We start from the raw sequence: 115,343 nt of genomic DNA, 5'->3' as shown, positions 1-115,343 counted from the left end.
AATAGTAGTTGGTCCACCAAAAGTATCTGAAAATGGACAAACCTGAACTTCCCATTCTGTTGCGCCATCAGGATTTCCCCAACTTAATTGTGCTGAGTCGGTAGATTCATTAGTTGTATTTAATGGAGCCGTTGGAGTACTACATTTTTGTAATAGATTAAAATTATCAATTAACCATCTATCACCATTGTCATTAGTCATAACAAAGGCAATGTATACTAATGTTCCCGCTGGATAAGTTGCTGTATTTAAATCAATAACTTTTTCTTCATAAACATTGGCTACAGTAGTTAAAGATGATTCATCCCATGATTGAATAGTAGTAAAACTCGCTGGATTAGTTTGTGATGTAGTTGAAATCTTTACATCAAACAAACTCAATTGATTACCCGCTTGTAATGTTTTCGTGAAAAAACGAATTTGACCATTAGCTGGTACCGTTAATTGTTTAGTAACCAACCAATCGACAGCAAAAGTTCCATCCGGAACATTTTCACGATTCAAGAAAGCAGATTTACCAACACCTCCATAGGTAAATAATGGATTTGCGGTTTCCGTCCAACTTTGTGACACACCAGTACCGGTCTCAAAAATAGTCCAGCCGGTTGGTGGAAATGTTAGCCCTTCAAAGTCTTCAGTTTGACCAAAAACATTGAAACCTACCAACATTAATAAAAGTAAAAGTAGTTTTCTCATTATAGTGTTTGTGTGTTTAAGTTTATATATTTGTAAACAAATTTAATGAGTCTATTACCCTAGACTAAATTAATCGATATAATGCTTTAAAAATCGACAAAAAACATCGTTGTTATTAATCAAAAAATAACGGTTGTTTTTGTTAAATAAATAAAAAAACAATGTTAGAAATAGAAAAACATAACTTCGAAAAGACTGTTATTGTTGGGATTGTTACTCAAAACCAAAACGAAGATAAGCTAAATGAATATCTTGATGAATTGGAATTTTTAACATTTACAGCGGGTGGTGAAGTTGTTAAAAGATTTACTCAAAAAATGGATAAACCAAATCCAAAAACTTTTGTTGGAACGGGTAAATTAGAAGACATAAAATATTATATTAAAGACCAATCGGTTAGTACCGTTATTTTTGATGATGAATTGTCTCCATCTCAACAAAAAAATATTACTAGAGAATTGGAATGCAAGGTTTTAGATCGTACCAATTTAATTCTAGATATTTTTGCACAAAGAGCCGAAACATCTTATGCTAGAACACAGGTTGAATTAGCGCAATGTCAGTATTTATTACCTCGTTTAACCGGAATGTGGACGCACTTAGAAAGACAAAAAGGTGGTATTGGTATGCGTGGACCTGGAGAAACAGAAATTGAAACCGACCGTCGTATCGTTAGAGATAGAATTTCGTTATTAAAAGAAAAAATCAAAACGATTGACAAACAAATGGCGATTCAAAGAAGTAATCGTGGGGCAATGGTGCGTGTAGCTTTAGTTGGTTATACAAATGTTGGAAAGTCGACTTTAATGAATGCTGTTGGAAAAAGTGAAGTATTTGTAGAAAATAAATTATTCGCCACTTTAGATACAACAGTTCGAAAAACAGTTATTAAAAATTTACCTTTCTTACTTTCGGATACGGTTGGGTTTATTCGAAAATTACCAACTCAATTAGTAGATTCATTCAAAAGTACATTGGATGAAGTTAGAGAAGCCGATTTATTATTGCATGTTGTGGATATTTCACATCCTGATTTTGAGGATCATATCGAATCGGTAAATCAGATTTTAAAAGACATTAAAAGTGATGATAAACCAACGATAATGGTTTTCAATAAAATTGATGCTTACAAATATGTAAAAATTGATGAGAGCGATGAAAGTATCGAAAAAACAACGAAAAATTTCTCTTTAGAAGATTGGAAAAATACATGGATGAGTCAGCTTGGTGAAAGCAAAACCCTTTTCATTTCGGCTACCGATAAAACAAATTTTGAAGAATTTAGAGAAAAAGTATATGAAGCGGTAAGAGAAATTCACATTACACGTTTCCCTTATAACAAATTCTTATATCCTGATTATAAAGATGTAATTGAGGAAGAAAATTAGTGTTCAGTTCTCAGTTTTGAGTGTTCAGTAAAAAACAAAAAATCCAGTCTACGACTGGATTTTTTTATAATTTCAATTATTTCTTTTTGAATAAGGGAACAGCCGAACAAGCTTCACCAAACATGATACTTTTAGAAACTTTCATTAAATATTGAATCGCCAAAGCATATACTTCATTCGGAACGTCTTTTTTAGAACAACCTTTTAAAATGATAGGTTTATCGAAATACTCGGTATAATCCAATTTGTTCAACACATCTTGATACCAATCGATAACAGCTGCTTTCAGATCGCCTTGAATGACTTTTAACGCATATGGCGCTAAATGAACAGTTACCAAAGTGTAAGCCCATGCCGGTAAAATAGCGTCTTCCGAACAATATAAAGCTACGTATTTATCTTCGTAAACAGACCAATCGAAATTTTTTAATTGTTCTCTAAATTCGGTTTCTTTCAAAATAAATCCACCAAACAACCATTGCGAGATGTCTACTACAACCACATGATCATCCGGATAATAATCTTCTAAATCGAAAACCATTAACTTACTATTGGCAACTTTATTTACAATTTCGTCCATTATATTGGTTTATTGTTTTTGGTTTATTGTTATTGGTGCTATTTGCAACTACTAACAATAAACTACAAACATTTTACAACATTCCTAATTCTAATTTTGCTTCTTCACTCATTAAATCTTTGCTCCATGGTGGATCGAAAGTAATTTCTACTTCACACGATTTAATGGTATCAATCCCTTTGATTTTTTCTTCTACTTCCAATGGTAATGATTCGGCAACGGGACAATTTGGCGACGTTAAGGTCATTAATATTTTTACTTCATTGTCTTCGTTAATCATTACGTCGTAGATTAAACCTAATTCATAAATATCAACTGGAATTTCAGGGTCGTAAATACCTTTAAGTACTTTTACAACACTTTCTCCTAAATTGATTTCGTCTTTAAATTCTTCCATATGTCATTGCGAGCTTGCGAAGCAATCTCATTTTAATTATTATTATTTACTGCTTCGCACCAAAAGCTAAAGCATACATTTTAATTTGTTTAATCATTGATACCAATCCGTTAGCTCTAGTTGGTGATAAATGACTTTTTAATCCGATTTCGTCAATAAAATCGGTATTTGCTTCTAAGATAGCTGACGGCGTCTGATTTGAAAAAACACGAATCAGAATAGCAATAATTCCTTTTGTGATTATCGCGTCACTATCGGCAGTAAACACTACTTTATCGTCTTTGTATTCACCATTCAACCAAACTTTAGATTGACATCCTTTAATGGTGTTTTCTTCTGTTTTAAATTTCTCATCGATTAAAGGTAAATTTTTTCCTAAATCGATTACATATTGAAAGCGTTCATCCCAATCATCAAACATTGAAAATTCATCAATGATATCTGCTTGTATTTCTTGTATTGTCATTATTCTTGTTCTGCTAATTTGGTAATTTTATTAACTAAAGTTTCAATTTCAACAGGTGGAAATCCGTGATCGAATCCATTAGCTGGATACTTTACACCTTTCGATTCGAAAATAATATTCGCATGAGCCGCACCATCATAATATCTTTTCTCTGTTGGCCATTTCAAATCTTTCACTTTCTCTAAATCAACTGCTTTCGCTAATGCTGAAATTTCTGTCCAATCTTTATCTGATATTGTCTTTTTATCTGAATATTCTTTAAAGTCTCTATCTCTAGAAATGTATAAGGTTTTGTTTTCTACTTTTAATGCCATAAAAAAACCTCTAGTATTCGCTTCGTAATACATAGTTGGAACTTCAGTTTGCATATTACTTACTCTTGTTTCCACTACTTCTGGCGGTGCAAAATTTGCATTTTCTAATTTCTTTTTTTGGCAATTGCAACCTGTAATCGTAATTACTAATGTTGCTAAGAGAGTAAAAAGTTTCATAACATAAAGATTTAAGATAACATCATTTTTGCTTTTTTAACGGCTTCTACAAATATATCAATTTCTTCTTTAGTATTATAAAAAGCAAAACTTGCTCTTATGGTTCCTGGTATTTTGAAAAAGTCCATTATCGGTTGCGCACAATGATGACCAGTACGTACCGCTATACCTTGTCTATCTATAATCGTGCCAATATCATACGGATGAATATTTTCAATATTGAAAGAAATTACAGAAGCTTTTTTACTCAAATCGGTTGGACCATAAATGGTTACTCCTTCAATTTCTTGTAAGCGTTTTGTTCCGTATTCTAATAATTCATGTTCGTGTTTGGCAATATTATCAAATCCAACTTCATTCATAAAATCAATTGCCGTTCCGAAAGCAATTCCGCCACAAATATTTGGAGTTCCAGCTTCAAATTTATGTGGTAAATCGGCATACGTAGTTTTTTCAAAAGTTACCGTTGCAATCATTTCTCCACCGCCTTTGTAAGGAGGTAATTTACGTAACCATTCTTCTTTACCGTACAACATACCAACACCTGTTGGTCCACACATTTTATGTGCTGAAGTTACGTAAAAATCAACATCTAACGCTTGAACATCTGGTTTGATATGCGGACACGATTGTGCACCATCAATTAACACAGCAGCTCCAACCGCATGCGCTTTTGTAATAATTTCTTCAATCGGATTTAACGTTCCTAATGCATTTGAAATATGATTACAGAAAACCAATTTTGTTTTATCTGATACTAATTTATCGTATTCTTCCATGATTAATTCCCCATGAATACTCATAGGAATCACTTTTAAAATCGCACCTGTATGTTCGCATAACATTTGCCATGGCACAATATTACTATGGTGTTCTAAAGCCGAAACAATAATTTCATCTCCTTTTTGTAATAAAGAGGCAAATCCATTTGCTACCAAGTTGATACTTTCTGTAGTTCCTGAAGTTAAGATGATTTCGTAATTATGTTTCGCATTAAAATGCTTTTGAATTTTCAAACGCGCTTCTTCGTACGCATCTGTTGCAATCTGACTCAACGTATGCACACCACGATGAATATTCGCGTTGTATTTAGAATAATAATTTACAATACTATCAATAACTACTTGCGGTTTTTGAGACGTAGCACCGTTGTCGAAATACACTAAAGGTTTTCCGTTAACGGTTTCAGATAATATTGGAAATTGAGCTCTTATTTTTTGAATATCGAACATACTATATCTTTAAAAATAAAACCGCCCTAAAGCGGTTCCTACTTATTATAAATCAAATCCCATATTTACACCTAATTTGTCGGCGATAATACGAGCAATTTTTGCTTTTAATTCTGGTATTTTTACGCTGCTGGTAACTTCGCTAGTAAACGCATACATTAACAATGCCTTGGCTTCTTTTTTCGGAATTCCACGTTGTTGCATGTAAAACATTGCGTTTTCATCTAATTGTCCGATGGTACAACCGTGCGAACATTTTACATCGTCTGCAAAAATTTCCAATTGAGGTTTTGCGTTAATTGTAGCTTTATCCGTTAACAAGATATTATTGTTTTGTTGGAAAGCATCTGTTTTTTGCGCTTCTTTTTCTACGAAAATCTTACCGTTGAAAACGCCAGTAGCACTGTCATTTAAAATCGTTTTATAGTTTTGGTGACTTTCGCAATTTGGTGTTGCGTGTTGCACTAAAGTATAATGATCTACGTGTTGCTTGTCGCCTATAATCGTAATTCCTTTTAAAGTTGAATCGATATGTTCTCCTTGATGATAGAAATTCAAATTGTTTCTAGTAATATTTCCTCCAAAAGAAAAAGTATGTACCGAAACATGACTATCTTGCTTTTGAGCAATGTAAGTGTTATCAATTAAATTGGCAGTTTGTAAATCATTCTGAACTTTATAATAATCCACAATAGCACGTTTTTGAGCGAAAATTTCAGTAACCGAATTCGTTAAAACTGGGTTATTATTTAAACTCTGATGACGCTCTACAATTTGTACGTGTGAATTTTCTCCAACAACAATTAAGTTTCTTGGTTGAGTCATTAAAGCTGCTTCTGAACCAGTAGAGAAATAAATAATTTCAATAGGTTTTTCTACTACTTTACTTCTTGGAATATTTACATACGCACCTTCTAAAGAAAATGCAGTATTTAAAGATGTTAAGCTTTCTTCTTTACTGGCAATTTTGTTGAAATATTCATCAATAACCATTTTGTATTTAGGTTTGGTTAAAGCCGAAGACATCAAACAAACATCTAAACCATCATGAGTAGTTGAAGACAAATACGAACTGAATTTCCCGTCGATAAAGATAACTTTGTATGTATCTACATCGTTTAAGAAGTATTTTTTTACTTCTGCAAATTCAATAGCATTTTCATTTTTAGCAAATACACTAAAATCGTTTTTTAGAATTGCATTTAACGAAGTATATTTCCAAGCTTCTTCTTTTTTGGTTGGGAAGCCTTTATTTTCGAAGTTTTTTATAGCTGAAGTTCTAATTTCATGTAAATCAGTATTTACATCTGCAATTTTCTCTTCAAACGCCATAAAAGACGATATTAATTTTTCTTTTAATTCCATTTCTTTTAGTTTACAGTTTACAGTGGCAGTTTACAGTTACAGTAAAATCTGTTTACTGAGACTGAGACTGAATACTGATTACTGAATTTCTGCTTTAATCCAATCGTAACCTTTTTCTTCTAATTCTAAAGCTAAAGAGGCATCTCCTGATTTTACAATTTTTCCATCCATTAATACGTGAACGAAATCTGGAACGATATAATCTAACAAACGTTGGTAGTGTGTAATTACTAATACCGCGTTGTTTTCATTTTTTAATTTATTTACACCGTTAGCAACAATACGTAAAGCATCGATATCTAAACCTGAATCGGTTTCATCCAAAATAGCAATTTTAGGTTCTAACATTGCCATTTGGAAAATTTCGTTACGTTTCTTTTCACCACCAGAAAAACCTTCATTTAAAGAACGAGATAAGAATTTTCTATCCATTTCTAATAATTCTGATTTCTCACGAATTAATTTCAACATTTCGTTAGCTGGCATTTCTTCTTGCTTGTTCGCTTTACGTTTTTCGTTGATAGCTGTTTTGATGAAATTAGTTACCGAAACTCCAGGAATTTCTACAGGATATTGGAACGATAAGAAAACTCCTTTATGCGCTCTTTCTTCAGGTGCTAATTCTGAAATTTCTTCACCATCTAAAAAGATTTCTCCTTCTGATACTTCATAATTTTCATTTCCTGCAATGATAGAAGATAACGTTGATTTACCAGCACCATTTGGTCCCATAATCGCATGAACTTCTCCAGCTTTAATTTCAAGGTTGATTCCTTTTAATATGTCTTTGTCTTCTACTGAAGCATGTAAATTTTTAATTTGTAACATGAGATTTATTTATCTTTTAAAAATTTTATTTTATCGTTTTCTATTGTTGTGTTTGCATTTATATAAACATCTCCTAAATAGTTCATTCCTAGATATTCTGCCGATTTTCTAAAAGGCAAGAAAAAATCATAATCTAACTCTTCATCAGATGTATTGGCAATTACTGCCATATTTTTTCCTCTTAATTGTCTACCTAATTCTTTTTCGATAGTTAATAAATCGGAAATTCTATCAAAAAACACTTTCATAATACCACTCATATTATACCAATAAATTGGCGTGGCAAAAATTAGTGTTTCATAATTTTCGATAATCTTCTTCATTAATGGCAGAAAATCATCTTCTCTATTTTTGTTTTCGTAATCGTAATATGAAAATTGGTAATCGTTTAAATTTACGATGTCAAATTCATTTTCATTAGCGATGGTTTCAATAATTTTGGTTGTATTTCCATTATTTCTTGAAGAACCCACTATGATTACTTTGCTGTTTTTCATTTTTATCCTACCGAACCTTCTAAACTAATTTCCAATAATTTCTGAGCTTCTACAGCAAATTCCATTGGTAATTTATTTAAAACTTCTTTACTGAATCCGTTTACAATTAAAGCAATTGCTTTTTCTGTAGGAATTCCACGTTGGTTACAATAGAATACTTGGTCTTCACCAATTTTTGAAGTCGTAGCTTCGTGTTCTATTTTCGCAGTAGAATTTTTCGATTCGATGTAAGGAAACGTATGTGCACCACAATTATTACCCATTAATAACGAGTCACATTGTGAAAAATTACGAGCGTTTTCGGCACGCGGACTAATTTGAACTAATCCACGGTAACTGTTTTGTGATTTTCCAGCAGAAATACCTTTTGAAATAATAGTTGACTTCGTATTTTTTCCTAAGTGGATCATTTTGGTACCCGTATCCGCTTGTTGGAAATTATTGGTAACCGCAATTGAATAAAATTCACCAATTGAATTGTCGCCTTTTAATACACAAGATGGATATTTCCAAGTCACGGCAGAACCTGTTTCTACTTGTGTCCAAGAAATTTTTGCGTTTTTCTCACATAAACCTCTTTTCGTTACGAAGTTGAAAACCCCACCTTTACCTTCTTTGTTACCTGGATACCAGTTTTGAACTGTTGAATATTTAATTTCCGCATCGTCCATTGCAATTAATTCAACAACCGCTGCGTGCAATTGATTTTCATCTCGACTTGGAGCTGTACATCCTTCTAAATAAGAAACATAACTCCCTTCGTCTGCTACTAGTAACGTTCTTTCAAATTGTCCTGTTCCACCTTGGTTGATACGGAAATACGTTGATAATTCCATCGGACATTTTACGCCTTTTGGAATGTAACAGAAACTTCCATCAGAGAAAACTGCCGAGTTTAAAGCTGCATAGAAATTATCTTTCATAGGAACTACCGTACCAATATATTTACGAACCAATTCTGGATGCTCTTTAATCGCTTCAGAAATACTCATGAAGATGATTCCTTTTTCCGCTAGCGTTTTCTTGAACGTTGTAGCTACAGAAACTGAATCGACAACGATATCAATCGCCACGTTATTCATTTTCTTTTGTTCATCCAAAGAAATTCCTAGCTTTTTGTACATCGCTAATAATTCAGGATCTACATCATCTAAAGTTTTATTTGGATCTGCTTTTTTAGGTGCTGAATAATACGAAATCGCTTGAAAATCTGGCTTTTCATAATTAACATTTGCCCATTCTGGCTCAATCATTTCTTGCCATGCTCTAAACGCTTCTAAACGCCATTCTGTCATCCATTCTGGCTCTTCTTTCTTCTTAGAAATGGCACGAACGATATCTTCATTTAGGCCAATAGGAAATGTTTCCGACTCAAGTTCGGTATAAAATCCGTATTCGTATTCTTTATTTTCTAATTCGACTTTTAAGTCGTCTTCTGTATACTTACTCATATTTTTTTATTTATAGAGAGAAACTCTCTCCACAACCACAAGTTCTTTGCGCATTTGGATTATTAAAAACAAAACCTTTTCCATTTAAACCGCCAGAATATTCTAAAACCGTTCCTGCTAAATACAAAAATGATTTTTTTTCAACTGCGATTTTCACATTGTTGTCTTCAAAAACTTTATCATTTTCTCCAATCTCTTTGTCAAATTTCAATTCATACGACAACCCTGAACAACCACCACTTTTCACGCCTACTCTAACGTAATCAATAGCAGCATCAAAACCGTCTTCTTTCATCATGTCGACAATTTTCTTACTTGCAGATTCTGAAACTTTTATCATAACTTTAGTTATTATTTATTATAATTAATTCACACCAAACCCTACTCATTATTGAGATTGTTTCAATGTTCCTTATATTTGTCTTATTTTAAACTTGTCTAAATTAACTGCAAAGATAAGCCATAAAATGCTTTTTACAAGATTTACTAACATTTTTATAACTATTTGACTATAGTTTTAATTTATATAAATTTTTGTAATTTGGCTAAAAATTAAAAAAACGTGTAATCATTACTATTGAAATCGTTTGTTTATTGAAAATTATTCAAGAATAAATAGTCATGAAACCAACACTAAACAGAACAAAAACTAGTTATGAAACTTTACCCAATAGAAGCAGGAAATTTTAAGTTAGATGGTGGTGCCATGTTTGGAGTAGTTCCTAAAACAATTTGGAGCAAAACCAATCCAGCAGATGCTAATAATTTAATTGATATTGCGGCACGTTGTTTGTTAATTGAAGAAGGGAACAAACTTATTTTAATAGATACCGGAATGGGTACTAAACAATCCGAAAAATTTTTTGGTTATTATTCTCTTTGGGGCGATCATTCTTTAGATAAATCATTAAAAAATGCAGGATTTCATCGTGATGATATTACCGATGTTTTTATGACGCATTTACATTTCGACCATTGTGGTGGAAGTGTCAATTGGAATGCCGATAAAACAGGTTACGAAGTAGCTTTTAAAAATGCTTCTTTTTGGACCAACGACAACCATTGGGAATGGGCTACAAAACCAAATTCTCGTGAAAAAGCTTCTTTTTTACATGAAAACATCATTCCGATGCAAGAAAGCGGTCAGTTGAAATTCATTAACAGACCTGATTCTGATTTTTTAAAAAATTCTGAATTAGGCTTTGATATTTTATTTGCCGATGGTCATACCGAAAAACAAATGTTACCACACATCAATTATAAAGGAAAAACTATTGTATTTTGCGCCGACTTACTACCCACTGCAGGTCATATTCCTATTCCGTATGTAATGGGTTACGACACGCGTCCGCTATTAACCTTAGACGAAAAAGCAAAGTTTATGAATGCTGCCGCTGATAACAATTACTATTTGTTTTTAGAACACGATGCGCATAATCAAATCATTACAGTAGAGCGAACAGAAAAAGGTGTTCGATTGAAAGAAGTCTTCTCTTGTGAAGATATTTTTTAAAAAAATGTTAAATAATGTAACACAAACCAAATAATACTTACAAATCAAAAATTAAAATTTAATCGTATGAATTTAAGAATCAAACCTTTATATCTATCATCAGCATTAGCATTGGCTTTAGTTGGTTGTGGATCGGCATCTAAAATGGTTTCAACTCCAGTTGAAAATATTGACAAAATGCCTTTAAAAACTACTCCTTTAGCGGAAAAAGATTTACAAAGATGGTCGCATTTAGATTTAACTAAAGACACGGTTCCTGGAATGAGTGTAGATAAAGCATATGCTGAATTACTAAAAGGGAAAAAAGGTCAGAAAGTTATTGTTGGAATCGTTGATTCTGGAGTAGATATTAATCATGAAGATTTAAAATCGGTAATCTGGACCAATCCAAAAGAAATCGCTGGAAATAAAATTGACGATGATAAAAACGGATATGTAGATGATATTCATGGTTGGAATTTCTTAGGAGATGCTGTTCATGAACAATTAGAAATGACACGTATTGTAAAAAAAGGACCAGGTACTCCTGATTACGATAAAGCGAAAGCACAATTAGATGAAGAACTTCAAAATTTACAAGGTGAAAAACAGCAATTAGACATGATTTTAAATGCTGATAAAGCGCTTAAAAATCATTTGAAAAAAGACAATTATACCTTAGAAGATATTAAAAAAATTGAAAGTACAGACCAAAGTGTGTTACAAGCTAAAGCTATGTATTCTCAAATTTTAACAGGTATGACTAAAGCGGAATTCGACAAAGAAATTGAAGGCTTTAAAGATTATGTTTATGGTCAATTAAACTACAATTTAAATGTAGATTTCGATGGAAGAAAAATTGTTGGTGATAATCCGGACGACATAAAAGATACTAAATACGGTAACAATAATGTTGTTGGTCCAGAGCCAAAAGAAGCTAAACACGGAACGCACGTTGCCGGAATTGTTGCTCAAGTAAGAGGAAACAAAAAAGGTGGTGATGGTGTAGCAAACAATGTTGCAATTATGGCTGTTCGTGCAGTACCAAATGGTGATGAGTACGATAAAGATATCGCTTTAGGTATTCGTTATGCAGTAGATAATGGTGCTAAAGTTATTAATGGTTCATTTGGAAAATATTTTTCTCAACACTCTTCTTGGGTAGTTGATGCAATTAAATATGCAGCTTCAAAAGATGTTTTAGTAATTTTTGCAGCGGGTAACGATTCTAAAGATTTAGATAAAGAAAACAAATTCCCAACAGATTCATACAATAACGAACCAGAATTTGCTAATAATGTTTTAATCATTGGAGCATTAAATGTAGATTATGGTAGTAAAATGGTTGCTGGTTTTTCTAACTACGGAAAAAACAATGTAGATATTTTTGCTCCAGGTATGAAAATTTATGCAACAACTCCATTAAATACATACGAATATTTACAAGGAACATCTATGGCTTCTCCAAACGTAGCTGGTGTTGCTGCTTTAATTCGTTCGTACTATCCAAGTTTAACAGCAAATCAAGTGAAACAAATTATAATGGAAAGTGGAACTTCTTTAAGCAACACGATTTCTGTAGGTGAAGACAAGCATAAAGCTTCTTTTTCAGATGTTTCAAAAACTGGAAAAATTGTAAATGCTTACAATGCTTTAATAATGGCAGAAAAAATGGCTAAAAAATAGTCTTATAAAATAGTTAAAAAACCACAAAGTTTGAACTTCCCGTTTATCTTTGTGGTTTTCTTATTTATACCAAATTCAAACGCATGAAAAAATTAATTACCAATTTGTTTATCCTAACTGTTGGATTTTCATTTGCTCAAAACAATCCAAATCCTGGGTATTGGCAACAACACGTTGATTATAAAATGAACGTGAATATGGATGTAAAAAAATACCAATACAAAGGAAATCAGGAATTAGCGTATACTAATAATTCACCTGACACCTTGAAAAAAGTGTTTTTCCATTTATACAATAATGCTTTCCAACCCGGAAGCGCAATGGATTTACGTTTACAAACTATTGCCGATCCAGACAAACGTATGGTTCGTAAATTCATGAAAGAAAACAAAGAAGTAAAAGAAAGTAAAATCAGCACGTTGAAACCAAATGAAATTGGCTATTTAAATGTATCGAACTTTAAACAAAACGGAATGGTTGCTCAAACAAGAGTGGTTGGAACAGTTTTAGAAGTTACGTTACCACAAGCTATTTTACCAAAATCATCTACTAATTTTACCTTAGATTTTGATGGTCAAGTGCCGTTACAAATTCGTCGTTCAGGTAGAAATTCTGAAGAAAACGTGGCGCTTTCAATGACGCAATGGTATCCAAAAATGGCTGAATATGATTTCGAAGGTTGGCATGCAGATACTTATATTGCTAGAGAATTTCACGGTGTTTGGGGAAATTTTGATGTGAACATTACAATTGATAAAGAGTATACTATTGGTTCAACAGGATACCTTCAAAATAAAAATGAAATTGGAAAAGGGTATGAAGATGCAGGTGTAGTAGTGAAATATCCAAAGAAAACAAAAACGCTGACTTGGCATTTTGTAGCACCAAATGTGCACGATTTTGCTTGGGGAGCTGATGCCGAATACATTCATGATAAAATTATGGGTGAAAACGATACAGAATTGCATTTCTTCTATAAAAACAAGAAAGAAAATATAGAGAATTGGAAAAAAATGCAACCAAAAACAGCTGAATTATTAGCGTATTTCAACAAGCATGTTGGAACGTATCCGTACAAACAATATTCGGTAATTCAAGGTGGTGATGGTGGTATGGAATATGCTATGTGTACTTTAATTACAGGTAACAGAAGTTATGGAAGTTTAGTTGGTGTAACGGCACACGAGTTTGCACACAGTTGGTTTCAACATATTTTAGCTACTAACGAATCGAAACATTGTTGGATGGATGAAGGATTTACGACTTTCATATCTGATTTAGCCATGAATGAAATTTTACCTCCAAAAGAACCGGAAAGTCCGTTTGCCGATTCGTACAGTAATTATGTTTTTGTAGCAAATTCTGGAAAAGAACAACCATTAACGACACATGCTGATCGTTATGATTTAAATCAATCGTATGGTATTGGAGCGTATAGCAAAGGGGAAATCTTTTTAGCTCAATTAGGATATATCATCGGTCAGGAAAACCTTGAAAAAACAATTAAAAAGTATTATGCCGATTATAAATTCACGCATCCAACTCCAAATGACATTAAAAGAACCGCTGAGAAGGTTTCTGGAGCGAATTTAGACTGGTATTTAAACGAATGGACACAAACTACCAATACAATAGATTATAGCATTAAATCGGTTGAAAATAACAAAATCACTTTAGAAAGAAAAGGCAGAATGCCAATGCCTATTGATGTAGTGGTAGAATACAGTAATGGAGATAAAGAATATTTCTATATTCCGAATACGTTAATGCGTTGGGAAAAACCAAATCCATATACACATCTTAAAAGAACTGTTTTAAATGGTTGGGATTGGGCTCATCCGACATATACTTTTGAAACACCAAAAGAAAAAGGTGGTATTAAAATTATTGTAATCGACCCAAGTAATTTAATGGCTGATGTGAAAAAAGAGGATAATGTAAAATATCCGAAACAACCATAAAATAAAAAAAGCCGATTGAAATTCAATCGGCTTTTTTGTTAAGTAACTATTTATAAATTTTTTTTAGAATCTTTATAATGCAACAAAGCAAAAATTAAACATAATGAAATAATACATATTTTAATTATATCAAATGTATTATAGATGTAAATTTTCCCATTAATAACTTCTGTAATAAAACCGATTATTAATAATCCTATCAAAATAATTAAGTTTGTTTTTTTCATTTTTATATTACCAATAATTCATACAATTTCCAAATTCATAAACTGCAACTGCAGCTCAAATTGCGCCTAAATATTTTGAAGCAACTTTTTAAAAAAACTATTGGCAGAAGATTTAATTTCAAATTTTAGAATTGAATAATTTTTGCAAAAATAATTAGTTTTTAATAATCAATTTACCTTCTTGTTCATAGCCATTTTCATCATAAATATGATATATATAAATATTAGGTGTTAATTTAGAAATATTGATTTCATTAGTTAAAACAATATTATCTATAAACATTTCACCATTCATATTAAAAATTCTTATTTTATGCTTTGCAAAATTAGAGCCTTCAAATTTAATTAGATCTTTTGTAGGATTAATCATTAATGAAAATCTCTCTTGTGAAATAGATTTTGACTTTGCAATGCATTTACAAACTGTAGTATCATCATTACAACAAGCATAATAACCTGTGCCACACGACACTTGACAACCGGTGCTTACTGGACCTATTGTAGAATTTACAGAACATTCCGTAGCACCTGTACCTCCACTAGTACAAGACATACTTAAAGTTGAATTATTAGAAGATAATTTATTAATGTTTAAATCAAAAAAAGAAGTGTTACTATTCCCTTTTTTAATTTCAAAATCACCTATTCTTTTACTTAAACCTATACAAGAATAAAAATTCTCATTGGATATTTTTCTATCAATAATAAAATAATAAATTTTATCAGAAATTTTTATGTTTAATTGTTTATTTTTCAAATCAAAAATAATTTGAAAATCAGTGTATTCTCCCTCTAATTTTAATACAGATGATTCTTCAAATTGAATAATATAGTTCTCAATATTCTTTTCATCCTGATTAATTAAAATTGAAATCTCATTATTGTTACTCGAAATATTCATTTTTCTATTTTGTGAAAAAGAACATATTGAAAATAATATAATAAAATTTAAAAAAATATTTTTCATAATAAATTATTAGTTTAGGTACTTATTATAATTTTTGTTTCAAATTATTCTCGAGAAATTTGAACTACAAATCTAAAATGAAAAAAAAAAAAAAACGTTACGGCAAATCCATAAAAATTGTTAAATTTTAACAATTAAAAAACTAATAAATCAAGATTTAAAACAAAGTAAAAGTAAAATCTTATTTAAAACATTTTTTATTAAATACGATTAAAATCCCGAAACCAGTTGAAATGGCCACATCGGCAACATTAAAAATAGCATTGAAAAAAGTAAAAGGTTTTCCGCCAACAATTGGTAACCATTCTGGTAAATCGCCTTTCCAAATTGGAAAATAGAACATATCAACTACGTTTCCATAAAGTAATCTTCCATAAGGTTCGTTAGAAAAAATAGTTGCTACTTGAGCGCCACTATCGTTAAACATTACACCGTAAAAAATTGAATCAATTAAATTTCCTAAAGCTCCAGCTAAAATTAAACAAATAGCTACAATTAAAAACTTAGATTGTTCTTTTTTAATTGAATCCCAAAGCCACCACATGATAACTGGTGAAATTAATATTCTAAAAACCGTTAAGGCCAATTTACCATATTCGCCAGGTAATTGAGCGCCCCAAGCCATACCTTCGTTTTCAACAAACAAAATTTTAAACCAACTAAACACAGATACTTCTTCATGAAGTATAAAATTTGTTTTTACGTATACTTTAGAAATTTGATCGATTAGTATAATTAGGAAAATAAATATATAAGCCTTTTTAACAGTCATTCTTTTTAAATTTTTTACAAAAGTAGTTTTTTTATTAAAAAAAAACGCTCCAAAAGGAGCGTTATTATCAATATTAACGATTTTTAACGTTGCATGTTTTTTGCTTCAATACTCATGGTTGCATGAGGAACAAGTTTTAATCTGTCTTTATTGATTAATTTACCTGTTACTTTACAAATACCATAGGTTTTGTTTTCGATACGAATTAAAGCATTTTTTAAATCACGAATGAATTTTTCTTGACGAATAGCTAATTGCGAATTCGCTTCTTTAGACATCGTTTCGCTTCCTTCTTCAAAAGCTTTAAATGTTGGAGATGTATCATCTGTTCCGTTATTTAAGTCATTTAAGTAAGCACTTTTGATTAAATCTAAATCGTTTTTAGCTTTTTCTAATTTCGATTGAATTAATTCTTTAAATTCTGCTAATTCAGCGTCAGAGAATCTTATTTTTTCCTCTACCATAATTCATTAGTTTTAGTTATTTCCATTTAGGGACTACAACCAATGTAGGTTTCCCTATTTAGAAATTAAAATTATTGTTTCTAGTTCATCAAACTCAATTTCCGTACCATTTTTAATTTCTGGTACAAAAACTAATTCATTTGTAAGTGTTTCTGACTTTATGTACGATTCATTTGCGATGACCGCTTGTTCAATAATTTCGTTGTTTTGAATTTGAACGGTAATTTTATCTGTAACTTCAAAACCAGAATCCTTACGAATATTTTGAATTCTGTTGACTAACTCTCTTGCTATTCCTTCCTTACGTAATTCTTCAGAAATTGTAATATCTAAAGCAACCGTAATTCCGTTAGAATTGGCTACTAACCAACCTGGAATATCTTGAGAAGAAATCTCAACATCTTCGATTGTTAAAGTAATACTTTTTTCTGAACTAACAATTGTTATTTCGCCTGCTTTATCTAATTCATTAATTTGCTCTTGCGAAAATTGTTGTATTTCCTTGGCAATCAAGCCCATATCCTTACCGAAACGTGGTCCTAATGCTTTGAAATTTGGTTTAATTTGCTTCACTAACACGCCAGAAGCGTCGTCTAACAACTCTATTTCTTTTACGTTAACCTCAGCCTTTATTAAGTCCGCCACAGCTAAAATTTCCGACTTGAAAACCTCGTCAAGTACCGGAATCATTACCCTTTGTAAAGGTTGACGTACTTTTATCATTTCCTTTTTTCGTAACGATAATACTAGCGATGATATCGTTTGTGCCTTCTGCATTCTACTTTCTAGCGATTTATCAACAAAGTTTTCAACTGAAACCGGGAAGTTTGCTAAGTGAATACTTTCAAAACTTTCCTTATTTGTCGTGGCATTCAGGTCTTTATAAAGCTTATCCATAAAGAACGGAGCTACAGGTGCCGATAATTTAGCAACTGTCTCTAAACATGTATAAAGCGTCTGATAAGCTGCAATTTTGTCTTGCGCATACTCACCTTTCCAGAATCTGCGACGGCATAAACGTACGTACCAGTTACTTAAATTCTCCTGCACGAAATCGGAAATTACACGTGTTGCACGAGTTGGTTCGTAATCTGCATAGGCTTCATCAACTTGTTGAATTAACGTATTTAATTCCGATAAAATCCAACGGTCAATTTCTGGTCTTTCTGCTAAAGGAACCTCCGCTTCACTATAGGTAAATCCGTCGATGTTAGCATATAACGCAAAGAACGAATACGTATTGTATAACGTTCCGAAGAATTTTCTACGTACCTCAGCTACACCTTCAATATCAAATTTTAAGTTATCCCAAGGATTAGCATTCGAAATCATGTACCAACGCGTCGCATCAGGACCGTATTCTGCTAAAGTTGTAAAAGGATCAACTGCATTTCCTAAACGTTTCGACATTTTTTGTCCGTTTTTGTCTAGTACTAAACCGTTTGAAACTACATTTTTATAAGCTACTTTATCAAATACTAATGTTCCAATCGCATGTAAGGTATAAAACCAACCACGTGTTTGGTCTACTCCTTCCGCAATAAAATCAGCTGGAAAAGCTTTATTCTCTTCAATTAATGCTTTATTTTCAAATGGATAATGCCATTGTGCATAAGGCATAGCACCAGAATCAAACCAAACGTCAATTAAATCTGATTCACGTTTCATTGGTTTACCACTTTGAGAAACTAAAACGATAGTATCAACAATGTTTTTATGTAAATCCACTAAATCGTAATTTGATTCCTCCATATTTCCGATTTCGAATCCTTTGTATGGATTTTCCGTCATGAAACCTGCAGCAATTGCTTTTTCAATTTCGTTGTATAATTCTTCAACTGATCCAATACAAATTGTTTCTGTTCCTTCGTCATTTCTCCACAATGGTAATGGAATTCCCCAATATCTTGAACGCGATAAGTTCCAATCGTTAGCATTTTTTAACCAATTTCCGAAACGACCTTCACCAGTTGCTTTTGGCTTCCAATTGATAGTTTCGTTTAAATCGAACATTCTGTCTTTGATTTCAGTTACTTTAATGAACCAAGAATCTAACGGATAGTATAAAATTGGTTTGTCAGTTCTCCAACAATGAGGATAACTGTGTACATATTTTTCAACCTTAAAGGCTTTGTTTTCTTCTTTTAATAAGATTGCGATTTCAACATCAACTGATTTTTCAGGAGCTTCGCCATCGTTATAGTATTCATTCTTCACATATTTTTCAGAATAAACACCTAAACCTTTGATGAATTTACCTTGTAAATCAACTAAAGGAACTGCGTTTCCATTTTCATCTAACACTAACATTGGCGGTACTTCTGGAGTAGCTTCTTTCGCTACTTTAGCATCATCCGCTCCGAAAGTTGGTGCTGTGTGTACAATACCTGTTCCATCTTCTGTAGTTACGAAATCACCAGAAATCACTCTAAAAGCATTTTCTGGTGTTTGATATGGTAACGCCCAAGGCAATAATTGTTCGTAACGAATTCCAACTAAATCCGCACCTTTTGCCTCAGTTAATATTTGATATGGTATTTTCTTATCTTCCGATTTGTAGTTTGCAAAATCTTCTTCCGTTTCAGCTACAAAATATTTTCCACCAAACTGTTTTCCAACTAAATTCTTAGCTAAAATAATATTGATTGGTTCGAAAGTATATTGATTGAACGTTTTAACTAAAACATAATCGATTTTTGGCCCAACTGTTAACGCTGTGTTACTTGGTAACGTCCAAGGTGTAGTTGTCCAAGCTAAGAAATGAATAGTTCCGAAACCTTGTAAAAAGTTTGGTAACGTTTCTTCTAAAGCTTTAAACTGTGCAACAATTGTAGTATCTGTAACATCACGATACGAACCTGGTTGATTTACTTCATGAGAAGATAAACCGGTACCTGCTTTTGGTGAATACGGTTGAATCGTGTATCCTTTGTATAATAAATCTTTAGTATAAATTTGTTTTAGTAACCACCAAACCGATTCCATGTATTTCGATTTGTACGTTACATACGGATCTTCCATATCTACCCAATACCCCATTTTTTCGGTAAGGTCGTTCCATACGTCTGTATAACGCATAACCGTTCTTTTACACGCTTCGTTGTATTCGGTAACCGAAATGGTTTTTCCGATATCTTCTTTAGTAATACCTAATTCTTTTTCGGTACCTAATTCTACAGGTAAACCATGTGTGTCCCAACCCGCTTTACGCTTAACTTGGAATCCTTTTTGAGTTTTATAACGACAAAAAATATCTTTAATAGCGCGTGCCATTACGTGGTGAATTCCAGGTAATCCGTTTGCAGAAGGTGGTCCTTCAAAAAATACATACGGTTGGTTTCCTTCACGTGTAGTTACACTTTTATCGAAGATGTTATTTTTTTTCCAAAAATCAAGAACTTCAGATGCTACTGTAGGCAAGTCAAGTCCTTTGTATTCAGTAAATTTTGTGTTCATTTTATCGTTTTCTAAAATCAATCTGCGAAAGTAATCAATATAAGTAAAAAGGCAAAAGTAAAAAGGCAAAAGTTACTTGGTTTAACAAAACTTTACTAAAAAATTTAAATGTTTTTAGTAATTGATCTATTTTATTAAAAAATTTATTCCAATTCTAACTATAGAAATAAAAAAAACCATTAGTACAATTATGTCTAATGGTTTTTAAAAAAGTTTCCGAAGTTTGTGTTTTTTCCTCACGTATCTCTTAGTTTCTTATATTAATAACAATCCATTTATTTAACATTCCATCATATACAAACTCAATTGTTCCTACCCCTGAAGTAGCAGTTGCAGACCCTAAAGTATCAATATGGTTTAATGGATTTGAAGAACTCATATTGTTAATTGTTAAGTTTACCGCAGAAGAATTATAAATAATAACATGTCTACCGTCTACACCTCCCGAAATTCCTGAAATGGTGTAATTATGACCAGCTGCTAATCTAAAAACAACTACATCAATATTAGCGCCATTTAAATCTAAATTAAGATTATCAAAATTTTGATTTGGTGCTACTGTAACAATTGGTACTCCAATGATTTTGTATTTTGTTGGGGAACTTGTATTAGTATTAGAAAGTTCATTGTCTTTTAACATTAAACCTTCACCTACTTTTATAGAAGTAATATCACCTTGACTACAATTACCTAAAAGAGTTTCCGATGTTGTAGTGTTATTTGTATTGGTAACGCGTAAGTTACCTTGTACATGTAAAGTTGCTTGAGGATTAGTAGTTCCAATACCAACTTGTGCAAAATTAAATTGTATGAAAAGTAATGTAATGATGCGGGCAATTAATTTGTATTTTTTATTCATAACTCTATTATTTAACATTAACAAGATGAAATTACTCATAACCCGTTAAAGTTCTATTAATATTACGTTACAAAGCATACATTTTAGTTGAATGGCATTATCATTTGATGAAATGAAAATTTTTTCGATAAAATACACTGGGGTTAAATTTAAATAACTGTTTATCAGTGTTTTATAAAATAAAAACACCCGATTAAGGGTGTGGTTTTTTATTTGAAATGCTTTTTGGTGAGAATTTTCCCAGAATTCAAAATCACCTTCAATAACAGAACTTGATCTTGATTTTGTATTTTATTAGTCTTATACGTGTTAAGGTTAATGTTTTGAAAATGGTTGAGTTTTCTACCTAAAACATCATATACAATTATCTCTTTAATGTTTTCATGTAACGATTTAAATACGGTTTCATTTGATTCAGCAAAAACTATCAAATCATCCACTTCTTCTATAGATAACATTTCGTTTTTATACACAATTTGGATTCTATCGTTAAACTCACCTGTTTGTGATGTAAAACTATAAGCACCTTGTTTTAAATCATGAATCGTAAAGAAGTAGTTGTCTTTTAAATAAATATTTTGATTTTCAAATAATCCATCAAAATTTTGAAGTGAAATAGTGTAATTCCCATCTTGTGTGATTTTCAAACCAATCGGAACAACATCTGTATCTACAAAAGGAACTTCTCTACCTTGTATCACATACTTTTGATTATTTATCAAGTTATAAATCATGGAAGTTACATCGTTAAAAACCAATCCATCAGAGGTATCAATTGAATTTGATGCTCCATCTGCATACCCAACCAAAATTTGATTATAATTATAAGTTGCATCATTTAAATTCAACCAAATTCTATGTTTTTCTTCAGAAATTGTGGTCTTATAAAATTGCATACTAGACGATCCGTAACTTCTTTGATTATTATTAAAATTAGCGCTTCCACCTATAGTAGTATTAACAAAGAAACCTTGTCCGACTTGTATAAAATCGACCGGTATCGCTCCACCAGCTGCTGCTGCTACTCCACCTAATGTTGTGTAAGAAGCATAATTATTTACCGGATAAGAACCTGCAACAGCTGCAACAGTATGCGTCCAATAATACAACGTATTAATGTTCGGATTATCGGATAAAAACGTTCTAGCATTAATTGGGGAAGGATACGGATTTCCTAATAAATTATACCCTATTCCTAAAACCGGCGAAACGGTTCCGTTAAATGGAACACCATTAAATTCACCATTATAAATAGTCGGAAGGGTTGGCGACCAATTATCAGCTACTCGAATCATATAACCTTTTCCGTTCGTAAAATTATTAGTTGGAACTATCGATTGATAAGCTGTAGGAGTTGTCATTCCGGTTGACAAATACTCATAAAAACGCGAAGGAAGCGTATTTGGAGAAAAAGCCAATAATTGTTGATTATTTACTGGTGATGACCAAGCCGTATAATCTTGACGAATCATCGGAGTTGAATTTCGTTTGACTTTAATAGAACCAGAATTTACAGAATTATTAATTTGTAATAAACTGGCATTGTTTTCAAAAGTTAAACTAGCTCCTGCGGCAACTGTAACATTGTTGGTAACTTTTAAAGTGTGATTAGAGTTGAAAACCACATTTGCTGTTCCATTTACAGCTACACTACACGCTTCAATTATTCCAGTTGATTGGTAATTGGCATTAAACACAACAGCTTTTCTGCTATCGGGTAAACCATTCGTCCAAGCCGTACCATTCCATGAAGTAGTTGAAGTTCCGCATGGTAAAATTAAATTAATCATATAATCTTCTGCTTCCGATGGATTGGTTGCATGAATAGCACCACAAAATACAGTTGGCGTAGCAGTTTGCTGACATTCCACTCGCATTCTAGTTGAACCAATAGAAATTGTGCTAGGAACTGTAAAATTTAAAGTTGCTGAAGTTGCACTTGCAGCAATTAAAGAAGACGTAAAAGCTACTCTTTCGCCAGAATCAGAAAAATCACCATCTCTATTATAATCGATCCAAACCGAAAACCCACAAGTTCTAGCGGCATTTGCAATTGAAGGTTTCGAAATAATAATAGTATTAGAAGTTCCTGCCGTTAAATTGGTTGAAACACTTGAATAATAGGTGTAAGAATTATTCCCAGATGCATTATTAATAGAGCCTAATTCCACATTCGTTATATAATTATGTCCAGCCGAAATTATACCTGTAACCGCACAATATCCTGAAGTTGTAGTGAAATTTACAGATGTTGAATAACTTGATGTTGCTGTTTCACAAATTAAACGAATTTGAACTTCATAATTGGTTCCTGGATCTAAACCTTGTAATATTAAATTATTTGTAGTTGTTGTTTGATGAATCCAGTTTACTGCTCCTATTTGTCGGTAACGCAATTCAAATGTAGCTGGAAAAGCACTTGTCCAATTTAAATTCGCAGAAGAATTTGTAATTCCCGAAACTGCTAAACCAGTTGGTGTTACGAATGCACTATTATTATTTACAGTAACAATTGCTCCACAACTACTTTCTCCACCTTGATTATCTACTACAGTTAAATAAACTTGTTGAGGTGTATCTACATGAGAACAATTAAAAGTACTTTTGTCTAAAATGTAAGAAACAATTGTACCATCATCAGTTGAATTATTATTAATTTGACTAGGTAAAATTGTGACATTCCCAGTTGTATCTAATGTTGTTGTAATGTTTTGACAATTAGCAATTGGCGGACTCACAACAGTTGGTCCCGTATATTGAATTTTTACAATAACTCCAGGATTTACAATGGTAACAGCTGTACTTCCCGAAGGACCTGAAGTACTTCCTGTATTATCAGTAACAGCATAAAATGTTACCCCATCTGGATCTAAAGCAATGTCTCTATATCGGTCATTTGAAGAATGGAAATTTTCATAAACTCCACCCATAATTGAATTCCCATCGGGCGCTAATTTCGCTCTATAAATCGTACCTTTTTTTAAAGTTGGAATTAATAATGATCTGCCCCAATTAGGAATTTTATTCAATTCATAAATATCAATACTGGCTGGTGCAACAGTAGGCCAACCCAAAAACCCACCTGTTGGAACCACCGCACTTGTACTGTTATACGTTCCAATGGGCGGCATAAAATTAGAAGGCGGTCCCGAAGGATAAGAAGTGAATTCATCTACTGGAGTAACGCCAGCCGCACATACATCATCTGAAAAACTTCCCGCATTACAGGGTGAAGCGGTTGACCAATTGCAATAGTTATAGGACATATTATCAAAATATCCCGCAATTAAAGGCCAACCATAATTTTTACCGGGTACAATAATATTTAATTCGTCGTCAACTTTTGCACCATGTTCTGAAGAATAAAGTGTTCCGTTTTGAGCAAAAACCAATCCTTGTGGGTTCCTATGTCCGTATGTATACACATGACTTTGAACTCCTGCCAATGTTGGATTATCGGAAGGAATGGTTCCATCTAAATTGATTCGTAATATTTTTCCTTGATAATTGGTATAATTTGTGGGTGAAGTGGGTAAATTTTGAGCTAAAATTGGATTACAAGCATTAGCAAATTGATTATTTCCTTGATCTCCAAAAGTATAATACAATTTCATATCAGGTCCGATTTTTAATCTACCCGAATTATGATCGTTACTTGCTGGCATATTTTCCAACAACATTTGTTCACCACTTAATGTTTTTGGACCATTATTAAATGTAAATCTTGAAATTCTTAATTTTCTTCCACCACTATTATAAGTATAAGCGATATATACATAATTATTTGTTGTGGTTGCGATATTTGTATACAAATCTGGATGAATGGCAAATCCTAACAACCCATCTTGTCCAGCAGTTTGATAAACCTGAGCAGAAAGGTCAATCATAGTGCTTATTGCACCCGTAGTTTTATTAACCCGAACTACTTTTTTTCCAACCCGTTCGGTAATCCATAAAAAACCATCCGGACCATAGGTAATTTCACCAGGAAAATTTAGCGCGTTGTTGGGAGTTAAGTTTGTTACAGTCCAATTCGGACCACTAGTAACTGGAGTTTGAGCATATTGGCAAGTAGTCGAAATTACCAATAAAAAGAAGTAGATTTTTTTCATAGGCTAAAGGGTAGGCTAATTAGTATGAAGAAAAACATATAAAGTTAAATCCGACAAAATGATTTAAACTTCGACTAAAGTTACTTCTTTATTTTTGAATAATCAGAAAATATTTATATTTTTTGATAATTTATCACAAAGTAAATATAATTAGTGAATTTTTATAAGTGTTTTAAAACAATTGTTACGATATCGTTAATTGAAAATTTCTTTTAAAACTTCCAACGATTTCGGTTTTTTAAAACCTTGTAAATGAATAATATAATAATCCAAAATGATTTTTAAAAGCACTTGTCTTTCTTTTTTACTGAAGTTTTTAGAAATGTCATCAAACTTCAATTCCATCAATTTTTTAAGTAAAATTGATTCGTTTTCAGATAAACAATTTACGCCTTGATACGATGTAAACACTCCTTCAATCATTTCAAAACAATTGGCATCAGTATCCTCTAATTGAGGATAAAAACCTAAAAATTTAGTCAGTTCAATTAAGAAAATAAGATGAAAATTCGGATTGGTAACATGAGTATCCAACCATAAAAAAGAAGTTTCTAAAAAAGCAAAAAGCGTATCATTCTTTTCTTCTTCTAAAATGGCATGATGCAACACTTCAGAAAGAAAAAACACAATTGCGTTTTTAGTAAAATCAACACTTATACTTTGGTAATTATAAGCAAGTTTTACTTCTTTAATGTGTTCTAATGTGCCTTTGTTTTTGTGATTCGCTTCAATTTCCAACAAATTTAAAGGTTGAAAATACGCGATTTTTTGATTGCTTTTTCGTGTTGAAAAAGCACTTTGAATGAAATAGGATTTCAAGCCATCCGATTCTGTAAAACACTTTACAATAAGACTTTTTTCTTGGTATTTAACAGTGCTTAAAACAATGGCTTTGGTTTTTACATTCATTATCGAATTACCATTATTTTTTTCACTGTTGTTTCAGCTGCATCACTTGATGAAACAAAAACCATATAAACTCCAGATGCCACTTTATACTTACCAAATGCGGTAGTATCCCACTCTACTGTTCCGCCTTGAGAAGTGGTTTCAAAGACTAAATTCCCTTCAATATCGGTAATTTTTAGATTGACTTTATCCATCAATCCGCTTATTTTTACAGTTCCTGTATATCCAGGACGAACTGGATTTGGATATACATACACATCTGCTAAATTTTCACTTCCTTTTGTAGAAGTTCCTAAAAAAGAAACCAATCCTTTATCTGTTGCAAAAAACACTTCGCCAGAAACCTCATCTACATCAATATCCAACACATTATTACTTGGTAAAGGAGAATTTTCCATAGTAAATCGATGAATAGTTTCTTGACCATTAGCACTCACTAAAAACACTCCGGCATCAGCAATAGAAACCCATTTTCTATTCGAACCATCCACATAAATATCTTGAATAACTTGTTGATAGAATAATTCTTGAGCCAAATCACCTTCTTGAATTACGATATTAGTTGTTTCTAATTCCGTATCCGACACAAATCGATCTACACTACTTAAAATGCGTAATCCTTTAAAAGTACCAATCCACAACTGATTTCTTTTGTCTACAGCCACACAACGCACGTCGTTACTTGGCAAACCACCATTTTCCTCGTTTACAACTATGAATTTATTATTATATTTTTCATTAAAACCATAAAATCCATTCGTAAATGTTGCCACCCATTTCGTTCCGTTTTTATCAATGTCTAAATTTCCATAACGTTCATTAGTAGCATTTTGTAAAACCGAACTCAAATTAAATGATTGCCAAGAATTATTGTTTTTCAACACTTTCAAACCGTTATTTACAAACGCATTGGTAATCCACAAATTCGCATCTTTATCGAATTTCATGCCATTTATACGCACCGAAAAATAACCTGGAAAACCACCAACAGATTCTAAATTATTGGTTTCATCATAAACTTGTAAATTCGCTTTATTGGTAAATTTTAGCAACCCGTCGTGTCCAGATGCCACAAAAACTTGATTCGGTAAATTCGGATTTTCTGCAATCGCAGCTAAAGAAACTGAACCTTGAATATCGGTAGATTTAATTTCTCCCCAACCTGTATTGCTATTGTAAATACTGATTCCTTGAAGTTTTAAATCAGGATTATAGGTTCTATCATAACTTCCATGGGTTACCCATAATTCATTTGGCGTTTTTTTCACTTTAAATGTATAATCTTCTAAAGGTCCTTTTGGAGAAATATTAGTAAACACACTTGGATTAATGATAGCCGATTCAAACAATCCGTTTTTTTGCGTTCCAATGTATAATTTATCATTTTTGGTAATAGCACAGGTTAACATACCTGGAAAATTGGGAATTTGATTAACTGTTGAAACTTGAATTAAACTCTGATTAAATACCAATATTTGCCATTGACACGAAATGGTTAAATACGTTCCGTCTGTTCTTAGCTTTAATCCATTTGAGCCATGATTTACAATTTGTTGAGGAGAGTTGCCAACAAATTTATAAGTATAACCATCAAAATTCATGGCCACTAATTGATTGTTAAATGTAACTAAACTCAACCAATTTCCAGCTGCAAACATTTGCCATTGCGAATAATCATATATGAAAGGATTGGATAATGCAACCTTTTTAATACCTTGTGTTCTTGTGGCAGCATATAATTCACCATTATAAACGGTAGTTTGCAATACATCTAAATATTCGCCAGAACTTCCAATATAATAATTTTCTTCAATTTCTAAATTAGAACTGTCAAATACACTAATTCCGTATTCGGTTGACACATAAATTTTATTATTAAACTCGTAAAAATCATTGATTTTCTTTTGATTTGGAGAAACTGGTACTTCGGTAATAATATCAACTTTATTCAAAACAGAACCATCGGGTTTAATAATTATTATCAAACCATTCTCGTTTCCAATAAAAGTGTGATTGTTTGAAGATTGAAAAACAGCTGTTATTTTATCTGCTTTCACATCATCTACAGAAGTAAAAGTGCTTAAAATATTAGTATTTACATCTTTATTAAAAAGGGAGTTTCTAGTACTTGCAAACACTTTGCTATCTGAATTACAAACGTCTGTAATTTCATTGTATGAAAAATATCCTTTCCATAATTTCTGTTGAGAAAATGAAACAAGCGAAACGCAGCAAAATAAATATGGAAGTAATTTTTTCATTTATAAGCAATCTAAGTGAATTACAAATATACAATAAACGTAAATATCTGTAATTTATTGGGTTTAAGCATTAATAACTTTTACAAGATGTTGTAATTTTTCAAAATCAGATTGCATATTCGCATCAGAAGTTGGCATGTATCTCGCTTTTTCACAATTTTGAAGCAATCCGACAAAATCGCTAGTGTTTTCTGTTGATATGGAAGCTTCTTGGAATTTTTGTATGATGTTTTCTTTATTTACAGCAGCGCGTTCTAAGGAGAATTTGTGTGCTAAAAACTCATACATTTTCATTTCCATTTTTTGATAAAACAACTCTTTATTCGTTAGAAATTCTTGAATTTCAGTAACTGAAAACTCTTTTTTATCCTGTTTTACTTCTGTCTCAATAGTTTCTTCTACAGGTTTTTTATTTCTTTTCAAAGTAAAAAACAATAGCGCTAAACCGGTAACAGAAACCAATCCGATAAAATGAGTGAATGTAAATTCAAAACCAGATTTATCTTCTTTTAATTCTTCTTTTGGATGTTTTTTATTTTTTGGAAGTGTGGTTAAGTTGGCCTGATTTTCTCCTTGTAACACATTTAAATCAACACTTTCAGAAGTTATTGTTTTGTATGATTTTGAATCCACATCAAAATACGAAAACTGTTGTGGTTGCAGTTTGAAATTTCCTTTTAATTGTGGAATTACCGTGTAACTATCCATTATTTTACCCGAAATCCCGTTCATGTTTTCATTGATGAATTCTTGATGTTTCGGCTCGAAAATTTCAAAATTAGCCGGTAAATTAGGTTTCGGAATTTCAAATAATTTTAGATTTCCATTTCCTGAAACGATAAAATCTAATTGTAAGGATTGTCCGGTTTTTAATTCATTCTTCTGAACATTTACATCGAATTGAAAATTACCAACCGCACCCGTAAAATTGTCTGGTTTTCCTTTTTCTGGCAACGGATTTACTTGAATGTATTTGGTATTTGAAACGATTTCTCTACGTGCCACACTGTATTCTGGTTCACCAAAAAAATCAAAATCACCCGTAGGATAACTGATGTTTAAATCGAGATTTATAGGAGAAATTTCTAATTTTCCTGTTTTTTGAGGATATAAAATTGTTCGTTTAAAAATTTTCGATTTAAAAACTCTGTTATTCACCACTGAACGTTCCCAACCACCTTGAATGTTTTCAGTTTGACTCCAAAAATTATTGTATTTCGGCGCAATTGGTTTATTTAAATCTGCTTCTAAACTTGGGGCTAAATAAATACGGTAATTTACCTCAACAGGTTCGTTTACAAATGCAGTAGTTTTGTTGACTTCTACATCAACAAAAATTAAATTATTGGCACCGGTTATTGTTTTATTCGCTGTGTTTGGTTTTGGAACTTGAGGTGGATTTTGTCTTTGAATAGCATCTACAGCTTTCTCTTTTGAAACAGAAACTACAATAGGTTTTGAGGAATAAATTTTTCCATCAAATCGAATGTTTGCGGGTGAAATGGTAATTTTTCCTGGTTTAGCGGCTTGAATTAAAAACGTATACACTTGCTGTATAGAATAATCGCCATTATGCAACACTTCATTAGTAGATTCAAAAGATCCGCCTTTGTTAAACCCAGCAAAACTTGGTGGAACAAAATTTCTACCTTCTTCATTAAAATAAAAATTAACTCGAGTAACTTCACCCATTTTTAGGTTCGATTTCTCAATTTTAGCTTCTAATTTAACCTGACTTAAGGCTAAAAAAGGCAATAAAATTAAAGTCAATACTATTTTAAAAATCCCATTCATTTTACCAATCTTTTTCTGTTACAGTAGTATGCGTTTTCGTTTTATTTGCGTTTACTTTTTCCTGAACTTTTTTCTCTTCGTTACCAATTGCTTTTAAGACATTATCCATTCGTTGCTTATTAGCGCTTGGTTTAGGCTGTTTTTCCTTTTCTTTATTTTTATCTTTTTGTTTATCGTCTTTTTTGTCTTGTTCTGACTTATTTTTCTGGTCTTTATCTTTATTCTTGTCGTCTTTATTCTCTTTTTTCTGATCGTTTTTTTTGTCTTTATTTTTCTTCTTCGGCTTAGGTTTTGGCGGATATTTTTTCAACATTTCTTTAGCTAAAGCTAAATTATATCTTGTTTTCTCATCATTTGGATTGGCTTTCAACGCATTTTTATACGCATCTACAGCTGATTTATAATTTTTATCTTGCATATAAGCATTTCCTAAATTGTGAAACGCTTTGTGTTTTTCAGAAGTTGTTTTGGCAATTTCGGAAGCATTTTTATAATTAGTAATCGCCTCACTATACTTCTTATTCTTATAAATTTTATTTCCTAAATTGTATTCTGCTTTTACTTTTTGTTCTTTTTCTTTAGCTTTTACAATACGTAATTGCTTTTCTTTTTCTTGAGAAACAGTCTTCTTTTCTTGTGCAAAAGTAGTTCCGGAAAATAAAAGAAATACTAAAAACAAGTTAAAACTTCTATTTTTGAAAAAGCCTTTTGCATGAAATCCTTTAAAATGCTGATTCACCATAAAAAAGTCGGCCAACAATAACAACAAAGCAATTCCTAAAAACCATTGAAATTGCGATTGTTTTTGTGCCAATTGTTGTGCTTTAAATTCTTGTTGTTCAACATTAGATAATGCGTTTTTTATATCCGAAACGGCTTTAGATATCTGGTTTTCATAAATATATGTTCCATTAGATTCTGAAGCAATTTTTTGCAATATTTCGTCGTTCAATTTCGTAATTACAATTTGACCATCAATGTCTTTTTTTACTTGTTTGAATCCGAAATCATCTAAATATTCGATGTTTCCACCGTTTTTAGTTCCAACACCAACTGTAATTATTTTAACGTTTTTCTCTTTCGTTAATTTCGAAACATTAAAATTGGCATTTTCATGATCTTCACCGTCTGAAAATAAAATAATCGCTTTTCCAGAAGTAGGATTGTCAAAGAAATCGACACTCGTTTTAACAGCACTTTCAATAGCGGTTCCTTGTGAAGAAATTAAATCGGTATTGATACTTTGTGTAAACATTTTCGCCAATTCGTAATCTGTTGTCATAGGTAAAACGGGATAAGCACTTCCTGCATAAGCCACGATACCTATTCTATCACTTCCTATTGAATGGATAACTTGTGTGATGATTTGTTTGGTTTTTTCTAATCGATTTGGTTGTATGTCTTTACACAACATACTTTTCGAAACATCAATAGCAAATACGATTTCTACACCTTTAGCTTTAACAGTTTCAACTTTTGAACCCAATTTTGGGTTGACTAACGCTAAAACTATGAAGAAAATCGCCATAATTTTAAGGGTGAATTTTAAGCGTTGTTTATTTTTCGAACCGTTTAAAATCAACTTTTCAAGCGTTTTTTCATTCCCAAATAAAGCTTGTTTATCTGTTTGCCATTTGATATACCAATTCTGTGCTACTAAACCAATTGGAATCAGTAACAACAAAATAAAATAATATGGATTTTCAAATTCAAACATTAAATAAAGCTTTTAAAAAGTGTTCGACTCAAAATCATTTCTAAAGCCAAGAAAAACAATCCGATTAACAACCATGGGCGAAATTGCTCATCAAACATCATGAATCTATTTTCTGTAATTTTAGATTTTTCCAATTGATCAATTTCATTATAAATATCTTCTAACTTTTTATTGTCGGTAGCTCTAAAATATTTTCCGTTCGTTATTTGGGCTATATTTTGCATTAAACTTTCGTCAATTTCTACTTTTTGTGGTTGAAAAATAATATTCCCATCTGCATCTTTTGAAACAGGAAAATTTGCCGTACCATTTGTTCCTACTCCTACTGTATACACTTTGATACCATATGCTTTGGCAATTTCAGCAGCTGAGATTGGATCTAAACTTCCTAAATTATTAACACCATCCGTCAGTAAAATGATAATTTTCGATTTCGTTTTACTGTCTTTTAAACGATTTATGGCAGTACCTAAACCAATACCAATAGCGGTTCCATCTTGTAAAACCATTCCGTTGTATTGTACTTCTTTTAAGGAATTTAACAACATATTTTTATCAGAAGTTACTGGAACTCGTGTATAACTTTCACCGGCATAAACTACTAATCCAATTCGGTCATTAACTCTTTTTTGAATAAAAGTTTGGGCAACTTGTTTAATTGCTTCTAGCCTATTCGGTTTAAAATCGGTGGCCAACATACTTCCCGAAACATCAGTTGCAATTACAATATCAATTCCGTTCGTACTATCGGTATAATTTGATTTTTGAGTATTTCTTGGTCGAGCCAACGCTACAATTACAAAACATATGGCTACTAATTTCAATAGAAACAAATACGGACGCACTTTTATCAACCACGATTTCTGAGCCGACAAACCTTCTGTTGTACTCATTTTAAGCGCAACTTCTTGTTGGTTTTTGATGTAATAATGCCAAAACAACGCTATTGGAATAATCAATAACAACCATAAAAAGTGCGGATGCATAAAACTACTACTCATCTTCTTCTAGGTTTATTTGTTCGAGACTGTTGGTTATACGATCAATGAACCCTTTCGCGTGTTTATCGTTAATATCATGCGTGATTCTTAATGTTTGTAATCCGTAACTATCCGAAATAAATACCGTTAAAAATCGCATTTGTTTAGTAGAACTTCCATCTTCAATTTCATAGGTTCCTTCTAAAATATCACCGGTAAGATTTTTTACATTTTGAAATTTTCTTGCCGTAGTTTTAATGTTTTTTGCTTTTAATTGCATTAAAGTTCCAATCTCATCATTGAAAATTTCTTTAATATCAATTTTGATAGAATCTTTAAAAGCAATGGTTTGTAACGTAATCGATAATTTTTCTGAAGGTTTTTGCCATGAAAACTGCGAAATATTTTTTACAATTGGATTTTGTGAACTTACCGAATCTCGCACTAAAATTTCTGGCGTTTCCACTTGTAAAGTTGGCAAACCGTATTCTGAAACTATCCATTCGTTTTTTAAGTAATATTCGGCGTCTTTTCCGTTAATTTTAGCTTTGAAATAATTGTTTACATTTTCCCATCCAAAATAAAAAACAACCGAAGTTATTGCTACTAAAAAAGTAGCCAAAAACGCTCCTTGACGAATGTTTTTATATTTCAACTGTTGTTGTTCTTCAAGTTGTTTAGCCAAAGTTACTTGTTGTTCTTCGGCAGAAGTTGGCAAGGTTGTATGAAACGTATTGATGATGTTTTCTGCAATTGTTTTATCCGAATTTTGTTCTTCAGTTGAAACCGAAATCTTTGCAAATTTTACTAAATCAGCTTTGGTAAACAAAGTTTCAATTTGTGAAATAGTTGAACTTGAAATTTCAAATTTCATTTCTTCCACAGCGTTTTTCAACTTAAAAATAAATTGTTCCGTTGTACTTCCTAATGCCGAAAATTCCAATGTTTTTTCAAAATAAGATTTTATTATTTGCGTTAACTTTGAATAGTATTCTTTAGAATTTGAACTTGCATTTGCTTCAGAAAATTGTAAAAATGCTTTGTTATACGGTGTAATATATTGTTCCGATTTTTTATTTTTTCGATGTTTCAATCTTAAAATAAAATAAACCAAAACCGCTAATAAAACCGCTAATAAAGCGCCAAATACAACTTCTTTATCGGTTAATTCTGGTTTTTGAATCGTTTTTTCTAAACTAATGGTTTCATCTTCTTTGATGTCGTGCATTTTTTGTTTAGTAGTATCAACCACAACATCAACGACTGAAATTTTTATGCTTTCAGTTTGAAATTTCTTTTTATTGATTACTACTTCTAAAGAAGGGATTGTATAAGTTCCGGCATCAAATTGAGTAAGATTGTATTTTTTCACCCATTCCAATTGATTGGCTTTCTTTGTTTTTTCTGGCGGAAAAGATTCTACAACTTCCAATTTTCCTATGGAATCTAAATCGGGAAAAACAACTAAATCTTTTTCGTTCACTTTTGTTTTTAACGTCAATTGAATTTGTTCTCCAATTTTGATTTCTTTCTTGGATACGGAAGTTCCTACTGTTTGAGAATACCCAACAGCAACAGAGAAAACAAGTAGAAATAACAATCTGATTTTCATTACGCTCTACTTTTAAAATAAGTTAATAATTTTGATACGTAACTTTCATTTGTTTCCGTTTCTACTAATCCAGCGGCACATTTACTAAACATGTTTTGGCAAGTTGACACTTTAGAAGTATAATTTTTTTCATATGCCAATCGTGTAGCTGGAGTTTGCGTGTCAATCCAAACCAATTCGCCTGTTTCGGCATCTTGCATTTGAATAATTCCAACGTTGGGCAAACTTTTTTCGCGTTCATCGTAAATTCTAATTCCTGTAACATCATGTTTTTTTGATGCGATTTGCAAAGGTTTTTGAAAATCGGATGTCATAAAATCGGAAATTAAAAATACAATTGCACGTTTTTTTATAACACTAGATAAAAACTCTAAAGCTACAGAAACATTGGTTTTTTGACTTTTCGGTTGGAATTCTATTAGTTCACGTATGATTCGTAATACGTGCGATTTTCCTTTTTTAGGCGGAATGAATAATTCGATTTCATCTGTAAAAAGAATCAACCCAATTTTGTCGTTATTTTGAGTCGCCGAAAACGCTAAAGTAGCTGCAATTTCAGTAATAATTTCTTTTTTGTTTTGTTCGGAAGTTCCGAAATGCTGCGAACCAGAACAATCTACCATAAGCATCATGGTTAATTCGCGTTCTTCTTCAAATATTTTTACAAAAGCTTCATTATTTCGGGCAGAAACATTCCAATCAATCGCTCTAAAATCGTCACCATATTGGTATTGTCTCACTTCAGAGAAAGTCATACCGCGTCCTTTAAAAGACGTGTGATATTGTCCCGAGAAAATATGATTGCTCAATCTTCGGGTTTTAATCTCAATCTTCTTAACTTTCTTAAGTAATTCTTTGGTCTCCATTTTAGTTTTCAGTCGCAGTATTCAGTCGCAGTATTCAGCTTAAAAACTGAGAACTGAGACCGAGAACTGAATTACGGTACTTGAACTTGATTTAAAACTTTATTGATTATGTCTTCTGAAGTAATGTTTTCCGCTTCAGCTTCATACGTAATTCCAATTCTGTGACGCAATACATCGTGAACCACAGCACGAACATCTTCAGGAATAACATAACCTCTACGTTTAATGAAAGCATAACATTTTGCTGCTAAAGCCAAATTGATACTTCCACGAGGCGAAGCTCCGAAACTAATTAATGGTTTTAAAGATTCTAATCGGTATTTTTCTGGATAACGCGTAGCGAAAACAATATCTAAAATATATTTTTCGATTTTCTCATCCATGTATACTTCTTTTACTGTTTCTTGAGCTTTAATAATTTGCGCTAAACTTACCACTGGATTAATAGTAGCCGCACTTTCTTTTAAACTATTACGGATGATTAATTGCTCTTCTTCCATTTTCGGATAATCAACAATCGTTTTCAACATAAATCGGTCGACTTGTGCTTCAGGTAACGGATACGTACCCTCCTGCTCTACTGGATTTTGCGTGGCTAAAACTAAAAATGGATTGTCTAATTTGTATGTTGTTTCACCAATGGTAACTTGTTTTTCTTGCATCGCTTCTAACAATGCCGATTGCACTTTAGCTGGCGCTCTGTTAATCTCATCTGCTAAAACAAAATTGGCGAAAATCGGTCCTTTTTTTACAGAGAATTCGTTTTCTTTGAAATTATACACCATGGTACCAACCACATCGGCTGGTAATAAATCGGGTGTAAACTGAATTCTGTGAAAACTACCATGAACGGCTTTAGAAAGTGTGTTAATCACTAACGTTTTCGCTAAACCAGGCATACCTTCAAGCAAAACGTGACCTTGCCCTAACAATCCAATTAACAAACGTTCAATCATTGGTTTCTGTCCAACGATAACTTTGCTTAATTCAGAAGTAAGTAAATCAATAAATGCGCTTTCTCTTTCAATCTTTTCATTAATGGCGCTTATATCTATGGTTGTATTATTTTCTTGCATTTGGGTTTGATTTATTTGAGTGTAAATTTTAAAAAAATACTTTAACAATGCAAGATGGCTGAATAAATTATTTTTTGTTGTTAATTGTCCGTTAAATTATAGGTAAAACATAAATTTTTAATGAATATTTAAGAAAATGTTGTTATTTTTAATAAAATTTTACTGCTATGCCAATACAAACTTCATCACTTATTGCCGGAACTATGAAATGGGGCTCTTGGGGAAAAGGCTTCAATACTGCAGCAATGCAAAATCTTATTGAGATTTGTTTGGCTGAAAAAATTCATACGTTTGATCATGCAGATATTTACGGAGGCTATACCACCGAAGCTGAATTTGGAAAAGCTTGGAAAGAAATGAGTATTCCGAGAGAAAAAGTGCAATTCATTACTAAATGTGGTATTAAATATGTTTGTGAGGAAAGAGATTATGGCATCAAACATTACGATTATAGTAAAGAATATATTATTTGGAGCGTAGAACAATCCTTGAAAAATCTCCAAACCGAATATATAGATGTTTTATTATTGCATCGTCCGAGTCCGCTCATGCGATCGGAAGTCATTGCAGATGCGGTTACCGAATTAAAAATTTCTGGAAAAATCAACCATTTTGGCTTGTCTAATTTTACTCCAGCTCAAACCGATTTAATTCGAAAACATACAGCGGTTACTTACAATCAAATACAATTTTCGGCCACACATTTGCAACCGATGGTTAATGGCGAATTGGATTACATGCAATTGCATTGTATAAAACCAATGGCTTGGAATCCGCTAGGTTCCATTTACAAAGAAGATATTCCGCAAACCATTCGCATCAAAGAATTATTGAATAAACTGACTTTAAAATACAATTTACCGGAAGATATTTTGTTGTTAGCATGGATTTTAAAACATCCGGCGAAAATTGCACCCGTTATTGGAACAACCAATATAGAACGAATTAAAGCCTTACAAGTGCTTCAAAATTTTGAATTGGAATTGGAAGATTGGTTCGCTATTTGGACGGAAAGTATTGGAACAAAAATCCCTTAAACCATGATTAATAAACGGCTTTTGATAAAAAACTTACTGGCTCATAATAATGAGAACAGTTTTTATGATAAAAAGCGTCAGTTAAATTTACATACAAAAGAAGGAAAAGGAAAGTTTTTAAAGCACATTTGTGCACTTTCTAATTCTAATCCGTTTAACAATTCGTATATAGTTGTTGGAGTCGAAGACGATACTAATGAAATTGTGGGTGACGATTTTTTTGATGATAGTCGCATTCAGAATTTAGTCAATGCTTACTTAGAAAATCCACCGAAAATATCCTACGAAAACATTCCGTTTCCAAATTTAGCAAAAGACAAAGTGGTGGGTTTGGTTACGATTAAACCGAAAAACAAAACGTCGTATTTCAAGAAAAACATTTATACTATTTTAGCTAATTCTACTTTTGTTAGGATTGGGAGTAACACCTCGCCTACTGAAGAAAAAATTCCTGTTTCTAAATCTAATGTTGAAACCGTAATTAGTATAGAAAACAATTCGAGAAACAGTATTGAAGACACGTTGGATAGTGTGTTGGATTTCATTACAAAAAGACACAAAGATTTTAAAAGTGAATACAAGGTTTTTAAGGAAAATTTTGTGGTGTGTTGGGCTGGAATTCCGAGAAAATATAAAGATAAAACGTTTTATTCGCGTGTTGATATTGAATTGGTTAACGAACAAATTAAACTGTTTTATTCTGCACAGGATGATGTTATTATCGAATTTGATGAAAATACATTTTCAATTACAGAATATGTGCCATTGGGATTAAATGACAAAACTAGTTTCTATCCTTTGGAAAAAGTTACCATTACTTTTTTTGATAACGGCTATTACAAAATGGATACCGAATTATTATTTGAACCGCCGCAATTCAATAAAAAATTATTGCATCATATTTACAATTCGACATTGAATACGATTTCAAAATTGCAAAAAAATGCTGTAGTAGAATCGAAAGAAGTGTTGGCAATATCGCCAACTTTGATGATCTGTTATTTAAATGGATTTACAGAAGCCAAACACAAATTGATAGAGGCTAAAAATTTACTAAAAACGTATAAAAACCCTATGGCTTTCATTTATTTTAAAGAAAGTTTACGAATTTTAAGAAAGATGAAATACAACTAATCTTTCTCACTCAAATATTCAATATCTTCCAATAATTGTGTTAAGTTTTGCTCGCCTTTAACTTCTTTATCAATATTTAAACCATTATAAAAACCTCTGATTCTTCCTTTTTGATCGACTAAAACGAAGTTTTCTGTGTGAACCATATCGTACATTTCTTCCGGTTTTCCAGTTTTTACAACCAAATACGATTGACGGGCAATTTTATAAATATCTTGTTGATTACCCGTAACCAAGTTCCATTTTGAATCGATTACACCTTGTTCTTTTGCGTATTTTTTCAAGACCTCAACCGTATCTTCATGAGGAAAAACAGAATGTGACAATAATTTTACTTTCGGATTGTCTTTAATTTTATCTTGTAACCAAGCCATGTTTCGGGTCATTTTCGGACAAATCGTTTGACAAGTAGTAAAAAAGAAATCGGCTACATAAATTTTGCCTTCATAATCCTTGTTGGTAATCACTTTACCATTCTGATTCACAAAAGAAAAGGGCGCAATTTTATGATTATAACCAATATGTTGAACAAGAGTATCTACTAATTCCGGATTTACATCTCTTGGTGTTATAATTGGTAAATTTTTTCTATTAATTAAACTATAAATAGAAAAAAAAATTACCGCTAATAAACATACGAAGAAAATTGTAAATTTTTTGCTTTTAAACATGGTAAATATTTTAGCTACAAAAGTATAAAATCTAGGATTCAGAATTAAAGTTTTTAACAGTTAATAAAAGTAAATTCACTTTTTTTTATTAGGTTTGTTCAACCAAAACAATAACTAACACAATGAAAAACACCTACTTAAGTATCTTTTTGCTTTTTTCTGTTATTGGATTTTCCCAATTTAATAACAACGCACCTTGGAAAAAAGCAAATCAAAATTCGAGAAATAACAGTTTTCAAAATGATGTAAATAATTTCAATGAATATTGGAATACCCATGATCAAAGCAAAAAAGGAAGTGGTTACAAACCCTTTAAAAGATGGGAATGTTTTTATGAAAACCAATTGAATCCAGATGGTACTCTAATTACACCTCAACAACTTTGGAACGCTTGGTCCCAAAAAAAACTATCAAAACAAGCTAAAAATTCAAATGAAATAATGGCTTTGCCGCCAAGTAATTGGCAGCCAGTTGGACCATTTACTCATACAAATACAGGTTCTTGGTCGTCTGGTCAAGGTAGAACAAGTGCTGTTGCAATTGATCCAAATAATCCAAATATCATTTATGTTGGAGCGCCAGCAGGAGGAATTTGGAAATCTACAAATAGTGGTTCAACTTGGACACCTCTATCTGATCAACTTCCACAAATTGGTGTGTCTGGAATTGCTATAGACCCTACTAATTCAAACGTAATTTTTATTGCAACAGGAGACAAAGATGCTTCTGATACTTATTCTGTTGGGGTTTTAAAAACTACAGATGGTGGTTTAAATTGGAATACTACAGGTTTATCTTTTTCTGGCACAGGTAATTTTGCTGGAGATTTAATCATGCATCCAACCAATAATCAAATTATTTTATGTGCTACTTCTGCGGGTTTATATCGTACAATAAATGGTGGTGTAAATTGGACAGTAGAACAAACTGGTGATTTTTCACAAGGTTCTATTCGTTTCAAACCAAATGACCCTACGATTGTTTATGCTACCTCGAATAACAGATTTTATAAATCAACCAATACAGGTGATACCTTTACCAATATTACTTCAGGATTATCTTCTTCTGCTCAAACCAGTAGAATGATTTTAGATGTTACACCAGCTGATAATAATTATGTTTATGTATTGAGTGTTTCTAGTTCATCAACTTTAAATGGATTAAATGGTATTTATCGTTCAACCAATAGTGGTACTTCATTTACAGCTACACAAACCACTACAGATATTTTAGAATCAGGACAAAGTTGGTATGATTTAGCTTTAGCAGTTTCACCAACTAATAAAGATATGATATTTACGGGATGTTTAAATATTTGGAGGTCTACAAATGGTGGAACAGCAGTTACAAAAGCAAACAATTGGAGTAGTCCAGAAAGTGCTGCATATACACATGCCGACATACATCATTTACAATATATAAATGGTAAATTATATTGTTTAAGTGATGGAGGTATTTATGTAAGTGAAAACGATGCAGATTCTTTTACTGATTTAACAGCCGGATTACAAATAAGTCAATTTTATAGAATTTCAGTATCTAAATCATCAGCCAGTAAAATGGTAGGTGGATTACAAGACAATGGTGGTTACGCTTATAGTAATGCTTCTTGGAAAAATTATCATGGAGCTGACGGTATGGATGCTGCTGTTAGTCAGAATAATAGTAATTTATATTACGGTTTTATTCAAAATGGTAGCACTTTGTATATTTCTAATAATGGTGGAAATAGTATTACAGGAAGTATTGGTTCTCCTGGAAGTATAAGCGGAAATTGGATTACCCCATTAAAAGGAGATAGCCAAGGCAATATGTATGCAGGATATAGCGGATTGTATAAATTAGTTAATAATGCATGGGTGATACAAAACACCAACTCTGTGGGTACAGGAAATTTAGAACATATTGCTATTGATCCAACAGATGATAATATTATCTATGTTGTAAATGGTGCTGATTTATTCAAAAGTACTGATGCAGGTATTACTTTTAATTCCATTTATAATGCGGGAAGTAATATTACAGGAGTTACTGTTCATTCATCAAATAATACAATTGTTTACATTACAACTAGCGGTACGGGCGGAGATGCTTTTAAATCAACAGATGGAGGATTTACTTTTTCTACAATTGCTCCAGGATTACCCGCAATTGCTAAAAACTGTATAGCACATCAAGGTAGAAATACTGAAAACCCTTTATATGTTGGAACATCTTTAGGAGTGTATTACACGGATGATACGATGACGACTTGGCAGCCATTCGACACCAATTTACCGAATGTATCAGTAAGAGATTTAGAAATTAATTTAGAAGATGCTAAAATTATAGCGGCTACATACGGTCGTGGTATTTGGCAATCAAATATTCCAATACAAATACCTCCAACGGATGTTAAATTTATTTCAATTAACAATCCAACTTTAAATTTAAATTGTGCTTCAACTTTTAACCCTCAAATAATTGTTAAAAATGGTGGTTCAAATCCAATTACTTCATTGGCTATAAATTATACTATTGACAGTACACCATTAATATTCAATTGGACAGGAAATATTGCAGCAGGTCAAAATCAAACAATAGACTTACCATCGTTTTCAACAACAAGAGGAGCACATAATTTAAGTTTTAACGTTACCACTACTGGAGATGCATATTTGGATAATAATCAAGGAACAATAACTTTTTATGCTAATGATCCAGGCACGATAGGAGTTACCAATCCATTTACCAATACAACAGATGAATTAGTAGTAGTTACTGATGGAAATGGATGGGTAAGAGGAAATAGAACAGGTGATGCTTTACAAACTTCAGGTAACACCGCTTATTTAACAAGTTTATCTGGAAATTATGCAAATTCTGTTAAGTCTCATTTGGTTTCACAATGTTATAATTTAAGTAATGTAATCAATCCAACAATCAACTTCAAATTGGCTTATAGTTTAGAGTTAAATTGGGATATTGTATATGTAGAATATTCAACTGATTTTGGAGCAAATTGGAGTGTATTAGGCTCAATGGGTTCGGGTTGGTATAACAGTGATAGAACACCTACAACTTCTGGAACAGATTGTAATAATTGTGTGGGAGCGCAATGGACAGGTGTAAATACAACTTTAACTACTTATAATTATCCATTAAATGCCTTAAATTCTGAAACTAATGTAATTTTTAGAATAGTTTTCCATACTGATCAAGCAGTTACTATGTTAGGAGCAAAAGTGGACGATTTTGTTATAACTGGAACCTTAGCTTCTGATGATTTTGAAATGAATCAGTTTGAAGTATCTCCAAATCCATCTCATGGATTGTTCAATGTTGCTTTTGGAAATTTAAATCCGAATAAAATTGAAGTTTTTGACCTAACCGGTAAAACTATATTATCTAAAAACAATTCATTACAAAACCATACAACTATAGATTTATCTCAAGCATCAGATGGTGTTTATTTTGTAAAAATATCAACAGATTCAAACCATTACGTAAAAAGAATTATTAAAAACTAAATACTATGAATAAAAATATCATTACTGGAATTTCCTCTGTTTTTATTTTAACAGCTATATTTCAATCGTGTAAATCGACTACACCTGTTGTAAACAATACCGTTGAAAAGAAAAGCTATGGTATTCAAACCGAATACATGGATAAATCGGTAAAACCAAATCAAGATTTTTATAATTATGTAAACGGAACTTGGCTTAAAAACACCGAAATTCCTGCAGATAGAACGCGTTGGGGCAGTTTTGACGAATTAAGAAAAAACACCGACGATGATGTTATGGCAATTTTAAATGAAGCTGTTCAAAATAAAAATTTAGATCCAAAATCAGATCAAGCTAAAGCGGTAAATCTATACAAATCAATTTTAGATACTGTAACTAGAAACAAAAAAGGAATTGAACCTTTAAAACCTTATTTAGCCAAAATTGAATCGGTAAAAAACGCAACGGATTTGATGAATTTGTTAGCAGAAAACAAATCGGAAGCGAGTTATGGTTTCTTTGGGGCGTTTGTAAATGCAGATGCTAAAAACAGTAATAAAAACGTGGTATATGTTGGAACGGGAAGCGTTGGCTTACCGGATAAAGATTATTATGTTTCCGACAAACCAGATAACAAAGAAAAAAGAGAAAAATATGTAGTTCATGTTTCTAAAATGCTACGTTTTTTGGGTGATGATGAAGCTACAGCTTTAAAAAACGCTACTAAAATTTTAGCTTTTGAAACCGCATTATCTGAACCTACTTTAGACAGAGCTGAACGTAGAGATAGAAGAAAAACGTATAATCCAATGTCGGTAAATGATTTACAAAAGTTATTTACTACCAACAATTGGAAAAATTATTTCGCTAAAGCAGGACTTCCTCAATTAGATTCTGTTGTAGTTTCACAACCAAAATACCTTTCTCGATTAGACGAAATTCTAAAAGAAAATAAAGTAGATGATTGGAAAGCGTATATGAAATGGAATTTATTGCGTTCAAGCGCGAATGAATTATCAACAGAAATTGAAAGAGCAAATTTCGAATTCTATGGTAAAACCTTAACAGGAACCATGCAACAACGTCCGGCTGAAGAAAGAGCATTAGCGTCTGTTAACGGAATTTTAGGGGAAGCATTAGGAAAATTATACGTGGAGAAAAAATTCCCGGCGGAAGCCAAAGCGAAAGCAGCGGCAATGATTACTAATGTTTTCAAAGCGTATGAAAATAGAATCAACAAATTGCCATGGATGACGCCAGCTACGCGTTCAAATGCAATCACAAAACTGAATAAAATCAGAATAAAAATTGGATATCCTGATAAATGGAAAGATTTTAGTGAATTAACAATTGTGAGTCCAGATAACGGCGGAACGTTATTCGAAAATAACAAAGCTATTAGTGCTTGGAATTACAAGAAAAACATCGACAAATTAAACAAACCTGTTGATAAAGAAGAATGGGGAATGTCGCCTCAAACGGTAAATGCGTATTACAATCCAACAAATAATGAAATTGTATTCCCAGCAGCCATTTTACAGCCACCTTTCTATGATTATAGAGCGGATGAAGCAGTAAATTATGGTGGAATTGGTGGTGTTATTGGTCATGAAATTTCTCATGGTTTTGACGATTCTGGTTCTCGATACAATGCTGAAGGAAATTTAATTAATTGGTGGAGTGAAGAAGATTTAAAGCAATTTACTCAATTAGGTGGTGCTTTAGCAGATCAATATTCGGCTTTACAACCGTTACCAGGAATTTTTGTAGATGGTAAATTTACTTTAGGTGAAAATATTGGTGATTTAGGTGGAATTAACGCTGCTTATGATGGATTACAAATTTATTTGAAAGAAAACGGAAATCCAGGATTAATTGACGGATTTACTCCAGAACAACGTTTCTTTATTTCTTGGGGAACAATTTGGAGAAGCAAAATGCGTGATGAAGCTTTAAAAAATTATGTGAAAACCGATCCGCATTCGCCAGGAATGTATCGTGCTTTTGTACCGCTTCAAAATATTGAAACTTTTTACAAAGCATTTGATATTAAACCAGGTGACGGAATGTACATCGCACCGGAAAAAAGAGTCAAAATTTGGTAAAAATAAAATTAGCCGTCCCGATAAAAAACGAGACGGCTTTTTTTATACTTTTGCCCTATGGCATTTATATACCCAAAAAACGAAAAACTAAAAAGCAAAAAAGTCATTGATGCTCTTTTTACAAAAGGGAAATCAATTTCTCAATATCCTCTACGTTTAGTTTATGTGCCAATTGACGAAAATCTTTCAGAAGAAAAGTTTCAGTTTGGAGTTTCGGTTTCTAAAAAATATTTTAAAAAAGCAGTTGATCGTAATTATTTCAAAAGAGTTTTACGAGAATGCTATCGTTTAAATCAAAATATCTTAAAAGAAAAAATAAGTCAACCTCACGCTTTTATGTTTTTTTATCAAACAAAAGACAAATTAACCTACCAAGAAATTCACGAAAAAACGATTCAACTTTTCGAAAAATTCAAAGAAAATCATAAGTAAATGCTAACTTTGGATTGGTTTTTGTGGATTTTAACTATTTTCGTATAAAATAAAATAATTACCTATGAAGTTTTTCAGCAAAAAGAAAATTATAATTCCAACTATTGTTGCTGGATTTGTATTTATTGGGGTAAGTTTTCAAAATGATTTCTTCGCTTTAGCGAAACAAATTGAAATTTTTACAAACATGTTTAAAGTTGTCAATCAAAACTATGTGGATGAAACCAATCCAGGTAGCATGATGGATGTGGCTATTAAAAGCATGTTAAAAGAATTGGATCCGTATACGGTTTATTTTGATGAACAAGATGTTTTGAAATTTAAAATCAACAATACCGGTGAATATACTGGAATAGGAGCTATTATTACTAGAAAAGACGATAAGTTAATTTTAAAAGAAGTTTATGAAAACATGCCGGCTGACAAAGCTGGGTTTAAAGCGGGTGATGTAATCACACAAATTGGTGATGTAGTTTTAAAAGACTTCAAAGAAGACGCTTCACAATTATTAAAAGGCGCAAAAAATACTAGAATTGACATTGTTTATTTCCGTCAAGGAGTAGAGAAAAAAGGGCAAATTATACTTGATGAAGTAGAAATTAAGGCCGTTCCGTATTATAAATTATTAGCTAACAATACGGGATATATAGTACTTTCAAAATTTAATGAAAAAGCTTCAGCAGAAACTAAAGAAGCTTTGTTATCGTTAAAAGAACAAGGAGCAACAAAAATTATTTTAGATTTAAGAGACAATCCTGGTGGATTACTTCATGAAGCGGTTAACATCTGTAATTTATTCGTTCCAAAAGATGAAATTATTACTACTACCAAATCGAAAAACAAAGCGCATAATTTAATTTACAAAACCAAAAATGCACCTGTGGATACAGAAATTCCATTAGCCATTATTGTAAATGATAAAAGTGCTTCTGCTTCAGAAATTGTTTCGGGAGCGTTACAAGATTTAGATCGAGCGGTGATTGTTGGCAATAGAAGTTTTGGTAAAGGATTGGTACAACGTCCGTTTAATTTAACGTATGGAACACAAGTAAAAGTAACGATTTCTAAATATTACACACCTTCGGGAAGATGTATTCAGGCGACAGATTACAGCAAAAAAGACGAAAACGGTAAACCAATTAAAACTTCTGAAAAAGAATTTAATGCTTTTAAAACTAAAGGTGGAAGAACCGTTTACGATGGAGGTGGTGTGTTACCAGATGTGGAAATTGCTGAAATGAAAAGCAGCAACATTGGTTCGAGTATTGCTAATTCTGAAGCAATTTTTGAATTTGCGAATATTCTGTATTATAAAAATCCGACTGCTAAAAGTGTTTCGAGTATTTCAGATGCCGAGTATAATGAATTTAAAGCATATTTAAAGAAAGAAAAGGTCGACATCAACACAAATACCGATCGATCACTAAAAAACTTATTAGACGCTGCAAAAAAGGATAAAATTGATTCGGAGCTTACAACTGAAATCAAACAATTGGAATTAGCTATAGAGCGTTCGAAAGACAAAGAATTGGATAAAAATAAAGAAGAAATTAAACGTTTATTATTACAAGAATTAATTCTGCGTTATGGGTATAGAAACGCTTTTTACAATTATGTTTCAACCAAATATGCCGACGTTATTAAAGCGCAACAAATTTTAAATACACCAACAGAATACAATAAAATATTAAAAAAATAAGATGAAAAAAGTATTATTTGCCCTAGTATTCCTTTCCACATTTTTAGGCTTCTCACAAGAAGAAACCGTACATTCTATTTATTTTGATACGGATGTTCGTGAAATCAAACAATTACAATCGGATGCGGTTGTTCATTTTTTAAGTTTAATCGATACTACTCGTTTAGAAAGTGTTTCTATCTATGGTTATTGTGATGATGTAGGAAAAGTTGATTACAATTATAAATTATCGCAAGACAGAGCTAACAGTGTTAAAAACATGTTGGTGAAAAAAGGGGTGAAGTATAAAATCATCGTAAAAATTGAAGGTAAAGGTAAGGTAATGATCGATGAAGATTTGGAAACTAACGTTCCGGAAGCGCGTTCTAAAAACCGTAGGGTAGATGTGGTACTAAACTTTAAACCTTTGGTTATAGAAGAATTAAATATTCCGGGTTTATATTCTACCATTCGTAAAAATGCACAAGAAGGCGATCGTGTGTATTTAGACAAATTACTTTTCGATGCAGGAAGCAGTAAATTGAAAGAAAGTGCAAAAAAAGAATTGGATAAAATTACAGTTCTATTGAAAAGATATCCTAAAATTCATGTGGAAATACAAGGTCATGTGTGTTGTACTCCAACCTTCCATAAAGAAGCAATTGACAAAGACACCAAAAAACGTGAATTATCTAAAAATCGTGCCGAAAGAGTATATCGTTACTTAATGAGTCGTGGAATTAGTAAAGTCCGCATGACGTTTAAAGGTTATGGAAATACGCAACCTTTAGGAAAAGACGTGCAATTAGACAGAAGAGTAGAATTGGTGATTACGAAGATTGATAAATAAAAAAAAGGGTTCAAAAAATTGAACCCTTTTTTTATGGAATTTACGGATTTTCCGTAAAATGGAAATTTGAATTTGTACTAATTTTGAGTATAAATACTTTTAGATTATGTTTAATTTTAAGATCAGAAAAACCGAAAGAATTATCCTAAAATGGAGCGTGTTGCCAACCGTTTTATATTTGCTTGTTTGTTACTTCAAAATCAAAGGAATAAATGATGCGTTTTATATTACTATCGGTTTATTTCTGATTTTTCTTTTTATGTTATTCTATAAAATCTACTCGTTATTTGATCATCACAAACATTAAGATTTTCGCATTTCTATATGCGGAATATCGTCTTCTAAGTAACTTTCACCAACGGTTACAAAACCATGACTTTCATAAAATTTCTGCAAATACAATTGTGCTGAAATGGTAATGTTTGTTACTTGAAATAAATTTTGGATGGCTTCAATTGAAGTACGCATTAAGTCGTGTCCTAATTTTTTATCACGGTGCGAAGCTTTAACAATTACACGCCCGATTGAACTTTCGGCAAAATAATCATTCGGTTTAAATAATCGAGAATAAGCGGCTAAAACACCTTCATAGTAACCTAAAACGTGAATGGCTTTCTCATCTTTCCCGTCAATGTCTTGATAAACGCAATTTTGTTCCACTACAAACACTTCCGATCGTAATTGTAGTATTTGATATAGTTCGGTTGTAGAAAGTTCGTTAAATCGCTTTATTTTGAATTCTATCATGATTTAGTCATTGCGAGGCACGAAGCAATCTAAAAATTGCTTACTGCTCTTGTTTATAAAATTTTAGTTGATTTAATTATCGCTTCCATTTCAAACAGCAATTCTTTTTTAGAATGAACCGGATTAAAAGCAAATCCATCAATAATAATAAATCTTTTGCGTTTGTTGTCTTTTATGGCAAAATTAATATACGGTCCGGTCATGAAATCATTATGAAATTCCCAACTTCCGCGCATTTCATAAGCCAAATTATTATGAATTTTTGTAGTTTCAAAATTTGGATAATATGCTGGTTCAGCAACCATATAACTGCCTTTGGTTTTCCCTAAAACATATTTTTTAGAAACCTGATTTCTAATAAACAAACTATTGGTAACTACTGCGTTTTTATTATAAATGGCAGAAAAACTCGCTGTATAAATCAGTAAATTATTATAACCTGAACCAATTTCTTTTCGCAACCATAAAAAATTATCGCCTTGTAATCCTTTGCTATATTCTTTTGGGATTTGAATATCAACTAAAAATTGCTTTTTTACCTGTTGTTGTAATTTCTTATTGGTTGTCGATTTTTGTAATAATAATTGAATTTCCGATTCGTAAAACGTTTTCATAATTTCTTTATAAGAAAGTTGAAGCTGTTTTAAAATCATTTCTTCATTTTCGCCTTCAATGGTATATATCTTTTGGTTTTTGATATATTTATCTTTTTCGAATTTTGTTTCAGATTGCTCTTTTTTAGAAAGAACTAAAATGTTTCGCGATGCTTTTGCTTCAGTAGTTAAAGCACCATGGACAGGCATCAAAACAAACAGCGATTCACATTCATGTAATCCTACAATTGGGGCAGCGAATTTTTCTCTAATTTTTTCACCCACTTTTCCTTCCCAAAGTGAGTTAGAAATTAAAACCGTAACCGAATTTTGATTGACATAAGGGTTTTTAGCCACCACATCTTTTTTTTCATGTTCTTTTTCAAAACAAGAAAGTAGGAGGAAAGAGCAAAGTATTAAAAGTATTTTTTTCAAGTGCTGCATTTTTGTGTGGCTAATTTAAAACAAAAAACCACAATATTTATCTGAATATTGTGGTTTTTAAGAACTTGTTTTGGTATTAACCTTGAATTTTTAATTTCATTCCTGGTTGTATGTTATCCGATTTTAAATCGTTTTTCTTTTTTAAATCGTCTGCTGTTAAATTTGGAAACTTTCTAGTTATTGAAAAGATTGAATCTCCTTTTTGTACGATATAATAATCTTCTTTTACTTCTAATTTACTTTTTGCATCAGAATATTTATTTTCAGCAGGTTTTGTTGTGTTTTCTGCAACTGCATCTTCAACCTGTGGTTCTACGATTTCCGTTTTCGGTTTCGGCTTTTTGACCACTTCGTTAACCGTGACTTTTTTCGTAGTTTGAATTACTAAACTCTGACCGGCGTTAATATTACTTCCTTTGATTTTATTCCACTGACGTAAATTGGTAATGCTAACATTGTTTTTATCTGCAATTTCACTAAGTGTTTCGCCTTTTTTAACTTTATAATAGTTTTTGCTAACCACTTCTTTTGTACGCTTTTTAATTACTTCTTCGTATTCAACATTTTCATCTACTTTGAATTTCGAATTAGAAGCTACTGCAATAGAATCTTGTTTGGCAATACTATCGCGTTTTCTAATTTGCGCTAATTGAAGATTTCTGATTTTCTCTTGCTCTAAATACACCAAGTATCCATAAATTTTTTCTTCATTCGATACAAAAATTCCAATTTTGTTTTTAGGTAAACGTAAATAGAAATATTCGTTATCAATTGATGGAATGTATTTCGATTTGTAAATCGGATTTAAATACTCTAATTGTTCTTCCGAAATATCTAATAAATCCGATAATTGTTTAAAGGTCATAGCATGTTTAACCATTACCGTATCCGTTTCAAAATACGTCATTTGCGCTTTATGCGGTACTAATCCGTGTTCTTTTTTGAACTCATAAATGTACATCGTTGCTAAAAACGCAGGAACATAATTCGCTGTTTCTTTTGGTAAATATTTTCTAATTTCCCAATAATCTGTTTTACCACCTGAACGTCTAATTGCTTTAGAAACGTTTCCTGGTCCGCAATTATAAGACGCTAAAACCAAACTCCAATCTCCAAAAATTTCATACATGTTAATCATGTATTGGCAAGCTGCTTCTGTTGATTTTATTGGATCATGACGCTCATCCACATAAGTGGTAATGTTCAATTTGTATTGTTTACCAGTAGCAGGCATAAATTGCCATAATCCACCAGCACCTACTCTTGATTTTGCTTTAGGTTGTAAAGCAGATTCAACAATTGCTAAATACTTAATTTCTAATGGTAAGTTGAATTTAGATAACTTTTCTTCAAATAAAGGAAAGTAATATTCAGCTAACGCCATTTGTCTTTCAAAACTTTTAGATCTGTTTTTTAAGAACGACTTAATTACGTTTTCTAAAGCCGGATTGTACTCAATAATGAAAGGCGATTGCACATCTAATTTGTGTAAACGTTTCTTTAGTAATTCCGTATCTAAATCATACGCTACTTTTTCGTCAATGTTCATGTTTTCAATATCAAAAAACATTTCATTTGACAATGTTGCATCTGAAATTTCTTTCAACCATCTTTCATCAATACATGTACTTGTTTCATGATTTTTAAAAGTGGCTTTAAGCGAATCCAAATACGTTACTTTGGGAGTAAAAAGGGTCGGTGTAATCTCTTGCTTTTCTTGCGCAAACATTCCGTTCGACAAGAAAAACCCAAAAGCTAGTACTACAAATTTCTTCATTCTTTATATATTTTTTTCTCCTGTAAAAACAAGAGAGTTTCATCTAAATCATTAATTCACAATTACTTGTAAAAACGCAAATATATTTTTTTTATTGTACCAATCCCAACATTTAACGATAAAATTTTCATTTTAACGTTTTTTTTTGACTTTTGTCGATGAATAAGTAGTAAAAAATAATCCCTAATTAAACCTAAAAATCAATTTTATATTGTTTTGTTTTATTGACATTTCTTTAAAAGTTTCATTTTAATACTGTCAAATTTTTGATCGTATTTTAAATCGAAACTCTCTAATTTTTTGTAATTTGTTACATAAAACTCAGACATTCCGTCTGAATAAGTTCTTCCAGCAAAAAAAATCCCAATGCTATCTCTTGAAGGTTCGTTTTGATTTTTTTCAGTAGTCCATTCTTCATTAAAATCTCTAACATCAAATTGGGTTATTTCCTTTTTATTATTTTTCTCGTCAACAAAAAAGTATTTTTGATTTATAATACCTTGTTGATCTTCAGAACTTGTAAACAATATCCCGTTTTTGGGAATTCTATAAATTCTTATTCCGTTTTTATATTCAATTTTACTCCAACAATTTGAATTATAGATAATTTGGACTTTACCGTTATAATTTTTAGGTATTAGAAAATATTCTGTGTCTACTTTTTGAAATTCAACCCATAAAAATTGGTAACAGAAAAAAAATAAGATTGGAATTATTGACCATAATATTTTCGATAATATTCTAATTTTACTAAACCAAACTAAAAATACCCCAATTATGAAAACAAAAAAAGGCAATCCATAAAAATATAATAAACCTGGCAAAAACGTTGAAAATCCAGTTCCAATAATAACTAAAATTATTCCTGTTTTAAAAACCAAACTTTTATTGGATTTCATTATAATATTCTTATGATAAATTAGTAAATTACTCCAAAATTGCAGCAATTCCTGGTAATGTTCTTCCTTCTAACATTTCTAACATGGCACCACCACCCGTTGAAACGTAACTCATTTTAGATTCTAAACCGAATTGTTTAACAGCCGCAACGCTATCACCACCACCAACTAATGAGAAACAACCGTTTTGAGTAGATTCTGCAATAAAATCACCTAAAGTAATCGTTCCGTTAGCGAATGCTGGTAATTCAAACACACCAATTGGTCCGTTCCATAAAATCGTTTTCGAATTTAGAACAACCTCTTTTAAATCGGCCAACGTTTTCGGACCAGCATCTAAACCTTGCCATCCTGCTGGAATTTCTGCAACATTAACCACTTGCGTATTTGCCTCATTTGAAAACGCATCGGCAGCTACTACATCAATTGGCAAGTGAATTTTCACACCTTTTGCAGTAGCTTGTTTCATGATGTCTAATGCCAATTCCATTTTATCGTCTTCACAAATAGAATTTCCGATATTTCCACCCATCGCTTTGATGAATGTAAACGTCATTCCACCACCAATAATCATGTGATCTACTTTATCTAAAATATTTTCGATAATCGTAATTTTTGAAGAAACTTTACTTCCTCCAAGTATTGCTGTTACTGGTTTTTCAGAGTTTTTTAATACTTTATTGATGCTTTCAATTTCTTTTGCTAATAACGCTCCGAAACATTTATCATTTGGAAATTCATTTGCAATAATGGTTGTTGAAGCATGCGCTCTGTGTGCCGTTCCGAAAGCGTCGTTTACATACACATCTCCTAAATTGGCTAATTCTTTAGAAAAACCAACATCACCCGCTTCTTCTTCAGCATAAAAACGTAAATTTTCTAATAATAAAATTTCACCATTTTGTAAATTAGCCGCTGCATTTGTTGCGATTTCACCTCTACAATCAGCCGCGAATTGAACTTTTTTACCTAAAACTTCTTCAATTTTATAAACAATGTGACCTAGAGAATATTTGTCTTCTTTACCTTTTGGTCTTCCTAAATGCGACATTAAAATTACCGAACCACCATCGTTTAAAATCTTTTCAATAGTTGGCTTAGCTGCTTCAATTCGGTTCGCATCTGTTACTTTAAAATTTTCATCTAAAGGGACATTAAAATCTACACGGATTAGAGCTTTTTTGTTGTTAAAATTGATGTCGAAAATAGTTTTCATAAATTTTATGTTTATAAATTGTTGTTATTGTTTTTACTTTTAGAGAATTGCAAAGATAAAAGTTTGATTTTAAACCAAGATAAAAATCTCTTATATTTGCTCATGCTTTTTAAAGACATCCTTGGTCAAGACCACATTAAAAACTTTTTAATTACTACGGCAAATGCCGGAAGAATTCCGCATGCACAATTGTTCGTTGGGCCAGAAGGTTCGGGAACATTGCCAATGGCTATTGCTTATGCGCAATATATTTTGTGTCAGAATTCTGGTGGAGAAAACAACACAGGAAATGCTGCATGTAATTTAAAATTTGAACATTTATCGCATCCCGATATGCATTTTGTATATCCGGTTACCACTACAGATGATGTAAAAGGAGATAATGTTATTAGTGCGAATTTTTTATCACAATGGCGTGAATTTGTAACTGAAAATCCTTATGCCAGCATATTTGATTGGTATAAAAAATTAGAAATTCCGAAAAAACAAGGATTAATAAATGTTAAAGAAGCGGCAGAAATCAGTAGAAATTTATCTTTAAAAGCCTACGAAGGCGGATATAAAGTCATGATCATTTGGATGGCTGATAAAATGAACAATCAGGCTTCCAATAAATTGCTTAAAATTTTAGAAGAACCGCCTGAAAAAACCGTTTTTATTTTGATTACGGAAAGTGTGGATGATTTATTACAAACAATCATTTCTCGTTGTCAAGTAGTTGATTTTTTAGCTTTACCCGAACAAGTTATCACGGAAAAACTAATTTCTGTTCATCAAGTAGATGCCAATTTAGCAAAAAAAATCGCGCATCAAAGCGAAGGAAATTATAATAAAGCTTTGCATTTGTTGCATAAAGACGACGATGACAGTATTTTTGAAGAGTGGTTTATCAATTGGGTGCGAGCGGCATTTAAAGCAAGAGGAAATGCGAGTGTTATTTCCGATTTAATTTCTTGGAGTACCACTATTGCCAAAGAAGGTAGAGAAACACAAAAGAATTTTTTACAATTTTGCATTCAGTTTTTCAGACAAGCGATGTTATTGAATTATCAAACGAAAGATTTGGTGTATTTAGAGCCTAATTTTGAGAATTTTAAACTGGAAAAATTTGCGCCTTTTATTCATGGAAATAACATTGTGGATATTTTTAAAGAATTAGAAGACGCTATTTATCATATAGAACGAAACGGAAACAGTAATGTTATTTTAACCGATTTGTCGATTAAGTTAACGAGATTGTTGCATAAAAAAGAAGTGTAAATTACGATTTGAGATTTACGAATTACGATTTGGGATTTCAGAATTACGAAAAAAAATATTAGCCACGAATTCACGAATTATAAAATGTATTTAAGTATAATTTGTATCGACTTTGTCGATAATTAAATCGAATTAAAATTTTAATATTGACAATATGAAAAATTCGAGAATTCGTGGCAAAATTTAAATTTAAAAACAACCAAAAATAATAAACTATGAATCCATTTGCCCTTATTTTATTAGCTTTTTTAGCCATTACATTTTTACAATCCGGTTACGATAAAATTGCCGATTGGAACGGAAATGTAAGTTGGTTAAAAGGTCATTTTTCACAAACCTTTTTAAAAAATCAAGTGCCTTTTGCTTTATTAATTGTTTTAGCATTAGAAATTGTGGCAGGAGTTTTAGCTCTTGTTGGAATGGCTGAAAACATTAAAAGTGGTGCTACTATTATTGGCGATTATGCTTGTATTGTTTCTTGTATTACTTTATTGTTTTTACTTTTCGGACAACGCATCGCGAAAGATTACGATGGCGCAAGAACCATTGTAATTTATTTGATTCCAGCCCTTTTAGGAGTATACTGGTTATAATAATTTACGATTTGGGAATTACGATTTCAGAATTACGAAGATAGGATGGCTCGGATTTATAATCCGAGCTTTTTTATACCTTTTTTTTATTTCAAACTAGCTTTGTACAAACGCAATTCATCCCAAGAGAATTCATCGCCGTATTTGTCTTTTAGCAAACCTAAACCTTCGTTATTATAACCTTCAAAAGCATTTTTAAGTGAAGAAATTTTCTCTTCTGGAAGTAAATCTGCGAGTTCAATCACTTCCATTTGAATTAGTTTCGTAAAATGTGCATAGACCGAACTTGGTGTGAGTTTTCTTTTCGCAGCAATTTCGTGAATACTCAAGCCTTCTTTCCAAAATTCCATGGTAATTTCTATCGTAGTTTTCTTCGGAGTAGTGGACTTTTCCTTAACTTTTTTAGTTTTCGTTTTCTTTCTGAACACTTCCGAAAATTCTCGTTCCACAAAACCATCAATTTGTTTAAATTGATCCGACAATGAAGCAATTTTATTAATTTTATAATATTTCATATCGTCTGAAGACATGGTTTTTTTATTGAATTCAATACCGTTGACTAAATTCTTAACCAACAACACTGATTTTTTTAATTGCAGAACTGTTTTCACTTGAATTTCTTCCAATTCCAAGAGTTCGTCGTGGAACGTTTTGACTTTCTTTAGATTACTAACTTCAGCAATTTTCAATAACAAATCGGTAACTTGATAATCTAACGTTTTGAAATAATACTGATACGCTGCTTCACATCGTTCTGCTAAAAAAGGAATATCAATGGTTTCTTGATAACAAATTTTCTGTATTTGATTGATGAATTTCTGTGAAGAATCTAATAATGCTGCTACAATAGTTTCATTTTGTTCCGCCCAAGTTTTGTATTTCGATTTGGTGGTTTTACCAATTTCATTATTGTACGAAAACCTATGATTGCGCCATTCTTGTGCCAATTGTCTGAAATCGAAACTCTTACATAATTCTAAACGTAAAAAGTTTTTAGTTTCAATAGCTAAAGATTGCGCTAAAATGGTTTCATCAGCTTTGTTATTAGCGTAATTCAACACTTCTGTATCGGATGAAATACCGTTCAATTGTATCGGAGATAGCAAAATTAAGCCATTTAAGGAACGAAGTCGAGATAAAGCCACATATGCTTGTCCGGGTGCAAAAACTCGCGAAACATCCAACGCAGCGTTGTCAAATGTTAAACCTTGACTCTTATGCACCGTAATCGCCCAAGCTAATTTTAATGGATAATGACTATACGTTCCAATAACTGTTTCTTCAATTTCCTTAGTATCAGGGTTTACGGTGTATTTTATATTTTCCCAAGTGTATAAATCGACTTCAATGGTTTTATTTTCTTCCGTAAAGTGTACTAAAATTTCTTTATCAGCTAGTGAAGTAATTGTTCCGATTTTTCCATTGAAGTATTTTTTTTCAAAAGATAAATCGTTTTTGATAAACATCACTTGTGCACCAACCTTCAAATCCATTTTCGGTTCGATAGGGTAGATCTTTTCTGGAAAATCTTCAACAATTTCTGGAAAATACGTAACTGTTTTTGCTTTTAATTCGGCCAACGCTTCTTTGTTGATATCGTCAGCTTTGGCATTATGCGTCGTTACAATAATACAACCATTATGGTTTTTGATATTGAAATCGGGTTGTACATACTGATTTAAAACCGCTACATTTTCAGGTGTAATGGTATTGTTTCGAAGATTGTTCAAAATCGAAATAAACGTTTCATCTTCCTGGCGGTAAATTTTCTCCAATTCGATGTATAACGGTGGGTTTTGACGAACTACTTGCGAATGAAAAAAGAAAGATCCAGCATAATACTTTTTCAATTCGTACCATTCTTCTTGTTTAATTACAGGTGGTAATTGTAATAAATCTCCTATAAAAAGAACTTGAACTCCACCAAAGGGCGCATCAACTCTTCTCACTTTTTGTAACATAAAATCGATGGCATCTAATACATCCGGACGAAGCATCGAAACTTCATCGATAATAAGCAATTCTAAATTTAAAAGTACTTGTTTTTTAGTAGCATTCATTCGGAAATGTTTGCTAATTGTAGTTTTAGTTTCGAATTTATAAAGTGAAGAATGTGAAGTAACTTCTTTATAATCAGGAATAAAAGCCGAAAAAGGCAACTGAAACATGGAATGAATCGTAACGCCACCCGCATTTAATGCCGCAATTCCAGTAGGAGCAACCACCACAGTGTTTTTGTGTGAAGTGGCAATAATTTCTTTGAGAAGAGTTGTTTTTCCAGTTCCAGCTTTTCCAGTAAGAAAAACAGATCTATTCGTTTGATTGATGAATTGAAGTGTGTATTCGGCGGCTTTAGTAATGTGTTCCACGTGGCGTATAATTTTATTCACAAATATAAAAAAAGCCCTGATTTCTCAAGGCTTAGATATTATTTTTTTTCTTTTGTTGCTTTGTATTCTTCGTTTAATAGTTTTACCAATTTATCTGTTAAATTATAAGAATCTTTAGCAAAAATTACTGTTGGTGCATCATCAGAAGTTGTTAAGATGTAATCGAATTTCTCTTTTTTTCCATAATCAGTGATATATTTTCTGATTTGGCTTACTAAAGTATCTTTTAACTTTCCACCTTCTTGATCAATTTTACCAAGAACTTCATTTCTTTCAGCTAAAAGTGCTTGTTCACGTTGCTTTAATTCAGCATATTTTTGTTGTGCCCATGCTGGACCATTAGCTTGTGCAGCTCTTTGGAAATTAGCCATTTCCGCCTCTAATTGTTTCCCTTTAGCTTGTAAAGGACGGCCCATTTCTTCTGATTTTACTTTAAATTTTTCGTTTTCGTCTTTAAATTTATCGTATTTATCTAATAATACAGAAGTATCAATATAACCTGTTTTAAATTCGTCTTTTTTGGCAGTTGCCGTTTCTTGGCAAGAAATCATTGCTACACTTAAAGCAGCTAATGCTAATAATTTTTTCATTTGTATTTAATTAATTTTTATTGAAATGAAATCCGTTTAGGAAATCGATTTTTTAATTTTGGTAAAAATAATAGTTTCTTTTAAATTTTAATTCATTTTTGAAATTTTCTTTAAAAGAATCAAAAATCATATAAAAATCTAATCATAACTAAATTTTATATGATATTAAAACAACTATAAATAATTACTATTAAAACCCACTCTTTTAAACCCACCTTAAAGAAAACATCTTTTTTTAGTAATATATTTCGATATTTTTAAGTGAAATTGTGCTTAAAATCGCTTTATTTTACGTTTTATTGGTTTTTTATGATATAAATGTGCGAAGAAAACTCTTTTTTGAACAAACCAGACACATTTGACATCAAGCCAATAAAAAATCCTTTTACAAAACTCATTTTACCGGTTTTGTATTTTTCAGATAATAAAGAAACATAAAAACTATCAAACCACATTGGTTTTACATTTTTCAATTCCATATCTACATCTGAAAATAATCTTTTGATGCTGGTTTTTGAAAAATGCCACAAATGACGAGGTACATCATAAGCAGCCCAAAAACGATTGTAATATTTCGCATCGTACGATTTGTAATTTGGAACAGCAATAATAATTGTTCCTGTTGGTTTGATAATGCATTTTAAATTGGCAATATATTCTTCTAAATTTGGAACGTGTTCTAAAACGTGCCACATCGTAACTACATCAAACGAGTTTTCTGGTAAATTGAAAATATCTTCTGTAAAAGTTACACCTTTATTTACCGCTAAATTTTTGGCGTCTTTATTCGGTTCGAAACCTAAAATATCCCAACCTTGGTGTTTAGCTTCAACTAAAAAATCACCAGTTCCAGAACCAATATCTAATAATTTCCCTTTTTGAGGTTGTTCTGAAGTAATTAAAGAAACTTTACCTTTAATGGCACTGCGTTTTACTAAATGATATATTTTCTCAAAAAAGGTGCGTTTTCCATCCGTATGAGAAATATAATCTTCACTTTCGTAATATTTTCCTAAAACATCTAACGATGGAGTAGGGTGTGTTTTTAATAAATCATATTCCTTGTTATGTAACAAAGAAAAGGTTTCCTTAGAAACCGAATGATCTTTAACAATAATAAATTGGTTTTCTTCTAAAAAATTCATTTTATGTTTATGTCTTTATTTATAGGCTTTGACAAGGTTGTTTCACGTGGAACTATTTTTAGTAAACAGTCGCAGTATTCAGTCTCAGTTAAAAAACTGTAAACTAAAATCTGAGACTGCTAACTATTAACGTCCCATATGAATTAACAATACCGAAATATCACTTGGAGAAACACCACTAATTCGAGATGCTTGTGCAATTGTTGTTGGACGGATTTTTGTTAATTTCTGACGCGCTTCAATAGAAATCGCTTTTATTTTACTAAAATCATAATTATCCGGTATACGAACATCTTCTAAACGATTCACTTTATCAGCGTGATTTTTTTCTTTTTCAATATATCCAGAATATTTCACTTGAATTTCAGCTTGCTCAATTACTTCTTGGTCTAAATTGTTTTCAGCAATATAATTGGTAACGGCTTCAAATTTTAAAATATCTTCTAAATCAATTTGCGGACGCGAAAATACTTTAAACATTTTATCACCTTGCGTCATCGGACTTGAACCTTTAGCTTCCAAAATAGGATTGGCCACATCAGCACGAATACTTGTTTCTTTAAAAAACGTTACAAACTTATCTGAAGCATCTTGTTTATACTCCATACGTTTTAATCGATCTTCTTTGGCTAAACCAATCGCATATCCTTTTGGTGTTAATCGTAAATCGGCATTATCCTGACGCAATAACGTTCTGTATTCTGCACGAGAAGTAAACATACGATAAGGCTCTTCTGTTCCTTTCGTAATTAAATCGTCAATTAACACTCCAATATACGCTTCATCACGTTTTAAAATAAAAGGTTCTTTTCCTTGAACTTTTAACGCTGCATTAATACCGGCCATCAAACCTTGAGAAGCTGCTTCTTCATATCCCGTTGTTCCATTAATTTGTCCAGCGAAATATAAACCATTTATAGTTTTCGTTTCTAAAGTATGTTTTAATTGCGTAGGAGGGAAGTAATCGTATTCGATAGCATAACCCGGACGGAAGAATTTTACATTTTCAAATCCAGCCACCGAACGTAACGCTTTAAATTGAACATCTTCTGGAAGTGATGTAGAAAATCCATTTACATATACTTCAACCGTATGCCATCCTTCTGGCTCTACAAATAACTGATGACGTTCTTTATCTGCAAAACGATTAATTTTATCTTCAATAGACGGACAATATCTTGGACCAATAGATTTAATTCTACCATTAAACATTGGACTACGGTCAAAACCTTCACGTAATAAATCGTGAACCAATTCTGAAGTATACGTCATGTGACAAGAACGTTGTTCCGTTAAAGGCTTCGTTACATCAGAATAGGAAAATTTAGATGGGTTTTCATCGCCAGGTTGTTCAATCATTTTAGAATAATCCAACGATCGACCATCTACACGAGGAGGTGTTCCTGTTTTCATTCTTCCAGATTCAAAACCTAATTGATGTAAATCTTCAGTAATTCCGAAAGCAGCACTTTCACCTGCACGACCACCACCAAATTGTTTGTCGCCAATATGAATTAAACCATTTAAAAAAGTACCATTTGTTAACACCACCGTTTCTGCTTTAATTTCCAAACCAAGCGATGTTTTAATTCCGGTTACTTTATCTCCTTCCGATAAAATTCCAGAAACCATCTCTTGATAGAAATCCAAATTCGGAGTACCTTCTAACATCATTCTCCATTCTTCGGCAAAACGCATTCTGTCGGATTGACATCTTGGCGACCACATCGCCGGCCCTTTGGATTGGTTCAACATCTTGAATTGAATCGCCGTCAAATCGGAAACAATTCCAGAATAACCACCCAAGGCATCAATTTCACGTACAATTTGTCCTTTTGCAATTCCACCCATGGCAGGATTACACGACATCTGTGCGATGTTTTGAAGATTCATTGTAACCAACAAAGTAGAGCATCCCATGTTTGCAGCAGCAGCAGCAGCCTCGCACCCAGCGTGACCCGCACCAACTACAATAACATCATATTTTTCTTGAAACATATTCTATGTTCCACGTGAAACACGTGGAGGATTTTTAAAAATTTTTTATTCCACGTGGAACAAAAAACTTAGGTTATTATCTTAAAGTTCCACGTGGAACAGTTTAATTTTTTCTTCTTCTTTAGTGCGCATTACAATAGCTTCACTATCCGTTTTATCTTTGTAACCACAATAATGTAATACACCATGCGCTAGTACACGTTTTAATTCTTCCTCAAAAGAAACATTAAAATCATTGGCGTTATCTTGTACTCGTTCTACAGATATAAAAATATCACCACTAATAATATCACCTTCTGTATAATCAAAACTTATGATATCTGTTAAAGTATCGTGATTTAAATATTGCATATTAATAGCATGCAAATATTCATCGTCACAAAAGATATATGAAATTTCACCTAAAAATTTATTTTCAGATTCAACAATAGTTTCAATCCAAGAAGCATAAACTTCTTCATTATCTAAAGTGAAATCAGATTCGTAATTAAAACTTATCATTTGGTTTTAAAATATTGTTGTACTTTATTATTAAAATTGGGTTGCAAAGGTAGGCTTTGTCTGTTTAATATTTCAACACTTTTTAAATAATTTAATAGAGCAGGAGGTAAGGGTTTATTTGTTCCTAAGAAATCTTTTTTATTAGTATTTGATTCTCTTTTACTATCCTGACCTTGTTGCTTCATGGCAGTTTCTAATTTTAACAACTCATGATTGATTTGCATAGCTCGATTAATATTCTCTTGAGTCAGCCCTTTATTGATTAATTGCTTTTCTAAATCTTTCATTTGTTTAACAGCATTCTGACCATTACCACCCATACCATTTTTCTCTAATTCCTTTTCTAAAGACTCACGTAACTCTTGTTGTTCTTTAATTATTTCTAACAATTTACCTGCATCACCTTCACCATCTTTACCATCGATTCCTTGTGAACCACCCTCACCTTGTTCTCCTGGTTTTTTACCTTGACCTGGCTTTTGTCCGTCACCTGGTTTCTTTCCGTCACCCGGTTTGGGTTGACCATCTTTCATTTTATCACCTAAACCTTTTTGCTGAGAAATAATATCGGCTAATTGTTTGCCTCCTTTTCCTTGTCCAGGTTTTGGTTTACCAGCACCGCCAGAAGAAGACATACTCATGTTCATATCGTTTTGAACATTACTTAACATATCGGCTAATTTATTCGCAGAAGATAAGGTAAATTGTTGATGAGAAATTCCTTTTCCACGATTAGTTGCAACTAAATTTTCAATAGATTTATCTAAATTATAATGTATTTCTTCTACTTCTTTTAAAACTAAATCCGATAATTTTGGTTGACGCATAGACAAAGCAAATAAACTATCATCAACATGTTTAAATTGCGTTTTTAAATCTTGTTGTTTCTTTAATAGTGAACTTACATTAGATTTAGAATTGGCAACCGATTTAAATTGTTGCATTAACTTTTCTTGATCAAATGAAAATGACAATAAATTATCTAAAATCTGACGTAATACTTTAGCATCTTCAGCATTCTCTTCCATTTCTCCAGCAGCCATAGATTGAGACATTTTTTTGCTCATTTCTTTCATTTTTTGAGCAGCCGCTTTTTGATTTTTCTTAGCTGATTTAGTATCTTTTTTTTCTAAATTATCTTCGGCTTTTTGTTGATCTTGATCCACTTCTTTCTGATCACCTTTATCATTTGGAATATCCATTGGTGATTTTAATTCTTTATTTTCTTTTTCTAAATCGTCTAATTCCTTTTTTAAATCATCAAACTCTTTAGATAGTTTTACTTGTTCTTCCTTAGATTGATTATCCTTATCACCAAGTTTATCTTGTTTATCGGAAAGCTTGTCTAATTTATCTGCTAATTGTTCCGCTTTTTGTTCTACATAATAACGCTTGGTTAATTCTACTAATTGTTCTAAAGATTTTTGTTGCGTTTTAGCTTGTTGTTTTAGTTTATCTGCTTTATCAAACAACTCTTCTTTCTCTAATTTCTTAGTTAATTCTTCTAATTCTTTTAAAAGCTTTTCGTTTTTTGCAGCATCTTTTTCATTCTTTTCTAAACGATTTAAAAGCTCTTGTTTCATTTCGTCTTTTTGTTCTGGCTTAAATTGTTCTAGATTCTCTTTCATCTTTTCAGAAAATTCTTTCATCATTTCGTCTTGTTGTTTTTGACGATTGATAAAATCTTGAATCTTTTTCTGATCTTTATAATCCAGATTGTCTTTTTGTTTATCTAACTTTTTCAATTTCTCTAATTCATCGAATTGTTTGTCTTGGTTATCCAAAGCTTTTTGTAAACTATTGATGTTAGATTGCTGTTCTTGCAACGATTTTTGTTCTTTTTGCTCTTGCGTTAACTCAGAATGAGAAAAAACAGTTGATTTCGATGATTTTAAACCATTAACTACATCATTATCAAACACTTCAAAATAATAATCATAATTTACACCTGGTTGCAAAGTAATTACATCTGGAAAAGAGTATACAAATTGATCAACCACTTTACTTTTTAAAGTCAATCCTTTTCTATAAACAATATTTGGTTTTGTTCTATCATAAAAAACCACTTGTAATTTTGATAATCCGTAATCGTCTGAAACCTGACCAATTATAACTTTTTGTTTTAATTTTAAACTATCAGGTGTTTCAGTTGCAGAAATACTTGGAAACTGATCTTTTAAAATGGTTAATTTATATTGTAAGTTTTCGTGGTTTTTTAATTGTTTATTAGATATTGAAATTTGATAATCGGTATTATTCACAATTCTTTTAGTTAAAGAAAACTGATTTTCGTTTTTAGAAAAAGGTGTTACTAAAGAATTGTTGTTATAGTTTACAGTTGTAGTGGCTAAAGTATTTAAATTCCAAGTTACCAAAGTTCCTTCTGGGATAACCGCATTTCCGGTACCTTGAATTACTTCTGGTTTTTTTCCTAAATAACTTGGAAAATGTAACTGCATTGTAAAAGATGAAATTGTAGGAACATTAACAACATTCAACACATAATCATTAGACGTAATTTCATTCGATTTAAAATGAAAAGTAATATCCTTTTGAACATTATCAAATTGATAAGAGAAATTTCCAGGTGAAATAGTTTCTAAAAAATATTCTTCATTATTAATAATAATCGAAGCATTTTCTGGAATGATTTTCCCAACCGTTTTTACTAAAAGTTTGAATGATTTATTTTGTTCCACGTGTAAATCGTTAGAAACAATTTCAAATTTAAAGGCAGCAGGTTTTTCAAAATTTTTATCGTATTGCACTACACGAGCAAAACTATTTGAAATTACATCTGAATTTCCAGAAATATAAAAGAATAAAATAAACAACAACGGAATTAATGCATACGGCAAATACTTTTTATTCTTATTGAAATTAATAGCATTTGAAAAAGGAATTGGTTGTAAAGTATTCGCTTTTTGTTCGATTGATGCTAATACCAATTCTGATGGTTGTTTTGTATTGGCTAATTGTAAGAAATTAAGTAATTTGTCTTTTACTTCATCAAAGTGAGTTCCAATAATTTTTGAAGCTTCTGTATAATCTAATCCTTTTTGAATTTTAAACAATTTAAACAAAGGAAGCATGATGAATTTAGACAGTAATAAAACTTCAACAGCAATAAACAACCAAAACAAAATTGTTCTACCTTGAGTGGAAAACCATAAAAAGTATTCCATTAAGAAAGTGAAAATAAAATATAACAAGCCTATAGCAATAAAAAGAATAATTCCTTTTATTAACTCATTGGTGTAAAATTTCTTGATAAAACCTTCTAGCTTGTCGTAAATAATTGCTTTCTTTTCCAAAATTGTCAATCAATTGTTAATAACTGATAAAATTACAAATTTTTTAAATACATAATCAATACTAAAAAGTTAATAGTTGTATAAAATGTTAATAAAGAAATAAAAACATTAAATAAAAAAATAATATTATTTCTCTGTTTATTTTCAAATCAATGTTTTAAACATATAAGCCATAAAAGTTTTTTTAAAAAAATTGCAGCGCAATAAGAAGTACTTATAACTACTTTAAAAAGTTCATTTAAGAAAAAAAACTTAACAAGTTAGCTTATATGACTTATATGGTTAAATAATCTATAAATGTTTTATCTTTGCAAAAATTTAATAACAATGTCAAAACCAGTAAGAGTACGATTTGCTCCAAGTCCAACCGGACCATTACATATTGGTGGTGTTAGAACTGCACTTTTCAATTATTTATTTGCCAAAAAACACGGTGGAACATTTTATATTAGAATAGAAGACACAGATCAAACACGATTTGTAGCAGAAGCGGAAGATTATATTTTTGAAGCATTAGAATGGTTAGGAATTGCTCCTGATGAAACTATTGGAAAAAATGAAAAATTCGGACCGTATAGACAATCGGATAGAAAACATATTTATAAACAATATGCCGATGAATTAATAAATTCGGGATGGGCTTATTATGCTTTTGATACTGCTGAAAAGTTAGATGAATTACGCAAACAAGCAGAATCGGAAGGAAAAACATTTATCTATAATCATTCGGTAAGAGAAACATTAGATACTTCTTTAAACGTTTCACGTGAAATTATTGATGAGAGAATTGCTTCTGGTTCACCTTATGTAATTCGTTTTAAAACGCCAGTAAATGAAATTTTACACTTACAGGATATTATTCGTGGTGAAGTAAAATTTGATACGAATTTATTAGACGATAAAGTTTTATTTAAATCGGATGGAATGCCAACGTATCACTTAGCGAATATTGTAGATGATCATTTGATGGAAACCTCACATGTTATTCGTGGAGAAGAATGGTTACCAAGTTTACCATTACATGTTTTATTATACAAAGCTTTTGGATGGGAAGCTCCAGAATTTGCACATTTACCTTTAATTTTAAAACCAATTGGTAATGGAAAATTAAGTAAACGTGATGGTGATAAATTAGGATTTCCAGTATTTCCATTACAATGGACAACTTCTGAAGGAACATCAATGGGTTATAGAGAAGCCGGATTTTTCCCTGAAGCAGTAGTTAACTTTTTAGCATTGTTAGGTTGGAATGATGGTACAGATCAGGAAATCTTTTCATTAGATGAATTAGTTCAAAAATTTGATTTAACAAGAGTAAACAAATCGGGTGCAAAATTTGATCCAGAAAAAAATAAATGGTTCAACCATCAATATTTACAAAAGAAAGCTAATGAAGAATTGGCTCAAGCCTTTGAAAAAGATTTAGCAGAAAGAAATATTAGTACTTCTTTAAATGTAACTAGAGTAGTTTCTTTAGTTAAAGAACGTGCAAATTTTGTAACAGAACTTTGGGATTTATCGGATTACTTTTTTGTGGCGCCAACATCGTACGATGAAAAAGCAGCTAAAAACTGGAAAGAAGAAACTCCAGGATTAATGCAACAAGTATCAGACGTTTTAAATGGAATTGAAGATTTTACTTCATTAAATATTGAAACGCTTTTAAAAGACTGGATGACGACGAACGAAATCGGAATGGGTAAAGTAATGCAACCGTTACGATTAAGTTTGGTAGGAGCCTTAAAAGGTCCGCATTTGTTTGATATTATTGAAATGATAGGTAAACAAGAAACCAAAAATAGAATAGAAAAAGCAATCGCTAGTTTATAACAAAAAAGCCCTGAATTATCAGGGCTTTTTTTATAATGTATTATAAGTAAATCGTTAATTGACCACTTATCATTCCAATATGTCCTTTGTATTTTTCTGATAAAGCAGGAACTTTTGTATTGTTGTTTAAATTATTAAAGAAGTTATTTAAACCATACTGGTAACCTAAACGTAAACGCAAATTAGTAATACCTACATTAATTCCAGCATAAATATTAGCATTTAATTTCGTTACATCAGTTATATCCTTAGCAGTTAATGTTGGTTGATCTACTAAAATATTGTTTTCATCTTCTTTATCAATTTTTAGTTTATCATTGATTTGAAGTACTGGTCCGAATTCAATATTAAAATGATTTTGACTTACCACATATCCTGGCATCAAGTAAATTTGAACAGCAGATAATTTATAATTCGTATCAACAACAGAAACTAATTTCTTTGTTTGAACAGAAAAATTAATATCTGTAAAAAACATTCCAAAACTCATTTGCCAGTTATTATAGAAATTTCCACGAACGTGAAATCCTCCAATCCAACCTGTTTCTGGAGTAATGGTAAAATTATTGGTAGAAATGTTTAATTGAGTTAAACCACCACCAATACCAATACGATTACTGTCTTTATATCCACTTTGTGCTAAAATTGAAATTGAAAATAAGGCACATACTAAAACTAAGAATTTTTTCATTTTGATAAGTTTAAGTGGCAAAAGTAGCATAATTATTTTATTAATGTAACTTTTACAAAAAACAAACGTATAACTATGGTAACTAAAAATTATTTATTATGACACCTTTTTTAAGTATTTTCCTTGTATTAGGACTAATTATTTTGCTTGGATCTTTTTTTACTGTTAAACAACAAACTGCAGTAGTTGTGGAACGATTCGGAAAATTTACAAGTATAAGAAACTCTGGTTTACAACTAAAAATTCCAATTATTGATAGAATTGCTGGAAGAGTTAATTTAAGAATTCAACAATTAGATGTCATTATTGAAACGCAAACAAAAGACAATGTTTTCATTAAAATGAAAGTATCTGTTCAATTTAAAGTAATTCAAGAACACGTTTATGAAGCATTTTATAAATTAGAATATCCACACGATCAAATTACAGCTTATGTTTTTGACGTAGTTAGAGCAGAAGTTCCTAAACTTATTTTAGATGATGTTTTCGTAAGAAAAGATGATATTGCTATTGCAGTAAAACGTGAATTGAATGAAGCTATGATGGCTTACGGATATGACATTATCAATACTTTAGTAACAGATATTGATCCAGATATTCAGGTAAAAAATGCCATGAATAGAATTAATGCTGCAGAAAGAGAAAAAACGGCTGCAATGTTTGAATCTGAAGCACAACGTATTAGAATTGTTGCTAAAGCTAAAGCAGAAGCAGAAAGTAAAAAATTACAAGGTCAAGGTATTGCCGATCAAAGAAGAGAAATTGCGCGTGGTTTATTGGAAAGTGTAGAAGTTTTAAACAATGTGGGAATTAATTCACAAGAAGCTTCAGCTTTAATTGTTGTAACACAACATTATGATACGTTACAAGCAATTGGTGCGGATACTAATAGTAATTTAATTTTATTACCGAATTCGCCTCAAGCAGGAAGTGATATGTTAAACAACATGGTAGCTAGTTTTACAGCAAGTAACCAAATTGGTGAAACCATGAAAAACCAACCAAAACGAGTTAAGAAAAGTGGAGATCATACTTCTACTGATTTTAACCCAAGTGATACAAGTTCATAATTTCAAAATTAGTTTGAAAAATTTAAAACCATCAATTTTAAAATTGGTGGTTTTTTTATAACTAAAAGTTGATAAAAATACTTTTTGTGAATTTTAAGAAATTTGAATTCTAAAAAACTAGCTTTTTAGTTGAAAAACGCAAATAAAGCGATTTAAGAAAACTTCTAATATAAAGACGTAAAAACACTTTAAGGAAAAATATTTTTATCTTAAAATTAAAATATAGAAGTCGATTTTTTAAGTTTTTAATTATAAAAAATATAATAATAATAGATTTTATAAATAATAAACAAAACACATAAAATTAAAAATTTATATCAATAAAGATTATATTGATAGTTTTTAAATTTGAAGAAAATAAAAAAAACCTTCAAAAGTAAATTTGAAGGTTTTAAAATTTAGACACTTCGACAAGCTCAGTGTGAAATTCTAATTATTATATTTTACTGTTCAGAAACTTTTGCCCAAGTATCTCTTAGTCCAACTGTTTTGTTGAAAACTAATTTTTCTGCTGTTGAATCTCTATCCACACAGAAATATCCTAAACGTTGAAATTGAAAATGATCTAATTCTTTAGCGGTTTGTAAACTTGGTTCTACATAACCCGTAATTACTTCTAATGAATTTTGATTGATAAATTCTTTAAAATCAACATCTTTATTACCGTCTGGACTTTCATGTGTAAATAAACGGTCGTAAATTCTAACTTCTGCTTCTTTAGCATGAGCAATTGAAACCCAATGAATTACACCTTTTACTTTTCTATTACTTGCTTCTGTTCCGCTACCTGATTTAGAATCTACATCATACGTACAGTGAATTTCAGTAATATTTCCATCTGCATCTTTTACAACTGATTCACCTTTAATGATATAGGCATTTTTCAAACGCACTTCAGTTCCTAAAGTTAAACGGAAAAATTTCTTATGAGCTTCCTCTTGAAAATCTTCTCTTTCGATATATAATTCTTTAGAAAAAGGAACTTCTCTATACGTCATTACTTCTTCTTCCGGATTATTTTCGGCTTGTAACCACTCTTCTTTTCCTTCCGGATAATTAGTAATGACCAATTTTATCGGATTTAAAACCGCCATAACACGAGGCGCCACTTTGTTTAAATCTTCACGAATACAGAAATCTAATAACGAAACATCAATTAAATTTGTACGTTTTGCAATACCAATAGTTTTTGCAAAATTTCTGATAGCAGCTGCCGTAATTCCACGTCTTCTCATTCCAGAAATCGTACTCATACGAGGATCATCCCAACCTGTAACGTGCTTTTCTTCAACTAATTGTAATAATTTACGTTTCGAAACTACAGTATGTGATAAATTTCTACGGGCAAATTCTCTTTGTTTCGGACGCACCTTAGTTTCATCATAAATTTGATTTAAAAACCAATCGTATAACTCTCTATGAGGTAAGAATTCTAACGTACAAAATGAGTGAGAAATTTGTTCTAAATAATCACTTTCTCCATGTGCCCAATCGTACATAGGATAAATACACCAATCGTTTCCTGTACGGTGATGATGTGCGTGCATGATACGATAAATAATAGGATCACGCATTAACATATTGTTTGCACCCATAGAAATTTTAGCACGTAAAACATGAGTTCCTTTTTCGAATTCTCCGTTTTTCATACGTGTAAATAAATCTAAATTCTCTTCAATAGAACGATTTCTATAAGGAGAATCGGTACCTGGAGTAGTTGGAGTACCTTTTTGAATAGCCATTTCTTCAGAAGTTTGACTATCCACATAAGCTTTATCTTTTTTGATTAATTCCACAGCCCAATCATATAATTGTTGGAAATAATCTGAAGCATAACATTCTTTATCCCATTTAAAACCTAACCATTCTACATCTTTTTTAATAGCATCAACATATTCTTGCTCTTCTTTAGATGGATTGGTATCGTCGAAACGTAGGTTAACAGGTGCATTATAATCGATTCCTAGACCAAAATTTAAGCATATTGCACTGGCATGACCTACGTGTAAATAACCATTTGGTTCAGGTGGAAAACGAAAACGTAATTTATCAGCAGATAAACCATTTTTTAAATCGTCTTCTATAATTTGTTCTATAAAATTTAAAGATTTTTCTTCTGTAGACATTGTTTTTTTTACTTTTGACAAAGATAAAAAAGTTTATTGTTAATAGTTTATTCTTATACATAAAAAACGAAAAACAATAAACAACAAACCAAATTAAATGGGAACAATAAAATTAACTAACATTCGTACTTTTTCGTACCACGGATGTTTAGAAGAAGAAGCAAAAATTGGTAGTAATTACCGTGTGGATTTAACGATTAAAACGAATTTAAAACCATCAGCCAAAACAGATGATTTAACAGATACAGTAGATTATGTAGATTTAAATCGAATAGTGGTGGAAGAAATGGCAATTCGAGCAAAATTACTTGAACATGTAGCTAAAAGAATCATGGATAGAGTAATAAATGAATTATTTATGGTTACGCATGTTAAAGTAGAAGTTACTAAATTAAATCCGCCTATAGGTGGTGATGTTGAGGGTGTTACGATAATATTGAAACAAAAAAGGTAGTTCTCGATTTTACGATTTACGATTTACAAATTACGAAAAAGTAAATATTTGGAATTTGTTTTTTGAATATTGTTATTTTTATCTCTATATTTGCAATCCAATTATGGCGTCGTGGCCGAGCGGCTAGGCACCGGTCTGCAAAACCGTCTACTCCGGTTCGAATCCGGACGATGCCTCAGAAAACCTTCAATGAAAATTGAGGGTTTTTTTATTGGTAAATTTTTAGAAAAAATTATTTAAAGTTAACGCAAAACCGTCTACTCCGGTTCTCCCGAAGCTTCGGGACGGAGATGCCTCAGAATCCTTCAATGAAAATTGAGGGTTTTTTTATTGGTAAATTTTTAGAAAAAATTATTTAAAGTTAACGCAAAACCATCTACTCCGGTTCTCCCGAAGCTTCGGGACGGAGATGCCTCTGAAAACCTTCAATGAAAATTGAGGGTTTTTTTATTGGTAAATTTTTAGAAAAAATTATTTAAAGTTAACGCAAAACCGTATACTCCGGTTCTCCCGAAGCTTCGGGACGGAGATGCCTCTGAAAACCTTCAATGAAAATTGAGGGTTTTTTTATTGGTAAATTTTTAGAAAAAATTATTTAAAGTTAACGCAAAACCATCTACTCCGGTTCTCCCGAAGCTTCGGGACGGAGATGCCTCTGAAAACCTTCAATGAAAATTGAGGGTTTTTTTATTGGTAATTTTTTAGAAAAAATTAATTAAAGATAACGCAAAACCGTATACTCCGGTTCTCCCGAAGCTTCGGGACGGAGATACCTCAGAAAACCTTCAATGAAAATTGAGGGTTTTTTTATTGGTAAATTTTTAGAAAAAATTATTTAAAGATAACGCAAAACCGTCTACTCCGGTTCTCCCGAAGCTTCGGGACGGAGATGCCTCTGAAAACCTTCAATGAAAATTGAGGTTTTTTTTATTGGTAAATTTAAAACGATTTATTTCAATCTCTTAGAAAATAAAAAAATAACCCTTCTTAGTAGCTACTAAGAAGGGTAGAAATTAATAAGTAGTAACCTTAAGCTAAGCTTTCATTTTACCATTTTTAAAACGATAACTAGCAGTTTGATAGTTGGCAATGGTTAAGTTTAATAAAGTTTTATTTTGATTTTGTAAAGCTTTCATTTCTTTGGTTTTAGCTTTCCAAAGGTATTGATGTGATTCTTTTCTATCATTTATTTCAGTAAAAATTGAATTTTTTAGCAATCCCAAGGTTCTGTAATTTCCTAAAAATGCGCGTTCATCATTCGGTTGCATCAAACGAATATCTTTACCATATAATGACGTGTTATAATTCCAATTTAAGTAACCAAAAAGGGTTGGCATGATATCAATTTGAGAAACTAATTTGTTTATTTTTTCAGGCTTTGTAGGTAAATTATAAATTAAAGCAGGAATATGATGTTTATCGATATTTAATTCCCATTTTCCTGCGCTACTCGCACAATGATCGGCCACAATTACAAATACTGTATTTTTAAACCAAGGTTTTGTTTTCGCTTTTTCAATAAATTTTCCAATGGCATAATCTGTATATTTTACCACAGATTCTCTTGTACCTTGAGGCATATCAATACTATTCTTAGGAAAAGAATAGGGTTTATGATTTGAAGTGGTCATGATGAAATTGAAAAAAGGCTGTTTGGTTGCATAATTGGCATCAGCAATTTTTAAGGTTTTATTATAAATATCTTCATCACAAATTCCCCATGCATTTTCAAAAGTTACTTCATTATCTTCAATGTTAATTCGTTTCGTTTTCACATCATCTGATAGTGGATTTCCTCTATTTCTATCTACAATATTGAAACCTTGACCACCAAAAAAAGTATTCATATTATCAAAATATCCATCACCACCATAAATGAAATTTAAATTATAATTCTTTTGTTTTAAAACTGTAGCGATAGAATATAAATGATCATTATTTGGTCTACGAACAATACTATTTCCAGGAGTTGGAGGAACAGAAAGTGTTAAAGCTTCCATACCTCGAATAGTTCTGGTAACAGTAGCATACAAATTAGTAAAAAATAAGCTTTCTGTAGCAAGTTTATCTAAATTCGGTGTAAGATTATCTTTATTACCAAATTCGGTCATAAAATCGGCGCTAAAACTTTCTACACAGATTAATATAACATTAGGCTTGTTTTCATTACTGGAATTAATAACTTTTCTTTCTAAATTGGATAAATCAGTTGAAAGTAACGCTTGATTTTTTTGTTGAAGATCTTTTTTAATAATAGCAAAGGCATCTTTATTAGAAAGCTTTTTATAAAAAGTTTCGTAATCTAATTCATTTGAACGATAAGCCGCAAAGAAAGAATATACTCCATTTTTAGACAGTTCATTTACATATAAATTATCAGTTGTTTCTGCTTGTTTGTTTGTAATAAACTGAATGTAAACAAAACTTATAGTAAGTAAACTTAAAACATAAATTATTCTTTTTTTAAGTTTCATTTTATCTGAAAATACAAATTCGAATTTTTGTGTCTTTTTAAAATAAAAGAAAAACAAACCAGTTAATAACAATAAAGAAAGTATTAAAACAGGTAAGGGATAAGATTGATTGATGTTTTCAATAACTTCATAGGTATATATTAAATAATCAACCGCAATAAAATTGAATCGTGTATTGAATTCACTCCAAAAGGGAAATTCGGCTAAAAAAGAAAAAACCGTAATGAAAAAAGTAAAAAATAATATGAAATACGTTAGCGATTTATCTAAAACAGAACCAATAAATTTTGAAGGAATAAGTAGTAAATACAATCCATAAACAAGACTAAAAAATACGGCAGTTCCAAAATCGAAAATAAGTCCTAAACCAAAAATCTTACTAAAATTAAATAAAGAAAAATCAATTGATTGTATGGATAAAAAGAATAAAACCAAACGAATTATGGTACCTAATAAACAATAAATCAGTAGGAAGTTTAGTAAAATTGAGAAACGATTTTGGGCAAAAATTTTCATGAATTTGATGTAATTAAAAATATACAACAAATGTAATCTTACCTTAAAATAACTACTAAAAAAAGAAGTCTAACATAATTGGAATAGACTAATAAAATAGGCATTTACAGCGATTTTACTGTAAATAATTTTGTTTGTATTCGGTTGGAGAAATTCCTTTAAATTTTTTAAAATTTAGGTTAAAAGTAGCTTTATTTTTAAAACCAACTGAAGTAGCAATTCCTAAAATTGAATAATGATCGTTTTCAGGATTAGAGTATTTTTTTATAAATTCTTCTACACGATATTCGTTAATAAAATCTTGAAAATTAGTAGCTAAATGAATATTTAATATTTCAGAAATATAATGTTTTGGAATGTGTATCGTTTCACTAAAAGATTGTAAGGATAAATTTTCATTAGTAAATAATTTATCAACTTCCATAGCTTCAATGATTCTTTTTTTATACGCATCAATATCTTTAGAATTAAGAGAAGAATTCTTGTATTTAGAGTGAGTTACAGGTAAATCGAAAAAATTATGATCTGAAACAAAAATATAAGTCAGATAATAAAACAATATTGATATTTCAAATATTAAAATAGAATTAAGAGTAACTATAATATCACTTTCAATTAAAAAATCTACAATAAGTAACGAGTCGGTTATTAAAACTGAAAAAATTAAAAAATAAAAAGGCGTTTTAATAAACTTAGCAATCTTAATTTTTTTAAGAAATATCAAAGAAAAAATAAGGTAAATAACACATACTAAATAAACAGCATGTTCTGCAACTTCAATCCAAAAAGATTCAATAAACTGTGTTTCATATAATTCAATTAGGATATAAATTAAAGTAGGAATAAAATACCAAGCAATTGAATAATTTAATTTTTTAGAAGTTTCAAAGTATTTTAAAAAGAGAAATAAAAGTGTAACAAAAAGTGTTTTATCTACAAAAAAGAAATCATAATGATAGAGAAATAAATTATTATTATCATCTCCAACAATATAAAAAAGTAATGAAAGTAGTAAGGCAGATAAGAACCAAAAATTATACGGCTGGTATTTATTTTTATTTTTGAATAAGTACAATAATAAAAATAACCCTTGTATTACAGCTATTATCTGAAACGTTTGAAGCATTACTCTAAAGAACTTTCAATACCTAATTTATGATTTACCAATTCTTTTCCTTTTGGAAAAATACCTTGAAGTAAAAAGAAGATTCCGAAAATGATTAAAATGAAACTTATAATACGTTTAATTTTATAAATATTAGTTGGAGTTAATCGGTGTTTTAATTGTTTTGATAAAAGAATTTTAACGATATCAAATCCTAAATAAAACGCTAAAGTAGAAGTAAAAAATAAAAACACTCGAAGCGGATCCATTTGTAAACGTGGTCCTTGCGTAATTAAAACCATCATCCAAAAACCTAAAATACCAATGTTAATAATGTTTAAGAAAAAGCCTTTAAAAAATAAACCTAAGTAGTTGTTTTTAGGAATATCATCGATATCTTTTTCTTCATCAATATTGAATTTTTTCTTCAATTGAATATAAGAAATCAAACCATAAACCGCCATGATTAATCCACCAATGATATACAAATTCGGATTATCTTTAAACTGAGCTAATATTTGATTAGAAGCATAATAAGCAATTGTAATGAATACAATATCGCTAAATACAATTCCGCAATCTAACGTAAAAGCAGCTTTAAATCCTTTTGTTATACTTGTTTCGATTAATACAAAAAAACCTGGTCCAATAGAAATGGCTAATAAAAAACCCCAAGGAATGGCAGATAAAATGTCTTGAATCATTCTTTTATAGTGAAAAGTGATAAGTAAAAAGTGATAAGTCTTTCCAAAAATAAAAAAAACTTATCACTTATCACTAATTACTGGCTACTAAATTTACTTCGCTTGAACAATAGTTCCTCCAGCTACTGTTTTTTGATTAATTTGTTTTGGTTTTCCAAATATAGTAATGGTTCCACCAGCTCTTGTTTTAGCATCTACTAATTCCGATGCATTTACATTAGCCAAACCTCCAGCATTTACAGTAACTGTAGTTTGTTGTGTACTACAATATTCACCGTCATATTTTGCTCCAGAATTTGATAAAATATCTTGATTTTTTACGGTTCCTTTAATGGTAACAATACTTCCAGCACCACATCGAACCGTTAATTTTTCTGCAGTTAAATTTTTCAACACCACTTCAGAACCTTCTTTAGTAATGATATCAAAACCAATAGCTTTTATTTCTTTTTCAGATGAAATTCTACTACCTTCATTAGCTTCTACAGCATCTAATTTTTTATAATAAACCGTTGCAGAAATGTCATCACCTTTTAATAATTTTCCTAAAGGTAATCGTATTTTTAATTCGCCATTATTGTTAACTAATTCTACTTCTTCAGAATTAGTTCCGTGTAGAATAACTTTATTTTCTGTTCCTGGAAGCAATAGCACATCAATTTTATCAAAAGAAGTGACTTTATTAAAATCGCCCACGTTTTTTTCCGTTTGTGCGAAAGCAATTGAACTTATGAATAATAGACTAAAAATGATTTTTTTCATGATTTATTTTTTATCTGAATACTAAAAACTATTAACTGAACACTGATTTACTTATTTTCTCTAATAAAATGAAAATCCAATTGTTTTTTTACTAAATCGGCATTCTTTACTTTAACGTAAACTTCGTCTCCTAATTGTAATAAATTCTTAGAAACTTCACCTACTAAAGCATATTGTTTGTCGTCAAACGTGTAATAATCATCTCTAATTTCTCTAATACGCACCATTCCTTCACATTTGTTTTCGATGATTTCTACATAAATTCCCCATTCAGTAACGCCAGAAATAACTCCTAAAAACTCTTGATCTTTATGGTCTTGCATGTATTTTACTTGCATGTATTTGATAGAATCTCTTTCCGCCTGAGCCGCTAAATTTTCCATATCAGAAGAATGAATACATTTTTGTTCGTAATCTTCTTCACTTACACTTTTTCCACCATCTAAATAATATTGCAACAAACGGTGTGCCATAACATCAGGATAACGACGAATTGGCGATGTAAAATGCGAATAATAATCAAATGCTAATCCGTAATGTCCAATATTATGCGTAGAATAGGCTGCTTTACTCATACATCTAATCGTAAGCGTATCAACCATATTTTGTTCTTTTTTACCTTGAACATCTTCTAATAATCTATTCAAAGAAGAAGAAACGGTATCTTTTGATTTTAAATTTAAAGTATAACCAAATTTTGAAATTACATTTTGTAAGCCAAATAATTTATCTTCATTCGGTTCATCGTGAATTCTATATACAAATGTTTTCTTTTGTTTTCCGATAAATTCAGCGACTTTTCTGTTGGCTAATAACATGAATTCTTCAATCAAATGATTAGCATCTTTACTTTGTTTGAAATAAACACCAACCGGTTCTGCATTTTCATTTAAGTTGAATTTAACTTCTACTTTATCAAATGAAATCGCACCCGCATTCATTCTTTTTCTACGAAGAATTTTTGCTAATTCATCCATTTTTAATGTTGCTTCCACTATTGGTTTTGGTGCATGATATTGTTCACCAGTTAACGAAATATGAGCTGGAATAATATCCGATTTTGTTTCGATAATTTCTTGAGCTTCTTCATACGCAAATCGTTGATCCGAATAAATAACGGTTCTTCCAAACCAAGAATCAATAACTTCAGCTTTATCATTCAATTGAAATATGGCTGAAAAGGTATATTTTTCTTCATGTGGTCGAAGTGAACAAGCAAAATTAGATAACACTTCAGGTAACATCGGAACCACGCGATCTACTAAATACACAGAAGTAGCACGGTTATACGCTTCATCATCTAAAATAGTTCCTTCTTTCAAATAGTGAGAAACATCGGCAATGTGAACTCCAATTTCATAATTTCCATTCGGTAATACTTGAAATGATAAGGCATCGTCAAAATCTTTGGCATCTTTCGGATCGATGGTAAACGTTAAAACATTTCGCATGTCTTTACGTTTTGCAATTTCTTCTTCTGTTATAGAAGTATCTATTTTATTAGCATACGCTTCCACTTCAATTGGGAAATCATATGGTAAACCATATTCTGCTAAAATTGCATGAATTTCGGTATTGTGTTCTCCAGGTTTTCCTAAAACTTTTACAACTTTTCCAAAAGGTGAATCGGCTTTTTTAGGCCAATCAACCATTTTGACTAAAACAACATCACCGTGTTCGGCATCAAATATTTCATTTTTAGGAATAAAAATATCAGTATACATTTTTGCATTGGCAGTTGTTACAAAAGCAAAGTTTTTCTGAACATCAATCACGCCTACAAATTCCGTTTTAGCACGTTCTAAAATTTCCAATACTTCCGCTTCTGGTCTTCTACTACTTCTTCTGTTATATACATAACATTTAACTTTATCGCCATCTAAAGCATGATTCAAATTAATAAACGGTATAAATACATCATCTTCTAATTCATCGCAAACAAAATATCCTGTTTTACGAGAAGTCATGTCTACAACTCCTTCATAGTATTCTGCTTTAGAAATAATTTTGAATTTACCTCTTTCGGTTTCTTCAATTTTTCCTGCTTTTTTTAAAATACCTAATTCTTTAATAATTTCATTTCTACTTTGCGTATCATTGACTTCAATTATAGCTGCAATTTGCTTATAGTTAAAGGCTTTATTAGGTTCTTTCGATAATATTTTATAAACATGAGCCGAAAAATCTTTGGCTTTCTTAGACATTTTTCTAAAATTCTTTTTCATATATCTTTCTTAATATGCATTAAAAGTACAAAGAACAATTTAGAAAATAGAAAATAGCTTTTAGATTTAATAAAATTTTAATTTTCAAATTCTGGAAGTTTTCAACATATATTAAAAACAACAAAAAAAGATTTTTTAAAAAATTAAAAATTTGATTGTTATTATAGCGTGTTAATATGTACGATAAATAATTTTTCAATTGTTGTTTTTTTAACTTATCGATAGTTATACAAAATAATTAACAATGTAAATTTTACGTAAAGTCTTCAATTTCAATTCAATTATTTTTTAAAAATTAATCTTATTAACAACTGTTAAAATCGAAAACTTCTTGGCATTTGTAAAAAAGTGAATTTTGAAAAATTGTTAATAACCATTCAAAAACTTTTAATAAGAAAACAATAAAATCTAAAAACTAAATTTGGATTTCTATTTTCAGTTTTTGATTACAACTTTTAATTAAACATCCAAAAAAAACTTCTAAAATTCTTTATTTAGTTATTAACAAGTTTTGTTAAATTAAGTTTACTTGATTATCAAGCTTTTGCGTTTTAATATTAACAACGTACTTTTTTTGTTAAAATATTCGATATTTCTTACTTTTATACAACCATTAAGAATATTTACAAATTTACTTCTTGATACAGTGGATATTGATTATTTTTGTAAATCATTATTAACATCACAACACACAACTTATGATAATCTCAATTGGTAACGACCACGCAGGTCCAGACTACAAAAATGCTATAGTTAACTATTTAGAAAGCAACGGTCATGAAGTTATTAACCATGGTACCGATACTTTTGATAGTGTAGATTATCCCGATTTTGGACACGCTGTAGCCTATGATGTAGAAAGTAAAAAAGCACATTTCGGAATTGTTATTTGTGGTTCAGGAAATGGTATTGCTATGTCGGCAAACAAACACCAAGATATCCGTGCCGCTTTATGTTGGACAAAAGAAATTTCAGAATTAGCCCGTCAGCATAATGATGCGAATATTATTTCTATTCCAGCTCGTTATACTTCAATCCAACAAGCTGTAGATATGGTAGATACTTTTTTAAATACCGAATTTGAAGGAGGAAGACACGCTAAAAGAGTAAACAAAATTGCTTGTAAATAAAGAATGTTAGACTTCTTAGAGATTTAGAAATTTTTAATAACCAGTTAATTTTTGAATATCTAAGAAGTCTAAATATCTAACTTCTAATATTCTGAAATGAGTCATAATCACGTCCACATTACCAAAAATAATGTAAAGGCAAATAATTTAGTGTATTCTATATTATTGAATTTACTGATTACAATCTCTCAGGTTGTGGGCGGAATTATCTCTGGAAGTTTGGCATTAATTTCAGATGCTTTACATAACTTTTCAGATGTATTATCCCTAGTTTTTAGTTTAGTTGCGCATAAATTATCAAGAAGAAAAGCGTCTATTGAACACACTTTCGGATACAAACGTGCCGAAATTTTAGCAGCTTTTGTTAATGCTTCTACACTTATAATTGTTGCTTTAATTTTAATTTATGGCGCTATTAACCGATTCATTCATCCGGAACCTATTAAATCGACTTTAGTAATTTGGTTAGCGGTTTTAGGAATTTTTGCCAATGGATTTTCCGTTATTTTATTAAAAAATGATGCCGATCATAACCTGAATATGAAATCGGCTTATTTACACTTATTAACAGACATGATGGCTTCAGTTGCGGTTTTAGTAGGCGGTTTGTTAATGAAGTTTTACGGATGGTTTTGGGTAGATAGTGTAATGACTATTCTAATTGCAATTTATCTTATAGTTGTAGGATTCGATTTAGTTATCAAATCAACCAAGATGTTAATGTTATTTACACCTGAACACATTGATATTAAAGAAATTGTAAGAGAAGTTCATAAAATAGAAGGCGCTGGAAAATTACATCACATTCATGTTTGGTATTTAAATGAAGAAGAAATTCATTTAGAAGCCCATTTAGATTGTCCGGAAGATTTTACGTTAACACAATTTGATGAGGTTTTAAACAATATTGAAAAAGTGTTATTTGAAAAATTCGGAATCAATCATACTACAATTCAACCTGAATTTAAAAAAGAAGATCCAAAAGAATTTATTGTTCAAGATTAAACCACAGGCAATTGTAGTTTTTTACGAATGGCGTAAATTCTGATTGTAGCAGTTGTTAACACACAAACAATCATGCTAATTTCGGTATTGATTTTTAAAAAGATCAAACCTAAATATAAGGCTCCACCAATTAAACAAGCGGTTGCATACAATTCTCCAGGTTTCATTAAATTCGGAACAGAATTACACAAAATATCGGCTAATAATCCTCCAAAAGTAGCGGTAATTACACCCATAATTAAAGCATAACCTTCGCCAATTCCAGCTTGTAGTGCAATTTGTAATCCAACAACAGTAAAAAAACCGATGCCTAAAGCATCCGTTACAAAAAGCAGTTGTTTAATCAGTTTAAAATTTAATTTGAAGAAAAATGTAATAACGGTCGCAACCAAAACAATAATGATTGCAAAATTATCGCTTAACCAATTTACAGGTCTAATTCCAATTAATAAATCGCGCGTAGTTCCGCCGCCATACGCCATTACAAAAGATAAAATTACTGCTCCGATTAAATCAAAACGATTGGTTCTTGCTTTTAAAACTCCCGTTACAGCAAAAACAAAAATTCCTAAATAAGAAAGGATTTGTAAAATTTCCAAAGCAAAAAGTATGAGCTGTTAATAGATTTACAAAAGTACTACTATTTCTAAAATTGTAGTGATAGTACTACTTTAAAAAGAAATAAATTCCAATAATATTAATAATGAAAAGAATCATAAATTTCCACATGAATGAAGCTTTAGAGATCTTATGTTTAAAAACTAAAATAGCAAACATACCGCCAATTGCGCCACCAATGGTTGAAACGGTAAACAATTCTTTTTCTGGTATTCTACTTTTGTTTTTTATCGCCAGGAATTTATCAAATCCAAAAAGTATAAAACTAACCACATTAATTGATAAAAGATAAAGTAAAAAGAGTTTCATCTAAGATTTAATTATTCCAGCAAAGATATAGTTTGTATTATTTCTTAAAAAAGAAATGATAATAATTAATAAAAGGTTACGTTTTATATTTATTTAAAAAAGTAAGAATAATAATACCAAATATACCTTTTAAAATTAAATTATATACTTTTACATTTCAAACACATAAAAATGCGAAAATATTTGTTGTTAGTATTAATAGGAACATCCCTATATGCTCAAGAAAAATCACAAGTAATTTATAAAAATGAAATCGTAACAATTTCTAATAAAAACAGTTTAGAAATTGAATCTTATTTTACTGAAAGTCGATTAATTACCAAAAGTAAAAATCAGTACGAATATGTAATTAGTGTTCCGTACAATAGTTTTAATGAAATTTCAGAAATAAAGGGATCAACACTGATTCAAAAATCCAATAAGAAACACACTTTATATTCTTCATCTATTCGAGAATTTGATGCAGAAGAAGAAAATATTTTTAAAAGCGATACAAAAATTAAACAGTTTTTATTACCGTTTGTTGAAGATAATTCAGTAATTGAATACTCCTTTAAAAACAAGATTAAACAACCGCGATTTTTATCTGTATTTAGGTTTCAAAATCCATTAAAAACACAATCAAGTAAATTAACGATACATTGTGATTCAAATGTTGAACTTGGATTTAAAGTTTTTGGAGAACATCAAGATAAAATTGTATTTACGAAATCAACTAATGGAAATATAGATACTTATACTTGGTTAGCTAAAGAAGTCCCAGAATTTGAGCTTGAAGAAGATATGCCAAACGCATTATATGTTCAACCACATATTATTTATTACATTAAGAAATATAATAACAAAGGCCAAACAGAAGAACTTTTAGAAAACGCTTCTAATTTATATAGTTGGTATTATACTTTGGTTAAGAATATTAATAAAAAAGATCAAACAGCTTTAAAAAACGCCACTTTAAATATTATTAAAGATAAAGCCTCGGATTTAGAAAAAGCACAAGCTATTTATTATTGGGTACAACAAAATTTACATTATGTTGCATTTGAAGATGGAATGGGTGGATTTATTCCAAGAGAAGCAGCTGATGTACATTCTAAGTTATATGGTGATTGTAAAGATATGGCCAATTTATTAAATGAAATGTTTAGATATGCTAATTTGAAATCTAATTTAACTTGGATTGGAACCCGATTGAAACCCTATACTTATGAAGAGGTTCCAACACCACAAGTAGACAACCACATGATTACACATCTTGAAATTGATGGGAAAAGTTACTTTCTTGATGCCACGGATAAATTTTGTTCGTTCTTTTTACCAACGTCACATATACAAGGTAAAGAAGCTTTAATTGGAAATGATGAAAAATTTAACATTAAAAAAGTTCCGGTAGTTGAAAGTTCTGAAAACAGCACTTCTATGACGTTTGATTTAAAAATAGAAGACAAATCTGTAAAAGGTTTAGCGACTGTCTATACAAATGGTTATTCAAAAAGTGAATTATTAAACATATTGTCTAATTTTCCACAGAAACAAAAAGAAATTTGGAAAAGCATTATTAATGCAACAAATAGTAAAATAAATCTAGAACCAATTGAATTTGCTACAAACGAATATAAAAATACACCATCTAAAGCAACATTTAATCTTCAATTAGAAGATGCGGTTAAAGATATTAATGGAAAATTATTAGTAAAACCGATTATTGTTTTCCCATTAAAAGATACTCAAATAGATATTGAAAAAAGAAAATATCCGGTAGAAAGTGAATATAATCAATTATATAAATTGGAGTATCAATATGAAATACCAACAGATTATAAAGTTGAATTTTTACCAGAAAATAGTAAAAATGAATCTGATGTTGCTTCATTTGAAATACAATATAAAGTTCAAAATAATTTACTATTAGTGAGTCAAAAAGTAACTACAAAAAAATTACTGATTGAAAAATCAGATTTCGAAAAATGGAATGCCTTTTTAAAACTATTAAACAAACAATATAATCAATCAATAATACTTACAAAATGAAAAAAGCACTTGTAATTTTTACATTATTATTCGTTTCAACAATTGGTTTTTCTCAAGAAATTAAGAGTTATACTTGGGATATAAAACCTACTTTTAAAAATATACCAGAAGAATATAAAAATCAACCTGCTGTTGTACTTTTCGACAAAAGATGGGTTCATACTAGAATTGGTGGTTATTCATTTGCCTCTTTTACAATGAATCATTGTGCTATTAAAATCAATAAAGCAGAAGAAATTAATAATTATAATAAAATTAAAGCAGAAGATAACGGCTTTATTAGAGATACTAGAGATTTTCATGCTAGAATTATTAAACCTAATGGAGAAATAAAAGTTTTACCACAAGAGAAAATCGTTAAAAAAGAAATTGATAAAGTACAATCAATTGTTTTTGAAGGTGTTGAAGCGGGTGATATTATAGAGTATTATTTTATTTTAAAAGAAAATCCAAGCGCCTATGGTGTAGAAGTTTTTCAAAGAGAAATCCCTGTTTTATATGCAGAATTTTCATCAACGAATTCTGGAGTATATTTTGAAAAATTTGCATCAAATGAATTTAAAAGTTCAATAAATGATGGAAAATCAATTTCATATGCAGAAAATATTCCACCGTTTGTAGAAGAAAAAAACGCTAAGAATTTAAAAAACTTAGTGAAATTAATTTACATGATTAGTGTTACTAATGCTCCAGACAATTTAAATTGGTCTAATTTTTTACCTTTATATTTTAAAAAACCAAGTTTTGCTTATTTCAAGAAAAATCAAGCTAGAGAATTTATTGAAAAGTTAAATGTGACTTCAGGAACAATTGATGAAAAAGTAACCAAAATTGATGCTTATATTAAAGAGAATTTCGATTTTGTTTGGAAAGGTGAAAAAGCAAAAAAAATATCAAATTTAGGAGATGGAAAACAAAAATTAACTGCTAATGATATTTTTGAATTATATGGTTTTACGTTCAAAGAGTTAAAAATCCCATACAAAGTTGTTGTTGGTATGTCGAGATTCGATGGAGATATTTCAAATTATAAATTTGTTGCTCCATTAACACACGAATTCATGTATTATATTCCAGATACAAAAAAATTCGTTTCACCTTATGAAAAATATCTTGCTTACGGATTTCCAATGTATGAACTTCAAGGTTCATCAGGAATTTTTTATGATCCTTCAAAAGCAATTGGAATTGAAGGCATGCAATTTCCAATTGCTCCAGCCGATTTTACAGTTATTTCAACTCAAAACAAAGTTGTTTTATCAGAAGATTTATCAACAGCTTCAATTGAAAAAATTTATTCAACACAAGGATATGAAGGACAATTAATTAGAAATTCTGTAAACTATCTTAAATCAAATGAAGAAGAAAAAGAATTATTAGATTTCTTAAAAAATAGAACTTTAAGCGATATTGATGCAAAAATTTCAAAATACACATTCGAAAATCAAGAATTTAAAAACAATCATACCAATACACCTTTTATTGTAAATTTAAATGTAAATTTAAATGAGTCAATTTCTGAAAATGCAGGTAACTTATTACTCGTAAATATTGGAAAAGTAATTGGAAAACAAACGAATTTATATCAAGAAACAGAACGAAAATTTGATGTAGATATAGCTTATGCTAAAACATATAAACACAAAATAATTTTTACTATTCCTGAAGGTTATGAAGTTGAAAGTTTTAAAGATTTGGTTTTTGATAAAAAAATGACAGGTAAAGAAGGACAAGAATGTTCTTTTGTTTCTACCGTAAAAACAGAAGAAAATCAATTAATTGTAGAAGTAAATGAAGTTTATGGTAATATTACTTATACTGTAGATTCGTATTCAGAATATAGAAACATTATTAATGCTGCAGCTGATTTCGCTAAAGGAAATGTTGTTTTAAAACAAAAAAAATAAAAAGGTTAATGACGATAATACAATTCATACAAAATCAAACCAACATTGCTGTAAAAAGCATTGAAAATACCCTTCAATTATTAAACGAAGATTGTACGATTCCGTTTATTTCCCGTTATCGAAAAGATCAAACTGGAAATCTAGACGAGATTCAAATCGAACAAATTGCCAAATTGAATAAACAGTTTGAAGAACTTATCAAACGTAAAGAAAGCATCCTTAAATCAATTGAAGAGCAAAATGCACTTACACCAGAATTGAAACAAAAAATTGAGAATTCTTTCGATTTACAAGAATTAGAAGATTTCTATTTACCTTATAAAAAGAAGAAAAAAACCAAAGCCGACACCGCTCGTGAAAATGGATTGGAACCATTAGCAAAAATCATCATGAGTCAGAAAAATGATGATGTTGACTATTTAGCTTCTCAATATATCAATGATAAAGTAGCCAATGAAGACGAAGCGTTACAAGGCGCTCGCGATATTATTGCAGAATGGATTAACGAAAATATTTTCATTCGAAAATCGTTACGAAGAACATTTTTACGTAAAGCGGAAATCACGACTAAAGTCGTAAAAACAAAAAAAGACGACGAAGCCGCACAAAAATTTTCACAATATTTCGATTGGTCGGAAAATGTTGCTAAAGCGCCATCACACCGATTATTAGCCATGTTACGAGCTGAAGCCGAAGGTTTTATTAAGTTGAATGTTGGGTTAAATGATGACGACAAAGACGAAGTGATTCGTTTTATGGAAGACAATTTAATCAAAACGAATAACGATTGCGCGGAACAAATTGAAAAAGCGATAAAAGATAGTTACAAACGTTTGTTAGAACCTGCTATTTCAAACGAAACTTTACAAGAAGCGAAAACCAAAGCCGATATAAAAGCAATTGATGTATTTGCCGAAAATTTACGTCAGTTGTTATTAGCGCCACCATTAGGTGAAAAGCGAATTTTAGCCATCGATCCAGGTTATAAAAGCGGTTGTAAATTGGTTTGTTTGGACGAGAAGGGCGATTTATTAAACAACGAAACCATTTATCCACATGCGCCACAAAACGATACTGCTATGGCGATGAAAAAAGTTCGTTCGATGGTAAACGCGTATAATATTGAAGCGATTTCTATTGGAAACGGAACTGCTTCTCGTGAAACCGAATTTTTCATTAAAAAAATTGCTTTTGATAAACCGGTTCAAGTATTTGTAGTTTCAGAAGCTGGTGCCTCAGTATATTCAGCAAGTAAAATTGCTCGTGAAGAATTTCCTAGTTATGATGTAACTGTTCGTGGATCCGTTTCAATCGGAAGACGCTTATCCGATCCGTTAGCGGAATTGGTTAAAATCGACCCAAAATCAATCGGAGTCGGACAATACCAACACGATGTAGATCAAACCAAATTAAAAGAACAATTGGATACTGTGGTAATGAGTTGTGTAAACTCGGTCGGAATTAACGTTAATACCGCTAGTAAATCATTACTAAGTTATGTTTCTGGAATTGGTGAAAAAATGGCGGAAAACATTGTGGCGTATCGTTCAGAAAACGGACCTTTTGAAGATAGAAAACAACTGAAAAAAGTGCCACGTTTAGGTGAAAAAGCCTACCAACAAGCCGCAGCTTTTATCCGAATTAAAGATGGGAAAAACCCGTTAGATAATTCGGCTGTTCACCCGGAAGCGTATGCAATTGTTGAAAAAATGGCTAAAGATTTAGGCATCAAAACGCATGAATTAATTGCGAATAAAGATAAAATCACTCAGATTACACCAGAGAAATACATTACTCCAGAAATCGGAATTTTAACATTAAAAGACATTCTGAAAGAATTAGAAAAACCCGGATTAGATCCACGAAAAGCGGCAAAAATTTTCGAATTCGACCCAAATGTTCGTTCTATAAATGATTTAAAAACCGGTATGATTTTACCTGGAATTGTGAATAATATTACCGCGTTTGGATGTTTTGTTGATTTAGGAATTAAAGAAAGCGGATTAGTTCACATTTCCCAACTAAAAGCTGGTTTTGTAGCTGATGTGAATGAAGTGGTAAAATTGCACCAACACGTTCAAGTGAAAGTCGTTGAGGTAGACGAAGCAAGAAAACGTATTCAGTTAACTATTATAGTTTAGAAATCCCAAAAAAGAAATCCCAAATTCCAATATTTTATACATTGGAATTTGGGATTTTAAATATTGTCCCGAAATTTCGGGATAAAGAACTTACTCTTTAGTTTCTTCTTCTTTTTTAGCAGCAGGAGCTGAATCTTCTCCTTTAGAGGCTTTTTTAAATTCATTGATCCCACTACCAAGACCTTTCATTAATTCTGGAATTTTTTTACCTCCAAAAAGTAATAAAACAACAGCAATAATGATAATCCACTCAGTACCACCAATAGAACCTAAAGTTATATATAAAGAATTCATTTTTATTAAATTAATAATTAATACTGCAAAGTTACATAAAAAATCAAAAAGTTAATATAATAATTCTTTTTTATTGATAGTTTAACAAATTGCACATTCACTATTTATTTTATATTTGTATAAAATCAAAATGTATGTCTGAAAAAAGACTAAAGTTTCAAGCATTAAAACGAAAACTATTAAACAAAAGACGTTTCATAATTTATAATGAAGATACGTTAGCTGAATCGTTTTCGTTAAAACTAACATTAATGAATGTGTTTGTGGTAGCCACTTTAGGAGCTATACTTATCATTTTTGTAACCACTTTTATCATTGCTTTTACACCGTTACGTGAATATATTCCGGGTTATGCTTCAACCGAATTAAAAAAACAAGCTACTTTATTAACCATCAAATCCGATTCGTTACTAAAAGTTACCAAAGAAAACAACGCCTATATCAACTCTGTTAAAGCAGTGTTGAATGGCGATTTGGAATATGCAAAACTGAATAAAGATTCCATTCAAGTAGCGCAAAATTTAGCTGAAAACGTAGATATTTCAGTTTCGGAAAAAGAAAAAGAATTGCGAAACGAAATTGCGAAAGACGATAAATACAACGTTTTTGAAAAAGCTCAACCCAAAGTTTCTTTCGTATTATTTGCTCCTGTTTCTGGAAAAATTATCAAAAAATACAATATTGCGAATAAAAATTTAGGGGTCAATATTGCTGTAGCAAAAGGAACGCCAGTAAAAACAATCGCAGCCGGAATAGTTATTTTTTCAGAATGGACACCTTCCAGTGGATTTGTTGTAATTGTACGTCATCAAGAAGATATTTTATCTGTTTATAAGAATGTATCTTCAACTACAAAATCAGCAGGAAATACTGTAAAATCTGGAGAAGTAATTGCTATTTCAGGTGAAAGTACCACACAAAATAATTTACATTTTCAGTTGTGGAAAAACGGAATTCCAATCGATCCTTTACAATTTATCAATTTCGAATAACATGTCAATTAAAGCAATTGCAGCCAAAATATTTGCCAAAAGAGTACACGCTCAAACTCAAAAATGGGCCAATAATCCTATAGAAACCCAACAAAAAGTTTTTCTGGATTTAATCCGTCAAGCGGAAAACACTCAGTTTGGAAAAGACCATCATTTTTCTCAAATTAAAACATTTGAAGATTTTACTCAACATGTTCCAGTTCGCGATTATGAACAATTAAAGCCTTATGTAGATAAAGTTGTTGCTGGAGAATCGGATGTGTTATGGAAAGGGAAACCTTTATATTTTGCGAAAACATCAGGAACCACTTCAGGTGCGAAATACATTCCATTAACCAAAGAATCAATGCCTTTTCATGTGAAAGCAGCTCGAAATGCAATTTTAAGCTACATTCACGAAACCGGAAAAGCCGATTTTGTAGATGGTAAAATGATTTTCTTACAAGGAAGTCCAGAAATGGAAGAAAAAAACGGAATTAAATTAGGTCGATTATCCGGAATTGTGGCACATTATGTTCCAAAATATTTGCAAAAAAACCGTTTACCAAGTTGGGAAACCAACTGTATTGACGATTGGGAAACCAAAGTGGATGCTATAGTGGAAGAGACTTTTAATGAAAATATGTCGGTTATTTCCGGTATTCCGAGTTGGGTGCAAATGTATTTCGAGAAATTGAAAAGTAAAGCTAATAAACCCGTTGGCGAGTTGTTTAAAGACTTCAATTTATTCATTTATGGAGGTGTGAATTACGAACCGTATCGCGCAAAATTTGAACAATTAATGGGAAGGAAAGTCGATTCAATTGAATTGTTTCCTGCTTCTGAAGGATTTTTTGCGTATCAAGATTCGCAAACAGAAAAAGGCATGTTGCTATTGTTAAATTCAGGTATCTTTTATGAATTTATTAAAGCCGATGAATTTTTCTCAGAAAATCCTAAACGTCTGACAATTAAAGAGGTAGAAATTGGTGTAAATTATGTTTTGGTTATTTCTACTAATGCCGGACTTTGGGCATACAATATTGGTGATACAATTGCGTTTACATCAACGAAACCGTATCGCGTAATCGTTACCGGAAGAATTAAGCATTATATTTCAGCTTTTGGTGAACATGTAATAGGAAAAGAAGTAGAGGAAGCGTTACAAAAAGCCATTTTGGGTACGAATATTAGCGTTAACGAATTTACAGTGGCGCCTCAAATAAATCCAGAATCGGGTTTACCGTATCATGAATGGTTAATTGAATTTGATTCGGAACCTGAGGATTTAGAAGCTTTTGCTTTAAAAATCGATTCGGAAATGCGTCAACAAAATGTATATTACGACGATTTGATAAAAGGTCATGTGTTGCGTACTATTGTGATTACGAAAGTGGCAAAAAATGGTTTTCAAGAGTATATGAAATCTATTGGAAAATTAGGTGGTCAAAACAAATTGCCTCGCTTAAGTAACGATAGAAAAATTGCGGATTTTTTTAATTAAATTAACGATAAAAAATCACTTTAAACTAACTAAAAAATAAAATCTCTATATTTGTCGGTTAGATAAAAGAAAAATTAATGAAAGACATTAAAAACATTTCGCGCTCAAGAGCGCAAGAATCGTCGGCAGCTATCGAACGATTGTACATTACTATGCGTCATTTGTTTAACCGTGGTTTCTACAAACCAATGGGAGTTTCAGGGGAAACGTTACGTGAAGCATTATTATCGCTAAGACCGGAAATTTACGGATCTATAGCAGAAGAAAAAGTAGAGTTAAACGGATTATTATACGTTATTGAGCGTTTACCAGTAGGTATTGAACAATGTCGTTACATCAATTTAACGTCTGATGAAGGGTATGCTAATTCGCACTTTAAAGCGATTGTTCCTCCAAAAAGAAGAAGAAATTGTTACCGTATTGATGAGGAACAAATTAACATTGAAATTACACGTGGTCGTTCTGATATCTATGATATTTTAACGCACTTAACGTTTATTTTTATCGAATCACACAAAATTAAAGACAGAGTTTTAATTGATGATGAAGGTTCGGTTTCTCGCGATTGGCAAAAATTAGAACAATTTGCTTTACAAACTAAAAAACTTACACAAGTTGATAGAGAAATCGCAATGTCACATGCTTCAAATGTTTTAGGAAGAACATTTGCAGAAGTTCAAGATATTTATGATGGTTTTGCCACTCCAGATTCTCCAGAGCGTTTCTTACAAATTGTATATTGGTTAGGAAAAATTGCTATTGAAGAAATTGTAGATAACAATAAAAGAACCATTACGTTTAGTCCGATTTTACGCGAGCGTTTAGGTCACCATATTTATGGTGAAATTTGGGCAAACAACATTAAAGAAACATTAAGCAAAAACGATTTATTATCAAGACCAATCCATATCATTAGTGCGAATATGCACAGTGTTATGAATTCGGTTTTTGCTCCTGCCGTTTTAGCTGCAAAATACAAAGGAAAAGAACCATTCCAGATTTATGAAGATTTAAGTGCTTCAAACAACAAAGACTTACGTAAGAAAGTTGAAGACGTTGCCTTACAACACGGAATGATATCTTTACCAGATACATCTGGAACTAACATAGATGTTCAAATTTTTGATACCGCTAAATTTGATTGGAAAAAAACAGCATTTCCAAACAATACTGTAAAAGACAAACCAGTACTTATCGTAATGGATTATGCCTTTGGAGAGCAAGCATATGAAACAATTGATGAGTTGTTAAAACCTTATAAAGTTGGAAAAACGAAAACATTATTAAATGTAGAATCGGTTTCAATTATGGGTAAAGCAGGTATTTTAGAAGGTGGAAAAGGAGATATTATGATTCCTAATGCACACGTTAATGAAGGAACTGCAGATAACTATCCTTTTGAAAATGAATTAACAAAAGAAATGTTTGAAGGTAACGGAATTCCAGTTTTTGCCGGTCCAATGATTACCGTTTTAGGAACTTCGTTACAAAACAGAGATTTATTGAAGTTTTTCCACGAATCTACTTGGGAAGCAATTGGATTGGAGATGGAAGGTTCGTATTACCAAAAAGCGATTCAATCAGCTTCAAAAATTAGAAGAAGTATTAATCCTGATGTAAAAGTAAGATACGCTTATTATGCATCGGATAATCCACTAGAAACAGGAAGCACATTAGCTTCTGGAGGTTTAGGAACAACTGGTGTAAAACCAACCTATTTAATCACAATTAAAATTTTAGAACAAATCTTTAAAGTAAAATAATTTTATGAGCACAAATTCTCAAGAACAAGAAATCGATTTAAGCCAAATTGGAAAAAGCATTTCTAATGTGATACAAAATTTTATAAATAAATGTTTCGATATATTATTTTTCATTCAAAAGAAAATAATAATTGTTGGATTATTATTTGTTCTTGGTATTGTGTTAGGTTATTTTTTAGATAAAGAGCCAAATTACACAAATGATATTGTGGTTATCCCAAATTTTGGTAGTAATGAATATTTATATAATAAAATTGATTTAATATCTGCCAAGTTAAAAGAGAAAGATGAAGCTTTTTTCAAATCGATTGGTATTTCAAATATGGAAGATTTTAAATCAATTGAAATTGAGCCAATTAACGGAATCTATAATTTTATCAATTCTGAATCGCAAAAATCTAATTTTGAATTTATTCAATTAATGGCTGAAGATGGTGACATTGAGAAAATCATTAAAGATGATATGACGAGTAAAAATTATTATTTACATAATATCAATATAAAAACTTCAATTGCTTACAATAGAAAAGATTTAATAGACCCGCTTTTAAAATATTTACAACAAACAGAATATTTTACAAAACTTCAAAAAGTTTATAGTATTAATTTAAATGAAAAAGTTGAAGCGAATAAATTATTGATAACTCAAATTGATCAAATATTATTTAACTTAACTCAAAATAAAGCAACAGGAAGTGTTACAATTTCTGAAAATAGCGGCTTGAGTGAGTTAATTCAAAAGAAAGATGGCTTAATTTACGAAAATCAAAAATTAGCCATTCACAAATTAGAATATGATAAAATCATAAAAGATCAAAATATTTCAGCTAATCAAATGAATACTAAAGGTGTTAATAATAAAATGAAATTAGTTTTACCATTTTTATTTGTATTATTTTATTTATTAGGATATTGGTTTTCTTTAGCATATAAAAAACAAAAACAACGCATTCAAGCATAATGAAAAATGTATTAGTAACAGGCGGTGCCGGATTCATTGGAGCAAATTTTGTTCCTTATTTTATAGAAAACAATCCAGATTATCATTTAGTAAATTTAGATGCATTAACCTATGCAGGAAATTTAGAAAATGTATCTGAAGTTGAAAATCATGAACGTTATACTTTTGTAAAAGGAGATATTGTTGATGGCGATTTTATTAGAAATTTATTTGATAAATACCAATTTCATGATGTAATTCATTTTGCAGCGGAAAGTCATGTTGACAATTCTATTTCTGGCCCTGAAGCTTTTATAAAAACAAATGTTTTAGGTACATTTAATTTATTAGACACCGCAAGAAAATTATGGATGTCGGCACCAAATCAATATAAACCTGGTTTTGAAAACGCTCGTTTTCACCATGTTTCTACCGATGAGGTTTATGGAACTTTAGGAGAAACTGGTTTGTTTGAAGAAACAACACCATATGCGCCAAATAGTCCATATTCAGCATCAAAAGCAGGTTCTGATATGATTGTAAGAAGTTATTTCCACACATATGGAATGAATGTAGTTACTACAAACTGTTCTAACAATTACGGACCAAAACAACATAATGAAAAGTTAATTCCAACCATTATTCGAAAAGCTTTAACAGGAGAAAATATTCCAATTTATGGCGATGGGAAAAACGTTCGCGATTGGTTATATGTTTTAGATCATTGCAAAGGAATTGAATTAGCATTCAAAACTGGAGTAGCCGGAGAAACATATAACATTGGCGGAAGAAACGAACGCAATAATTTACAAATTGTAGATAGAGTTTGTTCAATTTTAGATCAATTAAAACCAAAAGCTTCAGGAAGTTATAAAGAACAAATAACATTCGTAAAAGACCGTCCAGGGCACGATTTACGTTATGCTATTGATGCTACAAAAATTGAAAATGAATTAGGTTGGAAAGCCGACGAAAATTTCGATACCGGAATTGTAAAAACGATTGAATGGTACCTTGGTAAATTTGCTAATTAGCCGATTCATCAATGTGCCAATTCTTTATGTAGAAATTAATCGGCACATTTACATATTGAACATTGAAAATTAAATATATAAGCCATGATAACATTTAAAGAAAAGTACCACAACAATTTAATTTTATTGAAAACTTTCGATTTTGCTAAGAAAGTTGTTCAATACACAGAAAAATTAGAAGATCAAAAAAGATTTGTAATTGCAAATCAATTATTAAAATCGGGAACTTCTATAGGGGCCAATATAAAAGAGGCTCAAAGTGCAGAAAGCAAGGCAGATTTTATTCATAAAGTTAAAATCGCAATGAAGGAAGCAGACGAAACAGAGTTTTGGTTATTTTTATGCAACGAATTAGAAAATTACCCGAATTCTGATGAATTATTAAATGATATTTTTGAAATTTTAAGGATATCTAATAAAATAATTGCTTCATCAAAAAAACATATAGTAATCTAAAAATTGGCACATTGACATATTGTCTAATTGTCTCATTAGTAACATGAAAGGAATTATATTAGCCGGAGGCTCAGGTACACGTTTACATCCATTAACTTTAGCAGTTAGTAAACAATTGATGCCAATTTATGATAAACCAATGATTTACTATCCCTTATCAACTTTGATGTGGGCAGGAATCAATGAAATATTAATTATATCAACTCCTCACGATTTACCTTTATTTCAAAATCTTTTAGGAGACGGAAGTCGTTTAGGTTGTCGTTTTGAATACGCTGTTCAAGAACATCCAAACGGATTAGCAGAAGCATTTATCATCGGTAAAGAATTTGTGGGTAACGACAAAGTAGCCTTAGTTTTAGGAGATAATATTTTCTACGGAACAGGATTAGCAGAGTTGTTACAAGCTAATAATAATCCAAATGGTGGAATTGTATATGCGTATCATGTTCATGATCCGGAACGTTACGGAGTAGTTGAATTTGACACGGATGGAAAAGTACTTTCTATTGAAGAAAAACCAACACAACCTAAATCGAATTATGCCGTTCCTGGAATTTATTTTTATGATAATTCTGTTTTAGATATTGCAGCTAACATTAAACCAAGCCACCGTGGTGAATTGGAAATTACAGATGTAAATAAAGCCTATTTAGAGCAAGGAAAATTAAAAGTGAGCATTTTAGATAGAGGAACAGCTTGGTTAGATACCGGAACATTTCAATCATTAATGCAAGCTGGACAATTTGTTCAAGTAATAGAAGAGCGACAAGGTTTAAAAATCGGTGCGATTGAAGAAGCAGCCTACAAAATGGGTTTCATCAATGCTGAACAACTGAAAAAATTAGCCGAACCTTTATTAAAAAGCGGTTACGGTACACATTTGATGAGTATTATATAATTTCCAATTGGACAATTTTCAATGTGCCAATATTTTTAGAGTAAATTAATTGACATGTTAAATTAAGAATTGGCACATTGAAAATTGAAAATTGACAAATTGAACAAATGAATTTCAAAGAAACAAAATTAAAAGGATGTTTTATCCTTGAACCTAAAATATTTAAAGATGAACGCGGTTACTTCATGGAAAGTTTTAATGAAAAAACGTTTTCTGAAGGAATTGGACAAAAAGTAACTTTTGTTCAAGATAATCAATCGTTTTCAACCAAAGGAGTATTACGCGGTTTGCATTATCAAACAGGCGAACATGCTCAAGCCAAATTAGTACGTGTTTTACAAGGTGAAGTATTAGATGTGGCGGTTGATTTAAGACCAAATTCACCAACATACGGACAATACGAATCGGTTTTATTAACTGGCGAAAATCAAACACAATTTTTTATTCCTAGAGGATTTGCACACGGGTTTTTAGTGTTGAGTGATACCGCAACGTTTTTTTATAAATGTGATAATTTATACAATAAAGAAAGTGAAGGCGGATTAATGTATAACGATCCAACGGTTAATATCAATTGGAATTTTCCTTCAGAAGAATTGATTATTTCAGAAAAAGATCAAGTGTTACCAAATTTAGAAAATATTAGAAAAGTATGGTAGTATTAGTTACTGGAGCCAACGGACAATTAGGACAAGCGATACAGTCGATTGCGGATAATTATCCTTCAATCGATTTTGTGTTTTGTTCTTCTTCAGAATTAAACATTACCGACTTAACAAATTGCGAAACCGTTTTCGAAAAATATAAACCGAATTTTTGTATTAACGCAGCAGCTTACACCGCTGTGGATAAAGCCGAATCGGAACCAGAAAAGGCATTTGCTATCAACGTTACTGGCGCGCAAAATATTGCTGAGGTTTGTAAAAAACACGATACTATATTATTACATATTTCTACTGATTTTGTTTTTGATGCGAAATTTGTTGACGGAATTGCGTATTACGATAGAGAATTACGTTTACCACTAAAAAGCGAAAAAGGATTAACGGAAACAGATGTTCCATTTCCAGCTGGAATTTACGGATTAACTAAATTACAAGGCGAACAAGCCATACAAGCCACTTATGCTAAACATTTTATTATTAGAACGTCTTGGGTGTATTCGCAATTTGCTAATAATTTCATGAAAACCATGTTGCGATTGGCTTCGGAAAGAGACAGTTTATCAGTAGTTTCAGACCAAATTGGAACTCCAACAAATGCTGTTGATTTAGCGGAGGCTTTAGTAAAAATGATAAAATTTTGTCAGACTGAGCCTGTTGAAGTCTTCGGAATTTATAATTTCTCAAACGAAGGTCAATGTTCATGGTACGATTTTGCCAAAGAAATATTTAATCAAAATAACATTTCTATAAATTTACAAGCGATTCCAACTTCAGCTTATCCTACACCTGCTAAAAGACCAGCGTATAGTGTATTGGATAAAACTAAGATAAAAGAGGTTTTTGGAGTGCAAATAAATGATTGGAAAGAAAGTTTAAAAACGGTTAAACGATGAAATTATCTATAGTATCACCAATATATAAAGCTGAAAATATAGTTGAGAAATTAGTTTCGGAAATTGAAAAAGAAGTATGTAAATTGAACATTACTTACGAAATTATTTTGGTAGACGATAGAAGTCCTGATAATTCATGGCAAAAAATGAAAACAATTGCTGCTCAAAATGACAAAGTTAAAATTGTAAGATTGAGCAGAAATTTTGGCCAACACCCGGCAATTATGGCTGGATTGCATTTTGCACAAGGAGAATGGGTTGTTGTAATGGATTGCGATTTACAAGATCAACCTAAAGAAATTCTCAAATTATATAATAAAGCAATTGAAGGATATGATATTGTTTTAGCTAGTAGAGAAGTTAGAAAAGATAGCTTTTTGAAAAAAACCACTTCAAAAATGTTTGCAAAATTATATGGTTACTTAACAGAAAGTAATTTTGATAATTCTGTAGCGAATTTCGGGATTTATAATAATAAAGTTATTGCCGAAGTTTTAAACATGAATGATTATATAAAATCTTTTCCATTATTTGTGCAATGGGTTGGTTTTGAAAGAACTACCATTAAAGTAGAACATGCATCGAGAGACTCTGGAAAATCATCATATACTTATAAAAAATTACTAAGTTTAGCTTTCAATACTATAATTTCGTTTTCTAATAAGCCTTTAAAATTATTTGTTAAATTTGGTTTACTAATTTCAATTTTATCGGTTTTAGTAGGCATTATTAATATATACCAACACATTGTTGGAAAAATATCAGTTATTGGTTATAGTTCACTAATTGTTTCAATATGGTTGTTATCAGGAATAATTATAACAATTATTGGTGTTGTTGGAATTTATATTGGAAAAATATTTGATCAAACTAAAAAAAGAAAATCGTTTATTATTGATAAACAATAAATAATATATAGAAATAAAAAATGAATAATTTAATATTTAAATCTGAAAAGGAAAGTAAAAGATTCCAAATGAATATTTTAAGAGCCAGTATGGAATCTTTAGATATTAAAACGCTAAATAATGCTATTTTAGAGAACCACACAGATTTAACAATATTAAGACTGCCATGTGAGAATTTACCTCAAATTTCAAAATTACAAAATCTAGGTTTCCCTTATTTTCAAACGGATACTCTAGTTTATTATTATGTTGATTTTAATGAATATCAACCAAAAGAATTAAAAAACAGTGATTTAACTTTTGATTTTGCTACCAACCAAGATAAAAATATTCTTTCTGATTTAGTAGATAAAATTTTTCCAGGTTATACTAATCATTATAACTCTAATCCTTACATCGATAAACAAAACATATTAGAAGGTTATAAAGAATGGGTTATTGACTTTATTGGTGCAGAAAACAAATATGTCTTTTTAGTAAAAAAACAAGGAGAAATTATTGGTTTTGCAACTTGTACTAATGAAAATAACGAAGCAGAAGGAGTTTTATATGGAGTATTACCAACAGCTTCTGGTGGTGGAGTTTATTCTGATATTATTAGATATACTCAAAGTTTCATGAAAGATTTAGGTGTAAACATAATGAAGGTTTCTACACAAGTACAAAACTACGCTGTTCAAAAAGTTTGGAGTAGAGAAGGTTTTTTTATGAAAAAATCATTTGCAACTGTACACATAAATAGTCTTTTAAACTATTCACACTTTCCAAAAAAATCTTTTCAAATAGAAATTTCGGATGAAACAATAAAAAATTACGGTACTTTAAGTGGAGATATAAACCCTGTTCATTTTGATGATGAATACGCTAAAGAAATAGGTTTTGTAAAAAGAATTTCACACGGCTTAATAGCAAATGCAGAAATGTCTAAATATTTTGGAATGGAATTTCCAGGAAATGGAACACTATTTATGTCATACTATTATAAGTTTTATAAACCTTTATATCCAAATCAAGTTTATAATGTAGAAATAAATGTACCTTTTTATGATGCTTCAAAAAACTTGTATTTATGTTTAGTCAAAATTTATGATCAAGATAATAATTTGTGTCTTTTATCTTATAACGATTTAATTAAGAAATAAATCATGATACCATTTAATAAACCCTATTTAACAGGTAGAGAAACAGAATACATAACAGATGCTGTAGTTTCAGGAAAAATATCTGGTAACGGAAAATATACAAAATTATGTCAAGATTTTTTTGAGGAGAAATTCGGATTCAAAAAAACATTGCTAACAACTTCATGTACAGACGCACTAGAAATGGCTGCAATTCTGATCAACATTAAAGAAGGCGATGAAGTAATTATGCCGTCTTATACTTTTGTATCCACTTCTAATGCATTTGTTTTAAGAGGAGCAAAAATTGTTTTTGCGGATAGTTTACCAAACCATCCAAATATGGATTGTAGTACTTTGGAAGCCTTAATTACACCAAAAACAAAAGCCATTGTTCCTGTTCATTATGCTGGTGTGGCTTGTGATATGGATATTATTATGAATTTGGCTCAAAAACATAATTTATATGTAGTAGAAGATGCAGCTCAAGCCATTGACAGTTATTACATAGGAAAAGACGGAATTAAAAAAGCATTGGGTTCTATTGGACATTTAGCAGCATTTTCATTTCACGAAACTAAAAATATTATTTCTGGTGAAGGCGGAATGTTAGCAATTAATGATGAACAATTTATAGAACGAGCTGAAATAATTTGGGAAAAAGGAACCAATCGTTCTGCTTTTTTTAGAGGAGAAGTAGATAAATATGGTTGGGTGGATATAGGTAGTTCATTTTTACCTTCTGAAATTATTGCAGCTTTTTTATGGGCACAATTAGAAAATTTAGAAGACATACAAAAAATCAGAAAACAACATTGGGAAGCGTATAATACTCAATTGGAAAATTGGGCAAAAAACAATGAAATTGAATTGCCTCAAGTTCCAAATTATGCAACAAATAACGCTCATATGTTTTTCTTAAAATGTAAAAATATTGAACAACGTTCAGAGTTAATAAACAAATTAAAAAAACAAAATACGCATCCGGTTTTTCATTATATCAGCTTGCATTCTAGCCCTTATTATATTGAAAAACACGATGGTAGAAACTTACCATATACAGATAACTTCACAGATACATTAGTAAGACTTCCATTGTTTTATGAACTAGATGTGCAAACAGTAATTAATCAAATAAAAGAATAGTATGGTAATTACAACTATTGCAGATAATCTTTATTTAAAAGACGGAATTTATTTTTCTAAAAACCAATCTAATATATCTTATCCAGAAGAGGGAAATCAAATTTGTTTTCAATTAGAAGATAACAGTTTCTGGTTTAATCATAGAAATAATTGTATTATTGAAATGGTTAAAAGACACAATAATAAGCAAATGTTCTTTGATATTGGCGGTGGAAATGGTTTTGTTGCAAAAGGGTTACAGGAAACAGGAATTAAAACAGTTTTAATTGAGCCAGGAATTCAAGGATGTTTAAATGCTAAAACTAGAAATTTAGATACTATTGTTTGTTCTACTTTAGAAGATGCGGGATTTAGTATAGAGTCAATCCCTTCCATTGGTTTATTTGATGTAGTAGAACATATTGAGAATGATATTTCTTTTTTGAAATATATTCATTCTTATTTAATTCCAAACGGATTAGTTTATATTACTGTTCCAGCTTATCAATGGTTGTGGTCTGAAGATGATGTTATTGCAGGTCATTACAGAAGATATACAGTTAAAAATTTAGAAAAAAAGTTACTTGACAATGGTTTTGAAATTGTGCAATCAACATATATATTTTCTATTTTACCAATAGCAGTATATTTGTTTAGAACATTACCAAGTAAGTTTGGATTAATTAAAAAAAATTCTGCTGATAGATATAATTCAGAACATAAAAAAGGAAATGGATTTGTGTCTAAAATGATTGATAAAATTTGGGCTTGGGAAAGAAATAAAATCATAAACAATAAATCAATTAAAGTTGGAGGAAGCTGTTTAGTTGTAGCTAAAAAAATAACAAATAATTAATAAATATTGAAAAATGAATAAAACTAAAATAATAAACTTTTTAAATGAGCACAAACTGATTATAATCATTTTAGCTGTTGCTACTTTTTTAAGAATTTTTAAATTAGATTTTCAAAGTTTATGGTTAGACGAGTTATATACAATGAATGTTGCAAATCCTAATACTGGTTTTGTAGATATGATAAAAGATATAACTATAAGAGAAAGTTTTCCATATTTATATTTTATTGTTGTTAAAACTTTTTTTATTTGTTTTGGATATGAATCGACTGTTGCTAGAATTCCTTCAATGATTTTTGGAATTTTATGCGTCTTTATGATTTATAAATTAGGTAAAGAGTTAATTTCAAAAAAAGTTGGATTAATTGCAGCAGCGCTAATTACATTAAATCAATTTAGTATTTATAATTCACAAGATGCAAGAGCCTATACATTTTATTTATTTTTTGTTTTAACATCTTATTATTATTTATATAAATTTATTAAAAAACCATCTAAAAAAGAAGCATTAAAATATGCTGTTTCCGCAGGTTTGTTACTAAATACAAATTTTTTCTCTGTAACAAATGTTTTAGCCCAAGGTTTTTTATTATTAATATTTTTAGTATTTCTAATTGATGACAAGAAAGAAAAAATAGAAAACTTTAAAAGGTTAATGCTTTCTATTGGTGTAATCTTTTTATTTTTTTTACCAAATATTTATAAATTTTATTTAGCATCACAATTTTATTCAGATTGGATTCCAGCGCCAACAAACGGAGGTGTAACACTAATGATTAAAGAATTAGTTTGTGATTCAGAATTTGTGCTTTTTATTTTTGGAATTTTAGTAATGTTTTATTTTATAAAAGCATTCAAATATCCAAATTCTGAGGGTATTACAAAAAAAATTACCGACAAAAGAGTTGTCACATTTTTAATTTTAATAAGTTGGATAACTTTTCCATTAATTATACTTGTCTTAAAATCATATTTAAGTACTCCATTATATATCACAAGATATTTATATAGTATTTTACCAGCAATTATTATAATATTAGCCATTTCAATTAGTGAAATACAAAACAATATTATTAAATACTGTATTTTATTTTTAATAATTTTTTCACAATTTGTTGATTTGACAATTGTAAAAAAATATTACAAAGTGCCTAATAAAACACAATTTAGAGAAGCTTCACAATTGGTTATAGATAACAATAAAAATAATGAACCAGTTTATACAAGTCTTAAATATTGGTTTGATTTTTATTTTAAAGATAAATTCAACACAATTGAAAAACCAGATTTAGAATTTGTTATCAATGAAATGATGACTGATTCAACCAAAATTAAACCATTTTGGTATACAGATGCTCATGGAAAACCATTTAAATTATCCGAGAAAGCTCAACAATTTGTAGATAGTAAATTTCTTATTGATGAAAGTTTTGATGGTTTAGACGCATGGTCTAGACATTTTATCCTAGAAAAAGATGCTGTTTCAAAATTTGACATAAATCAATACAAACCATTGAACACAAATAATGGAGATTTAGCCAAGGTTTGGATTGAAGTTTTTGAAAAAGAAGCAACTAGTTATAAGATTTCTGGTTGGGGATTTTTAGAAAATATTGATAGTAAAGACAATAAAATAAGCATAATTTTAGTTAATAATAATGAAGCAAAAGTTATTAAATGTCAACAGACACCAAGAACAGATATAACAAAAGCAGAAAATAAGGGCTTAAATTATGATAATTCTGGATTTATAACTAAAATTCAATTATCAAATCTCCAAAAAGGAGAATATAAAATAGGCGTTTTTATTGAGAATAAAAAAGAGCATAAAAAAGGGTTATATTTAACCGATAAAAAAATAATTATTAATTAAAAATGTATATTTTTGCACAAATAAATTAAAAAAAAAATTTAATATGAAAAGAATAATTTTATTTGCGTTCTCATTATTACTATTTGTATCTTGTAAAAACGAAGACAAAAAAGCTGAAGATTCTCAAGAAGCTGTTGCAGAAAAAGTTATGGATACAGTTTTTACAGTAACATTAAACGCAACTGTTAAAAAAGACGATAGTTTCCAAATATACTATAGAAAAGCAGGGGAAACAACTTATGTTGAAACTAGTTCTTTTTTCACAGAATTTAAAGGAAGTGATAAACCACAAGACATCGTATTTAGATTACCAGAAGGAGTTATTCCAGATTATATTAGAATGGATTTTGGTACAAATAAAGATCAAGAACCTTTTACAGTTAATAGTTTTAAAATGAGTTATTTCGGTAAAGAGTTTAAAGCTTCTGGAACTGAATTTTTTAATCTTTTATTAGTAGAGCAAAAAACAGCTACTTTTGACGCTGAAAAAGCGATAATAACGCCTTTAACTGTTAATGGAATTCATGATCCTCAAGCAACTTCTGAAAAGAGATTGTTTGATGAAATTCAAAAAATTGTGAAATAACATTTCCAAAATAATATATTTAAAGCTATAGTTTTTTAATTATAGCTTTTTTTGTTTCAAGTCTTTTTTTAAAAATCAAAAACAAATAAGTGAACATTTTAAAAACATTAATGGCAAATGCTCAAATTAAAAAACTGTTACAATATGGTATTGGTCAGGGTTTTAATGTAATTGCACCATTTATTGTTATTCCTTACATCATTTTAAAATGCGGGGAAGAAAATTTCGGAAAATCTGCTATCGGTTTATCAGTAGCTTTTTTTATAATTGTTTTTATTGATTTTGGGTGTGATATTTTAGGCGTAAAAGACATTTCTATAAATAGAGATGATATAGATAGAAGAAATTATATCATTTCAAGAGTAACTTATATTAAAGCATTTTTTATTGTTTTATCGAGTATAATTTTCTTGATAATCATTCAGCAATTTGAATTTTTTAACAAAGAAAAAGATCTTTATTATTTTAGTTTTTCTGTTTTTATGGCTCAAATTGTCAATCCATTATGGATTTTTCAAGGTTTAGAAAAGTTTAATCTGTTTTCTTATTTTAGCATACTTTCAAAAAGCATTTATATCCTTTTAATCTTTTATTTTTTAGATCAGAAATCAGATTTTATATATATTAACTTAGCATTTGGCTTAAGTATTTTTATTGCAGGAGTTGTTTTCTTTTTGGTTTTAAATAAAAAATATCAATTTGTTTTTGTACCGATTAAAATTTCTGAATTATACGGTTATATGTATGAAAACAGAACCTATGTTTTTTCACAAATATTTATTTGGATGCAATTGTATTCTCCAATTTTATTAGTGAATTATTTCGGAACCAGTGTACAAGTTGGACAATTTAGAATTGTTGATCAAATCATTTCCATTTTTAAAACCTATGTACTTTTAAGTTTTAATTTTATTTATCCTAAGATTTGTTTCGAATTTGATAAAAAGTATAATAAAGGTGTTAGAAGTTGGAAATTATTCAATAGCATGAATTTTATTTTTCTAAGCACTTTAATAATTGTACTATTTGTTTTTAGTTATGAAATAATTAATTATTATAATATTTTAAATAAAAATTACGTTACAGAGTTGTTACAAACAGCATTGATATATCCAGTAATCTTTTTTATTGTTTATGCATTTAAACAATTATTATTAGCCTTACATTTTGAAAAAATATTTTCAAGGATAATCATCGCAATGTCAATTTTAAACTTAATAATAATTTCATTAGTTTATGACAAATACAGTTTGTTTGGTGTTTTTTATTCGTTTATTTTTGTAGAATTCATAACATTATTAATACTTATATTTTTAACCTTAAACAATAAGGTTTTAGCTCCCAAAAACAAGAACTATGAAGTTTAAACCAGCATATTTATTATATATATTATGTTTAGTAATTTTACTTTTTAATAATTACGAGTTAACCTTTGTAGTTTGGTCATTAACAGCATTTATTACAATAAGATCTAGTTTTTCAAAGAATTTCTTTTATATCATAAGTTGTTACTTTGTTATATTAATTATTAGTTTTCTTACGGAATTATTTTTTTATGATAACGCAATTTTCAACAAAATAAGAGACGTTACCTATTTATTAAAACCCATTATAGGTTTGGTTATTGGATATAATTTTGCTAAAAAATACGCTAACAACGCTTTAATTTATATTATCAATTGTGGCGTTTTCCTTTCGATAATTCATTTAATAATTATTTTTTACTCTATTTTAGCTCATAAAACATTATCTGTTTCAGCAATTAGACATTATGCAGGATATTTTAATGACTTTGAACCTTACGTTTTTGTCCTTCTTTTGTTTTCAGTTAAATTTAGTATTGATATTCCAAAGAAAAAAAGACTTTTATATTTATTAATAGTTGGAACATCGATTTTATGTTATCTTTCAAGAACTAATTTCTTGCAAATATTAATATTAATTCTGGCTGTTAAAGGCTTTTTCAATTTAAATGTAAGATCTGTTAAAGTAATTAGCTTTACTATTTTACTTACTCTAGTTAGTTATGCCATCATCTATAATTCCAATCCAAAAAGAAAAGGAACGTTTACAGATGAGTTTTTATACAAAGTAAAAATTATTCCAATAGAAGCTTTTAAAACTAAAATTAACAAAGAAGATTGGAAAGATTTTAATGATAATTTTAGATCTTTTGAAAACATTAGAACTGTTAATCAAATTTATTATAAAGGAACTCAAGCCATAATTTCAGGTAATGGTTTAGGTTCAACTGTTGATATTGGAAGACTTATGGTAACAAACGACGGAACAAAAGTGCGTTATTATCCTTATCTTCATAATGCTTTTTCAACCATTTTATTAAAATCAGGTTTATTAGGAATATTTATTTATTTGTTATCTATTTATTTTATTTCAAGAAAAATTGAATCAGATAATATTCAAATTAATAATTTAAATAAACTGCTATTAGGATCTGGAATTTTCCTATTGATGTCAAGTTGGGTATTTATGGGATTTTACCTAAAATTAGATAGTAAATCAATTTTAGTTGGATTGTTATTAGGATACAGAGAATATTTATACAAAAAAGAAAATTTAATTGGATAATCATAAATTAAAAGTATTTGTAGATTGCCATGTCTTTGATGGCGGTTTTCAAGGAACAAGAACGTATATTCAAGGTTTATATCTAGAACTTATTAAAGATAAAAACATAGTCTTTTATTTTGCAGCTAATGATGTTAACAATTTAAAATCCATTTTTGGCGAGCAAGAAAACATTGTCTTTTTGAAATATTCCTTTAAAAATAAATTCTTAAGATTATTGTTCGATATTCCTTTTTTAATTCTTAAAAATAAAATAGATTTTGCTCATTTTCAATATATAGTTTCACCTATAAAACTTTGCAAATATATTGTTACTACACATGATGTTTTATTTATAGATTTCCCTAATTATTTTTCAAAATTAAGTAGAATTAAAAACACGTTTCTTTATAAACACGGTGCAAAATGTGCAGATATTAGGTTGACTGTTTCAGAATATTCAAAAAATCAAATAGCTCAACATTTTAATATTCATAATTATCATATTACTCCAAATGCGGTTGATGATGTGTTTTATGAAACATATAACAAATCTGAAATTCAAAAAACGGTTTCTGAAAAATATAATTTGACTAATTATATAATTTATATTAGCAGATGGGAACCTAGAAAAAACCAACAATTGCTTTTAAAATCGTTTGTAGATTTGAAATTGTATAACGAGTACCAATTATTATTTATTGGAGATAGTACTTTATATAATTATGAATTTTTTGATGTTTACAACAATTTAGATGAGAAAATTAAAAGTAAAATAATAAAAATGGACAAAACAGATTTTGAAACAATGCTACTTTTATTAAGAGGCGCAAAAGTATCTGTTTATCCATCAATTGCAGAAGGTTTTGGAATCCCACCATTAGAATCTATTGCTGCAGGAATTCCAACAATATGTTCCAATCAAACCGCTATGTCTGATTTTACTTTTTTGAAAAAATATGAATTCAATCCTTTTAATGAAGTTGAATTTAAAGAAAAACTAATCTCTATCTTAAATACAGATTTTTCAAAAGATTTTACTGATATTTCACAAAAAATAAAAGCAAATTACTGCTGGAAAAAATCAGCAAACGAATTAAAAAAACTAATTACTGATTTTTAGCCGTTCCACTTCCAAAAAACTTATTCTTAGTTTGTACTAAAAAATTAAAGTTTTTAGCTAATAGTTTTTTAAATACAGAAGCGTCTTCTTTTGGAAACCAATCAGTAGTACGAGGTGTTTCTAGAATTTTATTATGTATTTGATAGGCATAAGTAGCAATGTATAGGCTATAAATTAAAATGTAATAATAATACAATATAAAAAAGGTCGAAAAACCGTTTAAAATCAACTAATTAGGGCTAAAAAAGTCCTTTTTTTGTTTAAATTAAAATGTGTCAATAACTACCATTAACTGCAATTTAATTACTCTTTAATTGTCGTTTAAATTCCGTACAAGGTTATTTATTTGCCATTTCGGAGCGTTATTTACTAATAACTACCATTTATAAGGCTTTACAACAAAAAAACCGCTTATTTAGGCTTAATTTTTAAGCCTTTTTTTGTACCCGAAAAGCAACAAAAACAAAACATCACTTTTTTATCATTTTTTAGTTGGAGTTGCATTTGGGGTTGCAGTTGGGGTTGCAAAAATTAGTTTTTAAATAGGTAGTAAAACACTATTTAAGTGTAAAAAATAGCCGTTTTTGTCAAAATATTGCAAGTAAACACCCCCCATACATACATAGGTATTTTTTAATATTATATTGTATTTATTTAAAAATCAAGAAGTTACATTTAGTTTATGAAAACAACCACAAAAAAAGATATACTTTTACCCTATTATCTGCTAATTACCCATCACTTTTAACGCCCACTTTACTACTACTTGCAAGTAAAAGTTCTTTTTTTAGTTGCTCAATGGTTTGCTTCTGGTCCTGTAACTCTTTTTCTAATGATCTAATTTTATCTTTTTGCAGTTCTATTATATAGGTATCCTTTTCATTAGTTGACGGAGCCTCTTTTTGTTTTAACATTTCACCATGCCCCATTATTAGCCATTCTGCATTTATATAATCATTTGTTGATAAAATAGCATATAAAACATCGTAACTTGGCTTAGATTTACGGCCAGAAACTATATTAAACACAACTTGAGCGGCAAACCCTATACGTTCGGCAAATTTTTTTTGACTTCCATTGTATTGATTATCAATAATATACAATATTCTTTCATTAATATCTAAAATTTTATACATCATTTGTTGTTTTTATTAATCATTTGATTATATATTTGCATTTCAAATAAGAAAATACAAAAGCAATGAACAAAGTTATTCAAAAAAACAAGAAATACACTTATGACCAGCGAATAATTGAAGCACTTGTTACTAAGTATGGTTTAACTAAGGTGTACATCCGCATGTGCTTAAGAGGTGGCTACACCACTATAACTGCCGACAAAATAAAAGCAGACTACAAGCTGCTTGAAAAACAAATGAAACAAACCCTTGAAAATTTTAACGCTAAAAACTAACAACTATGATCACAACTAAAATTATTCATCACATTAACCGAGACTTCACGCATGAAGTTGTAGAAAAGCTATTTTATTTTTTTGGCTTTTGCATTAAAAGAAGTTTAACCACTAATATTTTATAATCATGACTATTTCTCTTTCAATTTCGATTTCAAAAACTGCTCAAACTCAAAAAGAGCAAAATCTGCCTTTGCAGGATTGTACAGCCCACCGCCGAGCCGATTTACTTGCTGCTGCGTTTTCTGAATTAAGGTACGGTAATACTGCTCCTCATACACCTTGGATTTATCCTCGTCAAAAATTTGTTGAGAAAGTTCAAACAACCCAATAGTTAAGGTTTGTAAGTGTGCGTTGTTTTTAGCTACTTCTAAAAGCAACACATCTAAAGTATTTTGTAAGTCTTTAATTTCACTCATATCACTAAAATTTTACAGTTGAGAGCGTAAAAGTAGTGATTTCTCCGATACAGGTTTGTCATTCATTTGATTGATGTGTTTGCAAGGTTCGATTCCTTGGTCGGAACAAAAAATATAAAACATGCCTTTTATATACGAACATAACAAAGTAGCGGTAGAACTGGAAGAGCTTGTTCCAAGATTTTGGAATTGTTACTCTACTTTAAAAAGTGAAGTACATCGCTACAGTAAAAAACAATTCGGCATCAAGCGTTTACAAGTTGGTGGCAACGGTCGTAAACTATTGATTGACTTTGATACGCTAAAACCCGAAATACAAGAAGCCCTTGGCGACCCTCGAAAAGTAGAAAACCCGTTGGAGTTATTCTATAAAGAAGATGCAGACGCACGCAGATACTACAGCACTTTCAAGAGAAACGGTTTGGCTCTTAAACAAGATGAGCAAGAGCGTTATGTAGTCAATGCAAGCGTTATGAATGCAGTTATAGAACTCGAGCAAAAACGAATTAGTTTGAGAGGTAGTTCAAGAGGTGTAATTGATACACTTATTTACGAGGTTGAGAGTTTTCAAAACGCACTAAAAGTAAATTACGGCTACGAACATACGCTACCCGTTTCAAAACGATTTAAACAGGCTTTAAAAGCGTATAAAGACAATAAATACTATTCGTTGATTAAAGACGCTAACGGAACGGGTAAACAAAATGCCCGAAAAGTAGATGACCGTGTAGAAATGATTTTAAATGCGTTGTTTAAAAATCAATCTCACAAACCAAGTCCTACCGAAATAGCTCGAAGCTATGAGGCGTTTTTAAGTGGATATGCTCAAGTGTACAACGAGGACACAGGCGAGCTTTACAACCCTAAAGAATTTCCAAAACTATCGGAGGCAACCATTATCAATTACTTAAATGCTTGGAAAAACCGCATTGCTACTCATGCATCACGTAGCGGAAACCGTCAGGCGTATATGGGACAATACAAACCACATCATCAAATGGAATTACCAAAATTAGCGGGTTCAATTATCTCAATCGATGACCGTCAACCGCCATTTATCTACAATGAAAAAGGCGACCGCCTTTGGTATTATATCGGAATGGATGTAGCAAGTCGCTGTTTTACCACGTTTGTATATGGTAAAACAAAAGAGGGCTTAATAGTAGATTTTTACCGCCAAATGGTACGTAACTATACCGATTGGGGTTTTTGTCTTCCGTTTGAGCTCGAGTGTGAAAGTTCGTTAAACAGTTCTTTTAGAGATTCCTTATTGAAACCTGGTGCAATGTTCCAAGAGGTGCGAATTGAAGCAAACAACGCTCGTGCAAAGTATATCGAGAGAGCATTTGGAGAGTTACGCTACGGACACGAAAAACAAGAGGCAGGTTGGATGGCAAGGCCTACAGCAAAAAGCGAAAAAAACCAAATAGGAGCTTTACAAGCAAAAGGTAAAAAAGAAATGGTAGTTCCTTACGACCAGTTGGTTAATATGACTTTATCACATTTAATAAATTGGAATGATATGCCACACCCGGAAAACTCCGAATTTACTAATTGGCAGTATTTTAGAGAGTTTCAAAACCCAAATTTAAAACCTACCAACTGGGCCGCTATACTTCCCGTAATTGGTTATAAAACTAAAACCTCGTGCAAATTAGGCTACATTACACTTCAAGGCGAGAAACGTGCCATAGCAGAAGCAAACGAAATATTACTTGGAGAGGCACTTATCGAAAAAATGAAAATTATCGAGGATAAGGAGGTAGATGTTTATTGGTTAGACGGCAACGACGGAACTGTTTTAAAAGCATTAGTGTACTATAAAGAACGCTTGATTTGTGAAGTTATGCCAATGCCAAAATATAACAGAGCAAAAGCCGAAAGAGTGGACGGAATAGACGACAAAGCCTATCAGTTACAAAGTGCTTATGTAGCATCTGTAGAAGCATTTGCAAAACGCCAAAGAAACAACATCGATAACATTAATATTTTAGAAAATACACCAAAAAGACAAAGCAACGGCTTTACCATTCCAAACCTTAAAAGGTTTGAACTTAATGAGGAGCCTGTAGAAGTTTTTGAGGACGAAAACGACGACAATTTAGTATTAATACAAAACAACGCTCAACCAAAAGGATGGCGTTCCAATTTTAACCTTTAACCTGACACGTTATGAACCTGACAAACGAATTTAAACAAAAAGTTGTAACCGCTCTTTTAGAGGCAAGAGAAAACTACGGAGGCTCTGACTCCGATTATGCAAAATCAAAGGGCATTAAACCTGCCATTTACTCAAGAATTAAAAACGGCGAAACCGAGCGTATTTTATCAGATACGGTTTGGATCACTTTAGGACGTGAATTACAAGTAAAAGTTTACGAGGATAAATGGAAAGTTGCCCGAACATCTGTTTACAACGAGATTGAGGACAATTTAAGATTTTGTAAAGAGTTGAGCAAATCCATGGTGTTAGTGGATGACTGCGGTATAGGTAAAACCTATTGCACTAAACACATCATTCGTAAAATGAAAAATACTTTTTATGTGGATTGCTCTCAAGCTAAAACCAAACAACAATTTGTTAGACTTTTAGCGAAAACGGTGGGTATCGACAATACCGGGAAGTATGTAGATGTTAAAGCCAATTTAAAATACTATTTAACAACTCTTGAGTTGCCTCTTATCGTTTTAGACGAGGCAGGAGATTTAGAATACACGGCCTTTTTAGAACTTAAAGAACTGTGGAACGGTACAGATGGCGTTTGCGGTTGGTATATGATTGGAGCGGACGGATTAAGAGCAAAAATTGAGCGAGGTATCAACGGTAAAAAGGTAGGTTATGCTGAAATATTTAGCCGTTTCTCGGATGAGTTTATAAAGTTAGTTCCACAAGGCAAATTAGACCGTAACGCTTTTTATTCGGAGCTAATTGGAGCGGTTGCACAGGCAAACACTCCCGACCAGAACAAAGTACAATTATTGGTTAAAAAATGCTTGAGCAAAGAAACAACACTTAGGTATTTAGAAACCTTAATAAAAATAGGGGCATAATGGCAAGAGCGATAAATACGAATATCCTCCTTTCAAAAACTTTTAAACTATTTGAATTTAAGGGCTTGTGGAGTTCCATTTTTGGGCAACCATCTAAAGGCGGTATTTGGATTATCTACGGAAAAGAAAAGCACGGAAAAACCACTTTTGCCCTCAAGTTAGCGGACTATTTAAGCCAATATGAAAAAACGCTTTACATCTCGGGCGAGGAGGGTTTAGAAAAGGAGTTCAAGGATGCCGTTAAAAGAGCCGGAGTAAATCCAAAAAACAAACGGCTTTTATTTTCAGATTATGTGGAACTGGGAGAGGTTAAAGAAAAATTAAATAAACGCCATGCACCTAAAATAATAATTTTTGACAATACAACAGTTTACAACGACGAGTTAAAAAATGGGGAACTCCGAAGATTGGCTTTACAATACCCAACTACAACCATGATTTTTTTAGCTCATGAAGAAAAAGGAGAGCCATATACGGCAACTGCTAAACTTTGTAAAAAACTGGCAAAAATTATAGTTCACATCGAGGGTTTAACTGCTTTTATTTCGGGTAGATGTCCGGGAGGCACAATAACAATAAACGAACAAACAGCAATGCTGTATCACGGAAGTCAAATTTTAAACAACTAACTATGAAAGCAATTTTAGTAAGGCTAAACAAATCGCAGGAAGATTACGAGTTTATGGTAATGAACATTTACCTACGTTGGTGTATGGACTTCGCAATTAACTACACAAACGACCTCCAAAAGGTTGTAGCAAACACTCCAATTAACAAGTATTTTTTAACCGAGTTTAAAAAAATTGAAACCGATTTTTTGGAGATAATGCAAGAGTATGATGGGGCAACTAATATAAAACCAAAAGATGCTTTGCAGGTATTTAATAGATGTTCTATTCAAATATTCAATCGTTACCCAAAAATTTTAATCCACGAGGCTAAAAAGCTAAACATTATCAACCATGACCATACAGCAAATTAAAAATAAAATAGTGGAGCTCGAGTATTGGCTTGAGCATAACCATAGCCACCCCGACCGTATTAAGGTACAGGCAGATTTAAGAGAATTACAACAGCAACTAATAAGCAAAGAGAATGAATTTTGACTACAATTTAGAAAATGTAAATAACCGCATTGCTGATTTGCTTACGGTATTACAATACGACACCGAGGAGGTACAACACTTTACCATTACCGAGCGAATTTTAATAAATCAAGAAAGAGCCGCAATGATGGATTTTAAAAACTATCTTTTTAGAGAGCTCGATTATGATAAAGTTAGATTTTACCGAGTTCCCGAAAACATAGAAACAAAAATACAAACCATTTTAAAAAATGTCCATTTTAAAAACTGGCAACCTCAAAACAAAGATTATGAATAACAACATTAACGACATTGAAGTACACGAACCACAAATTTTAAGTAACATGAGTAAAATTAATTTAGCCGATTTAACTCCCGAAGAGAGAAAGGCATTAGTAGAGCAAGCCAAAGAGCTTGAAAAGCAAGAAAAAGCCAAAAAAACCGAAAACGTAAAGGCTTTAAAAGAACTATCGGAGGACTTTGTAAACCGTAACATTGATCACCTTGTAAACCAACACAAAAACGTTGAGGATTTTATCGCAGCTCTTTTCAAAGATTACAACCATATCAAAGAACTCAAAGCCGATATATACGGTGTTGAAAAAAACAATCAAGATAGCCATACTTCTACACTTTCAGACGGAAGTGCTTCTATAACCATTGGCTACAATGTAACGATTGGTTTTGATGGTACGGAGAGTTCCGGTGTGGAAATGATTAAGAGCTATATCAACTCATTGGCTACCGATGACGAGAATGTGAAAAAATTAGCAAAAATGGTTAATACATTCCTAAAGCCAAATGCAAAAACAGGAATGTTAAACCCGGTTAAAATTATCGAATTAAGTAAACTACGTGATGAGTTCAACTCCGAAAAGTTTAACGAGGGATTAGAGATTATTTTCAACGCACAGCAACGCCGTCAGAACTCTATGTATGTAAGCGGTTGGAAATTTATTGATGTAAACGATATTCCTAAAAAATTAGAGTTCAGATTTACGGTATGATAACAATTGTCCCAATAACAGACCACGAGGTTTACGAGGTAAACGGTAAAGAAATTTACAAAGACGGTAACGGGCATTGGGTAACTCGGCAGGAGTTTACACAGCAGGAACGTAACGCCTTTATAAATTACAAAAAAGCCGTAATAAGTAACCCAAATTTCAAGAAACACACAAAGGCAACCTATAAAGTTTAGTCAGGTGGATTTCCCGAATGGCATACAGTC

At 30.8% G+C, this 115,343-nt stretch carries 96 protein-coding genes and 1 tRNA gene (1 of these 97 running past the window's edge); 47 read left to right on the top strand and 50 right to left on the bottom strand.

Annotation, left to right across the window (positions count from 1 at the left end):
• On the bottom strand, positions 1-696 hold part of the coding region annotated (locus tag BMY86_RS08135) for a choice-of-anchor J domain-containing protein (protein ID WP_143065628.1) (this coding region is incomplete at its 3' end). The annotated region extends 440 nt beyond the left edge of the window; 696 of 1,136 annotated nt are visible.
• A gap of 161 nt (positions 697-857) precedes the next feature.
• Between BMY86_RS08135 and hflX the strand changes: the two genes are divergently transcribed.
• Positions 858-2,084 (top strand): GTPase HflX, encoded by a 1,227-nt coding sequence (gene hflX / locus BMY86_RS08130; protein ID WP_091467472.1) that lies wholly within the window; start codon positions 858-860, stop codon positions 2,082-2,084.
• Positions 2,085-2,160: 76 nt separating this feature from the next.
• Here hflX and BMY86_RS08125 read toward each other — a convergent pair whose 3' ends face one another.
• The 10 genes from BMY86_RS08125 to BMY86_RS08080 form a co-directional block, all read right to left on the bottom strand.
• Positions 2,161-2,664: a DUF2480 family protein gene (locus tag BMY86_RS08125; RefSeq protein ID WP_091467470.1), complete on the bottom strand. Its 504-nt coding sequence runs from the start codon at positions 2,662-2,664 to the stop codon at positions 2,161-2,163.
• A 73-nt stretch (positions 2,665-2,737) separates the two neighbouring features.
• Complete coding sequence (locus tag BMY86_RS08120) at positions 2,738-3,061, bottom strand: SUF system Fe-S cluster assembly protein (protein ID WP_091467467.1); 324 nt, start codon at positions 3,059-3,061, stop codon at positions 2,738-2,740.
• A gap of 46 nt (positions 3,062-3,107) precedes the next feature.
• Positions 3,108-3,527: a SufE family protein gene (locus BMY86_RS08115; protein ID WP_091467465.1), complete on the bottom strand. Its 420-nt coding sequence runs from the start codon at positions 3,525-3,527 to the stop codon at positions 3,108-3,110.
• Positions 3,527-4,018 (bottom strand): hypothetical protein, encoded by a 492-nt coding sequence (locus BMY86_RS08110; RefSeq protein WP_091467463.1) that lies wholly within the window; start codon positions 4,016-4,018, stop codon positions 3,527-3,529. The genes BMY86_RS08115 and BMY86_RS08110 overlap by 1 nt, the downstream gene beginning before the upstream one ends.
• Positions 4,019-4,029: 11 nt before the next feature.
• Positions 4,030-5,250 carry an aminotransferase class V-fold PLP-dependent enzyme gene (locus tag BMY86_RS08105; protein WP_091467461.1) on the bottom strand — a complete coding sequence of 407 codons (1,221 nt, stop codon included), beginning with the start codon at positions 5,248-5,250 and terminating at the stop codon, positions 4,030-4,032.
• Between the two features lie 45 nt (positions 5,251-5,295).
• Positions 5,296-6,615 carry a Fe-S cluster assembly protein SufD gene (sufD, locus tag BMY86_RS08100; protein WP_091467459.1) on the bottom strand — a complete coding sequence of 440 codons (1,320 nt, stop codon included), beginning with the start codon at positions 6,613-6,615 and terminating at the stop codon, positions 5,296-5,298.
• Positions 6,616-6,693: 78 nt separating this feature from the next.
• Positions 6,694-7,443 (bottom strand): Fe-S cluster assembly ATPase SufC, encoded by a 750-nt coding sequence (gene sufC / locus BMY86_RS08095; protein WP_091467457.1) that lies wholly within the window; start codon positions 7,441-7,443, stop codon positions 6,694-6,696.
• 5 nt (positions 7,444-7,448) lie between these two features.
• Positions 7,449-7,940, bottom strand: coding sequence for a flavodoxin family protein (locus BMY86_RS08090; protein ID WP_091467454.1), 492 nt, complete (start codon positions 7,938-7,940; stop codon positions 7,449-7,451).
• A gap of 2 nt (positions 7,941-7,942) precedes the next feature.
• On the bottom strand, positions 7,943-9,391 hold the full coding sequence (gene sufB, locus BMY86_RS08085; protein ID WP_091467452.1) for a Fe-S cluster assembly protein SufB: 1,449 nt from the start codon (positions 9,389-9,391) through the stop codon (positions 7,943-7,945).
• 10 nt (positions 9,392-9,401) lie between these two features.
• Positions 9,402-9,731, bottom strand: a complete 330-nt coding sequence (locus BMY86_RS08080) for a HesB/IscA family protein (protein ID WP_091467449.1) — start codon at positions 9,729-9,731, stop codon at positions 9,402-9,404.
• 315 nt (positions 9,732-10,046) lie between these two features.
• Between BMY86_RS08080 and BMY86_RS08075 the strand changes: the two genes are divergently transcribed.
• The 3 genes from BMY86_RS08075 to BMY86_RS08065 all read left to right on the top strand — a co-directional run bounded on the left by BMY86_RS08075 (position 10,047) and on the right by BMY86_RS08065 (position 14,530).
• Positions 10,047-10,904 (top strand): MBL fold metallo-hydrolase, encoded by an 858-nt coding sequence (locus BMY86_RS08075; RefSeq protein ID WP_091467447.1) that lies wholly within the window; start codon positions 10,047-10,049, stop codon positions 10,902-10,904.
• A 66-nt stretch (positions 10,905-10,970) separates the two neighbouring features.
• Positions 10,971-12,569, top strand: coding sequence for a S8 family peptidase (locus BMY86_RS08070; RefSeq protein ID WP_091467445.1), 1,599 nt, complete (start codon positions 10,971-10,973; stop codon positions 12,567-12,569).
• Positions 12,570-12,652: 83 nt separating this feature from the next.
• Entirely contained in the window at positions 12,653-14,530 is a 1,878-nt protein-coding gene (locus BMY86_RS08065; RefSeq protein ID WP_091467442.1) for a M1 family metallopeptidase, read from the top strand.
• Between the two features lie 381 nt (positions 14,531-14,911).
• Here the strand turns inward: BMY86_RS08065 and BMY86_RS08060 are convergent, their stop codons facing one another.
• From BMY86_RS08060 to BMY86_RS07995, 14 genes are all read right to left on the bottom strand, one after another.
• Positions 14,912-15,658 (bottom strand): T9SS type A sorting domain-containing protein, encoded by a 747-nt coding sequence (locus tag BMY86_RS08060; RefSeq protein WP_143065627.1) that lies wholly within the window; start codon positions 15,656-15,658, stop codon positions 14,912-14,914.
• Positions 15,659-15,905: 247 nt separating this feature from the next.
• On the bottom strand, positions 15,906-16,496 hold the full coding sequence (locus BMY86_RS08055; RefSeq protein ID WP_091467438.1) for a lipoprotein signal peptidase: 591 nt from the start codon (positions 16,494-16,496) through the stop codon (positions 15,906-15,908).
• Between the two features lie 83 nt (positions 16,497-16,579).
• Complete coding sequence (locus tag BMY86_RS08050) at positions 16,580-16,960, bottom strand: TraR/DksA family transcriptional regulator (protein ID WP_091467435.1); 381 nt, start codon at positions 16,958-16,960, stop codon at positions 16,580-16,582.
• Between the two features lie 54 nt (positions 16,961-17,014).
• Positions 17,015-20,416, bottom strand: coding sequence for an isoleucine--tRNA ligase (gene ileS / locus BMY86_RS08045; RefSeq protein ID WP_091467503.1), 3,402 nt, complete (start codon positions 20,414-20,416; stop codon positions 17,015-17,017).
• A 247-nt stretch (positions 20,417-20,663) separates the two neighbouring features.
• On the bottom strand, positions 20,664-21,275 hold the full coding sequence (locus BMY86_RS08040; RefSeq protein ID WP_143065626.1) for a hypothetical protein: 612 nt from the start codon (positions 21,273-21,275) through the stop codon (positions 20,664-20,666).
• A gap of 209 nt (positions 21,276-21,484) precedes the next feature.
• Positions 21,485-25,387, bottom strand: coding sequence for a PQQ-dependent sugar dehydrogenase (locus BMY86_RS08035; protein WP_091467431.1), 3,903 nt, complete (start codon positions 25,385-25,387; stop codon positions 21,485-21,487).
• A 195-nt stretch (positions 25,388-25,582) separates the two neighbouring features.
• Positions 25,583-26,296 carry a DNA repair protein RecO gene (gene recO, locus BMY86_RS08030; protein WP_091467429.1) on the bottom strand — a complete coding sequence of 238 codons (714 nt, stop codon included), beginning with the start codon at positions 26,294-26,296 and terminating at the stop codon, positions 25,583-25,585.
• Positions 26,296-28,557: a type IX secretion system anionic LPS delivery protein PorZ gene (gene porZ / locus BMY86_RS08025; RefSeq protein WP_091467427.1), complete on the bottom strand. Its 2,262-nt coding sequence runs from the start codon at positions 28,555-28,557 to the stop codon at positions 26,296-26,298. Before porZ ends, recO begins: the two co-directional genes overlap by 1 nt.
• Positions 28,558-28,620: 63 nt before the next feature.
• Positions 28,621-30,351, bottom strand: coding sequence for a BatD family protein (locus BMY86_RS08020; protein ID WP_091467425.1), 1,731 nt, complete (start codon positions 30,349-30,351; stop codon positions 28,621-28,623).
• Position 30,352: 1 nt separating this feature from the next.
• Positions 30,353-32,068: a VWA domain-containing protein gene (locus BMY86_RS13070; RefSeq protein WP_177177149.1), complete on the bottom strand. Its 1,716-nt coding sequence runs from the start codon at positions 32,066-32,068 to the stop codon at positions 30,353-30,355.
• Positions 32,068-33,069: a vWA domain-containing protein gene (locus BMY86_RS08010; protein ID WP_091467423.1), complete on the bottom strand. Its 1,002-nt coding sequence runs from the start codon at positions 33,067-33,069 to the stop codon at positions 32,068-32,070. The genes BMY86_RS13070 and BMY86_RS08010 overlap by 1 nt, the downstream gene beginning before the upstream one ends.
• The gene (locus BMY86_RS08005; RefSeq protein WP_091467421.1) at positions 33,062-34,660 is read right to left on the bottom strand and encodes a BatD family protein; all 1,599 of its coding nucleotides are present in this window, start codon (positions 34,658-34,660) and stop codon (positions 33,062-33,064) included. The genes BMY86_RS08010 and BMY86_RS08005 overlap by 8 nt, the downstream gene beginning before the upstream one ends.
• Positions 34,660-35,526 carry a DUF58 domain-containing protein gene (locus tag BMY86_RS08000; protein ID WP_091467419.1) on the bottom strand — a complete coding sequence of 289 codons (867 nt, stop codon included), beginning with the start codon at positions 35,524-35,526 and terminating at the stop codon, positions 34,660-34,662. The genes BMY86_RS08005 and BMY86_RS08000 overlap by 1 nt, the downstream gene beginning before the upstream one ends.
• 71 nt (positions 35,527-35,597) lie before the next feature.
• Positions 35,598-36,602 (bottom strand): AAA family ATPase, encoded by a 1,005-nt coding sequence (locus tag BMY86_RS07995; RefSeq protein ID WP_091467417.1) that lies wholly within the window; start codon positions 36,600-36,602, stop codon positions 35,598-35,600.
• A gap of 167 nt (positions 36,603-36,769) precedes the next feature.
• Between BMY86_RS07995 and BMY86_RS07990 the strand changes: the two genes are divergently transcribed.
• Positions 36,770-37,639, top strand: coding sequence for an aldo/keto reductase (locus BMY86_RS07990; RefSeq protein ID WP_091467415.1), 870 nt, complete (start codon positions 36,770-36,772; stop codon positions 37,637-37,639).
• 3 nt (positions 37,640-37,642) lie between these two features.
• Positions 37,643-38,773 carry an ATP-binding protein gene (locus BMY86_RS07985; protein WP_091467413.1) on the top strand — a complete coding sequence of 377 codons (1,131 nt, stop codon included), beginning with the start codon at positions 37,643-37,645 and terminating at the stop codon, positions 38,771-38,773.
• On the opposite strand, the gene BMY86_RS07980 is transcribed toward BMY86_RS07985, so the two are convergent.
• The gene (locus BMY86_RS07980) at positions 38,770-39,444 is read right to left on the bottom strand and encodes an SCO family protein (protein ID WP_091467412.1); all 675 of its coding nucleotides are present in this window, start codon (positions 39,442-39,444) and stop codon (positions 38,770-38,772) included. The two genes, BMY86_RS07985 and BMY86_RS07980, sit on opposite strands and share 4 nt — an antisense overlap.
• A gap of 122 nt (positions 39,445-39,566) precedes the next feature.
• Between BMY86_RS07980 and BMY86_RS07975 the strand changes: the two genes are divergently transcribed.
• The 5 genes from BMY86_RS07975 to BMY86_RS07955 all read left to right on the top strand — a co-directional run bounded on the left by BMY86_RS07975 (position 39,567) and on the right by BMY86_RS07955 (position 47,997).
• Entirely contained in the window at positions 39,567-42,953 is a 3,387-nt protein-coding gene (locus tag BMY86_RS07975) for a T9SS type A sorting domain-containing protein (RefSeq protein ID WP_091467409.1), read from the top strand.
• Positions 42,954-42,958: 5 nt separating this feature from the next.
• The gene (locus BMY86_RS07970) at positions 42,959-45,037 is read left to right on the top strand and encodes a M13 family metallopeptidase (RefSeq protein ID WP_091467407.1); all 2,079 of its coding nucleotides are present in this window, start codon (positions 42,959-42,961) and stop codon (positions 45,035-45,037) included.
• A gap of 57 nt (positions 45,038-45,094) precedes the next feature.
• Complete coding sequence (rnpA, locus tag BMY86_RS07965; protein ID WP_091467405.1) at positions 45,095-45,469, top strand: ribonuclease P protein component; 375 nt, start codon at positions 45,095-45,097, stop codon at positions 45,467-45,469.
• Between the two features lie 64 nt (positions 45,470-45,533).
• On the top strand, positions 45,534-47,168 hold the full coding sequence (locus BMY86_RS07960; RefSeq protein ID WP_091467402.1) for a S41 family peptidase: 1,635 nt from the start codon (positions 45,534-45,536) through the stop codon (positions 47,166-47,168).
• A gap of 1 nt (position 47,169) precedes the next feature.
• A complete protein-coding gene (locus BMY86_RS07955; RefSeq protein WP_091467400.1) occupies positions 47,170-47,997 on the top strand; it encodes an OmpA family protein in 828 nt (275 codons plus the stop codon).
• A gap of 303 nt (positions 47,998-48,300) precedes the next feature.
• Here the strand turns inward: BMY86_RS07955 and BMY86_RS07950 are convergent, their stop codons facing one another.
• The 5 genes from BMY86_RS07950 to BMY86_RS07930 all read right to left on the bottom strand — a co-directional run bounded on the left by BMY86_RS07950 (position 48,301) and on the right by BMY86_RS07930 (position 53,673).
• Positions 48,301-48,744, bottom strand: a complete 444-nt coding sequence (locus BMY86_RS07950) for a GNAT family N-acetyltransferase (RefSeq protein WP_091467397.1) — start codon at positions 48,742-48,744, stop codon at positions 48,301-48,303.
• A 53-nt stretch (positions 48,745-48,797) separates the two neighbouring features.
• Positions 48,798-49,772, bottom strand: coding sequence for a DUF4837 family protein (locus BMY86_RS07945; protein WP_177177148.1), 975 nt, complete (start codon positions 49,770-49,772; stop codon positions 48,798-48,800).
• An 85-nt stretch (positions 49,773-49,857) separates the two neighbouring features.
• Positions 49,858-51,558 carry a lytic transglycosylase domain-containing protein gene (locus tag BMY86_RS07940; protein WP_091467392.1) on the bottom strand — a complete coding sequence of 567 codons (1,701 nt, stop codon included), beginning with the start codon at positions 51,556-51,558 and terminating at the stop codon, positions 49,858-49,860.
• Positions 51,559-51,779: 221 nt separating this feature from the next.
• Positions 51,780-52,457 carry a DUF6843 domain-containing protein gene (locus BMY86_RS07935; RefSeq protein ID WP_091467389.1) on the bottom strand — a complete coding sequence of 226 codons (678 nt, stop codon included), beginning with the start codon at positions 52,455-52,457 and terminating at the stop codon, positions 51,780-51,782.
• Positions 52,458-52,485: 28 nt separating this feature from the next.
• Positions 52,486-53,673 carry a phosphoglycerate kinase gene (locus tag BMY86_RS07930; protein WP_091467386.1) on the bottom strand — a complete coding sequence of 396 codons (1,188 nt, stop codon included), beginning with the start codon at positions 53,671-53,673 and terminating at the stop codon, positions 52,486-52,488.
• Between the two features lie 102 nt (positions 53,674-53,775).
• Here BMY86_RS07930 and BMY86_RS07925 point away from each other — a divergent pair, with 102 nt between their 5' ends.
• Both BMY86_RS07925 and BMY86_RS07920 read left to right on the top strand, forming a co-directional pair.
• Positions 53,776-54,933, top strand: coding sequence for a DNA polymerase III subunit (locus BMY86_RS07925; RefSeq protein ID WP_091467383.1), 1,158 nt, complete (start codon positions 53,776-53,778; stop codon positions 54,931-54,933).
• A gap of 215 nt (positions 54,934-55,148) precedes the next feature.
• Entirely contained in the window at positions 55,149-55,526 is a 378-nt protein-coding gene (locus BMY86_RS07920) for a DoxX family membrane protein (RefSeq protein WP_091467380.1), read from the top strand.
• Positions 55,527-55,612: 86 nt separating this feature from the next.
• On the opposite strand, the gene BMY86_RS07915 is transcribed toward BMY86_RS07920, so the two are convergent.
• The 6 genes from BMY86_RS07915 to BMY86_RS07890 form a co-directional block, all read right to left on the bottom strand.
• Positions 55,613-57,895, bottom strand: coding sequence for a helix-turn-helix domain-containing protein (locus BMY86_RS07915; RefSeq protein WP_091467378.1), 2,283 nt, complete (start codon positions 57,893-57,895; stop codon positions 55,613-55,615).
• A 59-nt stretch (positions 57,896-57,954) separates the two neighbouring features.
• The gene (locus BMY86_RS07910; RefSeq protein WP_091467375.1) at positions 57,955-58,506 is read right to left on the bottom strand and encodes an OmpH/Skp family outer membrane protein; all 552 of its coding nucleotides are present in this window, start codon (positions 58,504-58,506) and stop codon (positions 57,955-57,957) included.
• A 296-nt stretch (positions 58,507-58,802) separates the two neighbouring features.
• Positions 58,803-59,651, bottom strand: a complete 849-nt coding sequence (locus BMY86_RS07905; RefSeq protein ID WP_091467372.1) for a class I SAM-dependent methyltransferase — start codon at positions 59,649-59,651, stop codon at positions 58,803-58,805.
• A gap of 126 nt (positions 59,652-59,777) precedes the next feature.
• Positions 59,778-61,649, bottom strand: coding sequence for a tRNA uridine-5-carboxymethylaminomethyl(34) synthesis enzyme MnmG (mnmG, locus tag BMY86_RS07900; protein WP_091467369.1), 1,872 nt, complete (start codon positions 61,647-61,649; stop codon positions 59,778-59,780).
• Between the two features lie 81 nt (positions 61,650-61,730).
• Positions 61,731-62,150: an rRNA maturation RNase YbeY gene (gene ybeY, locus BMY86_RS07895; protein ID WP_091467366.1), complete on the bottom strand. Its 420-nt coding sequence runs from the start codon at positions 62,148-62,150 to the stop codon at positions 61,731-61,733.
• Positions 62,147-65,464 (bottom strand): DUF4175 family protein, encoded by a 3,318-nt coding sequence (locus BMY86_RS07890; RefSeq protein ID WP_091467500.1) that lies wholly within the window; start codon positions 65,462-65,464, stop codon positions 62,147-62,149. Before BMY86_RS07890 ends, ybeY begins: the two co-directional genes overlap by 4 nt.
• Before the next feature lie 327 nt (positions 65,465-65,791).
• Between BMY86_RS07890 and gltX the strand changes: the two genes are divergently transcribed.
• Entirely contained in the window at positions 65,792-67,294 is a 1,503-nt protein-coding gene (gene gltX, locus BMY86_RS07885; RefSeq protein WP_091467364.1) for a glutamate--tRNA ligase, read from the top strand.
• Positions 67,295-67,334: 40 nt separating this feature from the next.
• Here the strand turns inward: gltX and BMY86_RS07880 are convergent, their stop codons facing one another.
• A complete protein-coding gene (locus BMY86_RS07880) occupies positions 67,335-67,985 on the bottom strand; it encodes an outer membrane beta-barrel protein (protein WP_091467361.1) in 651 nt (216 codons plus the stop codon).
• 98 nt (positions 67,986-68,083) lie between these two features.
• Between BMY86_RS07880 and BMY86_RS07875 the strand changes: the two genes are divergently transcribed.
• Positions 68,084-69,055 (top strand): SPFH domain-containing protein, encoded by a 972-nt coding sequence (locus tag BMY86_RS07875; RefSeq protein ID WP_091467359.1) that lies wholly within the window; start codon positions 68,084-68,086, stop codon positions 69,053-69,055.
• 443 nt (positions 69,056-69,498) lie between these two features.
• Here BMY86_RS07875 and BMY86_RS07870 read toward each other — a convergent pair whose 3' ends face one another.
• On the bottom strand, positions 69,499-71,181 hold the full coding sequence (locus BMY86_RS07870) for a glutamine--tRNA ligase/YqeY domain fusion protein (RefSeq protein WP_091467357.1): 1,683 nt from the start codon (positions 71,179-71,181) through the stop codon (positions 69,499-69,501).
• 97 nt (positions 71,182-71,278) lie between these two features.
• On the opposite strand from BMY86_RS07870, the gene folB reads away from it, so the two are divergent.
• Both folB and BMY86_RS07860 read left to right on the top strand, forming a co-directional pair.
• The gene (folB, locus tag BMY86_RS07865; RefSeq protein WP_091467355.1) at positions 71,279-71,635 is read left to right on the top strand and encodes a dihydroneopterin aldolase; all 357 of its coding nucleotides are present in this window, start codon (positions 71,279-71,281) and stop codon (positions 71,633-71,635) included.
• A gap of 105 nt (positions 71,636-71,740) precedes the next feature.
• Positions 71,741-71,811: transfer RNA gene (locus BMY86_RS07860), tRNA-Cys, on the top strand.
• An 858-nt stretch (positions 71,812-72,669) separates the two neighbouring features.
• Here BMY86_RS07860 and BMY86_RS07855 read toward each other — a convergent pair.
• From BMY86_RS07855 to rnr, 5 genes are all read right to left on the bottom strand, one after another.
• Positions 72,670-74,625 carry an LTA synthase family protein gene (locus BMY86_RS07855; protein WP_091467353.1) on the bottom strand — a complete coding sequence of 652 codons (1,956 nt, stop codon included), beginning with the start codon at positions 74,623-74,625 and terminating at the stop codon, positions 72,670-72,672.
• Between the two features lie 115 nt (positions 74,626-74,740).
• Positions 74,741-75,751 carry a helix-turn-helix domain-containing protein gene (locus BMY86_RS07850; RefSeq protein ID WP_091467351.1) on the bottom strand — a complete coding sequence of 337 codons (1,011 nt, stop codon included), beginning with the start codon at positions 75,749-75,751 and terminating at the stop codon, positions 74,741-74,743.
• On the bottom strand, positions 75,751-76,434 hold the full coding sequence (locus tag BMY86_RS07845; protein ID WP_091467349.1) for a LysE family translocator: 684 nt from the start codon (positions 76,432-76,434) through the stop codon (positions 75,751-75,753). The genes BMY86_RS07850 and BMY86_RS07845 overlap by 1 nt, the downstream gene beginning before the upstream one ends.
• A gap of 93 nt (positions 76,435-76,527) precedes the next feature.
• Entirely contained in the window at positions 76,528-77,196 is a 669-nt protein-coding gene (locus tag BMY86_RS07840) for a head GIN domain-containing protein (protein WP_091467347.1), read from the bottom strand.
• Between the two features lie 47 nt (positions 77,197-77,243).
• Positions 77,244-79,421, bottom strand: a complete 2,178-nt coding sequence (gene rnr / locus BMY86_RS07835; protein ID WP_091467345.1) for a ribonuclease R — start codon at positions 79,419-79,421, stop codon at positions 77,244-77,246.
• Positions 79,422-80,119: 698 nt separating this feature from the next.
• Between rnr and rpiB the strand changes: the two genes are divergently transcribed.
• The gene (gene rpiB / locus BMY86_RS07830; RefSeq protein ID WP_091467343.1) at positions 80,120-80,551 is read left to right on the top strand and encodes a ribose 5-phosphate isomerase B; all 432 of its coding nucleotides are present in this window, start codon (positions 80,120-80,122) and stop codon (positions 80,549-80,551) included.
• 96 nt (positions 80,552-80,647) lie between these two features.
• Positions 80,648-81,556 (top strand): cation diffusion facilitator family transporter, encoded by a 909-nt coding sequence (locus BMY86_RS07825; protein WP_091467340.1) that lies wholly within the window; start codon positions 80,648-80,650, stop codon positions 81,554-81,556.
• On the opposite strand, the gene BMY86_RS07820 is transcribed toward BMY86_RS07825, so the two are convergent.
• On the bottom strand, positions 81,553-82,155 hold the full coding sequence (locus tag BMY86_RS07820) for a trimeric intracellular cation channel family protein (protein ID WP_091467338.1): 603 nt from the start codon (positions 82,153-82,155) through the stop codon (positions 81,553-81,555). The two genes, BMY86_RS07825 and BMY86_RS07820, sit on opposite strands and share 4 nt — an antisense overlap.
• A gap of 67 nt (positions 82,156-82,222) precedes the next feature.
• On the bottom strand, positions 82,223-82,483 hold the full coding sequence (locus BMY86_RS07815; RefSeq protein WP_091467336.1) for a DUF1294 domain-containing protein: 261 nt from the start codon (positions 82,481-82,483) through the stop codon (positions 82,223-82,225).
• Between the two features lie 171 nt (positions 82,484-82,654).
• Here BMY86_RS07815 and BMY86_RS07810 point away from each other — a divergent pair, with 171 nt between their 5' ends.
• From BMY86_RS07810 to BMY86_RS07800, 3 genes are read left to right on the top strand one after another with little or no spacing between them, the layout of a single operon-like run.
• A complete protein-coding gene (locus tag BMY86_RS07810; RefSeq protein WP_091467333.1) occupies positions 82,655-84,514 on the top strand; it encodes a DUF3857 domain-containing transglutaminase family protein in 1,860 nt (619 codons plus the stop codon).
• Positions 84,511-86,421, top strand: a complete 1,911-nt coding sequence (locus BMY86_RS07805) for a DUF3857 domain-containing protein (protein ID WP_091467331.1) — start codon at positions 84,511-84,513, stop codon at positions 86,419-86,421. Before BMY86_RS07810 ends, BMY86_RS07805 begins: the two co-directional genes overlap by 4 nt.
• 8 nt (positions 86,422-86,429) lie before the next feature.
• Positions 86,430-88,562 carry a Tex family protein gene (locus tag BMY86_RS07800; RefSeq protein ID WP_091467329.1) on the top strand — a complete coding sequence of 711 codons (2,133 nt, stop codon included), beginning with the start codon at positions 86,430-86,432 and terminating at the stop codon, positions 88,560-88,562.
• 90 nt (positions 88,563-88,652) lie between these two features.
• Here BMY86_RS07800 and BMY86_RS07795 read toward each other — a convergent pair whose 3' ends face one another.
• A complete protein-coding gene (locus tag BMY86_RS07795) occupies positions 88,653-88,856 on the bottom strand; it encodes a Sec-independent protein translocase subunit TatA/TatB (RefSeq protein ID WP_091467327.1) in 204 nt (67 codons plus the stop codon).
• A 134-nt stretch (positions 88,857-88,990) separates the two neighbouring features.
• Here BMY86_RS07795 and BMY86_RS07790 point away from each other — a divergent pair, with 134 nt between their 5' ends.
• From BMY86_RS07790 to BMY86_RS07705, 18 genes are all read left to right on the top strand, one after another.
• The gene (locus BMY86_RS07790) at positions 88,991-89,848 is read left to right on the top strand and encodes a murein hydrolase activator EnvC family protein (protein ID WP_091467325.1); all 858 of its coding nucleotides are present in this window, start codon (positions 88,991-88,993) and stop codon (positions 89,846-89,848) included.
• A 1-nt stretch (position 89,849) separates the two neighbouring features.
• Complete coding sequence (locus BMY86_RS07785; protein ID WP_091467323.1) at positions 89,850-91,331, top strand: GH3 auxin-responsive promoter family protein; 1,482 nt, start codon at positions 89,850-89,852, stop codon at positions 91,329-91,331.
• Positions 91,332-91,408: 77 nt separating this feature from the next.
• Positions 91,409-93,094 (top strand): DUF6909 family protein, encoded by a 1,686-nt coding sequence (locus BMY86_RS07780; RefSeq protein ID WP_091467320.1) that lies wholly within the window; start codon positions 91,409-91,411, stop codon positions 93,092-93,094.
• A 4-nt stretch (positions 93,095-93,098) separates the two neighbouring features.
• Complete coding sequence (locus tag BMY86_RS07775) at positions 93,099-94,055, top strand: hypothetical protein (RefSeq protein ID WP_091467318.1); 957 nt, start codon at positions 93,099-93,101, stop codon at positions 94,053-94,055.
• The gene (rfbB, locus tag BMY86_RS07770) at positions 94,055-95,068 is read left to right on the top strand and encodes a dTDP-glucose 4,6-dehydratase (RefSeq protein WP_091467316.1); all 1,014 of its coding nucleotides are present in this window, start codon (positions 94,055-94,057) and stop codon (positions 95,066-95,068) included. The genes BMY86_RS07775 and rfbB overlap by 1 nt, the downstream gene beginning before the upstream one ends.
• An 84-nt stretch (positions 95,069-95,152) precedes the next feature.
• Positions 95,153-95,524, top strand: a complete 372-nt coding sequence (locus BMY86_RS07765) for a four helix bundle protein (protein WP_091467312.1) — start codon at positions 95,153-95,155, stop codon at positions 95,522-95,524.
• 43 nt (positions 95,525-95,567) lie between these two features.
• The gene (rfbA, locus tag BMY86_RS07760) at positions 95,568-96,425 is read left to right on the top strand and encodes a glucose-1-phosphate thymidylyltransferase RfbA (RefSeq protein WP_091467310.1); all 858 of its coding nucleotides are present in this window, start codon (positions 95,568-95,570) and stop codon (positions 96,423-96,425) included.
• Positions 96,426-96,532: 107 nt separating this feature from the next.
• Entirely contained in the window at positions 96,533-97,084 is a 552-nt protein-coding gene (gene rfbC, locus BMY86_RS07755; protein ID WP_091467308.1) for a dTDP-4-dehydrorhamnose 3,5-epimerase, read from the top strand.
• The gene (gene rfbD, locus BMY86_RS07750) at positions 97,078-97,983 is read left to right on the top strand and encodes a dTDP-4-dehydrorhamnose reductase (protein WP_091467306.1); all 906 of its coding nucleotides are present in this window, start codon (positions 97,078-97,080) and stop codon (positions 97,981-97,983) included. Before rfbC ends, rfbD begins: the two co-directional genes overlap by 7 nt.
• Complete coding sequence (locus tag BMY86_RS07745) at positions 97,980-98,891, top strand: glycosyltransferase family 2 protein (protein ID WP_091467304.1); 912 nt, start codon at positions 97,980-97,982, stop codon at positions 98,889-98,891. Before rfbD ends, BMY86_RS07745 begins: the two co-directional genes overlap by 4 nt.
• Positions 98,892-98,911: 20 nt before the next feature.
• Positions 98,912-100,033 (top strand): bifunctional GNAT family N-acetyltransferase/hotdog fold thioesterase, encoded by a 1,122-nt coding sequence (locus tag BMY86_RS07740; RefSeq protein WP_091467302.1) that lies wholly within the window; start codon positions 98,912-98,914, stop codon positions 100,031-100,033.
• A 3-nt stretch (positions 100,034-100,036) separates the two neighbouring features.
• The gene (rffA, locus tag BMY86_RS07735; RefSeq protein ID WP_091467300.1) at positions 100,037-101,158 is read left to right on the top strand and encodes a dTDP-4-amino-4,6-dideoxygalactose transaminase; all 1,122 of its coding nucleotides are present in this window, start codon (positions 100,037-100,039) and stop codon (positions 101,156-101,158) included.
• A 1-nt stretch (position 101,159) separates the two neighbouring features.
• Positions 101,160-101,993, top strand: a complete 834-nt coding sequence (locus tag BMY86_RS07730) for a class I SAM-dependent methyltransferase (protein WP_091467298.1) — start codon at positions 101,160-101,162, stop codon at positions 101,991-101,993.
• A gap of 13 nt (positions 101,994-102,006) precedes the next feature.
• A complete protein-coding gene (locus tag BMY86_RS07725) occupies positions 102,007-103,866 on the top strand; it encodes a glycosyltransferase family 39 protein (protein ID WP_091467296.1) in 1,860 nt (619 codons plus the stop codon).
• Between the two features lie 43 nt (positions 103,867-103,909).
• Complete coding sequence (locus BMY86_RS07720) at positions 103,910-104,452, top strand: hypothetical protein (protein WP_091467294.1); 543 nt, start codon at positions 103,910-103,912, stop codon at positions 104,450-104,452.
• An 89-nt stretch (positions 104,453-104,541) separates the two neighbouring features.
• Entirely contained in the window at positions 104,542-105,819 is a 1,278-nt protein-coding gene (locus tag BMY86_RS07715) for an oligosaccharide flippase family protein (protein ID WP_091467292.1), read from the top strand.
• A complete protein-coding gene (locus BMY86_RS07710; RefSeq protein WP_091467289.1) occupies positions 105,809-107,041 on the top strand; it encodes a hypothetical protein in 1,233 nt (410 codons plus the stop codon). The genes BMY86_RS07715 and BMY86_RS07710 overlap by 11 nt, the downstream gene beginning before the upstream one ends.
• A complete protein-coding gene (locus tag BMY86_RS07705; protein WP_091467286.1) occupies positions 107,034-108,143 on the top strand; it encodes a glycosyltransferase family 4 protein in 1,110 nt (369 codons plus the stop codon). Before BMY86_RS07710 ends, BMY86_RS07705 begins: the two co-directional genes overlap by 8 nt.
• Here the strand turns inward: BMY86_RS07705 and BMY86_RS07700 are convergent.
• Both BMY86_RS07700 and BMY86_RS07695 read right to left on the bottom strand, forming a co-directional pair.
• Entirely contained in the window at positions 108,130-108,339 is a 210-nt protein-coding gene (locus BMY86_RS07700; RefSeq protein ID WP_091467283.1) for a hypothetical protein, read from the bottom strand. The genes BMY86_RS07705 and BMY86_RS07700 overlap by 14 nt on opposite strands.
• Positions 108,340-108,874: 535 nt before the next feature.
• Positions 108,875-109,282, bottom strand: coding sequence for a helix-turn-helix domain-containing protein (locus BMY86_RS07695; protein WP_143065625.1), 408 nt, complete (start codon positions 109,280-109,282; stop codon positions 108,875-108,877).
• Between the two features lie 62 nt (positions 109,283-109,344).
• Here BMY86_RS07695 and BMY86_RS07690 point away from each other — a divergent pair, with 62 nt between their 5' ends.
• The gene (locus tag BMY86_RS07690) at positions 109,345-109,557 is read left to right on the top strand and encodes a hypothetical protein (protein WP_091467278.1); all 213 of its coding nucleotides are present in this window, start codon (positions 109,345-109,347) and stop codon (positions 109,555-109,557) included.
• A gap of 131 nt (positions 109,558-109,688) precedes the next feature.
• On the opposite strand, the gene BMY86_RS07685 is transcribed toward BMY86_RS07690, so the two are convergent.
• Positions 109,689-109,976 carry a hypothetical protein gene (locus tag BMY86_RS07685; protein ID WP_091467275.1) on the bottom strand — a complete coding sequence of 96 codons (288 nt, stop codon included), beginning with the start codon at positions 109,974-109,976 and terminating at the stop codon, positions 109,689-109,691.
• 421 nt (positions 109,977-110,397) lie between these two features.
• On the opposite strand from BMY86_RS07685, the gene BMY86_RS07680 reads away from it, so the two are divergent.
• The 6 genes from BMY86_RS07680 (at position 110,398) to BMY86_RS07655 (ending at position 115,119) form a co-directional block, all read left to right on the top strand.
• Positions 110,398-112,137, top strand: coding sequence for a hypothetical protein (locus tag BMY86_RS07680; RefSeq protein ID WP_143065624.1), 1,740 nt, complete (start codon positions 110,398-110,400; stop codon positions 112,135-112,137).
• Positions 112,138-112,148: 11 nt separating this feature from the next.
• Positions 112,149-113,027 (top strand): AAA family ATPase, encoded by an 879-nt coding sequence (locus tag BMY86_RS07675; protein WP_091467269.1) that lies wholly within the window; start codon positions 112,149-112,151, stop codon positions 113,025-113,027.
• Positions 113,027-113,656, top strand: coding sequence for a P-loop NTPase family protein (locus BMY86_RS07670; protein WP_091467266.1), 630 nt, complete (start codon positions 113,027-113,029; stop codon positions 113,654-113,656). Before BMY86_RS07675 ends, BMY86_RS07670 begins: the two co-directional genes overlap by 1 nt.
• Before the next feature lie 2 nt (positions 113,657-113,658).
• Positions 113,659-114,009 (top strand): hypothetical protein, encoded by a 351-nt coding sequence (locus BMY86_RS07665; protein WP_091467263.1) that lies wholly within the window; start codon positions 113,659-113,661, stop codon positions 114,007-114,009.
• A 113-nt stretch (positions 114,010-114,122) separates the two neighbouring features.
• The gene (locus tag BMY86_RS07660; protein ID WP_091467260.1) at positions 114,123-114,410 is read left to right on the top strand and encodes a hypothetical protein; all 288 of its coding nucleotides are present in this window, start codon (positions 114,123-114,125) and stop codon (positions 114,408-114,410) included.
• The gene (locus BMY86_RS07655; protein WP_177177147.1) at positions 114,403-115,119 is read left to right on the top strand and encodes a DUF3164 family protein; all 717 of its coding nucleotides are present in this window, start codon (positions 114,403-114,405) and stop codon (positions 115,117-115,119) included. Before BMY86_RS07660 ends, BMY86_RS07655 begins: the two co-directional genes overlap by 8 nt.
• Positions 115,120-115,343 lie beyond the last annotated feature (224 nt).

It is taken from the genome of Flavobacterium urocaniciphilum (assembly GCF_900110615.1).
In the GTDB taxonomy this organism is placed as follows: Bacteria; Bacteroidota; Bacteroidia; order Flavobacteriales; family Flavobacteriaceae; genus Flavobacterium; species Flavobacterium urocaniciphilum.
Note: the sequence above shows the minus strand (reverse complement) of the source record. Positions and strands in the feature narration are given on the sequence as shown.

Excerpts from the sequence above, each read along its gene's own strand:
- BMY86_RS08110 (WP_091467463.1), bottom strand. The coding sequence starts at position 4,018 with ATGAAACTTTTTACTCTCTTAGCAACATTAGTAATTACGATTACAGGT.
- BMY86_RS08075 (WP_091467447.1), top strand. The coding sequence starts at position 10,047 with ATGAAACTTTACCCAATAGAAGCAGGAAATTTTAAGTTAGATGGTGGT.
- BMY86_RS07775 (WP_091467318.1), top strand. The coding sequence starts at position 93,099 with ATGAGCACAAATTCTCAAGAACAAGAAATCGATTTAAGCCAAATTGGA.
- BMY86_RS08035 (WP_091467431.1), bottom strand. The coding sequence starts at position 25,387 with ATGAAAAAAATCTACTTCTTTTTATTGGTAATTTCGACTACTTGCCAA.
- BMY86_RS07790 (WP_091467325.1), top strand. The coding sequence starts at position 88,991 with ATGTCTGAAAAAAGACTAAAGTTTCAAGCATTAAAACGAAAACTATTA.
- BMY86_RS07880 (WP_091467361.1), bottom strand. The coding sequence starts at position 67,985 with ATGAAAAAATTCTTAGTTTTAGTATGTGCCTTATTTTCAATTTCAATT.
- rfbC (WP_091467308.1), top strand. The coding sequence starts at position 96,533 with ATGAATTTCAAAGAAACAAAATTAAAAGGATGTTTTATCCTTGAACCT.
- BMY86_RS07975 (WP_091467409.1), top strand. The coding sequence starts at position 39,567 with ATGAAAAACACCTACTTAAGTATCTTTTTGCTTTTTTCTGTTATTGGA.
- BMY86_RS08040 (WP_143065626.1), bottom strand. The coding sequence starts at position 21,275 with ATGAATAAAAAATACAAATTAATTGCCCGCATCATTACATTACTTTTC.
- ileS (WP_091467503.1), bottom strand. The coding sequence starts at position 20,416 with ATGAACACAAAATTTACTGAATACAAAGGACTTGACTTGCCTACAGTA.
- sufB (WP_091467452.1), bottom strand. The coding sequence starts at position 9,391 with ATGAGTAAGTATACAGAAGACGACTTAAAAGTCGAATTAGAAAATAAA.
- BMY86_RS08105 (WP_091467461.1), bottom strand. The coding sequence starts at position 5,250 with ATGTTCGATATTCAAAAAATAAGAGCTCAATTTCCAATATTATCTGAA.
- BMY86_RS07690 (WP_091467278.1), top strand. The coding sequence starts at position 109,345 with ATGAACAAAGTTATTCAAAAAAACAAGAAATACACTTATGACCAGCGA.
- BMY86_RS08060 (WP_143065627.1), bottom strand. The coding sequence starts at position 15,658 with ATGAATATTTCGAGTAACAATAATGAGATTTCAATTTTAATTAATCAG.
- BMY86_RS08120 (WP_091467467.1), bottom strand. The coding sequence starts at position 3,061 with ATGGAAGAATTTAAAGACGAAATCAATTTAGGAGAAAGTGTTGTAAAA.
- BMY86_RS08000 (WP_091467419.1), bottom strand. The coding sequence starts at position 35,526 with ATGGAGACCAAAGAATTACTTAAGAAAGTTAAGAAGATTGAGATTAAA.
- BMY86_RS07850 (WP_091467351.1), bottom strand. The coding sequence starts at position 75,751 with ATGCTTCAAACGTTTCAGATAATAGCTGTAATACAAGGGTTATTTTTA.
- BMY86_RS07765 (WP_091467312.1), top strand. The coding sequence starts at position 95,153 with ATGATAACATTTAAAGAAAAGTACCACAACAATTTAATTTTATTGAAA.
- BMY86_RS07910 (WP_091467375.1), bottom strand. The coding sequence starts at position 58,506 with ATGAAAAAATTATTAGCATTAGCTGCTTTAAGTGTAGCAATGATTTCT.
- BMY86_RS07930 (WP_091467386.1), bottom strand. The coding sequence starts at position 53,673 with ATGAAAACTATTTTCGACATCAATTTTAACAACAAAAAAGCTCTAATC.
- BMY86_RS07710 (WP_091467289.1), top strand. The coding sequence starts at position 105,809 with ATGAAGTTTAAACCAGCATATTTATTATATATATTATGTTTAGTAATT.
- BMY86_RS07800 (WP_091467329.1), top strand. The coding sequence starts at position 86,430 with ATGACGATAATACAATTCATACAAAATCAAACCAACATTGCTGTAAAA.
- BMY86_RS07985 (WP_091467413.1), top strand. The coding sequence starts at position 37,643 with ATGATTAATAAACGGCTTTTGATAAAAAACTTACTGGCTCATAATAAT.
- rnr (WP_091467345.1), bottom strand. The coding sequence starts at position 79,421 with ATGAAAAAGAATTTTAGAAAAATGTCTAAGAAAGCCAAAGATTTTTCG.
- BMY86_RS07745 (WP_091467304.1), top strand. The coding sequence starts at position 97,980 with ATGAAATTATCTATAGTATCACCAATATATAAAGCTGAAAATATAGTT.
- hflX (WP_091467472.1), top strand. The coding sequence starts at position 858 with ATGTTAGAAATAGAAAAACATAACTTCGAAAAGACTGTTATTGTTGGG.
- BMY86_RS07920 (WP_091467380.1), top strand. The coding sequence starts at position 55,149 with ATGAATCCATTTGCCCTTATTTTATTAGCTTTTTTAGCCATTACATTT.
- BMY86_RS13070 (WP_177177149.1), bottom strand. The coding sequence starts at position 32,068 with ATGTTTGAATTTGAAAATCCATATTATTTTATTTTGTTGTTACTGATT.
- mnmG (WP_091467369.1), bottom strand. The coding sequence starts at position 61,649 with ATGTTTCAAGAAAAATATGATGTTATTGTAGTTGGTGCGGGTCACGCT.
- recO (WP_091467429.1), bottom strand. The coding sequence starts at position 26,296 with ATGAATGTAAAAACCAAAGCCATTGTTTTAAGCACTGTTAAATACCAA.
- BMY86_RS07810 (WP_091467333.1), top strand. The coding sequence starts at position 82,655 with ATGCGAAAATATTTGTTGTTAGTATTAATAGGAACATCCCTATATGCT.
- BMY86_RS07795 (WP_091467327.1), bottom strand. The coding sequence starts at position 88,856 with ATGAATTCTTTATATATAACTTTAGGTTCTATTGGTGGTACTGAGTGG.
- rfbA (WP_091467310.1), top strand. The coding sequence starts at position 95,568 with ATGAAAGGAATTATATTAGCCGGAGGCTCAGGTACACGTTTACATCCA.
- BMY86_RS07870 (WP_091467357.1), bottom strand. The coding sequence starts at position 71,181 with ATGTCTACAGAAGAAAAATCTTTAAATTTTATAGAACAAATTATAGAA.
- BMY86_RS08055 (WP_091467438.1), bottom strand. The coding sequence starts at position 16,496 with ATGACTGTTAAAAAGGCTTATATATTTATTTTCCTAATTATACTAATC.
- ybeY (WP_091467366.1), bottom strand. The coding sequence starts at position 62,150 with ATGATAAGTTTTAATTACGAATCTGATTTCACTTTAGATAATGAAGAA.
- BMY86_RS07970 (WP_091467407.1), top strand. The coding sequence starts at position 42,959 with ATGAATAAAAATATCATTACTGGAATTTCCTCTGTTTTTATTTTAACA.
- BMY86_RS07695 (WP_143065625.1), bottom strand. The coding sequence starts at position 109,282 with ATGATGTATAAAATTTTAGATATTAATGAAAGAATATTGTATATTATT.
- BMY86_RS08020 (WP_091467425.1), bottom strand. The coding sequence starts at position 30,351 with ATGAATGGGATTTTTAAAATAGTATTGACTTTAATTTTATTGCCTTTT.
- BMY86_RS07655 (WP_177177147.1), top strand. The coding sequence starts at position 114,403 with ATGAATAACAACATTAACGACATTGAAGTACACGAACCACAAATTTTA.
- sufC (WP_091467457.1), bottom strand. The coding sequence starts at position 7,443 with ATGTTACAAATTAAAAATTTACATGCTTCAGTAGAAGACAAAGACATA.
- BMY86_RS08115 (WP_091467465.1), bottom strand. The coding sequence starts at position 3,527 with ATGACAATACAAGAAATACAAGCAGATATCATTGATGAATTTTCAATG.
- BMY86_RS07815 (WP_091467336.1), bottom strand. The coding sequence starts at position 82,483 with ATGAAACTCTTTTTACTTTATCTTTTATCAATTAATGTGGTTAGTTTT.
- BMY86_RS07950 (WP_091467397.1), bottom strand. The coding sequence starts at position 48,744 with ATGATAGAATTCAAAATAAAGCGATTTAACGAACTTTCTACAACCGAA.
- BMY86_RS07785 (WP_091467323.1), top strand. The coding sequence starts at position 89,850 with ATGTCAATTAAAGCAATTGCAGCCAAAATATTTGCCAAAAGAGTACAC.
- BMY86_RS07730 (WP_091467298.1), top strand. The coding sequence starts at position 101,160 with ATGGTAATTACAACTATTGCAGATAATCTTTATTTAAAAGACGGAATT.
- BMY86_RS08065 (WP_091467442.1), top strand. The coding sequence starts at position 12,653 with ATGAAAAAATTAATTACCAATTTGTTTATCCTAACTGTTGGATTTTCA.
- BMY86_RS07905 (WP_091467372.1), bottom strand. The coding sequence starts at position 59,651 with ATGAATTTTTTAGAAGAAAACCAATTTATTATTGTTAAAGATCATTCG.
- BMY86_RS07940 (WP_091467392.1), bottom strand. The coding sequence starts at position 51,558 with ATGAAGAAATTTGTAGTACTAGCTTTTGGGTTTTTCTTGTCGAACGGA.
- BMY86_RS07980 (WP_091467412.1), bottom strand. The coding sequence starts at position 39,444 with ATGTTTAAAAGCAAAAAATTTACAATTTTCTTCGTATGTTTATTAGCG.
- BMY86_RS07725 (WP_091467296.1), top strand. The coding sequence starts at position 102,007 with ATGAATAAAACTAAAATAATAAACTTTTTAAATGAGCACAAACTGATT.
- BMY86_RS08005 (WP_091467421.1), bottom strand. The coding sequence starts at position 34,660 with ATGAAAATCAGATTGTTATTTCTACTTGTTTTCTCTGTTGCTGTTGGG.
- BMY86_RS07845 (WP_091467349.1), bottom strand. The coding sequence starts at position 76,434 with ATGATTCAAGACATTTTATCTGCCATTCCTTGGGGTTTTTTATTAGCC.
- BMY86_RS07960 (WP_091467402.1), top strand. The coding sequence starts at position 45,534 with ATGAAGTTTTTCAGCAAAAAGAAAATTATAATTCCAACTATTGTTGCT.
- BMY86_RS07995 (WP_091467417.1), bottom strand. The coding sequence starts at position 36,602 with ATGCAAGAAAATAATACAACCATAGATATAAGCGCCATTAATGAAAAG.
- BMY86_RS07675 (WP_091467269.1), top strand. The coding sequence starts at position 112,149 with ATGAACCTGACAAACGAATTTAAACAAAAAGTTGTAACCGCTCTTTTA.
- BMY86_RS07990 (WP_091467415.1), top strand. The coding sequence starts at position 36,770 with ATGCCAATACAAACTTCATCACTTATTGCCGGAACTATGAAATGGGGC.
- BMY86_RS07955 (WP_091467400.1), top strand. The coding sequence starts at position 47,170 with ATGAAAAAAGTATTATTTGCCCTAGTATTCCTTTCCACATTTTTAGGC.
- BMY86_RS07780 (WP_091467320.1), top strand. The coding sequence starts at position 91,409 with ATGAAAGACATTAAAAACATTTCGCGCTCAAGAGCGCAAGAATCGTCG.
- BMY86_RS07875 (WP_091467359.1), top strand. The coding sequence starts at position 68,084 with ATGACACCTTTTTTAAGTATTTTCCTTGTATTAGGACTAATTATTTTG.
- BMY86_RS07685 (WP_091467275.1), bottom strand. The coding sequence starts at position 109,976 with ATGAGTGAAATTAAAGACTTACAAAATACTTTAGATGTGTTGCTTTTA.
- BMY86_RS07825 (WP_091467340.1), top strand. The coding sequence starts at position 80,648 with ATGAGTCATAATCACGTCCACATTACCAAAAATAATGTAAAGGCAAAT.
- BMY86_RS08010 (WP_091467423.1), bottom strand. The coding sequence starts at position 33,069 with ATGAGTAGTAGTTTTATGCATCCGCACTTTTTATGGTTGTTATTGATT.
- rfbD (WP_091467306.1), top strand. The coding sequence starts at position 97,078 with ATGGTAGTATTAGTTACTGGAGCCAACGGACAATTAGGACAAGCGATA.
- rnpA (WP_091467405.1), top strand. The coding sequence starts at position 45,095 with ATGGCATTTATATACCCAAAAAACGAAAAACTAAAAAGCAAAAAAGTC.
- rffA (WP_091467300.1), top strand. The coding sequence starts at position 100,037 with ATGATACCATTTAATAAACCCTATTTAACAGGTAGAGAAACAGAATAC.
- BMY86_RS07805 (WP_091467331.1), top strand. The coding sequence starts at position 84,511 with ATGAAAAAAGCACTTGTAATTTTTACATTATTATTCGTTTCAACAATT.
- BMY86_RS07670 (WP_091467266.1), top strand. The coding sequence starts at position 113,027 with ATGGCAAGAGCGATAAATACGAATATCCTCCTTTCAAAAACTTTTAAA.
- gltX (WP_091467364.1), top strand. The coding sequence starts at position 65,792 with ATGTCAAAACCAGTAAGAGTACGATTTGCTCCAAGTCCAACCGGACCA.
- rpiB (WP_091467343.1), top strand. The coding sequence starts at position 80,120 with ATGATAATCTCAATTGGTAACGACCACGCAGGTCCAGACTACAAAAAT.
- BMY86_RS07740 (WP_091467302.1), top strand. The coding sequence starts at position 98,912 with ATGAATAATTTAATATTTAAATCTGAAAAGGAAAGTAAAAGATTCCAA.
- sufD (WP_091467459.1), bottom strand. The coding sequence starts at position 6,615 with ATGGAATTAAAAGAAAAATTAATATCGTCTTTTATGGCGTTTGAAGAG.
- BMY86_RS07925 (WP_091467383.1), top strand. The coding sequence starts at position 53,776 with ATGCTTTTTAAAGACATCCTTGGTCAAGACCACATTAAAAACTTTTTA.
- BMY86_RS08050 (WP_091467435.1), bottom strand. The coding sequence starts at position 16,960 with ATGGTAGAGGAAAAAATAAGATTCTCTGACGCTGAATTAGCAGAATTT.
- BMY86_RS07840 (WP_091467347.1), bottom strand. The coding sequence starts at position 77,196 with ATGAAAAAAATCATTTTTAGTCTATTATTCATAAGTTCAATTGCTTTC.
- BMY86_RS08090 (WP_091467454.1), bottom strand. The coding sequence starts at position 7,940 with ATGAAAAACAGCAAAGTAATCATAGTGGGTTCTTCAAGAAATAATGGA.
- BMY86_RS08070 (WP_091467445.1), top strand. The coding sequence starts at position 10,971 with ATGAATTTAAGAATCAAACCTTTATATCTATCATCAGCATTAGCATTG.
- BMY86_RS07665 (WP_091467263.1), top strand. The coding sequence starts at position 113,659 with ATGAAAGCAATTTTAGTAAGGCTAAACAAATCGCAGGAAGATTACGAG.
- BMY86_RS07720 (WP_091467294.1), top strand. The coding sequence starts at position 103,910 with ATGAAAAGAATAATTTTATTTGCGTTCTCATTATTACTATTTGTATCT.
- BMY86_RS07660 (WP_091467260.1), top strand. The coding sequence starts at position 114,123 with ATGAATTTTGACTACAATTTAGAAAATGTAAATAACCGCATTGCTGAT.
- BMY86_RS07935 (WP_091467389.1), bottom strand. The coding sequence starts at position 52,457 with ATGAAATCCAATAAAAGTTTGGTTTTTAAAACAGGAATAATTTTAGTT.
- folB (WP_091467355.1), top strand. The coding sequence starts at position 71,279 with ATGGGAACAATAAAATTAACTAACATTCGTACTTTTTCGTACCACGGA.
- rfbB (WP_091467316.1), top strand. The coding sequence starts at position 94,055 with ATGAAAAATGTATTAGTAACAGGCGGTGCCGGATTCATTGGAGCAAAT.
- BMY86_RS08125 (WP_091467470.1), bottom strand. The coding sequence starts at position 2,664 with ATGGACGAAATTGTAAATAAAGTTGCCAATAGTAAGTTAATGGTTTTC.
- BMY86_RS08080 (WP_091467449.1), bottom strand. The coding sequence starts at position 9,731 with ATGATAAAAGTTTCAGAATCTGCAAGTAAGAAAATTGTCGACATGATG.
- porZ (WP_091467427.1), bottom strand. The coding sequence starts at position 28,557 with ATGAAAAAATTACTTCCATATTTATTTTGCTGCGTTTCGCTTGTTTCA.
- BMY86_RS07855 (WP_091467353.1), bottom strand. The coding sequence starts at position 74,625 with ATGAAAATTTTTGCCCAAAATCGTTTCTCAATTTTACTAAACTTCCTA.